This is a genomic window from Nocardia sp. XZ_19_231 (assembly GCF_015355705.1).
Lineage (GTDB): Bacteria > Actinomycetota > Actinomycetes > Mycobacteriales > Mycobacteriaceae > Nocardia > Nocardia salmonicida.
In genome coordinates this window covers 1,435,469-1,547,600 of record NZ_JACUZI010000001.1, presented here as the reverse complement: position 1 = coordinate 1,547,600, position 112,132 = coordinate 1,435,469, and the positions used below count along the sequence as shown (strand labels likewise).

The following is a 112,132-nucleotide window of genomic DNA, read 5'->3' as shown; positions in this document are numbered from 1 at the left end:
CCTGACCACGGAAGCGGGTGATGGGCGTTGCGGGACGGGATGTCGCCAGTGACTGCTCGGTGGGTATTCGCCGGTGTCGGCTGGGTCGAACCGCAATTGGCACAACAGGTTCGCGCAATGGCGTTCATCGAAGGTGATCGCCATCTGCGTTGCGGCGGGTGACCGTTGGCCCCTCGGCGCTGTCGGCGGGGAGCCATCCAAGCGTCACTCCGAGCGCATGTGCGCAGTCCCGGATGACCTGCACCAGCTCGGATGCATCGTCCGCCCGCCACAGCAGCGACCACGGATAATAGGTGGGTGGCTCCGCGAGTGGAAGCCACACGGTCTGCGCGTGGACAGCGCCGCAGGATTTGGGCAAGCATAGGACGCAGCCCTGCTCAGCGACGAGGTCTGCGGCGGCACGCACGCTGGAGGCGGTCCCGGGGTAGAGGGCGGGCGTGAAACCCGCGGCCCGGCACATCTCGGCGACGAACTCGTTGAACTCAGGGGCCCTGGAGTCTGGAGCCGCCACGATCCGCTCGCACGCCAGGCTCTCCACTGGAACGGCGCCAAGCCCCGCCAGATGGTGCGCGCGGGAGACCAGCACTCCCATCGGGTCTTGGCGCACCAGCTCGGAGCAGATCTGCGGGGGCACGGCTGCGGCGCGACCGAGGCCGACGTCGATCCGCCCTTCGGCGAGCATCTTGCACTGCTCGGGGACCCCGGACTCGAACCGGTGGATCACCGCTTTGGGACTGCGGCGCTGGGCGGCGCGCAGGATCTGAGGCATGGTGTCGAAGCACGCGTCTACCGTGGCCGCGCGCACTGCTGCGCTGCTGGCTGTTGAGCAGCGCGCCGCGGCCTTGGCGCGGTCGATGCGTTCGAGGATCTGCCTCACCTCGGCGAGGAAGACCTCCCCCGCCGGGGTCAGCCGGACATGGTGGGTGCTGCGCTCGAGCAGCGGGACGCCCAGCTCCCGCTCGAGGCGCCGGATCTGCTGGCTCAGCGCCGACTGCACGATGTGCTCGCGCGCTGCGGCGTGCCCGAAGTGCAGCTCCTCGCCGAGCGTCGCAAAGTATTGCAGCTGCCGCAATTCCACGAGTGCCCCCTAAGGCATCGCCTGGGCTGGGGCGTGTGAAACGCCCGCATGATCGCAAAGTTATCAGCATCTATGACGAGCTTTGACGCGATTGGCCACCACCGGCCTGGCGTGTTGCGAGGTACACCTGTACGAGGGGAAACGTGGCGTCGCCCATGTCTGCGAGGAACTATGCCAGCTCGTGTCCGCCCGCGCAGGAGGAAGCCCGGCAAGCCGTGCGCTCACCTGGCCGAGGCGCGACCCGTCCAAGTCGATCCCTCCAGCCATCAGGACTGCCTGCACGCCGGGCATGCGGAAGGCAAGCTATGGGTCTGCCTGACCTGCGGGTGGGTTTCCTGCCCAGGGTCTGCGCAGGCACCGCCCGGCTTCGGGCACTACAGCGAGACCGACCACCCCATTGCCGCACCCCTCGCCGGCCCGCCAGGAGCGCGCTGGTGCTTCATCGACGCGCGCTGGGTCTGACTCCGCCGCCCCGATCACTTCCCGTGATCAGTCGTGCTCGCATCGCGTACAACTGCCACCGTTCGACTGTGTTGTGCTGGAACTGCATACCTTCAGCCACCCCCGCCCGCACCCGATCCTGTCAGCGCAGCGCCAACCGCCATCGAGGAGGCGGCCATGAGCTCGGCCCATGAGTTTCTTCCTTCGAGGCCTCTTTCCCAACGCATTTCGCTGCGACTTGCAAAGCTTCGTTCGAAGCTCAGGCGTGATCTGGCCTTGTTTCTAACCTGGCTGGCGGTGGTGCTGGCGATCGGACTCATCCTGGCGGTGTCCCTCTTCGAGCGCGCAAGCACGGACGACCTCGTCGAGATCGAGCTCAACGATGGGGGGAGGGGCCGTCTCCCGGTCGGGCTCAGGGATGTGCTCTATGCCGATTTCGGCGTGATCCTTGGCTATACGGTTCTTCTTGCCGCAGCATCGCTCACCGCCTGGTTCCTGGCTTGGACGGTGTCGGGGAAGCGTGTGGCGGCCTTCGGTCTCGCAGCCGCGTTCGTCGCTGCGCTTGCGGATGCGGCTGAGAACTCGCTGCTGCTGATCGCGCTGCCGGACGCTGGCTCATCGTCGGTCTGGCGCATCAGCGCCGCGGTCGCCGCCACCGTCAAGTTCTGCGCGCTTGTTCCCGCGATTGTGGTCGCGGTGTGGGGGATCGGGACGGTGTTCGCGCGTATTGCGCAGTGGCTGTTCGTGAGGACTCCCTACCAGTGGAAGAAGGTAGTCGAACCCACGCCGACTCAAAAGGGCCATCAGCAGGGCTGGCGAAACGGGTACGGCGTGCCCGGGGTCGACCTCGGCAAGCTCCGTGAGAAGGCGGACAAGGAGCAGCACACGATCGGTGTGTGCCTGTCCGGCGGAGGAGTCCGCTCGGCGTGCGTGGCTCTGGGCGCCATGCAGACGCTCGCTAAGAAGGGTGTGGAGGGTGTTCTGCACCAGTCCGACTACGTTATCTCGGTATCCGGCGGCGGATACACCGCCGGGGCCTACATCCAATCGCTGCAGCCCCCCGCTTCCGGGTACGGCCAAGCGTCGTCCGCATCACCGGAGACCGAGCCTCTGGCCTTGTCGGACATGTTTGCCGAGGGGTCGGCCGAGCTCGGCCATCTGCGCCGCCACTCGAGCTACATCGCCAACTCGCCGGCCGCGATGATCACAGCGCTCGCCGTGGTGGCGCGGAACCTGGCCACATCGCTGCTCGCGCTCTTCGCACCCGCCGTGGCGCTCGGCGTGATCGCCGGGCTCGCCTACAGCAAATTCCCCATTACGGCCTTCACGCCTTCCCACCTCGCCGACACGCTGGAGGGCTGGTCGCCGCATCCGGTGCCGGTGTGGTGGGCTATCGGCCTCTGCGCTGGCGCTGCGGCGCTGGCGGGATGCGTCGCGATGTTGACCGAGATTATCGGCGGCAGTACGAGCCCACGAGTCCGGTCCCTCCGGCGGTGGGCGCAGAAGTGCTTTCTGGCCTCGACGGCATTTGCCCTGCTGGTAGCCGCCGTGACGGTGGTTCTTCCTGGCGTTCTGTTGTTCAGCGATCGGCTCACTGCCCAGGCGCGGCCTGTCGTGGGCGGAGCGGCGGCGATAGTGGTGCTGAACTACATCGCGGCGCTGGCAGCGATGGGATGGCGGAACAAGGGGTGGGTCGGCGCGCAGCTGAGCAGGATAGGGAGCTCGGGCAAGCCGCGCGCCGCTGCGCGAAAGGCAATCCCGCGGGGCGTGGTTCAGCACCTGCTGGTGGTGATCACCCTCCTCGTACTGCTGCTGGCGTGGCTCGTGACGCTCGGCGGGGTCGCTGCGGACACGTTCGAATCGTTCGTCGGCCGCGGCAGCATCCGCGGGCCGATGTTGGCATCGGCCGGGGCAGGCGTCGCCATGCTGGTGCTCGCTTGTTCGGATGTGACGTCGTTGAGCCTGCACCCGTTCTACCGGCGCAGGCTCGCGTGCGCATTCGCCATCCGCCGCGTGAAGGACAAGAACGGCTCCCTAGTGGCCGAGGCGTACCCACCCGACGAACCGACGACGCTGCCAAGGTACGGCCGCATCCCAGACGGCGACGCTGGTCCGAGGTTCGTGTTCGCCGCAGCGGCGACGATGTCCGGCGCCGACCGGCCCGCCCCCGGCTTGAGCACGGTGTCATACACGATGAGCGCGGACCACATCGGCGGTCCCGACCTCGGCTGGATGAATACGAACGAGCTGCATGATGCCGCGACCGAGCGGATAAAGCGCGACCTGACAGTCCAGGCAGCGGTTGCGATCAGCGGAGCGGCGTTCGCGTCGGCGATGGGCCGCATGAGCGCCGGCTACCAAACGCTGTTGGCGGTGTCGGGTGCCCGGCTCGGTTCCTGGCTGCCGAACCCGTGCTTCGTCAAAAAATCCCAGAAACATGCCAAGGAATGGACCTGGCCCCACGGATTGCCGAACATCCGCGGCCCCTACTCATACCTTCTCCGCGAACTGCTCGGGATAAACCCCAAAGCAGGACGCCTCGTTCAGGTGACCGATGGCGGACACTACGAGAACCTGGGGCTCGTCGAAGCTCTCCGCCGCCGCTGCACACTGATCTACTGCATTGACGCAACCGGCGATCACGGGCCTACCGCCGAAACGCTGTCGGAAGCACTGCGTCTCGCCGAGTTCGAACTCGGCGTGAAGATCACACTCCCGGATCCCGGGTGCCCCTACGCTCCTGAGGACCTTGCGCCGGGAACCGGAAAGGGGTTCGAGCCCGAGACTGCATTCGGCGTCCTGAACGCCCGCCTGACGAAAGGCGCCATCGTTACGGGAGAAATCGAGTACCCGACCGCGAGCGGGCTCGACAACCACGGAGAACATCTCATCGGCCAGCTCATCGTCGCCAAAGCGGTGCTCTGGGACCAATGCGGCTACTGGCTCAGATCGTATGCGGCCGCGAACCCGGTATTCCCGCACGACAGCACCTCGGACCAGTGGTTCGACGAGGGGCAATTCGCTGCCTACACCGAACTCGGTCGGCTGATAGGCGCCGCCGCAATAACCGCTGGCCAAGGCAGCGAACCCCGATACGAGCCGCACGCGGACAGCCCGCACCACTTCCCTGCATGAGTCCACCTTGTGATCGGTGTACCTAGCGGAGAGGCTTCCCATGGTGGACCAATCGGTCGACATCCGAAGTAGGGCCATCGATGATGCGCCGAAACTGCCAGTTTCTAGAGACGGCGGTGGTTGAACCAGTCGACCCACCGGCGGTAGGGAATTCCACGTGATCGACCGGGCGCCGCACGCGTTCGGCCTCGATCGCGCCGACCCGGTCGAGAAGTTTCGCCCATCGGATCGCGGCGCCGTGGTCGTCGAAGGACTGCGAGGTTTGGACGGTACCAGGCATGCACCACGGTGACGAAGCAACCGCCCGGACCCCTCGGCGCTCGCAGAGGACGGCGAACCCCTCAGGGTGGCCCATCGCCAACGGCAAAGTCGCGTCGGAACCGGGCTGCCCAGGCATCTCCAGTGTCATCTTCACCGCGCGGCCGACCTACGACGCTCTGACGTGCGCGTTGGACTGCATCTACACTGGGCAGCGGAAGAGCCACCGACCAGGGCAGCAACGGCCCAGGAGAAAGCGTGCCTTCCTACGCCCATCCCCGCCCTGTCGGCTCGACCGACACAGCGGCTCAGGAAGCGGCGACGACCGTCAGCGACACCGCCGGCTTGCGCCCTCGACAGCTTGCAACTCTCCAGCTGAGGCCAGTCACAGTGCTCACATCGAGCAGGCGTACACCACACGACGTCCGTACCGGTCGACCAAGCTGCGGTCCACCCGGCGATCTCATTGCATTTGGCAATGAATCTGAATCACCTTGCACACCAACCGAACTCCCCTTTCTGATTGGAGAACCATGACAACCCGGAGACAAACACGCTCGCACTCCCGCCGCGCGCTCGGCGGAATCCGCAAGCTTCCGTCAGGGCGCTGGCAGGCCAACTACACCGGTCCGGACCAGGCCATCCACAAAGCCCCGACTACGTTCGACACCAAGGGGCGAGCGGAGGGCTGGATCGCATCGGAGCTCGAGCTCATCGATCTCCAAATATGGATTCCCCCTGCCACTCGCGACATCACCAAGCCCGAACCAGCTCCCGTCCTGTTCGGGCAGTACGCCGAGCGAGTTATCACGACGCGTGTTTCCCGGCGGGGGAAGCCACTCGCGAGACGAACCGTCGACTCCTACAACTACCTGCTGCGTGAACACATAAACCCGACGTTCGAGGAAGCGCCCGTCACCGGAATCACCCTCGAAGTGGTCCGCGACTGGTACCGCAATGTCGCGCGCGTTCGTGCCCGAGGGGCAAAATCCAGCGACGCCGACGACGCGGTGCCCACTACACGCGCACGCGCTTACGAAGTACTTCGCATGGTGCTCAACGTCGCGGTCGACGACGGTCACATCGACCAGAACCCATGCCGAATCACAGGTGCCACCGCTGTCCAACCCGCACACGACACCAGGATTCTGCTCCCCCGCGAGATCGCCGCACTCGCAGACGCGATGCCTGAAGAGCTCGCCGCGTCCGTGCTGTTGGCCGCCTGGTGCGCGCTTCGCCCCTCCGAGACATTCGAGCTGCGCCGCCGAAATCTCAACGCCGACTGCTCCATCCTGACTGTGGCCTTCGCCGCGACCTATCGCAAAGGAGAGATCGTGATCGACCGCCCGAAAGACGGATCGACAGGAGATGTGTGGCTTCCCGACCACATCCGCTCCACCATCGGCACACACCTCGACAATCACGTCGGCCCGGAGCCAGAATCGTTGCTGTTCCCCGACCCCGACACAGGCGATACCATGCGCGAGTGGATCTACCGCCGGATCTTCAGCCAAGCGTGCGTAACGATCGGCCGCCCCGATTTTCGGCCAGGCGAACAGCGCCATACCGGCGGCACCCTGGCGGCGCAAGCTGGCGGCACACTGCCCGAGATCATGGACAGACTTCGCCACAAGACCCCCCATGCCGCTATGCGATACCAGAAAATCGCCGCAGGACGAGCGAGGACAGTCGCGGCGAGTATCTCGGAAATCGCCAAGGACGACAAAGACGGCCTATAGCCCTCTTGGGGCCAGAATATGGGTAATTCAAATCACCCGACATACGCGCTGACCTATGGATACTCCCGCGTTTATAACGACCCGACCGCGCAAAGAGATGCAGATATGAGGTGACGTTTCTGCACGCATCCTGCACGAAAGCGACTAGGCGATTTGAGAATCATGCCTGACCAGCCATTTTGCTATTATCCCAGCTGGTTTCGAACCAGCTGGGACCATATCTGCAGCCTGAACGCGTTACTACTCAGCATCCCACCGCCATTCTGCGGACCTGTCCGAGCTGGTTGAAGCACCTTTCGACGAGGTGGCGCCGTTTGCAGTAAAGACCTGGATCTGCAGGCGCCATGGGCGTTCATGTGGATATTCGGCTCGCCTCCCCCGTGCACCCACACGCCGCCGCCACGTCGCAGGGCAAGGTTGACCCTAGTCGCTTCAGTGGCCCAAACGGCCAAGGCGCTTCCAATGCCGGGCTGACAGGATTTCAACCTGCGACCACCTGGCGCGCGCTCCAGTTGGACGAACCCTACCCATCGGAGGGGACTGCTGCATGAGCTGGTGACATCTGCTGGGCCAGTTGGTGTGTGTAGTTGTCGAATCACCCTTCCGATGTGCGAGTGTCGGTGCGGCAGCGTGTCTCACGGTCCTGCGAGAACCTCAACTTCGCGATTCCGGTGCACCGGCCGAAATGCGGATCGTCTCAACGGATCACCGACTTCTCAGCGTGCGCACGGGCGTGGGGCTCGACGCGACCGTGCACACGACCGTGCACACACAGGTCACGCAGCGCGGGTGGGTTGTATCGTGCGAATTGCCTGGCGCTCGAGCGGAAATTCAGGTTTCATGGAGTGTGGAGGAGCCACTGACAGGTGATAGGAGCCTGTCGTGTCGTCTTCCGGTCAATCCGCTTCGCCGAATCCGGCCAACCGCCCGGACGAGGGTGATGATGGTGCCGACTCCGACGCGGTCCGCGTCGCCGGCCCTCTAGACCCACCCGTTCTCAATGCCGCTGCAGCGGCCGCACTTTTGCGTCTGCTGCAGCGGATCCCGCGCTCAGAGCCAGACAACGACAATTCGGAGGGGTCATGACCCAGATCAGGTTTGCGTTCGCCGGACGCGTCTCGACAGAGGATCAACAAGACCCAGAAGCTTCCCGCAACTGGCAACTGGGGCGTGCCAACGCGTTGATCGAACGACACGGCCAGGTCGTCGCCGAGTTCTTCGATGTCGGCCAGTCTCGATCCATCCCGTGGAAGCGGCGGCCCGAGGCCAACCGACTTCTCGACCTACTCAGAAACCCTGACCGCGGCTTCGACGCGGTCGTAATCGGGGAACCCCAACGTGCCTTCTACGGCAACCAGTTCGGCCTGACCTTCCCTGTCTTCGTCCACTACGGTGTCCAACTCTGGGTACCCGAAGTCGGCGGACAGATCGACCCGGACTCCGAGGCCCACGACATGATCATGTCCGTCTTCGGCGGCATGTCCAAGGGCGAACGCAATCGGATCAAGATCCGAGTCCGCGCTGCCATGGCAGCACAGGCACAGGTCGAAGGCCGCTACCTTGGCGGTCGACCGCCATACGGGTACCAACTCGCCGACGCGGGCCCACACCCGCACCCCGGCAAGGCTGCCGACGGCAAGCGGTTGCATCGGCTCGAATCCGACCCCATTGCCGCACCGGTGGTGCAACGGATCTTCCGCGAATACCTGTCTGGCGTAGGCGTATTCGCGCTCGCTCAGCTGCTCACTACGGACGGAATCGCTTGCCCCTCAGCGCACGACCGCGCACGCAACAGTCACCGAGAGGGGGCTGCGTGGTCGAAGAGCGCTATCCGCGCGATTCTCACCAACCCGCGCTACACCGGGTACGCCGTCTGGAACAGGCAACGCAAGCAGGAATCACTCATCGACGTTGAGGACGTCGCTCTCGGCCACGAAACACGACTGACCTGGAATCCTAAGTCGCAGTGGGTATTTTCCGATCAGCCCGCGCATGAACCGCTGATCGATCGGTCCGTGTTCGACAAGGTGCAGCTCCGGTTGGCCTCCCGCGGACCGCAATCCACCGGTCGGGCGACCCAGCGTCGCAGGCACCCCTACGCCTACAAGGGTCTGATTTCGCATGAAACCTGTGGTCGCCTGATGCAGGGCACCTGGAACCACGACAAGGCACATTATCGTTGCCGGTACCCGTCCGAGTACGCCATCGCCAACCAGATCGACCACCAACCGTCGGTCTACCTGCGCGAGGACCAGTTGACCGCACCGCTCGACCAGTGGCTGGCTCAGATCTTCCAACCAGAACAGATCGAGGAATCGCTGACAACTCTCGAGAGCACCCAACCTGACCGGTTACCCGAACTCGAGACGACGAGACGACTGATCAGCGACTTCGATCGAAAGCTGGCCCGATACCGCGATGCGCTCGACGCAGGCGCTGATCCTGCCACGGTCGCCGGTTGGACCAGACAGACGCAGGCCGAGCGACAGATCGCTGCGAGCCAGCTCGCGACCTTGGAACGAACAGTCGGCCAGAATCTGCGGCTGACCCGTCAAGACGTTCGGGAGCTGGTCGAAGCCCTCGGGGGGATGCTCGTGGCCCTGCGACGAGCTGACCCGGAGGATAAGAATGTGGTCTACCGCCAACTCGGGCTCAAACTCACCTATAGAGACAAAACACGGGTGGTGATCGCCGAAGCGAACCCACCCGTGGGCGTACTGGTTGTGTCCGGAGGGGGACTTGAACCCCCACGCCCTAATACGGGCACTAGCACCTCAAGCTAGCGCGTCTGCCATTCCGCCACCCGGACTTGCTGGTGTGCCAAAAGATTATCCGACGCGCTGTCGGAAACCAAATCGCCCAGTTGACCTGCTGTTTTTGCGGGTCGGCGTGCCTCGGGGGGCGTACCCACATTTGCCTGCCATCCGACAAGATCGAGGCTTGTGGATCGAAGCCATCTGCCGGGGACGCCGTTCAGTCATCGGTGGGTGCGCTCGTTGTTCGTTTGCGGCGCGGGGTCGTCTGTTCGATGCGCGGATCCTCGGTCACCGAGAAGTGTTTCACGTACTCGGACAGGAACGCCTGCAACGTGGCGGTGGCCGGGATGGCCAGTAGCGCACCGACCGCTCCGAGTAGCGCGCCACCGGCGAGCACCGCCAGCAGTGCGACCGCGGCGTTGACGTCGACGGTGCGGGCGGTGATCCGCGGCTGCAGCAGATAGTCCTGTAACCACTGGTAAACGATCGCGAACAAGATGATCCACACCGCGTCCATCGGATCGACGGTCAGCGCCACGAACACCGGAACGGTCGCGGCGATGTAGGTGCCGATGGTCGGGATGAACGCGGAGATCACGCCGAACCACACGCCGAGGGCGATGGGGTTGGGGATGTGGAGTAGCGCCAGGAACGCGCCGTGCACGACCGCGGAGACGATCGCCAGCAGCACCCGCGAATACAGGTAGCCGCCGGTTTTGTCGATGGCGAGGTCCCAGGCGTGCAGGAAGGTCTGCTGGCGGGAGGGTGGAAGCAGAGAACAGACGGTGCGCCGCACCTTCGGACCGCCCGCGGTGAGGTAGACGCTGAACAATGCGATGCTCAGGATCTGGACCAGACCGCCCAAGACGGTGGTCGATACGCCCCAGGCATTGTCGGCGGCCGTGTGGGCGTAGCTCTCGAGGAGGTCGGACTCGCGCATCATCCGCTGACTGAGGTCGTGCATCGTGAAGTGCTGACCGAAGGTGTGGTTGATCCGGTCGACGCCCTCGTTGAGCAGGCGTGGCGATTCATGGACCAGGTTGGTGGCCGTCTCCACCAATAGCGTCACCAGCGCGGCGAGAAAGGCCAGCACGCAGGCGAAGGTGCCCACGAAGACCAGGCCGGTGGCGAGCCCGCGCGGGACGCCCCGTCGCGCCAGCAGCGCGACGGCCGGTTCCATCGCCAGGGAGATGAAGAACGCGACCAACAGGATGATCAGGATTCCGGTCAGTCGGTGAAATGCCCAGTTCGCGAGCAGGAACAGCCCGAAGAACACCAGGGCTAGCGCCATTGCCCGAGGCAGCCACTTCGGCATTCTGGTAGGTGCGGGCGCCGGCGGGACGTTGCCAGGGGAGTCGATGTCCACGGCTTCCAGTGTGGCCCCGGACCAGCTCACTTCCCGGCTCCGACGCGGCCGTCGCGGCAGACCGCTCACCTTTGACGCGCGTTGCCGCACATCCAGCATTTACACACCCACCGCCCGATCATGCGTCAATTCGTCGGCGGCCGGAGCATCGGCTTGCTACAGTCCCAGACAGTCTGACTACGGATGCGTAGAAATTGTTTATACATCCGTGTAGATCAGAGGGTCGGATCCGGTCGAGCAGCTCGGCGACCGCATTGAACACGGGGTGATCGAGATGGTATCGATAGACAATAAGGCCACTTCAACAACCGATTTCGAGCTCATTGTCAGGTACTGCCTCGACTGGTGGCGCGACCATCCGCGCCAGTCCGTCGAGACCGCGGGCCGACAGGTCACCATGGCGTGGCAGGCCACCGCGGAGCTGGTCCGAGCACTGGTTCACCGGCGCTTTCCGCTGTCGGAATTCCTCCGTCAGAGCTCTTTCATGGCAGGTGTCTCAGCCACTCCGACGCTGCTGGTCGCCATCCCTATCGCGGCCATCGTGTCGATCCAGATCGGTTCGCTGGTGAGCCAGGTCGGCGCGACGACCTTCATCGGGGCGGTCAACGGCCTCGGCATCATCCGTCAGGGCGCGCCGCTGGTCACCTGTCTGATGATCGCGGGCGCGGTCGGTTCGTCGATCTGCGCCGATCTCGGCTCTCGCACGATCCGCGAGGAGATCGATGCCATGCGGGTGATGGGCGTCGACCCGATCGGCAGGCTGGTCGCGCCGCGCCTGCTCGCCGCGGTGCTGGTGAGCATTCTGCTGTGTGGGTTCGTGGTGTTCGTCGGGTTCGCCACCGGCTACCTGTTCAACATCTTCATTCAGGACGGCACGCCCGGTTCCTACATCAGCACCTTCGCCTCGTTCGCCGTCGCGAGCGACCTGCTGGTCGCACTGGTGAAGGCAGCGGTATTCGGCGCGCTCACCGCGATCATCGCCTGTGATTGCGGCCTGAACACCAAAGGTGGGCCCGGCGGTGTCGCGAACGCGGTGAACTCCGCGGTGGTCAGCTCGGCGATCGTGTTGTTCGCGGCCAATATCGCGCTCACCCAGATCTACAACACCGTGTTCCCTTCCAAGGTGCTCTGAGATGACCAATTACATACCGCCCCTGCTGCGTCCGCTACGTGCTGCCAAGACCGCGACCACCCCGCTCACCGAGGCGAACGCGAGATTGGGACACCAGGGTGTCGTCTTCGTCGAGTCGTTGCTGGCCATTCCGTTCGTCCTTCGGCACTACCGCAAAGAGGTGGTGCGATTGATCATCGACGTCACCTGGGGCAATGGCGCTCTGGTGGTCGGTGGCGGCACGGTCGGGGTGATCCTGATTCTGTGTGGCTTCGGCGGCATCACCGTGGGAATGGAATCGCATACCGCCTTGGATCTGGTGACGATGAGCCCGCTCACCGGCGCGATCTCCGGTTTCGCTACCACCAGAGAGCTGGCTCCGCTGCTGGCCACCATCGCCTTCGCCGCTCAGGCGGGTTGCCGATTCACCGCCCAGATCGGCTCGATGCGGATCGCCGAGGAGATCGACGCGCTCGAGTCGATGGCGATCCGCCCACTCCCCTATCTCATCACCACCCGCATGCTGGCCGCCGCGGTCGCGATCCTGCCGCTCTACAGCGTCGGCATGGCCACCGCCTACCTCACCACCAAGGTCACCGCGTTCTTCTTGGGGGACAACGGCATCGGCACCTACGACCACTACTTCCACCAGTTCCTCGACCCGGGCGACATCGTGTATTCGGTCCTCAAGGCGGTCGCGTTCGTGCTCGTGGCCACCTTCATCCAATGTCACTTCGGCTATATCGCCGCTGGCGGGCCGGAAGGCGTCGGGGTCGCGGCCGGGCGCGCGATCAAGATGACGATCATCGTCGTCGTCTTCCTCAATCTGCTTCTCACACTCGCGATCTGGGGCGTCGACTCCGGTATCCGAATCTCCGGATAAGGGGACTGAAATGTATCCGGATCCCAGTGGACGCGGCTGGTCGCGCGGGCGGCTGAGCGTGGCCGGTGTGGCGATGACACTGAGTCTGTCCGGTGTCGTCGCACTGCTCGGACTGCGCTACGCGGGCCATTTCGAGGAAACCGTCGCGGTGACGGCACTGATGACCAGTACCGGCGACGGGCTGCCTGCTCGCGCCGACGTGCGCTTTCACGGGCTGCTCGTCGGCACGGTGTCGGCGGTCGAGATCGCCGAGAAGGGGCTGAGCCAGCGAGTGGGTATGGACTTGGAGCCTGCTGCTGCCGGGGCCATTCCGGCTTCGGTGACGGCCCGTGTCGTGCCGGCCAACATCTTCGGAGTCACCTCGATCGAACTCGTGGACAACGGCCCGGCCGCGACACCATTACGGGCAGGTTCCGTCGTCGAGCAGGACACCAGCCGCGCCACGGTAGCCCTGCAGACCACGCTGACCACCTTGCGCGACGTCTTGAACCGCATCCAGCCCGCCAAACTCGCCCGTGTGCTGGCCACCCTGGCCGAGGCACTCGACGGTGATACCCGAATGCCCGGCTCCACGATCGAACGGCTCGACCAGTGGATCACCGAGGTCCGCGCACTGCCCGGCATCGGTGATCTGCTCGGCGATCTCGGCGCGGCCACCGCGGCGGTGAATCAGTCGGCGCCCGAACTCGCTGATGCCCTCGGCAAATCGGTGCAGACGGCGCACACGATCACCGCTCGCCGCAACCAGGTGATCGCACTGCTCACCTCGGCAGGTACTGCCACCGACGCGACCCAGGCTCTGTTCGCCCGGAACCCGGATGCGGGCAAGGAGCTCGTCGTCGGACTGGACGAGACATTCGGCGCGCTCGCGGCGGATCCGTCGGCGTTGAGCGAAACCGTCACCGCACTCGGTGATTCCCTGAGTCGCCTTGCCACCGTGTTCAATTGGGGACCCAGCAAGCAGATGCAATGGGATGTCACGGTCTCGTTCACTCCGTTCCGCCAGTACACCGCGGCCGACTGCCCGCGTTACGGCAGCCAGGCCGGACCACGGTGCGACACCGGCAGCATCCCGGATTCCCCGGCGCCACAGTCGTATCCGGCACAGCTGATTCCCGGCTGGCTGGCCTCCGCAGGGCCTGCGCCGATTCCCACCATGCCGGCACTGCCTACCCTGCCGCATATTCCGGCGCTGCCGAACATCCCCGGACTCTCGCTCCCCGGTCTGGTGATTCCCGGCATCACCGCACCGGCGAGTTCTGCTCCGCCACCGCCCGGCCACCGAGCCGGACCGGTCGCGCTGACCGGCCCCGCCGCGGTGGCCGCGTTCCTGGGCAAACGCCCGAACACCACGCAGCAGCTTCTGCTCGGCTCCGTGCTCACCGGCGCGACCGTGACGGTCGCGCCGCCATCCTCAGGAGGTCACTGAGATGCGCACCCGCACTACCTATTTCGGGCTCGCCGTCTTCGTCGCACTGTCCATGATCGCGACCTACACGATCTGGTCGACGTTGCAACGTTCGGTGCCGGGCGACACCCATCGCTACAGCGCCACCTTCACCGATGTGCTCGGTTTACGCACCGGCGACGACGTGCGTATCGCCGGAGTGCGAGTCGGCCGGGTCGACGCGATCGATCTGGTCGACCGCCGCAACGCCGAGGTGACCCTGTCGGTGCAGTCTCGCCAGCACCTGAGCACCACCACCACAGCGATGATCCGCTATCAGAATCTGATCGGCCAGCGCTACGTCGCGCTGGCCGTGGGCGAATCCGCGGGCGAACCACTCCCCGCGGGCGGCTCGATTCCCCTGGAGCGCACCGAATCGTCGTTCGACGTCTCCGCCATGCTGTCGGGCTTCGAACCACTGTTCAGCCTGCTGCAACCCGACGAGGTGAACTCACTGTCGGAAACCCTGGTGCAGGCGCTGCAAGGTGACGGAGTGTCGTTGTCGGCCTTGATCACCCAGGCAGCCGCGCTGGCCACGACCTTCTCCGAACGCGACGAGATCCTCGGCGCGGTGATCACCAACCTCAGCGATGTGATCACCAGCCTGGCCAACCGCAGCGGTGAGCTGGAGACGCTGATCACCCAGTCCCGTGCGCTGGTCAGCGGGCTGTACGAACAGGGAGCGGTACTCGAGGATTCGGTCACGGGAATCGCTGAGTCGACGACGAAACTCACCGATCTCATCACCAGGGTCGCACCGGGTATGGCACAGGCACAGCGACAGGCGAGCGAAGGCGTCGACCTGCTGCTGTCCAATGGTGCGCGCCTGGATCAGTCGGCGATCGAACTACCGCTGATCCTGGCCGGTCTGGCCCGGATCAGCGGCAACGGCACCTACGTCAATACCTATGTCTGCAGCCTCGACGTGTCGTTGTGGGGCGTGCTGTTCCCCCGCGGAATGTTCTCCCAGGTCGGCGGCAACGAACACTCGGAGGTCTGCCGATGATCACATTCCTGTTCTCCCTTGTCCGCACGACCCTGCTCGATGCGTTCCGCAACCGGTACTTCGCCCTCGGCATCGCGGCGGGGGTCACGGTGATCGTGCTCGTCCTGGGATCCGGGATACTCTCGCGCGCCCACCTCGGTGAGGACACCGTCCACGCGGAATTCGCCCAGGCCGCGGGCCTGCGGACAGGCAACAGCGTCGACGTGGCCGGGATCGAAGTCGGCACGGTCACTTCCGTGCGGCTCGAGCGGGACCGTGTCCTGGTCACGATGAGTGTGCGGCCCGACCTGTCCGTGGGTCACGACGCGAAAGCGGCGATCAAGATGTCGACCATTCTCGGCAAGATGCACGTCGAACTCGATCCGGGGGCCGAGGGGCACCTGCCCGGTTCTCGAATCCCGTTGTCGGCCACCACCGTTCCCTACAACCTGGCCAAAGTCGTGAACGATCCGAAATATCGCAATTCCTTCGAGCATCTCGAACGACTCGATCCGAACGCGTTGCGCGCCAGCCTGGACGCGGTGAGCACGCAGTTGGGCGATTCACCGGCGCTCACCGCCCAGGCGCTCGACAGCGTCGGCGCCCTAGCCAAGGTGATCGCCTCCCGGCGCGATGAGGTGGATCAGTTGCTGGGCAGCATGGATCAGGTCTCCGGACTGATTTCCGACAACCAGAACAGCGTGCTGGTGTTGCTGACCAACGGCCAGGCAATCGGCGACTCCGTCGTCCAGCGTCGCGATCTGATCAGAGAGCTGCTCGACAACATCGCCGCTGCTTCGAAGATCTTGCAGGACATGGGTATCGACGACGGCGGCAGGCTCGGCCCGCTCATCCACAACCTGAACACCATGTCGCAGGGTCTGGAGAAGAATCGCGAACACCTCGACGCGCTGTATCAGGTGATGCCGGTGGCGGTCCGCCAATTCAACAACTCGTTCGCCCAGGGACCCTACGGCGACATCTACATGCCGTGGCTGTTCCCGGACAACTGGCTGTGCCTGGCCGACGCGGTAGAAGGGTGCAAATGATGCGCAGGTTGCTGCAATGCCTAGCGCTGGTGATCATCACCGGCATCGGCATGGGCTGTTCGTCGATCCCGGTGTCGCTTCGCCCTGATGCCGTCCACCTCACCGCGGACTTCGAAGGGGCCGCGGGTCTGTTCGTCGGCAATGACGTGTCGGTCCTCGGAGTCCCGGTCGGGCGAGTCGACGCGATCGAGCCCAAGGGCGCCTTCGTCGAGGTCGCGATGACCATCGAGCCGGGCGTCGAGCTGCCTGCGAACGCCATGGCTGCCCTGGTCTCCCCTCAGCTCATCACCAATCGTCACGTCGAATTGACTCCCGCCTATTCCGGCGAAGGGCCCATACTCGCAGACGGCGCACATATACCGTTGGCGCACACCAGAACTCCGGTGGAGCTCGACCGCATCCTGCGAAACTTCGAACAACTCGGCGAGGCGCTGAAGGGCGACAACGCGAACGGCCCGATGGCCAGCCGGGTGCTGTTTCCGATGCTCGACGGCAACGGTGACCGAATCCGCGAAACCCTCGACGTCCTCTCCACGACGTTCGAGGTGTCGCTGGCCAATCGCGACCAGATCTCACGCACCATCGTCGAGCTCAACGAGCTCACCACGATGATCGCCGGGAACGACCAGACGGTCCGCGACTTCAGCGGCCGACTCACCGAACTCGTCGCCCTGCTCGCCGAACAGGCGCCGGGCTTGGCCGCGGTACTCACCCAGGTCAACGACTTCATCGCCAACACCTCCACGGTGCTGGCCGAGAATCGCGCACCGCTCACCGACGCGGTGAGCCGTCTGGTCACCGTTACCGGCCAGATGCGCGACAACGCACGCGGCCTCACCGAGATCGTCGATGTGACGCCGCTGATGGCCGACAACTTCGCCCGCGCGGTCAGCACCGACCAACAGACGCTGCGGCTGCATCTGCTCACCGATAAAACGTTGCTGGACAACGAGACTCTGTCGCTGTTGTGTGCTCGGGTCGCCTTGCGCGCCGACGGCTGCCGGACGGGCAAACTCATGGACTTCGGTCCGGACTTCGGTCTGACCGCCGCACTCCTCGGACTGTCCGAATGAGCAGAGCCGCCCGACTCACCGTCACCGCACTCGCCGCGCTCAGCGTGTGCTCGTGCACGGTCACCGTCGACAATGTCCCGCTGCCGCGCCCCGGTGTCGACGGGCCGTCCTACCGTTTGCACGCGGTGTTCGACAACGCGCTCAATCTGCCCGAACGGGCCAGGGTCAAGATCGGCGGCACCGACGTAGGGGTCGTCACCAGGATCGATACGACGAATTTCCTCGCCGATGTCGAGCTCGAGGTGCGCCGCGATATCGCACTACCGCGGGGAACCCGTACCGAATTGCGGCAGCCGACCCCGTTGGGCGACATCCACGTTGCCATCGTGCTGCCGGAACACCAGCCCGGTACCCCATTGCTCGCCGACGGCGATGTCATCGACCGCGAGCACACGTCGGCAGGCGCGTCGGTCGAGGAGCTGATGATGGCGATGTCGATGCTGCTCGACGGCGGTGCGATGAACCAGGTCGCCCGCATCACCTCCGAACTCAACACGATCGTCGGCGGACGCGGACCCCAGCTGTCGCACCTGCTCACCGAACTCACCGCGACGCTGGGCGCGTTGAATCAACGCACGGGGCAGATCGATTCGGTGTTGAACGGACTGGATGGCCTCACCTCCACTCTGCGCGCCCGCAAGGCCGAACTCGGTCAGGCAGCCGACACCTTCCCCGATCTGATCGCCGTGATCGCCGAGAACAACCGCGCCATCACCGATCTCACGACGAAGGTATCCACGGTGACCGCCGCGCTCGGCGACTTCACCTCGACCACCGGTCCCGAATTCCTCAGCCTGTTCGACAGCGTGCAGGCATTGATGACCGGATTCACTCGGATGGGGGACAACTTGGGCACCACGCTGGACAGGCTCAACACGCTGGGGCCGGTGGCGCGGACGTCGATGCAAGGGTCGAGTTTGGCTGTCGCAGCGCGGATCTCGTATCTGGACATCGGCGCGCTCACCGACACCGAGGGCAGCAGGTTGCCCGACGGCACCGACGTCACCGCGTTCGTCGGCAGCCTCGCCCAGGTAACGGCTCGGGTGCTCGGCCGGCTGCAGGGAGGCCATCGATGATCCCGCGCGCCGCTACCCTCGTCGTCCGGCTGGCACGCTGGGCTGAGCGCCACAAGACAGCCGGTGCCATGCTCGGCATGATCGGGATGCTCGTCATCGGATCCGGCTACATCGCCGTCGACGTCGTCGGCATCCGGCCACTGCACACGACCTACACCGTGCGGGTCCAGCTCCACAGCTCCGGCGGACTGCTCCCGCACAGCAACGTCACCGTCCGCGGGGTGCGGGTGGGCGCGGTACGCGCCATCGCGCTCGACGGCGTCGGCATCCTCGCCGAAGCCGAGATCGACAGCGCTACAACCATTCCCGTCGGGACACCCGTAGCGATCGGGCGTCTTTCGGCAGCAGGTGAACAGTATCTCGACTTCCGGCCGACCACCGGCGCGGGACCCTATCTGGCCGATGGCGCGACGGTGGCTGCCGACCAGGTGAGCACCCCGGTCACGATCGACTCGTTCCTGGACAACACCGGAGCGCTCATCGCCGGGATGAACCCGGACCGGCTCACGGTGATCGTCGACGAACTCGATCGCGCGCTGCTCGGCGGCCCCGATGTGCTGCGCACTGTGATCAGCGGTCTCAGCCAGGCGATGACCGGCCTCACCGGACTGCTCCCCCAGACCACCGAGCTGATTCGCAATCTGGGGGTCATCGCCGACACCACCGCACACGCCCAGCCCGACCTCGCCACCCTGGTCCGCGGGTCGAGCGCGCTGTTCGACCAGATGAACGCCGCCGACAACGAGGTGCGCGAACTTCTCGACGACGGTCCGGGCAGGCTGACCACACTCGGCGGCGTTCTCACCGAGACCAGCGACCCACTGACCAGCCTGGTGACCAATTTCGTCGCCATCACCCGAGCGGCCCGATTGCGGACCCCGGCCATGACAGCACTGTTTCCCGCCTTGCGCGCCGGTGTCGTCGCTCTCGGAGTTCCGGCCCACGACAACGCCTTTCACACCATGGCTGACATCTGGCCGCGTCCCACCTGCGAGTACGAGACCATCCCGGTCTCCCCCGCCGGGGTCTCCGACGGCCGTGGCCGCCTCTACAACTACTGCGTCACCAGCCATCCCGAACTGCAGGTCCGTGGCTCGGCCAACGCACCGCGCCCTGCCGGACCCGACAACGGATCGGGCCCGCCTCCCGGCGTCACCGGCGACGAACTCTCCGTCCCCCTGCCCGCCAACTGACCCCTTCCTCCAAAGGACGTATCCATGACCACCGACGACTCGAACTCCGAGACCACCGAACCGACTACGGAACCTCGGCGAATTACTCTGCGCCGCTTCGTGATCCCGGCGGCCGCGATGATCACGATCGCCGCTGTCGCCGCCGCCTCCTTCCTCGCCGTGGACAACCACCGCATCCGCGCCCGTGAACAGGCGCGCGACTCCGCACTCGCGGCGGCGTGCACCTACGCCCCGACGCTGGCTCGCTACGACGCCAAGGATCTCGACACCTATTTCGCCGCCGTGATTGCGGGCGCCACCGGCAGCTGGAAGACCGAATTCGACGCCACCAGCAAAGATCTGCGCGACGTGCTCGCCCAGGGGCAGGTGGTCTCCACGGTCGGCAACGTCACCTGCGCCATCGAGTCCGCCGACGAGACGTCGGCGACAGCGGTGGCCGTGATCAATCAGACCATCACCAGCCTCGGCACCAAGGGCGAGCCGACTCCCGGACAGCTCTCGGTGAGCATGTCGCTGCGCAAGGACCTCGATCGCTGGCTGGTCAGTGAAGTCAGCACCCCGACGCTTTCGCGCTGATCGAGAGGATGCCACTCGCCCGCGCGATGAGTGCCGTGCGGTCCCAGCCCACTGCCGAAAATGTTCTGTCGGTTGAGGAATGGCGCGCCCGCTCGGTATTCACAGCCGAATTTCGGCCGAAAACGGAGCGCGAACCGTAGCGGCCCGTGGTACGGACTGCTATCATCTTACTTGAAAACTACACGCGAGTAGTAATTGAATTGATAGCTCGCGACCGACAGCAAAGAATATGGGGAGAACCGCATGGCAGCACTACGCGCATGGTTGTCGCTACCGGAGGTCGCGCCGGCCGAGGACTACGGATTCTTCGGACCCGACTCCGTCGCCTGGCGGGTATGGAGTTACCCGACCGGATTGACCATCGGCTTTCAGCGAGCAGTCGTTATCGAGGAACTCGACCCCGCACTGATCGCGGCCGTGGACACCACCGGTGCGATCTATAGCCGCCCCCGTACTCGCTACGACCGCACGTTGCGCTATTTCGCCATGGTGATGTTCGCCGACAGTCGGTCGACGACCAGCGCGGCCGATATCTTGGTCAAGATCCATTCCAAGGCCGTGGGAATCGATCCGGTGACCGGGAAGTACTACGACGCGAACGACCCGCAGTCGCAGTTGTGGATTCACCTCACCGCGTGGCACTCCCTGCTGATCGCCTACGAGAAGTTCGGACCGGGGCGGCTCAGCGCCGACGACGAGTCCCGGTATTGGCACGAGTGCGCCCGAGCAGCAGAACTCCAAACCTGCGATCCAGCAGATGTTCCCCGTACTCGCGAAGGCGTGGCGCAGTACTTCGAACGCATGCGCCCGCAACTCATCGGATCCGATATCGCGAAGAAGGCGATGAATCATCTCCTCGACGCCGAGGTGATGCTGCCGCCGATGCCGCTCGTGCTGCGACCGCTGTTCACCATCGTCGCGGCATTCCTGCGCCGCGGAACACTGGCCACGATGCCGCGCTGGATGCGGGAGATGGCCGGACTACCGACCGGACGCGTTCTCGATCTCCTCGTCCTGCCCTGGCTGAGCGCGGCGATGACAGTGGTCAGCTTCAATACTCGGCTGCAATTGCTCCTGCTGCAGCTGATCTCGCCGACGACGGTGCCGGTGGCGGCACCGGTGCTGCTCGCATTGACGCCGAACAATCCGGTGACCACGACACCCCGGCAGGCTCAGAAGAAATATGGATACGACATCCCGTCGCAAGCCCACCACGCACTACGCGCGAAACAACGCGACCGCGTGTTGATGGATGGCCTCGCTCCCTCCGATGAGGGCCTCATCGAATCGCAACCGATCCTCGGCGACATCGCCTGACAACGGAATAGAGAACGACAATGGTGACAAAGCTACTGGAACGCCGGCTCAGTATCCGTCAGATGATGTACCTGGCCATCGCAGGCGGCATTCCCTATATCGCGATCGGTGTGATCTGGTTGATCACCCACGACAGCCATCTGAGCGACTTGCACGGGCTCGACCGATTGTTCTCCGCGATCGGCCAGATAATCGCCTGGCCCGTGCTGATCATCGCCGATATCGAACTGAGGTAGTCGACCGGTACGAATCCGCTCACCGAATATCGGTGAGCGGATTTCCGTCGTTTCTCGACCTAACACTCAATCGGACTGAGCATCACTGTCCGCATCCCCGGAAAATTCGGCTCCCGGCCTGTCCGGCAATGTTCGGATCATGGACCGGACAGTGGCGCGTAATCGTTCAGGCGGAAAGCGTTGCGGATCCGACAGCACCATTCGTCCCAGTACTTCGGTGAACCCGAGCATCACGTGGGCGATCAATTCGACATCGACCTCGTGCGGGCCACCGCGCACAGCAAAACCCGCGGTCAGCAGCTCGACACACTGATCGAGGAGCTTGTCGCGGGCCGCGCCGAGCAGTTCGCGATAGTCGGTCGGCGCACCGTCGCTGTGCAGCAGGATCAGACGCCAGCGGGTCGGGGCGGCGGCGACAGATTCGAGAAACGCCATCACTGCCGCGACGTACTCACGATCAGGGTCGGATTCTTGCAGGTCACGCGGCATAGCAGCGGAGACCTGACCCATTCCCCGTGCGTGTTCCCGGTGCAGCAGGTGCGCCATCAGCTCCGGCGCGGTGGGATACATCGCGTACAGCACCGGCTTGGCTACGCCGGCTTCCTTGGCAACTGCCTGCATGGTCAAATTCGCGAGTCCGGCATCGCCGACGACACGGAGCGCGGCGTCGAGCAGTTGCGTTCTACGCTCATCCGGCGGAAGTCGGGGCCCGTTGCGACGCTTCGGGCGAGCGTTGGTCTGGATGCTCTCGGTGCTCACCACTGCATTATCTCCCACACCCGCAGCGGTCGTCGGCAATCCTCTGGAAAAGGTTTTCGATGACCACTGTCTCGATTAGTGCATTCAGCAGTCGAGATTTCATATCGCCGCCCGCACGCAAATCAAAAGCCGTGCAATCCCTAATTCAGTGGGGCGCATCCAGTTCCACTGCCTGTACCGCTGCGCGGTTGCTCCGCGCAGCGGTACCGAAGAGGTTCACGGTCAGACTCTCACCGCACCCTGGTCAGAGTTCAGCCCGCGACCACTTCGCTGCGGTCACCGCTCCACAGCGTGTGGAATTTGCCCTCTGCGTCGACGCGCTCGTAGGTATGCGCGCCGAAGAAGTCGCGCTGGCCCTGGGTCAGTGCGGCCGGCAGGCGCTCTGCGCGCAGCGCGTCGTAGTAGGACAGCGAGGACGCGAACGCCGGGACGGGAATCCCGAGCAGGGTGGCGGTGGAGACCACGCGCCGCCAGCTATCGATGGCCGTCTCGATCGCCTCGCGGAAGTACGGTGCCAGGATCAGGCTCGGCAGGGCAGGATCCTGCTCGTAGGCATCCTTGATCCGGTTCAAGAAGCGGGCGCGGATGATGCAGCCGCCGCGCCAGATCGTGGCCAGGTCACCGGGGTGCAGATCCCAGTCGTACTCGGCGCTGCCCGCGGCGATCTGGTCGAAGCCCTGTGCGTAGGCGACGACCTTGGAGGCGTACAGCGCCTGCCGGATGTCCTCGGTGAACTGTTCGACATCGGTGGGCTTGTCGGCGAGAGTGCCCGACGCGAGTCCCACCGCGGCTTTGCGCTGGGCGCGGGAGCCCGACAGCGCCCTGGCGAAAACGGCCTCCGCGATGCCGGTCACGGGAACACCGAGGTCGAGCGCGGACTTGACCGTCCAGCGGCCGGTGCCCTTCTGCTCGGCAGCGTCGACGATGACATCGACGAGCGGCTTGCCGGTCTTCGCATCGGTCTGGGCGAGCACCTCGGCGGTGATCTCGACCAGGTAGCTCTCCAGGTCCCCGGAGTTCCACTGTGTGAACACGTCCGCGATCTGCTTGGCGTCGAAACCGAGTGCGTCGCGGAACAGGTGGTAGGCCTCGCCGATCAACTGCATGTCGGCGTATTCGATGCCGTTGTGCACCATCTTGACGAAGTGCCCGGAACCGTCGGGGCCGATGTGGGTGCAGCACGGGGTGCCGTCGACCTGCGCGGCGATCGACTCCAGTAGCGGGCCGAGCGACTCGTACGACTCCTTCGGTCCGCCGGGCATGATCGCGGGACCGTTGAGCGCGCCCTCCTCGCCGCCCGAGATGCCCGCACCGACGAAGTTGAGGCCGCGTTCGCGCAGGGCGGCCTCGCGGCGAATCGTATCGGTGTAGAGGGCGTTGCCGCCGTCGATGATGATGTCGCCCGGCTCCATCGCGTCGGCGAGTTCGGCGATGACGGTGTCGGTCGCCTCGCCCGCCTTGACCATGATCAACACTCGGCGCGGCTTCTCCAACGCCGCGACGAACTCCTCGACGGTCTCGGTGCGGACGAAATCACCGTCACCGCCGTGCTCGGCGAGCAGTGCGTCGGTTTTGGCGACGGAACGGTTGTGCAGCGCGACGGTGTAGCCGTGCTTGGCGAAGTTACGGGCAATATTGCTGCCCATCACGGCCAGGCCGGTCACACCGATGTGCGCACGCGCGGTAGAGGTCGACATTGAGATCAGCTCTCTTCGTTCGGCGGGATCGATGGAGGCGGAAGACGGACTCCTTGGCAGGCAAGTTACTGGGTGCCGGTCCGCTGCCGAACACCTACCACCGTGACCGGGGCTACACGTGGAACCGGGCCGAGCCCGCGTGTCGGCGGGCGCTGCTAGTGTCGGTCGAGTTCTGACACGGGGTGTCTCGCGACCGCGAGGCTGAGAACAGACCCGCCGAACCTGTTCAGGTAATGCTGACGAAGGGATGTCACGGTGTTGCACGCCCACACCACGAAGACAGACTTGTTCACCGATCACCTCTGGGACCGGACCAAAGTCCTGCGCAGTGCGATCGACGACTTGGAATTCCTGCGGCACCTCGGCGAGGGCACGTTGCCGCTCGAGGTGTTCCGCACCTACATCGAACAGGATTCGCTGTATCTCACCGGATACTCGAAGGCGCTGGCGATTCTCGCCGCGAAGTCGCCTGACCCGCAGACCGCGGCCTTCTGGGCGACCTCGTCCGCGAACGCCGCCGCTGTCGAGTCGGCCATGCACGACCAGATGCTCACCGGTGGCGCGCTGCCTCCGCGACAGGGCGAGCCGGAGCATTCGCAGACCTGCCTGGCCTATGTGTCCTTCCTGATCGCCGCCGCCGCGACCGAGTCCTACGCCGTCGCCGCGGCTGCCGCACTGCCCTGTTTCTGGATCTATGCCGAAGTGGGGCGCGACCTGGCCGAGAGCGCCGCGAAGGTGATCGCCGCCGACTCCGCCCACCCGTACGCCCAGTGGGTCACCACCTACGGCGCGGCGGAGTTCCAGCAGTCCGCGGCCACGGCCCGATCGCTGGTCGACGCCGCTGCCGAGTCGGCGAGCGAGCGCGAGCGGGCGGCGATGGAGAAGGCATTCATCCTCGCCGTGCGCTACGAGTTGATGTTCTGGGACACCGCCCTGCATCCGCAGCCCTGGCCTGCCGCATGAGCGGGCGTCTGCGCCGCGGGCTCGCGGTCATGGCAACCATCGTGGCGACCCTGTCGCTGCTCACCGCCTGTGGTTCGGGCGGCGGCTCCGATCGAACCATCCGGTTCGCGTTGGACTGGACGCCGAATACCAACCACGTCGGGCTCTACGTCGCGTTGCAGCGCGGCTACTTCGCCGACGCCGGTCTGGATGTGCAGGTCCTGCCGTACAACAACACCTCGGTCGACACGATGGTCGATGCCGGAAACGCGGAATTCGGGATCAGTACCCACAATTCGTCGACCTTCGCCCGCGCATCGGGTGCGCAGGTCAAGTCGGTGCTCGCCCCGCTGCAGCACTGGGCTACGGGCATCGGGGTGCGTGCCGACCGCACCGACCTCGCCAGACCGAAAGATCTCGACGGCAAGACCTACGCCGGTTTCGGCGACCCGGGCGAGCGGGAGGCACTGCAGCAGGTCATCCGCAACGACGGCGGCACCGGCGATTTCACCTCGGTGATGCTGGGTTCGTCGGCGTATGAAGCGGTCTACTCCGGCAAGGCGGACTTCACCGTCTCGTATCTGGCGTGGGAAGGGGTCGAGGCCGAACACCACGGCACCCCGATGCGGTACTTCCGGTACACCGACTTCGGTTTCCCGGACTCGTACGCGATCGTGATCGATGCCAACGAGGGCTGGCTGGCCGAGAACCCCGACCGCGCCGCGAAATTCGTGCAGGCGCTGCAACGCGGATACCAGTTCGCCGCGGACAATCCCGATGCCGCGGCCCAGGATCTCATCAATGCCAATCCGGGCGCGTTCAACGACGAGGCGCTGGTCTTCGAGAGCCAGCGCATGCTGGCCTCTCAGTTCATGAAGGACCCCGCAGGCAAAGTGGGCACCCAGACGGTGCAGCAATGGTCGGCGAACTCCGGCTTCCTGTACCGGGGCGGTCTGCTGACCGGCCCCGATGGAAAGCCGCTGACCACCGAACCCGACTGGTCGACCTATTTCACCAATGAGTACCTCGCCAACCCGTGAGCTGTCCGTAGCCAAGTCGTCGCCGGTTCCCACCGGCGACGACGGCGGGACGGCTCGCTGGGCGGGGATCCGATGGGCGGTGCCGTCGTTGGTCACGGTGGCGGTGCTCGTCGCGATCTGGCAGGTCTACGTCACGAGCAGCGGTGTCCGTCCGCAGGTGCTGCCGTCACCGCTGCGTGTCGTCCAGCAGGGTTGGGCGCACCGGGACGAGATCATCTCGCATGCGGCCGCCACCTTGCAGGTGACGCTGGTCGGGTTCGCGGTGTCGCTGACTCTGGCGTGGGTGCTGGCGGTGGTCGTGGACTTCTCGCCCTGGCTGCGGCGTGCGTTGGTGCCGCTGTTCGTCGCGTCGCAGACCGTGCCGATCGTCGCGATCGCACCGTTGATGATCATTTGGTTCGGGTTCGGTCTCCTGCCCAAGATCCTGGTGGTCGCGCTGGTGACGTTCTTCCCGATGGCCATCGGCCTGATCGAGGGCTTCGCCGCGGCCGACCGTGACGCGGGCGCGCTGCTGCGGAGTATGGGCGCTTCCCGGCTGCAGGTGTTCCGTTATGTGCGACTGCCGTCCGCGCTGCCGCGGTTCTTCACGGCGCTGCGGATCGGCATCACCTACGCGGTCGTCGGCGCGGTGTTCGCCGAGTATGTCGGCGCGAGCGTTGGTCTCGGCATCTATATGAGCCTGCAGAAGAATTCGTTCCGCACCGACCTGGTATTGGCGGCAGTGCTGGTCACGGCGCTGCTGAGCATCACGCTGTACCTGTCGACGTTCGCGATCGAACGCCTCGTCGCGCCGTGGTCGCGCGCGCAGAACAGGAGCCGACGTGACTGACGCCGGGGACGACCGTATCGTCGTCGACCACCTCACCAAGTCGTTTCCGCAGCCCGGTCGGCGCAGCCCGGACCTCGCGGTGCTGGGCGGGGTTTCGTTCACCGTCCGATCGGGCGAGTTCGTCACCGTCATCGGGCCGAGTGGTTGCGGCAAGAGCACCGTGTTCAACATGCTGGCCGGACTCGAATCCCCCGACTCCGGCAGCGTCGGCTTCCGCGCGGCCGACGGCGAGGACACCGCCTCGCACTGCGCCTACATGCCGCAGAAGGACCTGCTGTTCCCCTGGCGAACCGTCCTCGACAACACCATCCTCGGCTTGCGGGTACAGGGTGTTCCGAAAACGGAGGCCCGGCGCCGCGCCCGCGAACTGTTCCCGGCCTTCGGCCTGTCCGGGTTCGAGGACGCCCGCCCGTCGCAACTGTCGGGCGGGATGCGACAGCGAGCCGCACTGCTGCGGACCGTCGTCCAGGAGCGTGAACTGCTACTGCTGGACGAACCCTTCGGCGCGCTCGACTCACTGACCCGCACCGAGATGCAGTCGTGGTTACAAGAGGTCTGGCAGCGCTACCGCTGGATGGTCCTGATGATCACCCACGATGTGCGCGAGGCGGTGTACCTGTCGGATCGGGTGATCGTCCTGTCGGCGCGCCCGGCCACCGTTCGCCACGAACTACGCATCGACCTGCCGCGGCCCCGGGGGCTGTCCACGATCACCGCCCCGGAATTCGTCGCGCTGGAAGAGGAACTTCTCGCGATCCTGCACGAGGAGTCGCGTCGGGCGTTCACAGAACAGCGGTAGGTCGAGCGACGCCGAACTGTTGTGCCGAAGCGGCGAACAGCGATTGGCCGCCGTTTCCCTGGGTAGGCGCACCGTATGGGGCTCGTCGTACCGCGCCGGGCGAAAGACCACCGCCACAACCGTGACAGGAGACCAGCGCCGATGATCGATAGGCACAGCATCGCCGAACTGCCGACCACCGCTGTCCGCACCGCCTTCCAGACAGGGGCGCGGATTCGGCACGCACGGGTGTTCCACCCACGCGGTATCCGCCTCGCGGGCCGGTTCCATGCCACCAGCGACTACGTGCCCTGGTTCGGTCCCGGCGACCGAGCGGTCATCGCCCGGGTGTCGAAAGGCATCGGCAGCCCCGGCGGGGTACCCGATGTGCTCGGGCTGGCGTTCCGGGTTCTCGATCGCGACGAGCGCCCCTGGGACTTCGCGCTGGCAACGACCGGCACCAGCACGCTGGGCCGGTTCGTCATCACCCCAGCCCGCGCCTGGTCCACAGCCCGCTTCGGCACTCTCCTGCCCTACCGATTCGCCGACGCATCACCGGTCTGGCTGTTCGCCGAACCGCTCGACACCGACCTACCGGATACGGCCTCCTTGCGAGCCCTCGACGATCACCTCGACGACCAGGTGATCCGATTCTCGCTCATCGCCGATGGGATCGGCCGCCCACCCGAGATCGTCGGCGAACTCGACCTGCGGCGAGCCGAGCCCGGCGAACACCGCACCGACTTCTTCGATCCGATCCTCAACCGACCGGCCGACGTCACGATGATCCCCCAAGCGGTGAACTGGCTGCGCGAAAGTGCCTACACCGGCAGCCGTCGCGGCCGTCCCGACGACAGCGCCCAGCCCGCGACCTGATATCGCGCAGGACGATCTCCGATTCGGCTCCCGAGACGCGGGCATTCGACTGGTGAACCATCTCGTGTTCCCGGATGAAAGAGAGCCCAATGCTCATGAGACGAACCCACCGTCGCGTCCACCCCTTAGGGCGCGTCGCCTTGCTGGGCGTTCTCATATCGGCGGGTGTCATCGCCTGCGCGACGACCACCGAATCGCGAGGCACCGGCGGGGACCCGGCCTCTGGGAACGGGCCGGTGATCGATCCAGCCGCCGGTGCGCGGCTGTGCGACACGATGTGGGCCGATCTCGCTAGCTGGCGCCAACAGGGCACCGCCATCGCTCGCGTGAGGTTCAACGGTGTCGTCCACCTCTGGGCACTGCGCAACGGTGCGATCAATATCGCCGTCGCCCGCGACCGCGACGCGATCGATGTGGTCACGCGCGACCAGTGCCCCAACGCACGCCAGCAGGTCACACAGATCATCGACACCGTGGATCTGGCCTCGGGACTCGTCGGATTCTGAATCGCGGGTGGGCACCGCGCAGCATTCATCGGGTGCCGCCGTGCCATTTTCGTATGAAACCAGCTGGTACACAGCGGTTCTCGGAGCCTCCGAGAGGAACGCTTCTACGAAGACCAACTCGCGCATGGAGCGGACCGGTCCACCGTTTGACCCCTCGGATACCGGGTAAACGGCCGACGATCAGGAGGATATCCGGATGGCGGAGAGTGTTGCCGAACGCGAGCCCGTGGCGCAGGACTGGTCGCAGGGCCCTTCGGCGCTGCGGTGGCGGTCGTGGAGGGGCGTGCTGCGCCGCACCGTGGCCGAGTTCATGGAAGACAATGTGACCGATTGGGCCGCTGCGCTCACCTACTACAGCGTGATGTCGATATTTCCCGGCATCATCGTGCTCACCGCACTGCTCGGGCTGCTCGACCCCTCGGCGACCGACTCCTTCATCCAGACCATCGAGCAACTGGGCCCCGGTCCCGGCACCGAACTGCTCGTCGACGCCATCAGGGAGCTGCAGGGCTCCCGCTCGCTGGCAGGCCCACTGGCGATCGTCGGTGTGGTGACGGCGCTGTGGACGGCTTCCGGCTATATCGGGGCCTTCATCCGGGCATCCAACACGATCTATGACACCGAAGAGGGCCGCCCGATCTGGAAGACGCTGCCGCTGCGCGTCGGGCTCACTGCGGTGATGGTGCTGCTGATCGCGCTGTGCGTGGTCGGGGTGCTGTTCACCGGCAGGTTCGCCGAAGCGGCGGGTGAGTGGCTCGGTATCGGCTCGGTCGGTGTGCTGATCTGGGACGTCGCCAAGTGGCCGGTGCTCGCCGTGCTCGTCAGTCTCGGAGTCGCCCTGCTGTATTGGGCCGCGCCCAACGCGCAACAGCCGGGATTCCGGTGGCTCTCGCCGGGCAGCGTGCTCGCGGTGCTGGTGTGGATCGCCGCCTCGGTCGGCTTCACCCTCTACCTGGCCAATTTCGGTTCCTACAACAAGGTGTACGGCTCGCTGGCCGGTGCCGTCGCCTTCCTGGTGTGGCTGTGGCTCAGCAATGTCGCGGTACTGCTCGGTGCCGAATTCGATGCCGAACTGGCTCGCGGACGCCGCATCGAACAGGGCCAGCCACCCGACCACGAACCCGTCCTCCCCCCGCGAGACACACCCGAATAAGGAGGTAATGCCATGGTTGACAGGCACACCGGACCACCCGCCACCCCACCCGATCGCTCGGTGGCCGAGCTGGTCGACGACGCCACCCAGCAGATCACCCGCCTGGTGCGCGACGAGATCGCACTCGCCCGCGTCGAGATGCAGGACCGCACAAAGGGAATCGCTCGCGGCGCCGGAATCGCCGGTGCCGGTGGACTCCTCGCCTTCTACGGCGGCATCGCCCTCACCGCCGCCGCTGTCTGCGCCCTCGCGCTCGCGCTGCCGAACTGGGCCGCCGCTCTGATCGTCGGTGCGGTGCTGATCGTGATCGGGGCGGGGCTGGGGCTGCTCGGCAAAAAGAATGTCACCGAAGCCGCGCCGCCGGTGCCGAGGGAAGCGATGCAGGGCGTCAAGGAAGACATCGAGATCGTCAAGGATGGGAGTAAGCGATGAATGAGCCCAACGATCCGGAGGAACTGCGCCGGGACCGCGAACAGGCACGGCAGGAACTCGGCGAGACCGTCGCCGAGTTGACCGACAAGCTGGACGTACCCGCCCGCGCGAAGGACAAGGTCCACGACGCGGCCGACGCGGCCAAGGACCGGGTCACCGACGCGAAATATCAGGCACTGGCCGCCGCCGACCAGGCGCGGGACAAGGCCGAACAGGTGCAGGCCACCACCAAGGCGAAGGCCGATCAGGTGCAGGCCGTCGCCAAGGAGAAGACCCGGCACGCGGCCGAGAAGGTCGAGGCCTCAGTTCCCGAGCCGGTGACCGAACGCGGCAAGCAGGCGGCCGAGGTGGCTCGCCGGAATCCGGTGCCGGTAGCCGCGGCCGCGATCTCCGCCACGGCACTGATCTGGTGGCTGGCACGGCGGCGGCGGTCATGAAGACGCTGTATCGGCCCCTCGGGATGGCCGTCGGGGTGCTCGGTGGCATCGCCGCCGGGGCCGTGTTCAACCGGGTCTGGGGTGTGGTGGCCGGCGGCGAGCAACCGCCGTCAGCGACCGCCCGCGACCACACCTGGCGTGAGGTTCTGCTGGCCGCCGCGCTGCAGGGCGCGGTCTTCGGTCTGGTCAAGGCGGCCGTGGACCGTGCGGGCGCGACCGGATACAAGTCCCTGACCGGGACCTGGCCTACCGACTAGCGCGCACCTGACGACAAGTCCCGTGGTTTCGGTTTGGACCTGATGTGCTCGGGTATCTGCCGGTTTGCAGATCGAACCACAGACCGCCGCCGGGGACGGGATGGCCGAGCTCCTGACCGGCCGGCGGGCGGTTGCCGGGGCCAGCGCGTCCCGTCCGGACGCTGACCCAGTCGACGGTCCCGGCAACCGCCAACCAACCCGAGGTCCGACCGGACCGCGGACCCGGACTTACGGATTCGACCCAGCCACAGCGGCGATCGCCGCAATCGAAGGCGCGGTCGAGAAGTCGATCTCAGATCGCAGGGCATGCACGAGATCTCAATCCTCGCCGTGGGTCCCGGTACGTCGACCGGATTCGTCGTTCTCGGTGGCCAGTCCATGCTGCCCCTCGACCACGATCGTCGCCGACACATCGCCGTGTAGACGCCGTGCGGCGGCGTCACCGTCGTTATCGGCGATCGCGATGTCCCGACGCCACTGAGCGACGATGTCCAGGGGTTCCATGAACTCCTCCTCCGACGATATGGTGAACGGCTCGCGGCCGACGGCCGCACCGTCGTGTTACCTCGAAATCCGCATCCCAAACCGCCGCGCCTGAGTGCCGCACTCCTGTTTGCGCTTTCGGGCCCCGGGTAGGCAGTCACTGTACGAGTTGCAGGGCCTCGAAGGCTTGCAGCTGTGACCGAATCCAGTCTGTGATGGCAAGACGCAGACAGGCTGGGGAAGGAGTACCCGTTGAGCACGGTAGCCGCAACTGTCGATGTGGACGTCCCGATCCGCACGGCCTACAACCAGTGGACGCAGTTCGAAACCTTTCCGCAGTTCATGGAAGGAGTCGAGCAGGTCAGTCAGATCGACGACCGCCACACCCACTGGCGCATCCACGTCGGCCCGTCGACACGAGAGTTCGACGCCACCATCACCGAACAGCACCCGGACGAGCGGGTCGCGTGGAAATCCGACAGCGGACCCGACCACGCCGGAGTCATCACATTCCACCGACTCGACGACACCCATACCCGCATCACCGCGCAAATGGATGTCGACCCGCAGGGTTTCGTCGAAACCGCTGCCGACAAACTGGGTGTGCTCGAGCACCGAGTGAACGGTGACATGAAGCGCTTCAAGCAGTTCATCGAGAGCGAGGGCGGCGCAACCGGAGCGTGGCGCGGCGACATCCCGCGCCCCGACGCTGGGATCTGACCCACGACACGCTGACGGCAGCGGCCAGGACTCCCCTGTCCCCCTCGCCGGAACACAACGCCCCGCACTCGGAAAGAGTGCGGGGCGTTCGTGGCAGCCCGCCGGGTTCAGGCGTCGGAGCGCGGACCGGCGGTAGCGGCGAGGGCCGTGGCGAGGTCCGGATGGATCGAAATCCACTCGGACATTCCGGCGAGGTCGATCACGCGCGCGATGGTCGTGGCAGCCCGCCCGTCGGCGAGGTGCATTCCGATGCCGCGTCGGTCCAGATGCTGGGCTAGATCGGTGAGGACCATCACGGCACGTACCGACAGGAACGTGACCTCGTCCAGGTCGACGACGAGATGTCCGCCGTCGGCGGACTCGGGGACAGCAGACTCGAGCAGGCTGCGCCAGCGTGGGAGGGTATAGGCGTCGATCTCCCCACGAGCATGCAGGACGATGACGTGCCCTGCGGATTCCGAGACGGCGCCCAAACGGCGGCAGAGATCGGCAGCCGGGTCGTCGGCTGCGGGCGAGCGAGTTTCGTCGGGACGATTGTTCAAAAGACTCGATTCTTCAGCACCATGGAGCAGTGCATTGCCAACAGTCCTGTGTGCTCAAGATCGGGCCGGCTACCTATTCCAGCACGCGGCCCGGCAAACCGCATGGCCCCGAAGCTTCCCGGGCACCCAGTTGTTCGCTATCGGTCCTGATACGCGGTGATCCGCTTTCGGTTTTTGTCTCTGTGACCCAGGCCCCACAGCCGCGACACGCGGTGCGCCGAGGGTAAAACAACGGGTGCGTCGCCAATTCTCGAGCCGGTAATATGTTGCGAATAGCCATACGGGCGCGGTTGTCCGGCGCCTCGCTATCGCCGCCGTGCCCCCGTCATTGTGTGTCCACGGAGGGAGCGTCGTGCAGAGCTTGAATTTCGAGAGCGACGACCTGGCGGTGACCGAGGAGTTCCTCAACAACGCCTACACAAAAGTACAGATCGGCAATCACGGCCCACACCAGGTGCGCACCCGGATCCGTCGCGAGGTGCTCGGTTCGATCAACTTCGACCAGCTCGAGTTGGGTTTCGACATGGCCTACGACGCCGAGCCGCTGGGCCGGGTCTGCCTCGTCACCGTGCACAGCGGCCGGATCGAGGAGAACTATCACGATGGCGGCCCCGACACCTTCACCCCCGGGCAGACAGGCCTGCTCACCCCCCACGACCTGCCCTACTCGGGTGTCATCCGAACCAGCCGCTACGACATCACCATGTTCGACGCCGCGATCCTGAACCGTATCGCCACCGCCGAGGGCGGGCAACGTGTGCGGGTAGACGGGCACCGACCTGTCACGGTCGCGGCCGGAAACCGGCTGCGGCGGGTGATCACCCATCTGCAGCAGATCGCCGCGGACCCCGACGCAGCGAACAGCCCGCTCACCGTCACGACGGCCTCGGACTATCTCGCCGCCACGGTGCTGGCCACCATGCCGACGACCGCCGAGCACGAGCCGAACGCCACCGATCGTCACGACGCCCACCCCCACACCGTGCGCCGCGCCATCGCCTATTTGGAGTCGCATCTGGGTGACAGAATCGCGATCACCGACGTCGCAGCGGCAACCTTTGTCACCCCCCGCGCCTTGCAGCTGGCCTTTCGCCGTCATCTGGACACCACGCCACTCGAGTACCTGCAGCGACTGCGGCTGTCCGCGGCACACGAACAACTCGGCGCCGCGCTGCCGGGTGACGGCCAGACCGTCGCGACCATCGCCTATCGATGGGGCTTCACCCATCCCGGCCGCTTCGCCACGGCCTACCGTCACCGCTACGGCCAGCCACCGAGGCAGACCCTGCGCGAATGAGCGCTGCTGCTTGGACCGACCTCTACCGGGTATCTGACCCGCATGAGTGTCGGTTTGAAGCGTGCCGTGACCACGCCACTGCTGTATTTCTTCATCCTCGGCGACATTCTCGGCGCGGGGGTGTACGTGCTGGTCGGGTCGGTCGCGCGCGAATCCGGTGGGGCAGTGTGGCTGCCCCTGCTGACCGCGCTGATGCTGGCCGCGCTCACCGCGGGTTCCTACGCCGAGCTGGCTACCAAATATCCTCGCGCGGGCGGTTCTGCTCACTACGTCACCACCGCGTTCGGTCCCGCGGCGGGTTCGTTCATCGGGTTCTGCATGCTCGCCGCCGGCATCGTGTCGGTGGGGGCGCTGGCCAGGGCATTCGCCGGCGACTACCTGCAAGCACTGGTCTCACTGCCGACCCTGCTCGTCATCGTGATCTTCCTGACTGTGCTCGCCGCGCTCAATGTCCGCGGCATCAAAGAGTCCCTCGGCGCCAATGTGGTCGCCACCCTGATCGAACTCGGCGGCCTGGTCCTGATCATCGGCCTCGGTGGCTGGGTCATGCTGCGCGGCGACGCCGTCCTGGACCGGCTCACCCAGATCGGCACCGCCGAGCACGGTCCGGTCGGGGCCGTGCTGGCAGGCACGGTGCTGGCGTTCTACTCCTTCGTCGGATTCGAGACGTCGGTGAACCTGGCCGAGGAGGTCGAGGATCCGCGGCGCTCGTATCCCACGGCACTGTTCGGGGCGCTGTTCACCGCCGGTGTCGTGTACGTGCTGATCGGAGTGGTCGCCGGAGCCTGCGTACCCACCGAAGAGCTGGCTCGATCCAGCGGTCCGCTGCTCGAGGTCGTTCGCGTCGCCGGGGACGTGCCGGACTGGCTGTTCAGCCTCGTCGCACTGGTCGCTGTGGCCAACGGCGCGCTGCTCACCGGCATCATGTCGTCCCGGTTGACCTACGGAATGGCCAACGACGGACTCCTGCCGTCGGTCCTCGGCCGCGTCCTGCCACGCAGGCGCACTCCGTGGGTGGCGATTCTGGTGACCTCCGCGCTGTCGCTGATCCTGGCACTCACCGGCGAAGTGGACTCACTGGCAGCGACTTTGGTGCTGTTGCTCCTGTTCGTCTTCACCAGCGTCAACGCGGCGGTCCTCGTGTTGCGCCGAGAAGAGGGCGAACCCGATCATTTCCGGATTCCGACAGTGCTTCCCTGGCTGGGCATCGCGTCGTGCCTGTTCTTGTTCACCCAGATCGAAGCGGAAGTCTGGCTACGCGGGCTCCTGCTCGTCGCCTTGGGCATCCTGCTCGCCGTCGCAAACGCGGTCCGAGCCCATCGCGCCGGCGCGACCGAGTAGCGCGGGGTTGTCTCACGCCCGAGCGAACCGCATGTCCACCACGGTGCCTGCCGCCGAGGTGCTGACCTCGAATTCACTGCTGAGGGCTGCCATGATGCCCATCCCACGCCCACGTGACTGATCGGTGTCCGGGTCGGGTGTCAACCAGCGCCCCCCGTCGGTCACGACGGTGTGGACGTGGGTCTCGGTGAGCACGGCGGAAACGCGTACTGTGCCGCCGTCGCCACGGTGACCGTGCTCGACGGCGTTGGTACACGCCTCACCCACGGCGAGCACTATGTCGTATGCCGCGTTCGGGTCGACCGGCACCTCCGCCAGCCAGGCCTGCAGCGCGTGACGTACTTCGGCCAACAGCGCGGCGTCTGCCGAGAAATCGATTTCGAACGGCTTCACGGCGCTCTTCTGCCGAGATGGGTGCGTCGTCACCTGATGCCTCCCTCTTCATCTCGACGTCCAACGAATCCGCGAGAACCCCCGCGCCATTGGCAGTACCCCTGCAGTACACGGGTATGCCTCTTCCGGGCGTGACAATGCCCTCTCACGGCGGCCCGGCGGATACGTCCGAGCCAGGGTACCCCGATGCTGCGCAACGGTTTGCGGCCCGAGCGGATGAGGTAGGTTGCTGGGGCAAGAATCGCTCACACATTCGCCGACCCGGCGAAGCTAGAGGCAAGAGGTAGAAAAGTGGCGAATCGCAACCGGGGAGACCTTCGGTGAGTGTTGAAGGCGGCTTCCGAGACCTCGACGTGCAGACACGGGCACAAGACGACTTCGAAATCCTTACCGTTCGTGGTGAGGTGGACATGGCCTCGGCGCCCCAGCTGCAAGCGGTGCTGGAGAAGGCACAGCAGGGCGGCAAGACGCTGGTGGTCGATATGACCCAGGTCGGCTTCCTCGGCTCGGCCGGGCTCAGCGCGTTGCTCGTCGTGTCCAAGGCAGCGCCCTACCAGCTGCGCGTGGTCGCCTCCCGTGAAGTGGCGCGACCGATCGAACTGACCGGGCTGGACAAGCTGCTCGCTGTCTACGGCACCCTGGAAGCGGCGATCGCCGCGGAGCCGAACGCGCACTAGGTCCTGGGTCGCGGCTCCCGCACTCGCGGGAGCCGCACGACCTGCACGAAGAACTCATCGATCTGCCTGATCGCGGCGATGAACTGATCGAGATCCACCGGCTTGGTGACGTAGGCGTTCGCATGCAGTTTGTAACTGCGCAGAATGTCTTCCTCGGCCGCCGATGTGGTGAGCACGACCACGGGGATGTGGGACAGGTCCGGATCGGCCTTGATCTTCTCCAGCACCTGCCTGCCGTCGTACCTGGGCAGGTTCAGATCCAGCAGGATCAGATCCGGCCGTGGAGCGTCGACGTGCGCGCCGGTGCGATAGAGGAAGTCCAGCGCCTCCTGGCCGTCCCTGACCACGTGCAGCGTGTTGCCGATCTTGTTGTCCTCGAAGGCTTCCCGCGTCATAAGTTCGTCGCCGGGGTCGTCTTCGACGAGCAAGATGTCGACCGGCTGGCCGGGATCGGTCATGCGAATACCTCGTTCTCGATGGATACAGTGGTGGTGGGCGCGGGCGCGGCCGCGCGCAGGGTGAAGCACAGGCGGGTACCGTCACGATAGTCGGTGTCGAGCCAGATCCGGCCGCCGTGGAATTCCACGATCTTCTTGCACACGGCCAGTCCGATGCCGGTGCCGCCGTAGGCATCTCGCGGATGCAGGCGCTGGAAGATGACGAACACCTTCTCCGCGAACTCGGGCGCGACGCCGATCCCGTTGTCCGACACCGAGAACTCCCATTCCTCCGGGTCGTCGGCGTTGGGCGCGCATGCCACCCGGACCACAGGGGTCAGGTCGGGCTTGCGGAATTTGATCGCGTTGCCGATGAGGTTCTGCCACAGCATGGCCAACAGGGTCGGTTCCCCGACGAGCTCCGGCAACGCCGCCGGGCGCTCGATCACGGCCTCGGATTCCTCGATGGTCGCCGACAAAGCGGCCACTGCCACGTCCAGGGTCTGATCGAGGCCCACCGGCTCGGTGCCCTCCGACATCCGGCCGACGCGGGAGAAGGTGAGCAGGTCGTTGATCAGCACCTGCATGCGTTTGGCGCCGTCGACGGCGAAATCGATGTACTGCTTGCCACGATCGTCGAGTTGGTCGCCGTAGCGCTTCTCGAGCAGCTGACAGAACGAGGCCACCTTGCGCAGCGGCTCCTGCAGATCATGGGACGCGACGTAGGCGAACTGCTCCAATTCGGTGTTGGATCGGCGCAGTTCCTCGGCCTGGATGTCGAGATCCTGCTTCTGCCGCAGCAGTGCCGCCTCCTGGACGCGCGTGGAGTCGAGCTCGGCGACGATGTGGTGGCGCATGTTCTCCACCGCCTCGCAGACCAACGCGATATCGGAAGGGCCGACGGCGTCGATATGCGCGTCGAACTCCCCCGCGGCCACCCGCCGCGACGACTCGGTGAGATAGCCCAGCGGCCGAACCACCAGTCGCCGTACCAGCACGGTGAGCAGCACCCCGGTCAGCAGGAAGACGGCGACGATGCCCGCCAGCACGATGTTGCGCGTGGTGCGTGCGCTCGCCAGTTCAGCGGAGTCGCTGTCGACGACCGCGGTGAGATGGTCGTTCTGCACCGCGAAGGTACCGCGCAAGCTGTCGAAGAGCGCCTTTCTGCGCACCGCTCCCGTGGCGGCGTCGAGACCGATGCCCGTGCGAGACGACACCGCCCCGGTCGCCGGATCGGTGAAGTCGGCCTGCCACCGCTGGGCGGCGAGGTCGACCGCGGCGAGGTCGGCGAGCAATCCCGGATGGCCGACGAGCAGCTCCCGCAAGCGGTCCGCGGCGCGGGTCTGCTCCTGCCGGCCTCGGTCGTAGGGCTCGAGGAACTGCGGGTCGCCGGTGATGGCGTAGCCGCGGATGCCGGTTTCCTGATTCAGCAGCGCGCCCTGCAGCCGATGGGCTTCGGTGGCCGCGGGCAGAGTTTCGGAGAGCAGACGATCGGTGACCCGGGTGGTGTGCGCGATGACCTGCGCGCCCGCCGCCGCACCGACGATCACCACCAGGATCATCAACGCGAACACGAGCTGGAACCAGCCCTGTGCCGTCATCTTGCGGATCGACCCCGACCGGGCCGATGTACTACTCGTCACGTCATCCGCCTCATCGCATCACTCCACCGCAAATACAGGATGGCCACATCGTCATCCAAACCGCCTGCCGCCGAGGACAGCTCCGCGACCTGCCCGATCAGCGCGTCGACGAAGGACTCGGGCTGCTCGGTTGGCAGTGTCTGTGCCAGTGCGAACAATCCGTCCTCGCCGAGCCGGGTGCTGCCGTCGCCGACGCGCCCTTCGAACAGCCCATCGGTGAACAGCATCAGCCCCGCGTCGTCCGCCAGTGCCACCTCGTGCGCGGGCCACTGCGCGTAGCCCGGGACGAACCCGAGCGCCGGTCCGCCCGGCACCTCGACCCAACTCGGTCCGGCACCGGTGCACCGCAGCATGCCGGGATGACCCGCGCGGCGTACCGACACCTTTCGGGTCGCCGGGTCGAGCACCAAGCTGGTGGCGGTGGCGAAGGTTTGCTGGTCGGCGCGTTCGGCGAGCAGCACTTCCTCGAGCAGGTTCAGTTGCCTGGCACCGGCGACACCGCTGAGCACCAGCGTGCGCCACGCCAGCCGTAAGGCGACCCCGGTCGCCGCCGCATCGGGACCGTGGCCGGAGACGTCACCGATGATGGCGTGCACGATGCCGGTCGGGTCCTGGACCACGTCGTAGAAGTCGCCGCCGAGCAGTGAGTGGTCACGACCGGGTCGATACCGCGACACCACCTCGACCGCGGGGTCGGCACCCAGCAGCGGGGTCGGCAACAGTCCGCGTTCCAGTCGAGAGTTCTCCTGTGCCCGCATCTGACTGGCCTGCAGGGCCGCGCTGGTGATTTCGGCTTGCTTGCGCTGGATCGCGTAACGCACTGCGCGCCCGAACAATTCCGGGTCCACCCGGCCCTTGACCAGGTAGTCCTGCGCGCCGGAGGCCAACGCGAACAGCCCGGTGCGCTCTTGGTCGAGCCCGGTCATCACCACGACCGGGACCTGGTCGTTCTGATGCCGGATCCCGGCCAGCGCCTCGAGTCCGTGCGCATCGGGGAGATGCAGATCGAGCAGCACACAATCGGGGACGTCGGTGCGTAGGCGGTCGCCGGCCTCGGTCAGGGTGCGTACCCAATCCAGGTGCGGGCGCGGAGACAAGTCGGCGACCATCTCCTCCACCAGCAAGGCGTCGCCGGGATCGTCCTCGACCAGCAGTATGTGGAGTTGACGCCGCGATCCGGGCCCGGCCGCGAAGAGATCGGCGTTCAACGACTCACTGCGCACCACAACCACCGCCGGCACAGCCGAGAGTTGCCTGCTCGCACCACATCAGACCTACCCCTCCCACCTGGACAGCACAAAACCCAGGGTGTGCACGAAAGCCTCCGATCACAGGCGCCCACTGCGCGAATTCACTCCGCCGGCCGGTTGCTGGACCGAAAGTAGTATTGAGGATGCTAGCCGATCGCGCCGACACCCATACCCGCGCGGGATTCCCCGGCCGGCATCGGTATTTCGGCTGGATCAGACGAGGCCCTCGACCTCGGCCACCGAGGGTGGAATCCGAGTCGACGCCGCGAACACGTCGATGAGCAGGTCCTCGTCCTCGTAATGGGCCGAGGCCGACAGGCCCGCGGTCTGTCGGGCGATCGCATGGACATCGTCGCCGGTCAGCGGATAATCCGCCACGACGTGGCGCCAGTGCGCGCACAGTAGGGTGCCCCCTGGCTCGAGGTGCGTCACGGCTTGTTCGAAGACGTCGCGCAGACTCGCGGTGTCGAGGTAATAGCAGACTTCACTCAATACGATGAGATCGAAATCCTCTGCCTCCCAGGGCTGTCCCAGACCCCACAGCCGCAACTCCACCGGTGCCTCGACCAGACGCGATCGCGCGGCGTCGAGGGCACGCTCAGCGATGTCGGTACTCACCAGATGATCGCAGCGACCGGCGAGTTCCTCGGTGAGCACTCCGATGGAGCACCCGGGCTCGAACCCTCTTCGATAGTGCGCCTTCGGCAGCATCGCCATCGTCAACGCGCGTTTGCGCCGCTCGTACCAGCGGGTGGTGAAGCGCCACGGGTCGTCGTCGTGGGCGTACATCCGGTCGAAGTAGCCCGGCGGCATAGGCGTTTCGTTCACTGGAAGAAGACCTCGTCCGGTGCGGTGAACCGCTGGAGGATATGCGCGGGCAGGACGGGACGGTCAGCCGGATGATCCGACAGCGGGCGGATCTGGGTGCGATGTTGCGCCATCGCCCGCGCCTTGGCCGCGACCGCCGACGGCGACAGCGGCAGTGCGAGGGCATTCTCCGCGGCCACTCGTGAATGGTCCGGACTGCCCCAGTGCCACATCCACACCGGGTACTCGAGCAGCTCGGTCGCGGTGTTGCCACAGGCCGTGGCGGCGGCACGGCCGACGGCTTCATGGTCGGGGTGACCGTCGTGGCGCCAGGTGGCCGCGCACCGCACTCCTGGTCCGCCGAGGCGCGACAGGACATAGGTGAGCAGTTCGGTGAGCTCGGTCTCCTGCTCCGCGACACTGCCGTCTGGCATACCGAGCCGCAACGGCGCGCCGGTGGCCAGTTCGTAGGCCGCGTTCTGCGATTCCTCGATACGCAGAGCGGCCAGCTCGGCAGGGGTGTGGGTGGGTGAGCCCGGATGCGAGGCCTCACCGTCGGTGACCGCGATCAGCGTGACCGGGATGTCGGCGGATCGCAGCTGCGCGATGAGTCCGCCCGCTCCGAGCACCTCGTCGTCAGGGTGCGGCGCGACCACCACGAGGTGCCGCCAGCCGTGGATCCGAAGTTCGGGTCGACTCGCCCGCCACGGCGCCCAGACACCTTCGCCCGCACCGGGACACTGCGTATCTATCAGCGGCCGGGTAACCATGAGAACTCCTTTTCCGCCTGGTCACGACCGAGGGCGGCCAGATCGCGTTCGGCATGACTCTGACGCAGGTACACGGTCAGGTCCGCGACCCGACGAGCATGGGCGCTGTCGCCGCACAGCGGTCCCGCGCCGAGCGCGCGCCCGACACGGTCCAAGGTCTCGGTCGCCGCGTTCTCGACCACCGCACGCACGGTCCGGGCGCGGACTCGACCGTCACCGGCGGTGTCTCGCGGATCGGCGTCGATCGCGTGCGCGGCGGCGGAAAGGCTGGCGCGAGCGCCGGACAGCGCGGCGGTGACCGCACCCAAGTGGGCAAGCGCATGGTCGTCGGCGCGTCCGGCGGCCGCGTGCCGATGCAGCGCTTCGGCGACCGCGCACGCGCTGCCGTACCAGCAAGCGGCGACGCCGATGGCGCCGTGCCAGAATCCGGGACGGCTCAGATACTCGCCGGGAACACCGATCATCCTGGCCGGGGCGTTGTCGAAATCGACCGCACCGGAGTCGGATTCACTCATTCCGACCGCTGGCCAGGTCTCGGGCACCGGCTGGGCGACTGCACGGTCGAGTGGCACCGCGAACAGCGCTCGCTGCTCGTCCGCGACGGCCGTGACCAGTGCGTGCGTGCACATGCTCGCACCTGAGCACCACAGCTTGCGGCCGTCCAGTACCCAACCGTCGGACACCGGACGGGCTCGCAGTACAGGGGAAGGCGGTTCCGCGGCCCACACGCCCCAAATCTCGCCGGACGGCGCCGCGGGACAGTCGGCGTTTACGCCACCACCGCCGAGCTCAGCCATGATCGCTACGGCATCGGCGTGCGCCTCGGCCAGTCGGCCGAGAACTGTGTCCTCATAAGCCATTTCGGCCAGGGCACGCCATCGCTCGAGAGTGCGTCCCGAGCCCGGCAACGGCAGATCCAGCCGCCCCGAGCTCGCGAGCGACTTCATGGCCGCCGCGATCCGCGGCTCGGCTGTCGCGCGTGGGCCGACTACAGGACTGCCCACGGACGTCACGAGACCTCCTGCGGCTCGTCACGTCCCAGCCTGCGCAGATGCTCGGCGAATCCGTGTGGCGCGCGGCCTCTTCGCCGGGCAGAGGTGGTGACGCGGACGTCCTCCGCCCAGGCGATCCTGGCCCCGGCGGCTTGCAGCCGAACGGCCAGGTCCACGTCCTCGCCGGTGCGCAACGCGCGGAAACCGCCGATTCCCCAGTACGCGTCGGCCCGGAAGCCGAGCGCGGCGCCGTGGAGATGACCGTGACCGTCCGGCCCGTGGACGCGGTATTCGTGCTCGTAGATCCGTCGGGTCCGCGCCGAGTGCGCGTCCCACTGCCGCACCTCCACCACGCCCGCCACCACCTCGAAACCCCTTCGCGCGTAATCGAGTTGGGCCGACAACCAGGATTCTTCGACCTCGGAGTCGGCGTCGGTGGTCGCAAACCAGGTTCGGGCATCGCACGCCGCGCCCGCGTGCTCGAATCCTCGCCGCCGCGCGGCCCCGACATTGCGCTCGCTGACCGTCAGCACCTCGGCTGTCGAAGCGACCCGTGCCGAGCCATCGGTGCAGGCGTCGAGCACGACCTGCACGCGAACCGGAATGTCGACTCGGCGCACGGCACGTTCCAGAGCCGCGAGACATCGCGGAAGCAGTCGCTCCTCGTTACGGGCCGGAACCACCACGATGACCCTGTCTATGTCACCGATCATGACCCGGTACTACACACCACGACCAACGCCTGATTCATGAGATACGTCTACCCGCCTTTACCCAGGGCAAACAGCCCCGAGCGGGTCGATCCGCGTGGTCGGAACGATGGCGGGACTCTTGACGGCTCGGCATCTCGCGCGTAATTTACCAATCAGTCAATTGTACCCGTGACCATTAGTAACATATATCTGCGACCCTGACCGGCGGGCGCGAGCCCGGCGGTCCAGCAAAGGAGCAATGGCGCTCATGGAACACACCACGGCACTTTCGCAGCCTCCTGCCGCCGACCGTCGATCGCGCGTGCTCGATCGCCTCGCACGCCCGATACTCGACGCCGTCCTGCCGCGTATCGACTCGCGTATTCCGGGGTCGACCATGCCTTTCGACACCCCGGAGATGATGAAGCCGCACGCCGGGTCCCGGCGATGGGCATGGACGCACTACGGGGTGTTCCTCCCTGAGCTCCCCGGCCCCCACCGATACCTGAACACGATGACCTTGATCGGCGCGACCGGTGCGCTGGCCTTCGACAACGACTACCTCGCCGCCGATGATGCCCGCGACACGGCCACCGTACTGTCGTCCACCGCCGCCGACGGGCAGCACCACTACCGCGCCTACGACACCGGGCGCGACTGCTCTTTCGCCGATGACGGCTCCCGCCTCGACTGGGGCCACGACCTCAGCATCACCGGAGCCTATCCCCACTTCCACGTTCGCGGTCACTACGACAATTTCGAGGTGAGCCTCGATATCCAAGCGACGGAACAGGTTTCGTGGTTTGTTCGCACTCCGATCTACGACCACCTCAGCCTGCTCGCGACCGCCACCGGAACTCTGACCGACAACACCGGCGCCACCGTTGCCATCGAACAGACGTTGTGCACGTTCGAATACGCCCGTTGCATGTCACCGCAAGCGCTGACGGCACAGGCACTCTCGACACGACGCAAGCTCCCCGTCGACTTCTTCACCTACCAGATCATCAACCTCGACAGCTCGACCCAGGTGCTACTGACCGAAGTGCGCGCCGCAGGCGCGGTCGCCTGCCTGCTCGCGTACGTACGGTGCCTCGACGGAACAACGCGCGTGTACGACGATGTCGCCATGACGGTCCTGTCCTATCAGGAGCAACCACTGGTCGATCCGCGCGGCCGCACGATGCGGGTCCCCCGACAACTTCGCTGGCGGGTGCGCGACGCGGCGGGTGCGGAGATCCTGACACTCGACGCCGACGTCGACAGTCCGCTCCGCTACGGGCACGGCCGCGGCTACGTCGGCGCCTACACCTACCGAGGAATCTGGCAGGGTCAGCGTCCGGTCACGGGCAGCGGTTACATGGAATGGATCGACTGCGAAGCGGGGCAGTAGAAAACTCTTCACGGCGGGACGTCCGGCAGCGGAAACGGATGCTAGTCGGGCGTCCCGTCACGCGCACCTGCTGTTCGGGTGAGGTGCTGGAGTTGTCCTTTATGGATGTCGTTCACCCACTCCCAGCCAGGCCTGACCGTTGGGCCGACCCGTGCGTCGTCGAAGACCTGGGTGTCACGCAGGGCGTGCACGTAGGCCCGATCCTGTGTGATCCTCGCGCGTACCTGATCACCTCTGCCGACCGACCCGTGACCGGGGACGACGACATCGACGTTGTCCGCCACGGCCTCGAGCAGGCGCAACCCCAGGAGATAGTCCTCCATGGGATTCGCGGCGTCCAAATCGAGCATCGGAACGAAGAGGTCGGAGAGCATGTCGCCGGCGACGAGAACCCCACGTTCTTCGACCACCAGCGCCGCATGGCCCTCGGCATGCGCCGGATGTTCGATAATCCGGGTCTCAGGGCCGTCCCACGGAATAGTTTCGGCACGCAGAGCCGTAATGAGTCCGAACGGGTCCAGCGGTATGTCCTCGGCGATTTCCGGCGGTAACCCCTCGACAACGCGGGCCTTCCAGTCCGCGTTCGACCGCAGATCCTGCATAAAGGCTGCGCAGCGGGCCGTACCGTAGCGAGGCACTTCGCCGAGTTCGGCATGCCAGAGCACGTGATCCCAATCAGGATGTGTCGAGAAGCCCGCGACAACGGGCTGACCCAGCTGACGAAGGTCGTTCGCCAGACAGACCATTTCGGCGCTCGTTATCCCCGCGTCTACGAGTAGAACGCCGTCCCTGCCCTGCACGACAACGGTGTTGTTCTGCAGTAGCTCGCTCCGGTGGACCAGTACGCCCTCCGCGACCTCCGTCAGCATGGGGATCCTCCCTCTTGTGGTGCCGCCGCAGATCGACGGCCTATCACTGGGCCACCGGCCGGAAGCGAACGCTGAGCTCCTCGTTCGGGGCACCATCGTGCACACGATCGAGGCGCACAGGTGCGCAGCCCGGCCTGTCGAACAACCGAATGCCGTCGCCGAGCAGAACCGGCAGGATGTGCAGGTCGAGCTCATCGATCAGGCCGCGCTCGATCAACTGCGCCCCGATCGACGCCGAATGGATCTCGACGTTCTTGCCGCCGGCGGCTGCCAAGGCGATCCGCACGGCCTCGGCGACGTCGCAATCGAGAAACGTGACATCGTCGGCCGGTGCGGCGTCCTCGGGATGGTGGGTGAGAACGAAGACCGAGCCCTGCCAAGCCTCCCCGCCGCCGTAGGGACGAGCCCCGGGAAACGCGTCCCACCCATCACGGCCACCGAGCACGGCGCCCGTGGTCTCGGTGTACTCCTGTTCCAGCCCGGACTTGCCGGAGAACCCCGCCATCCAGTCCATCGCGTGGTTCGGCCCGGCGACGAACCCGTCGAGCGACATCGTGAAGTGCCAGAGCACCTTGCCTGCCGCGGTCTGAGGTTCCGGATGGGGAGTTGTGTTCATATCGACTATGACTCCCCTGGCCTGCGAAACTCATCGGTGCGGCGACGCTGACCCATAAGGTTGGGCGACCCCGTCGACAACGCCGCCTTCGTCGGTGGCAGAGCTACCCGGGCCACCGGCTCGACCCGAGGAACCGATGACTTTCTCCCGCACCGCGTCTCGCGCGCTCACCGCGATGGCGGTCACCGCGACAGCCGCCGTCCTTCCCATCGCGAATACGGCTTCCGCCGAACCGGTTTCGTGCCCGCAATGGACTCGGCACACCGTCGCGGCGGGCTACGGGATACTCGAGAATCTCGGTTTCGACGGTCGCGGCAACCTGCTGCTGGCCGAGCAATCGGCCACCGGATCGGCCGGCTCCCTGCAACGCCTCGGCGCTGACGGCGCGAGATCTGTCGCTGTCGACGGTATCGACGGCCCCGGCGCCATCCTGGCCGTCGGCGACACCGCGTATTTCACGACGGGCAACACCGCCACCGCCGCACTCACCGGCCGCACCGACGGCACGATCGGCGCACTGCATCTCGACAGCGGCACCGTGACGACGGTGGCCACCGGCCTGACGATGCCGAACGGGTTGGCACAGTTGCCCAACGGCGACTTCGTCGTCAGCAGGGACATCGGCGCGGGCACCCTGACCCGCGTCACCCCCGACAACGTCGCGACACCGTATGCGCCGTCGCTGAGCTCCACCAACGGCCTCGCGTTCGACCGACAACGCCACCGGCTCATCGTCTCGACGACGTTCGACCCCACCTCGGTCATCGCCGCCGTCGACTACGCCGATCCCGACAGCCCACCGCGACAGGCGGTGATTCCGGGCGCCGGACCGCTGAACTCGGCGGATGATCTGACCGTCGGCCCGGACGGCACGGTCTACGTGGCACTGAACGTGGCGGGCAGTATTCAGCAGGTCGATGTGGACACCGGCCAGACCTGCGCGATCGCGGACGGTCTGCCCTTGTCCTCGTCGGCACGGTTCGGATCCGGACCCGGATGGGACCCGAACGCGTTGTACGTCACCAGCTTCCTCGGCACGGTCACCGAGCTCACACCGCCCTGATTCCTGCCACGAGTCGATCACCAGCGGGTTCATCCGCGAACCGACAGCCAACCAGTCGAGCGATCGTTTCTACGAGCGAAGCCGGAGGCCGCCATGTCGCCACCCGGAGACACCACTGAGGTTACCGTCGAACTCGATCGGGAAGAACGCGCCATCGAGGTTCCCGACGATCTCGCACGCGCCCTGGAACCAAGATCATCACCGAGCTCACCGGAGAAGCCTCGCCCTTGCGCTCGAAATTGCTAGGTAGCCAACAGGATTCACTTTCCTGAATGCGTTCCGAAGGGGTTCGACCGCGGATATTCTCGAAAGATGGATACCCCGGTTGTCATCCAGCGCCCGCCAGTAGCCGTGTTCCGGACAGTGCGGGACGGGGGAACCACCGCGAGCCTGAGCGCCGAGGTTCAGGCCGCAGCGGCACGGACGGCAACGGCACTGGCGGAGGTGCCGACCCATGCCGGTCCGGTCGAGCGCACGACGGCGTTGCGGCAAGGGACGGCCGCTGTCGGCGAGCTGGTCGACACGCTGACCTCGGAGTCCTTACCGATTGTCGGTGAGGACCTCCCCGCAGAGTCGGTGAGTCAGTCGTTCTTCCGGGTTCGTGAGGTGGAGCTTTCCGATCAGCAAGCGGCACTGCACGGCGCCCTGGTCATCCATCGTGGTGTGGCGGACCTGTGCAGGGCCCCGCTGTCCGGTGCGGACTTGGCGGTGGAGGTCGCGGGCATGCGGCAGGCCGTGCTCGACCTCACCGGCGCCGTACAGGCCGACGGGCCGACCGACCAATTCTCCGTTCCCGCTGCGGTGGAACACATTTCGTTGGAGAGCGAGTGGACGGCGCGATGGCTCGTCGGGCACCAGGTCCACGTCCTGTTCAACATCTGCGCGGCCGTCGCGGTGACCGATGCCGCGCATCATCTCCGCCACGGCGCGATCGACGCCGCGTTGGACCGGCTCGAACACGCGACCACTTACGTGCGCGGTTTCCCGGCCGCGATGATCCACGCCGGCACGATCCCGGTGGAGTACTACATATCCGCCGTTCGCCCGAGCATGCAGCCGCCGGAGGTGTCGACTCCATTGAGCGGCAGGCAGCATCGCGGCTACAAAACCTTCCGCAGCGCGATGAAGGACCTACTCACCGTGGTCCCGGACTCCTACGATGAGCTCGCTGCCCGCGATCCAGAACTCGCCGCTGCCCGCGACGCCCTCCTCGAGGCCGACCTCGTCGACAGCGAACGTCACATCACACTCGCCTACTCGATGGTGCGACTGCGCCGTTCCATCGCGCAATCGCCCACCGGCCCGGACAACGCCGTCGGCGAGCTCCGGTTGATGCGCCATCGGCGGGCCGCCCAGTACGCACCGCTGATCCGGTTCGGCGACCACTACATCGCCAACGCCGTGTCATCCCTACGACATGGATGAACAGCCGGATGGACCGAACCGGAAGGGCGTCGATGCACGAAATCGCTGACACCGTCGATACCGCAGACCTGGAGCTGACTCCCCCTGACACAGCCGAGATCGACCGACTGGCTCGCGCCCTGTGCACCGGAGAACGGGACCGGGTGGACGACCCGGCCTGGGTCGCGCGCGCCCGGTACTCCTGGGATGCGATGCCGCTGAGACTGCGTCGCGGCGTTCGACAATTCCGCCGATACTCGGGACCACTGGGATCGCTGGTGATCCACGGCCTGCCGGTCGACGAAACGATGCTGCCCGACACGCCCTCGACAGCGGATTCGGTGCAGCGTACGGCGGTTGTCTCCGCCGCCGTCCTCACCATGATCGCCTGCGGGCTCGGTGACCCGGCCGCCTATCTGGCCGAGAAGTCCGGCGCTCTGGTGCAGGACGTCGTACCGGTGCCGGGCAAGGAATCCTTCTCCGGAAACGCCGGTTCGGCATTGCTGACCTTCCACAACGAGAATGCCTTCCACCTGCACGAACCCGACTACGTGCTCTTGCTGTGCCTGCGCGGCGACCACGAACGGATCGCCGGTCTGCGGACCGCCTGCCTTCGTCGAGCGCTCCCGCTGCTGAGCGCGGCGGCCCGGGACACGCTGTTCACACCCGAATTCATCACCGCACCGCCACCGTCGTTCCCCTCCGACAACGCCGTGCGCTCGCCGCAGCCGCTGCTCTCGGGCGCGGTCGAGGACCCCGATATCCGGATGGCCACGATCGCCACGACCGCGCTGACACCGCGCGCCGAGGCAGCGCTGGCCGAATTCGGCCGAGCCTGCGACTCTGTCGCCCGCACCACGGTGCTCACCCCCGGCGACATGGCCATTATCGACAACCGGGTCACTGTCCACGGCCGGACCGCCTTCCGGCCTCGCTACGACGGCGCGGACCGCTGGGTGCAACGCACGTTCGCCCTCGCCGATCTGCGCCGATCCCGCGACCATCGAACGGACGACGGATACGTCCTCACCCGGTGATCCGGGGTTTCCGCCAGCGCATCCGAGTCGGGCGCGCAAGGCTACGTCGCGATCCTCGCACGGCCGGGCCGGACCCGCTCTCCGCTCGGTCGGCTAGGTTCGAGTCCATGAGTCGCACCACGACCGTCCTCGACAGCATCGACATCGCTGCCGACCCGGTCTCTGTCTATCAGCAAGTCAGCGATCCGACACTGATGGGTCGGTGGAGTCCGGAGAACCGCGGAGCACGGGTCACGCAGGCGCGCGAGTCCACCTATGTGGGAATGGAATTCGAAGGGTTCAACAAGCGGGGCTTTGCTCGCTGGGTGACCCGCTGCGTGGTGATCGCGGCAGAGCCGGGGAAGGTGTTCGCGTTTCGCGTCGAGGCGATCGGCGTGCGACGGCCATGGCTTCGCGGGGGTATCGCGACCTGGGAGTACCGATTCGAGCCGTCCAACGGTGGTACCCGGGTCACCGAGACCTGGCACGACGATCGCAAGACCTGGCCGAACGCGGTGGTTCAAGTCTTCGACCGGATCGCCACCGGCGGCGACACCTTCGTGCAATTCCAGCGCAAGAACATCCACCGCACCCTGCGCAACCTCAAGCAGCAGCTCGAGTCGGCCGACTGAACAACGCCAAGCAGCGGCGACGACAGCGGCACCGCGAGAACTCACTTGTGGGCGCGGCGGGTGGTGAGAACTCCGGCGATCCAGCCGACGATGAACATCGTCAACAGGATCAGCCACATCGGGGAACTGATCGTGATCAACAGGAACTCGACAGATACCTTTCCTCTGTTCTCGAAGACGAAAATGATGGCAAGGATGCTCAGCCCGATCGCGACCCATTGCGTAGGTGAGACGCGACGCAGCAGGGACGGCTTGTCGGCGGCTTTGTTCATCAGAATCCTTCTCCTCTTCGGTATCGGATGGCGTTCACTCGGTGCCTCGCAGGATCTCGCGTAATCGCTCGGTGTCGGTCGCGGTCCAGTCGGGTGGCGCCAGAATCGCGGCCCATGCATCGGCGATCACAGCCTGGAAGGTATGACCGTGCCCGTCGGGCACGTCGACCGAGACAGCCATGTCCGCCGAGACCTGCAGGAACGTCACCACGGGGATCCAGCGGGTGCTCGGCAGGACATCGCGACCACGTTCCTCGTCGAGCCAGTCCGGTTTCTGGAACAGCAGTTGTGGTGTCCACCAGGTGATCGGGTCAGAGGCATGCTGGAGGTAGACCACTCTGGGCGAGCCCCACTCCGGATCGGGACGGGCGAGATCGGGTGCGTCGGCGACGAAACGCACGGTATTCCCGTCGCGGTAGATCGGCAGCCATTGCGGAGAACCCGGGTCGCGTCGCGCGGTGGCGTCGCGCCAGACCGGGTTGGTGGCGGTGGGACCGACGAACAAGACCCCGTCGGTGCGGGCCGCCATGTCCTGGATGCCGGAGAACGCCGCTTCACCACCGAAAGATCCGAGGCTTTCCCCGAAGACCACCAGCTTGGGCCGACGATCGACCGGCAGTGTGTCCCACTCGGCGTGAACGGCCTCGAACAATGCGCGACCGGCTTGGCGCGCACGTTCCTGGTCGACGACAAAGGACAGCCAACTCGGCAGATAGGAATACTGCATGCTCACCAACGCGCTGTCACCGCCGGCCACATACTCCAATGCCGAGGCAGTCGACTCGTTGATCCACCCGGTTCCGGTGGTGGTCCCTATTCCGATGACCGAGCGTTCGAATCCACCGGCACGTCGTAATTCGGCAACCGCGAGATCTGCCTCGGCACTGATGGTCTCGGCGGATTCCAATCCGGTGTAGACACGGATCGGCTCACGCGCGGGCTTTCCACTGAATGCGGTCAATTCGAGCGCGGTCGGCCCGTTGGAGACGAAGATCTGTCCCTGCCTGCCCAGCGAGTCCCACGCCACCAGCGATCCGGGACCGCCGGAGCGCTCCGCGACGACAGGTTCTTCGGTATCCGGCGCACTCTTCTCGTTGACGGCCTTGAACGTTTCGTTGAGCAGCGACATCGCGACATCGGCCACCACCCCGTTGACCGCGGCGACGGCCACCACGGCAACAACCACACCGCCGAGCACCGCGGCGACGCGAGTGGGCATCACCCGCCCCAGTAACCCACCGACCCACCGCGACAACGCCCAGCACCCCCTCGCCACCGCGATCAGCACCGCGAACGCCACGACGGCGATCACCACGATGATCGGATAGGCATGCCAGGAAAGCCCGCTCACCCCCATGAGCGAACGCAAGTCGCGTTGCCAATCGGCGAACCAGGCCAGGGCGGCAATCGAACCGAGGCCGGCGACGATTCCCAGGCCCCACCACAACGCCGGAGGTGTCGGCCTGGGCTGCCGGTGCAGCATCCACCGCAGCAGCGCGGCGACGGCCACGCCGAGACCGTATCCGAACACCGCCGCGGCGCCGGTGACGACTCCTTGGAACAGCGGCCCTCTGGGCAGCAATGACGGCGTCAGCGACAACCACACCAGCACCAACGCCCCCACTGCCCCACCGAAGGCGAGCCCCCGACGTCGAAAGGAAGGGTTCGCGGCCTCCCCGCCCCGTCGCGCGACCGGACTTTCCTGGTCGCGGTCGGCGGCTGTGTCGCGCGACAGGGGATCCTCGGTGGTCCGATGTCGGTAGTGCCCACGCGTGGAATTCATTTGTTCCCCTGTGATTCGACCAACGATTCACCGGCACACGCATTCACTGCCGAACCGAAGCCGCGCTACAGCAGTTCGGTGATGATACGACCAGATGTCACCGCGACCCGGGATTGACGGTCATCGACACAGGCAATATCAGTTGACCACCGCCCGATCAGGAAGCCCTTCCGGTGCAACCACTGGGCGGAGCCCCTTGCGAGGAGGGCTGGCTAGGCGATGTCGAACGCGGCACGCAGGGTCGCGATCGCCTGGGCCACGGCCGCTTTGGCGGCATGGGTCTCGTGCATCGAGTTGACCATCACGAAATCGTGGATGATGGCCCCGTAGCGCACCTGGGTCACCGCTACGCCTGCCGTGCGCAGCTTTCCGGCGAAGGCCTCGCCCTCATCGCGCAGCACATCGGCTTCGCCGGTGATCACGAGCGCGGGCGGCAGTCCGGCCAGCTGTTCGGTGCTCGCCCGCAACGGCGACGCGGTGATCTGGGCGCGGTCCTCCGCACTGGTGGTGTACTGATCCCAGAACCACTTCATACCCTCACGGGTGAGGAAATAGCCCTCCGCGAACTCCTGGTAGGAGCCGGTGTCGAAATTCGCGTCGGTGACCGGGTAGAACAGCACCTGCTGCACGAAGGAGACATCGCCACGCTCCTTGGCCATCAAGGTCAGCGCGATGGCCATGTTGCCGCCGACCGAATCGCCCGCGATCGCGATCCGCGACTGGTCGAGACCCTTCTCGCCGCCATGAGCGGCGACCCATTTCGCGACGGCGTAGGACTGTTCGTTGGCCACCGGATACCGCACCTCGGGAGAGCGGTCGTATTCGGGGAACACCACGGCCGCGTTCACGCCGACGGCGAGGTCGCGCACCAGCCGGTCGTGGGTGTGCGCGTCACCGAACACCCAGCCCGCGCCGTGGGTGTAGACGATGACGGGCAGCGTCTCGGTCGTGCCACGAGGCTTGACGATTCGCACCCGCACCGAGCCGGTCGGGCCGCCCTCGACGGTGATCCACTCCTCGTCGATCTCGGGCTTGAAGATCGGCGAATCCTGGACCGAATCCACCGCCTTGCGCCCCTCTTCCGGGGCCAGTTGGTACAGGAACGGCGGTTGCGACGTCGCATCGACGAATTCCTGTGCTGCCTGCTCGAGCGAGATACCCAACGGATTGCCTGACATGATGACGCCCTTCTCTCGTAGTGGTGAACGATGTTGCTGGTCAGACCGATTCGGCGACAGCGTCGGTGATCACCTTCGTGACCTGCTCGGGGTGGGTCTGCATCACCAGGTGCGGTGCGTCGATCTCGACTACCGAACGCAGGCCGGCTCGCTTGTATCCGAAGCGTTCGACCTCCGGATTGATCGTGCGGTCGGCGCTGGACACGATTCCCCAGCCCGGCTTCGTCTTCCACGCAGCGGCGGTAGCGGCTTCGCCGAACGCGATGGCCGAGAGCGGGCGCTGGGAGACCGCGAGCACCTGCGCCTTCACCGTATCGAGGCCGGCGGCGAATACCGCGGCGAACGCGTCGATGTCGACCGATACATCCGTTCCCGGTGTATCGCCGTCGGTCGGGTAGGGCGCGTAAACCAAATTCGCCGCCAGATCGGAATCCGGAAAGCCGCCTTGCAATTGGCCGAGACTTTCGCCTTCATCGAGTGCGTATCCGGAGACATAGACCAGACCGACGACATTATCGGCGACACCGGCGACAGTGATGACCGCACCGCCGTAGGAGTGCCCGACGAGCAGTACCGGTCCCTCGATCTGCTCGACGAAGGACTTGATGTAGGTCGCGTCGGCGGACAAGCTCCGGTTGAAGATCGGCGGCGCCAGCACCCGATGACCGTCGGCGAGTAGCCGCTCGGTGACCGGGGACCAGCTGGACGCATCGGCGAAGGCGCCGTGCACGAGAACAATGGTCGGCGATGACATCGGATGAGGCTCCAATACTGGGCTGACGTGAACGGGTGAGCGATCCCGTCGAAGCGGTTGCTGTACCCGCATCAGTCTTCACCGGTCAACCCGTCGTGCGCCCCCCTCAACAGGCCGCAAAAGCCTCCGATCAGGACACGGCCCGCGTGTCCGCGACCTCGACCAGGGCGGTGGAGCCGGTGGATCGGAACCGTTGCTGGTATTTGCTGGGAGAAATGCCCAGCCGTGCGACGAACGCGCGCCGCAACGCTTCACTGCTGCCGTACCCGGCGGCCATCGCCGCCTCTGTCACGCTGCACCCGGTATGCAGTATGTCCCTGGCCATGCCGAATCGGATGAACGCGACGTATTCGGCGGGCGAGCGTTCGAGTTCGGTGCGGAACAGTCTGGTCAGGTGCCGCACGCTGACCCTGGCATGGGCCGCCAGACTCTGCACCGTATGCGGAAAAGCGGGATCCGCGCAGATCAGATCGACGACGCCGCGCAGCAGTGGGCTGCGCGGGGTCGGCCCGCTCAGTGACGCCGAGAACTGCGACTGCCCGCCCGCCCGCTGCATGTACACCACCAGCGACTGTGCCACCTGGCGGGCGATATCCGCTCCGTGGTCCTCCTCGAGCAGCGCGAGCGCGAGATCCACACCAGCCGCCACGCCCGCCGAGCTGTACAGGTTGCCGTCGCGGACGAAGATCGCATCCGGTTCGACGGCGATCGCGGGGAACCGTCTCGCCAAGTCGGCGGCGAACTTCCAGTGGGTCGTCGCGCGCCTGCCGTCGAGTAGTCCGAGCTCTGCCAGCACATATGCCCCGCTACAGATCGATGCCACGCGCCGGGTCTTCCCGATCAAATGCCGTGTCGCTGCCAGCAACTCGGATGTCACGAACTTCTCGGGCGGCAGTTCACTGCCCGGTATGACGACCGTATCGAACCGGTCGGCATCGGCCGCGGCACAACCGACCTGAACGCGCGCCCCGATCGAGGTCTGCACATCGCGGCCATCCGCCGAGATCAGGACCACTTCGTAGCGCGCCACGGCTTGATTCGCTTCGACGAACACCTCTGCGGGCCCGACGAAGTCCAGCATCTTGACGCCGTCGAACACCAGAACGCCGACCCGCTTGCGGGGCACTTCAGCGAATATTGAGGACATGGCAACCATTATTCTGCAGTCATGCCTGTCGCGCACGACTGCCCTCGCCGAACCTGGGGCCGGGAGCGCGACGTCGCGGACGAACTGGGCCCGGCGCTCGCAGTAACGCGTGGCAAACATCCTTCAAGCGCCCTCGACCGAGTCGAAAATTGATGGACAATTCGATCGAAGGACCAGATGAAAAGCTCTTTACAACGGACACCAAGGCGCCATCACCGATGTGTCGAGTAACACTTTCAACCACCTAGCGATCTTTCAGACAACATCGATTTCAGGAGGTTCGACATGCTTTCTGCGAAGAGACTCGCTGCTAGTGCCGTTGTTGTCACCGCCACTGCTGCCGCTGCGCTCGTCGGTGGCGGCGTGGCCCAAGCCGACGTACCGGTGTGGCAGGCCAACTGCCACGTGTACAACATCTTCAACACCGGCGGGATGGCCAATTGCGAGCTGCCGACCTGGCATCAAGTGAAGCTCACTTGCGTCGCGTGGCCCGTCCCGTTCGTCTACTGGAAGTACGGCCCCGCGCAGTACGGGCAGAACCAGTCGTGGGCAAGTTGCGACTCGCTCAACGCGATGGTGGGGATCGAGGTCATCCAGGCGTAGCTCGGCTCAGCCGACCGGGGCAGCGAATGCGCTTGCCTCCCGCGCCGCCGTCTCAGCAGGCCCGATCGGTATCGGACTGCGCGAAGCGGGCGACGGCGCGGACGGCGGCCTCGCCCATGGCGGGGCGGTCCATGCCGTAGTGGGTGCCGAAAGATATTCGGATCGAACGCCTTTCGCTGCTCCGAGCTACTCCCGCTAGCAGGCCGACCGTCCACCACCACCGCCGGCCGGCCTGCGGGGTTTCCATTGGCCCACCAGTACCCAGGCCTCCTGTGTCGATCGCGTGCTTTCTCGAGGTCTCCGATGTCGGAGAATGCGCCGTGAAAGCCGCTGATCGCGCTGCCTCGCGCATGACACGGTGGTCGCCGAGTCCGGTCGTAGGACCACATAGGAAATGGTCGGCCCACCGTGGTGGGCGAGCGCCCGAAACTGCGGCAGGAACCACGGCCCGACAATCCCGTCGACGATGACGTCGTGAGAAGGCGGGCGACAGTCGTCTTTCCCGCAGCGGGTGGACCAGTCACGATGATCACTTCACCAGGCAAGGGCCAGTCTTTTCTTCTCGTCTTGTCTGAAAACAGAATTCGAGAATTGCCCAGGTACCGCAGGTAGTAGTAAACGTCGCGGTACACGCGTAGGCTCGATTCGGCGCTCCAGCAGAGGCGACAATATGATCGCCCCCCGAAACTGTCATCCGTAAATATCTCGGCAGCAACGGATTACAGCTGGCGGCCCGATCACTGCGATCACAGACAGGTTCCACTCTTCACCGTCTTCGACGACGCGAGTGAGATATCGGCTCGCCGCTGCACCACGAGCCTGTGAATGCGCCGCGACACGCTGGGCATTTACCTTGATTCCGACCGTATCGGCCGATCGATGATTCGCGCGCCCCCGATGGCCGATTCCGTTACGTCGGCCGCAGCGTTCAAACAATAGAGGAGCATTATTGTGCCAAGAACTCGCAGCGCACGGACCTGTATCGCCGCACTGTTCGGCGGTCTCGTCCTGACCACCAGCGCCATGATCGCCGTGGCACCGCCGGCCTTCGCCGCCTGCAACACCGTGAACGGCGCCGATGGTGCTCCCGGCACCGCCTCGCAGCCTGCCGGTGGCAGCGGCGGCAACGGCAGCCAAGGCACCGAGAACTGCCCGGGCGGTCACGGTGGCAACGGCGGCAACGGCTACGGCGGCGGCGCGGGCGGGGCGGGCGGCAACGGCGGTAGTGGTGGACTCGGTGTTCTGGGTGCGGGTGGGCTCGGCGGCAACGGCGGAGTCGGTGGTCCCGACGGCGGATCAGGCGGCGCAGGCGGCAACGGCGGGGCGGGCGCGACCGGCGGCACGGGCACCGACGGGGCGCCCGGCGGCAACGGCGGTGTCGGCGGTGACGCTCTTGCCGTCGATACCGGCGGGGCCGGAGGAGACGGCGGCAACGGCGGGGCCCAGACCGGCGACGGCACCCTCGGCGCTTGCGGCACCGCGGGCAGCGGCGGCGCGGGCCTGGTCAACGGCGCTCCCGGAAACGCGGGCACCGGCGACTGCTGACCGCCGACCCATCCCGAACCACACCCACACTCGTGCGGGTGTGGTTCGGCGTCGGACGACGGACCGAAATCCGAATAGGTCCAGGCACTTTCGCCGGACTCAGGGTCGTTGCTCAGGCCCGGTACCAGCTCCCGACGGCGGGTCGCGGTGATTGTCTTGCGAGTGAACCGCTTTCGCCATCGACAGCAGCAACTCGATCGCGTACTGCACCGATAGAGCGACAACTTCCGCCGGATCACCGTCGTATTGCCGGTGACTCGCCCGCGCATCGCTACGCGAAACCACACAGAACCACACCGAACCGGCAGCCTCGCCGTCCTGCGGATCAGGGCCGCCGACACCAGTGGTGGCGACAGCGATGTCCGCGTCCATCAGCGATCGCACTCCCTCGGCCATCGCTCTCGCCGCGGTCTCGGACACCACCGGCACATCGGGAACCCCGAGCACGTGCCGTTTGACCTCCGCCGCATAGGCGACGACCCCGCCGCGAAACCACACCGAGGAATCCGATGCGGCTCCCAACGCCGTGGCAACGTTGCCCGCGGTCAACGATTCGGCAACAGCGACCGTCACCCCACACCGCTCGGCAACCTCAGCGAGCTGATCTGCCACGACCATGATCTGCTTCTCCATTCGCGCGCGCTCTCGCTTCGACCTTCACCGTGGTTCCGAGGTTACGTCGCTTCCCCTGATCGTTGCCCATGGTCTTCGGAGAGTTCGACAGCAAACCTGCGCATGGTGAGCGCGGATAGTGTTGTGCCTCATGGAGTCCGAACGAATTGAAGACATTGAGAGGTTCCCACGCAAACGCATGGGGGCCGGTGCGTTGTTCGTCGACGAGTTGAACCGGGTACTGCTCGTCGAACCGAACTATAAGGACTATTGGGAGATTCCGGGCGGCGTCGTGGAGGCCGACGAGTCGCCCTATACCGCCGTTGTCCGTGAAGTCCGCGAAGAACTCGGACTCGACGTCTCGCCAGGGCGGCTGTTGGTAGTGGATTGGGTTCCGCCAGGCCTATATCCCGACGACGGAGTAATGATGATCTTCGACGGCACAGTGCTGACCGCCGACCAGATCTCGGCGATAACTCTTCAGGCCGACGAACTTCGAAGCTGGGCATGGTGCGATGACACTGAGATCGCAAAGCGGTTGCCGGACAGCATGACTCGTCGCGTGACAGCGGCGCTTCGAGCCCGTAACCAGCGGTCATCGGCGTATCTGGAAGACGGATACGGTGTCGCCTGAGACCGAGAACCGGCCATGTGGGTCGGCTCCGAGGTCATCGTCAGGTAAGCGGTGGCTGTAGGTGGTCCTTCGCGAATGCCGCGGTCACATAATCGACGAGATGAAGACGGAGGTCGGTGTGCCAGTCGGCGGAGAGATCATCGAGAACCACACCGAGCGCCTTTTCGACTTCATTCAATACGAAGGGAAGCGGAATACGCTCCTGTGAACAGACCTGTACCGCGTATTCCAATTGATCCACAACGTCGCGCAGATGAGCGGTCTCACTGTCATATGACTCGACATCTAAATCCGAGCCGCGTTCGACAATCCGGCCTACCTGATCATCGCCTTCGCCATCGAACGATCGCGGGGTATTGCTCATGTACTCGTCCATCGACCCCCCTGTCGAACTTGTTCTGTGCCGGTGGTCAACCTACCGAATATTCGCAGAAAACGGTTGGCTACCGAGGAAGTTATATGGCTAATTAGCGGCTACCTGTGGCGCATTTGTGAGCTGTACCAGCGAGCATGTCACTTATGTGAGATAGATAACTGTCCGAAGAGGCCGGTTGAGGACTCGGCACCCATCCATGTACCAGCGCACAGCGAACTCCGTCGGCTTTGTGAGCGTTGACCAACCCGTTCCCGACGACCATCAGGAGGATCTTGTGACCAGTGCACTCGACGAGGTAGCGATAGCAGGCATCCTCAAAACCGGCGAACGGGAGCTGCGCGTAGAGATCGCCGATCCCCAACAGGACCACACGACGCAACGCTGGCAGTGCACCTACCGCGTCGAAGGCGCCCGAGCGCACAGAGCCCACGGCCCGGACAGGTTGGCCGCCATCTACGCCGCACTGATCGATATTCCGAGCGCGGCAGCCCGAGTCGGCTCGGCAGGCCGACCGACCGACGCGGACCCGTCGAGAGAACCCGAGGCTCCTCCACTACGTATCGGCGAGTTCGCGGGATCCGCGACGCAGGCCAGGGAGTTCGGTTCGCCGCTGGGGGCACGGGCCGTCGACACCGCTACGGGACCGGTGGTGATCACGATCGGACGGCCCCGCCAAGACCCCGATCGTCCACAGACCTACCTGTGCCCGTTCCGCATCGATGAGCGCACCGAAGCCTTCGCGCAGGGATTCGACGGAGTACACGCAGTGCTGGCGGCGATCCGCGATGTGGGCGCCATCCTGGGAATAGCGCCGGACTGGCCTGTGCCGAGCGCACCGACCCGCAGGTGATCAGCAAGCCTGCGCGGCGGGTGCGGCCTGATCGGGGTCGCCGCGCTCGACCGGCTCCTGCTCGCCGACACCGACCATGCGGGCCACGAGGGCAGAACGCAGGCGCCAGACCCCGTCCGAGTGCAGCGGGTCCAATCCGGTGATCTCGGCGATCTTGTTCAGCCGATAGTCGACGGTGTTGGGGTGTACGTGCAGTACATGCGCCGTGCGCAGGCGCGTGGAGCGGGTCGTGAGGTAAGCCTTCAACGTCTCCAGTAGAACCGGATGCTTGTCGAGTGGGTCCAACGTCGCGGCAAGGTGCCGCCCCGCCGCGCCCGGCCTGGACAGCTGATACTCCAGCGACAGTCCCTCGAAGTGCTCGAGCCCGTCTCGGCGCAGTCGACGCATGATGTCGAGTACCGCGTGCACGCGCTCGACCGCTTCGCGAATGCCACCGATTCCCACCGACAAGAATGTGGCACGTACCCGCGTCCGCGCGGCGGTGGCGAGGTGCTCGACGAACTGTTCTGCCGCTGCGGGGTCGAAGTGGTCCTGCGGAATCAGCAGGGTCGCGGTGCCTGCTCCCATCTGCATCAACGCGTGGTCACCGCCATAGTGCGACACCTCGGCTCTGACTCGGCGAACCGTTCGCTGGGAGATGATCTGGCGATCCAGGTGCGGCTCCGCCTCGTCACGGTGTGGTACGAACGCCACGGCGAAGACGAAGTAGCTCTCGGCCAGTCGCACGCCGCAGGCACGGGCCATGGCCGGTGTCGCGTTCCCGGCCATCACCGCCGCGGCCAGAGTGTCGGCGTCGTCATCCACGGCCGCTCGCGTCTCCTCCGAGTACGCCTGTGAAATCGCGGTAGCCAATCGGCTGGAGAGCCCGACGAACACGTGCGCCACGTCGGCCACGGCCACGTGATCCCCGGCGGACCCGGCCTGTGCGGCGAGATGGTCGAACACCATCCCAGTGCCGGTGTGCACCGCCTCGAGCATCGCATCGATGGGGACGCCTTCTTGCGCCCATTCCATGACGCCGAAACGCACTTCGGCCAGCGGTTTCGCGTCGTCCACGCCGGTCAGCAGCCGCGCGGTCAGCTCGAGGCATGCCTTCACCATCGCGGTGACATCGCGACGCAGGGCCGCCAAGGGCACTCTGGCGGACAGTGCGCTGTCGACGATGAATCGGCTCATGATCTTGCCCGAAATCGTTGATGCGGGGGGAAGACAGTCGGCCGCGGGCCGACCTCCCACCGTCACGATCCGGGCCGACAGGACGCTGTCGGGCATGGGCACATTTCCTACTTTCCGGTGTTTGCGCTCCATCGTGCGGTCTCGGCACCCCGCGTTCCAATGGCGATTCGCACCCGAATCGAATCCACGTTGTGCACTATGCATCACCGGTAGTCGATCACGGGCACCACCTGTACACCGAGATGGTAGCGAATCGATTCGATGGCCGCAGTTCGCGTCGCGTCGGACGCGGCCTCCGCCACGGCCCGCAGTCGCGGGACACACCACCACCCGGGTCCGCGCGCGGAGCGCATTACCGCTGTACAAGCGTTGGTTCGACGGAGGGAAGAAGACCGCCCGTCCGCGCTACGTAGGCGCTCACCTCATGCACCGCACCGCCGGCAAGCACCGAGCACACCGTTTCGAATTCGAGTGAACGCGTGTGTACTATTTTGCCGTGACCAGCTCGGGCGCGCAGCCGCTACAGGGTTCGACCAGCTACGCTACTCCGCCGAGGTTCGCCCGATGACTACAGTCGTGATCACCGTGCTCGCACTGGTCGCCGCCGGTGAAGCCGCCGGCTTGATAACCCTGTCGATCCTGCTCGCCCGCAGTCGGCGAAAACGCAGATCCCCGCGTCGGTCGACGACCACGCAGCGGTTGATAGTGGGCGGTCGCGAGGCGGTACGGACGGCCTGGCAGGCCGCGGACCTGGTGCGTGCCAAAGGCTTTCGTGCCGCCATGCTGACCTCCATCGAAGACCTCGCAGGCTGGGCACGGGTCGAGCGCCCCGACCTGGCCCGGCTGGCACCGGACGGCAACGTCGTGATCATGTTCTCCGACATCGAGCAATCGACCGCACTCAACGAACAACTGGGCGACCGCGCCTGGGTCAAGCTGCTGGATCGCCACCACCGTCTCGTCGAGCGATGCGTGCAGGACCAGGGCGGCCATGTGGTCAAGAACCAAGGCGACGGGTACATGATCGCCTTCGCCGCGCCGGAGCGGGCAGTATCCTGCGGCCTCGCCATCCAGGCGGCGCTGGCCAAGGACGCCGAATCGTCGCGCGGCCACACCGAATTCAGAGTCCGGATCGGCATCCACATGGGGACCTCCGTCCGCCGAGGTGACGATCTGTTCGGGCGCAACGTCGCCATGGCCGCACGCGTCACCGCACAGGCCGAGGGCGGCGAGGTTCTCATCAGCGAGCCGGTACTGGAAGCCATCGGCAGCACGACAGATCTCACGATCGGGACTCCTCGGGACGCCACTCTCAAGGGCCTGCGCGGCACTCACCGCCTCACCCCGGTAGGCGCGGCGCAGTAGACCACGCCGAGTTCACATCGGCGGTGGCGTGCGCTGCCGCCAGTACAGCGCATCCAGCGCGACCGCGACGTGCACGCTGTTGTCCGCCAAGGGTCGAGGCAATAACTCGTCCGCGCGGGCGAGCCTGCGCAGAATCGTGTTCCGGTGGGTGAACAGGCGGGCCGCGGCGCGCGTGGCATTGCACTGCTCGTTGATGTAGACCAGAACCGATTCGCGGAGTTCGCTGTCGGCATGTTCCAGCTCGCCGAGGGTGTACTTGATGAAACGGTCTGCCTGGGCGCCGTTTTCGGTGATCAGCGAGGTCAGTTGGACTTCGCCGAAGGTGACCAGACGCCGCGTGCTGTGCGGGCGGGCGAGGATTCGGTGCGCGGCCTGGGCGTCGAGGTGACTCGTCCGGAACCCCGCTACGTTTCGACCGGTCGAGCCGATGGCGATTCGCACCCCGGGAATATGGTCCATCGCATCGGTCAGGGTCGCGATATCGGGAGGGGTGGGTCCCGGCACCCACACCCACAGGGTGGCCGCGCTGGCGAGCAGACTCAGCGCCGTCGCCGCACCGGCGGCCTGCGCGAGGGCCCTGGTCACCCGGTGCGGTTCCTCCAATTCGGCACCGGGAATGCCGCTCCAGGCGATGGCGGCGGTATGGGTCGTATCGAGCCGGTATCCGAGCCTGATCGAAGCACGCTCGACATTGATCGGTTCGCCTTCGAGAATGAGCGAAATCATCTCCCGCCGTTCGGCATACGAGCCGCGGGCCAACTCGTCACGCTCGTCGTCGATGACCTCGGTGATCGCCTCGATGGTGCCGTCGACGAAGCTGGCGATCGACGCGGCGGAAACCTCGAAGACCTCCTGCAGCTCGAACGGGTCGGTCGTCAGGATGAAGATGATGGTCATCCACCGCCGCCAGGCGACGTCTTGACCGACGCGATAGGCCTGCAGCGCGGCCTCGTTCATCCCGCGGCGGACCATGTCGCGAACGATGGCGATCTGGTCGGCGCCGAGATTGATCGGCACCGGCATCCCCGGATCGGCCACGTTGGCCGATGCCCAGTGCAGCAGGTTTCCACGATTGACGCGCCGGACCGCCTCGGCCAGCAACGGATCCCCGGCGATGGCGCGGAGGCTGGTCTTGAGCAGCGTGGCGTCATAGAGCTCGTCGAGCCACTCCTCCGGCGCGTTCAGCGCGACCTCGGCACCTTGGCGAATCACTTCACGCGCGCGGTCGGACAGGCGTCGATCGAACAGACCATCACCAGAGTGCACCACGTCATTATGCAACCCCCGGTCCGAATTCCCGTGAGTCGAATTGCGGTGACCGGTGAGGGCACCCGACTGGCATGTCCACGGGATCCGGACCGACACCGAAACCACTGCAACGCAACGCGTCATCGAGCCCCGGGGAGCCCCGCCAACCTACGATCCCGGAGCGACTGCGGAGGCCGTGAAACCCACCTTTCTGGCAGCTTCTTCACGACCGTTCTCACAACGTCAATAGATGCTGACTGTTACCGTGATCTGCATCTCGGAGTTCTTCTCCGGCTCGACAACGAGAGATCGCAAAGCTCGTGTAGTTCAGGCTGTTTGCGTGTGTTTGCCCGCGGTTGTTCTGTTCGACCGATCCAATGGAGGAAACATGAGCAGAGCTTTGATCATCGTCGATGTACAGAACGACTTCTGTGAAGGCGGGGCGGTAGCCGTCGCGGGTGGAGCCGCACTGGCCGAACGAATCAGCGAACATTTGCGCACCAGCACCTACGCCGCTGTCACCGCCACTCGCGATTTCCACATCGACCCCGGTGCACATTTCTCCGAGAACCCCGACTTCGTCGACACATGGCCGCCGCACTGCCGGATCGACACTCCCGGCGCCGACTTCCACCCGAACCTGGACACCACATCGATCGACGAGGTCTTCTTCAAAGGCGCCTACGCCGCCGCCTATTCGGGATTCCAAGGTGCCACCAAGGACGGCACAGATCTCGCGGACTGGTTGCGCACCAGGGGAATCGACACCGTCGACGTCTGCGGTATCGCCACCGACCACTGTGTTCGCGCCACCGCCCTGGATGCCCGCACCGCCGGCTTCGACACCCGAGTGCTCCTCGACCTGTCCGCCGGCGTCTCTGCCGCAAGCATCGACAGAGCCCTGAACGAACTCCAGGAAGCGGGCGTGGAGATCGCCGCAGACACCGACGGTTGATCGACAGCGCCTACCTGCCGACGTGGGCAAACCCCGCAGCCAACTTTGGTCTGCGGGAGCACGAACGCCCACCAACGCAGCACTTCCTCAAGCGGCCAAGGATGTCGGCAGGTGCTGCCGGTCCGAGCGGCTGATGGTCACGGCCGCGACGACGACACCCACCGTGACGCCGATCAGCGTGTCCACGATCCGGCTGACGCCGATCTCGGGTGAGAGGTGTACGCCGAGGCCGACCATGAGCAACGCCATCGGTGTCACCGAGAGCGAGGTGAGTGCGTAGTTCCGGGTGGCCATCAGTTCGGCGGTCACCTGCAGGACCACGATCATGACCACCGTCGGCCAGTACCCGAGACCGGCCGCGATCAACAGCGCCCCGATGACCGCGCCTCCGACGTTGCCGAGCAAACGCTGGATCGCCCGTTGCACGGTCAGCGCGTACGAGACGCCCTGCATGGCGGCCATCGCACCCATCGACGCCCACAGCGGATGGTCCAGCCCGGCCGCAGCGGCGAACCACCCCGCGCCGGCCGAGGCGAGGGCGATTCGCGCCGCGTTGCCGAGAACCACGCGCGAGCGCAGTCCGGACAGGCCCGTTGCCACGAACCCCTCCGGCCGCGGCAGCGCGGACACCTCGACTGTCGCGCCGTTGCCGAAACTGGCACTGCGACGCTTGATCTTGCGCAGTTCGGACTCGTGACGGGCCACCTCGAACAGCCGTGCCGGGTCCCCCGCCGCCCACTCGTCGACCGCGGATTCGGCCTCGTCGAGCAGCGCGATCAGGTCACGGTGGTGCGCCGAGTCCTTTCCACGAACGCCGCTGAGCGCCACCTTCTCCCGAGCCTGTGCGATCGCGGCGCGGGCCGGTTCGACAGACCCGCCGCGATCGAGCGCGGCCACGGCCGAGAGCGCCCGCGCCACGGCCAGTCGGGCCGGGCCGAGCGGCAGCACCAGCAGCGGCGCCGCTTGCGCGAGCAGTCCCACCGCGGCACCGATCGCCGCGGCCAGGCATACCCGGGCGAGATCGCCGATCGCGGTCACGTAACCCACGGCCGCGGTGGCCGCGAAGACCAGAATCACCGGGCCGGGGCCGGTGATCCGGAAGGCCGACACCGAGATTGCCGCGACGGCGGCACCGACAGCCATCAGCGCGACCTCAGCCCAGATCGGCACGTGCGCGAGCGCGAGCAGCCCGCCGCCCGCGACGAAGGCGACGAGCAGCCCGCCGACGAGACTCACCTTGGCCGCGACCCGAACCATCGGCTCGTGCCGAGCGAAGGCCGACGCCAGCGCGCCGAGTACCGCGAAGCCGGCGTACTGGCGCAGGTCGAGGAGACCACAGCCGACGAACATCAGCGCGGCTGCGGCGCCGACGCGCATCGAGGCCGCCACGGTCGCGTCGGCAGGCCGCACCTCGAGCGCCCGCCGCCACGTGGAGACGGCGACCGAGTGTGCCAGCGCGCCACCGGAGTGCCGCAGCCGGGTAGGCGTGGCCGCGGTCGAGGTCTGCAGGTCGGGAGTCGCGGTAGGCACGGCTCCATCCTAAATATATTTTACTTGTAAAACATATCTGAAATAGTGTGAACCCGGTCGCCTAGGATGGGCGCATGGGCGACATCTCCCCCGACTTCGTCGACGGCGTCCGAGCCGAATGGGCCCGGACCTATCCCGAGCTGGACACCTCGACGATCGAGGTGCTCGGTCGCATCAACCGGATCAGCTCGCTGGCGCTGCACCAGCTCGACCGGGCGCTCGCACCGAGGGGCGTCACCCGCGGCGACTTCGAGATTCTGTGCGTCCTCGCCCGCGCCGAGCGCCCACTACGCGCCAGTGAAGTGACCTCGCGGACCATGACCAGCGGCGCCGCGACCACCAAACACGCCGACCGGCTGGCGAAGATCGGACTGCTCGAACGTCTGCCGTTCGAACGCGACGGCCGGGTGGTGCTGCTCCAGCTGACCGCGGCCGGACGCGAACTCGTCGACGCCGAACTGCCCAGCCGCGTCGAACGGGACCGTCGGCTACTGGAGGGACTCGACGAGCAGGAGCAACAGACCCTCGTAACACTGCTGCGTCGGGTGTCACGCAACACCGACGCGGCCTCCTGGCCCACCGCCGAATACTGAGATCTCACGCAGCCGTCGTCGGTGACCACGTGCTGCCTCTTCACCGATCCGAAGGATGACCATGCCCACCGGCAACACCCCACTACTACTCCTGCACGGCGTCACGATGTCCGAACGCGCTTGGACCGAGGTGGTTCCACTACTGGCGCCACATCACGAGATCATCAGCCCCACCGCGCTCGGCCATCGCGGCGGGCCGCCCGCAGTTCTGCGCCCGGCGCGATGCGCCCACCTCGTGGACAACGTCGAACGCGACCTCGACGCCAGGGGCCTCGGCCAGGTCCACATCGCCGGAAACTCCCTGGGCGGCTGGATGGCCATCGAACTGGCGCGGCGCGGCCGTGCTGTCACCGTCTGCGCTTTGTCCCCGGCCGGGTTCTGGGACTCGGGCAGTACGACGCATTCCGATTCAACCGCCAAGATCGCGCACGGACTGACACTCGCCAAGCTGGCACGACCGCTGGCGCCCCTGGGGCTGCGTTTATCCCTGGTCCGACGGATCGTATTGCGCGACATCGCAATTCGGGGCGACCGTGCCACCCCCGCAGCCGCCCTCGACATCGCTCGCGATCTGCTCGAGTGCACGGTGACCGCGGACCTGTTGAGCACCGACGAACAGATCGCGCCCCTCGACCCACTCCCCTGCCCGATCACGCTCGCGTGGTCCGAACACGATCGGATTCTGCCTGCCGCGATCTACGGCCCCGTCGCCCGGCAACGCATACCGGCCGCGCACTACCGGATCCTGCCGGGTGTCGGTCATGTCCCGATGATCGATGACCCGAACCTGGTCGCCGCAACGATCTTGGAGACCACCGGCGCGACTGCCGATTTCGGTATCGACTCATCGAGGTGAGGTGACTTGCGTTCGGGATGAGCGCAATTCTGTTCGGCGGCGGTGGTGTCGGGTTGTATCGATGACATGGCAACACAGGAAACCCCGGTCGCCGAGGTAGACGATTTCACCGCCGACTGGCAGCAATGGCACCGTCAGCAGGAAGCGCGCCTGTCCGACCGGCACGGGTTCCTGGCTATCACGAACCTGCACTGGCTCACCGAGACCCCGGAGCGGTTCACCGATGCACCCGGCACCTGGTCCACCGGTGTCGACGGTGTGGTCGTGGTCCTCGACGAGGGCGAGGAACTGGTTGTCGACGGGACGCCGGTGCACGGCCGCTACGAGTTCGGCGCGATCGCCGAGCGCGACGGGGTGAACGCCGTGTGGGGTGATGCGGTGATCGAGGTCGCCCGCCGTGGCGGCAACGACATCGTGCGCCCCCGACACCCGAACAACCAGTTGCGCAATGCCTTTCGGGGCACGCCCGCGTACGCGCCTGACCCGAAGTGGGTGGTGACGGGTCGCTACGTTCGGTTCGAGCAGCCGCGACCGACCACGGTCGGCGCCTCGGTCGAAGGGCTCGAGCACGTCTACGAGGCACCGGGGCAGGTCGAGTTCGACATCGACGGTCAGCCGTTGCGGCTGACCGCGTTCCCCGGCAGGAACCCCGGCGACCTGTCGGTGCTGTTCACCGATACCACCTCCGGAGTCACCACCTACGCCGCCAATCGCATCGTGCAGGTATCCACTCCGGCTGCCGACGGCACGGTCGTGCTCGACTTCAATCGAGCGGTCAACCTGCCGTGCGCCTACACCGATCTGGCGACCTGCCCGCTGCCGCCCGCCGAGAACCGCCTCCCGATCGCGGTCGAGGCAGGAGAGAAGATCCCCTACGAGCGTCAGGCATGAGCGCACCGCGCATCAGCACATTGGCGTTCCTGACGCCGGGCAACTATCTCGACGACGACCCGTACACCGGGTTGGCGGACACGCTGCAACTGTTCGAATACGGCGAGCGCCTCGGCTTCGACGGTGCGTGGATCCGGCAGCGTCACCTCGAGCACGGCGTGGGTTCGGCGGCGGTCTTTTTGGCCGCCGCCGCCCAGCGCACCAGCCGAGTGGAGTTGGGCGCCGCGGTCATTCCGATCGGCTACGAGAGCCCGTTCCGGCTGGCCGAGGACCTGTCGCTGGCCGATGTGCTGTCCAAGGGTCGGCTGCAGCCCGGCTTCAGCGCGGGAACCCCGCCGCACGCCGACCTGATCGGCGACCTGGTCTTCGACGGCGACTGGCGCAGCTTCGACCTGTCCTACGGCCGCGTCGCCCGCCTGCTCGAGAACCTGCGCGGCAACTACCTCGGCAACGCCGACACCGTCATCCACTCGCCGGGCAACACGCAGCGTCCCCGCCTCCAGCCGCACAGCCCTGGTCTGGCCGATCGAGTCTGGTACGGCGGCGCGAGTATTCGATCCGTGCACTGGGCCGCGCAGAACGGGCTGAATCTGCTCAGCGGCAACATCGTCTTCGGCGACAACAGTGACGATTTCACCACCTCCCAGCTGACCCTGATCGCGGACTACCGCCGCCTGATCGACCCGGCTCGACCCGCCCGCGTCGCGATCGGACGCGTGATCGTGCCGTTCGACAGCGCCGACACCGCGACCCGCGAGCGCTACCGCACCTACGCCGCGAGCCGCCTCGACCGCACCCGTGGCCCGCAGGGAGAACGCCGAGTCCTGTTCGCGCCCGACATCGTCGGCACCGCCGAGCAGATCCTGGAACAACTGAGGGCAGACCCGGTGCTCGCGCAGACCGCCGAACTGCGCCTGGAACTGCCCTACGAATTCCACCGCGAGGACTACGAGCAGATCCTGCACGACACCGTGCACCTGATCGCTCCAGAGCTGGGATGGACGTCGACGATCGCGAACGAAGCGCCGACGTCGGTCTGACCGCCCGCTCGGTGCAGCTGCCGACCACCGGTCTGTTCTGAACCACCGAGAGAAAGATCCAACCTGATGAGCTACGGCCCCTTCGACCGCACCTACACCGCCGCGGAAGACCGCTACGAGAAGGTCCCGTACCGGCGCACCGGTGCCTCGGGCCTCGACCTGCCCGCCTTCTCCTTCGGGCTGTGGCAGAAGTTCGGCACCGACTACGCCTTCGCCACCCAGCGCGAGATCATCCTGCACGCCTTCGATCTGGGTATCACCCACTTCGACAACGCCGACCGCTACGGTCCCCCGCACCGCGCCGCGCAGAAGAACTTCGGCCGGGTGCTCGCCGAGGACCTCGCGCCGTACCGCGACGAGATCGCGCTGTCCACCAAGGCGGGCAACGCGATCGGGCCGAGCCCGTACCTGCGCGGCGGCTCGCGCAAGTCGATCCTGAACTCCCTCGAGCACAGCCTGCGCGATCTCGGCACCGACTACGTCGACATCTTCTACCACCACAGCCCCGACCTCGACACCCCGCTCGAGGAGACCGTGGGCGCGCTGGTCAGCGCGGTACAGCAGGGAAAGGCGCTCTACGTCGGCATCTCCAACTACCTGCCCGACCGTACCCACGCGATCGCCGAGCAGCTGCGCGCCGCCGGTGTCCCGCTGCTGATCCACCAGGCCCGCTACTCGATCTACGATCGCCGCCCCGAGCAGAACGGTCTGCTCGACACCGCGACCGAGGACGGGTTCGGCGTGATCGTCTACTCACCGCTGGCCCAAGGGCTGCTCACCGACAAGTACCTCGAAACCATCCCCGAGGGCGCTCGCGCGCAGAACAGCACGTTCCTGTCCCCCGATGTCATCGACGAGACCTACCGGCAGCGCACCGCCGAACTGAACAAGATCGCCGCCGCGCGCGGACAGTCGCTGGCCCAGCTGGCTTTGCAATGGGTGCTGCGCCGTCCCGAGGTCACCTCGGCATTGATCGGCGCGAGTTCGGTGGCCCAGCTCGACCACAACACCGCCGCACTGGAGTTCCCCGACTTCACCGCCGAGGAGCTCGCCCTCATCGAGGAGCACGGCGTCCACGGCACCGGCCTGAAGCTCTGATCGGAACCGACCATGTCCGGATTTCACTTGAACCTGACACCGGGACCGATCCGCTCGTCCTGCTCGTCAGCGTCGCGGCGGTGACCGAGCATCTAGGTGTCGTGATCACCTACAACTCCCCTACAACCTCGCGCGGCGATTCCAGGCGCTCGATCACGTGACGAAGGGGCGGGCGGCGGTCAATATCGTGACCACCGAACACCGGCTGCCACAGCGAATTTCGGTCTTCGCATCTCGTCCCCACCGGCTTGGACGAAATCGTCGACCGTGTGGTCCCGCTGCTCCAAGACCGCGGCGCCCTTCGCACGGAGTACACCGGAACGACCCTGCGAGACAACCTCGGCCTCCCCGGCCTACGATCGGCGGCCGTTCCCGTCGACGCCTGAGTGATGTTGCCGCTGTGGGCATCTCGTGTCAGTGCCCACAGCAGTGGCTGACGTCGTACCGTGAGCGACATGCAGGTCCCGGACCGCGTCGGGCTCGTCGCCGTGACCGATGGTAGGACCGACATGTCCACCTGACGTAATCCGACGGGACTCACCTATGACCTCCACCGGCAGCAAGTCCACCGATTCCGGCCCGGTAGTCGTTACCACGCTCGATGCCTGGCTGAGCGCGGGCGACCGACTACACGTCGACAACGAGCTGACCCGCTGGGCGGGTGACGACGAGGCCGTGCTCGCGGTGGCCGACCTGGTGCCTGCGACCACGCCTATTCTCGTGCTCACCCCGCGCGCGGTCTCCCCCACCAGCGACACCATTCCCCGTTCCGCCGTCGGTGACATCCGCTGGGCTCGCCGCGGTCCCGCCGGTCGCCATACGGAGTTGCTGCACCGGCCCGCGACCGCAGCGACACTCGACCTACTTCCGCATCCCGAAGGTGGCTGGTTCCGCGAAACCTGGCGCAGCACACACACCTTCGCGCCCGAGGGCTATCCGGGCCCGCGAGTCGCCGCGACCGGCATCCTGTTCCTGTTGCCCCCGGACGAACAGTCGATCTGGCACGCGGTGCGTTCCGACGAGCTCTGGATGTGGCACCGAGGCGGGCCGCTGGAGCTGTCCCTCGGCGGCGACGGTGACACACCGGGCACACCCGAGCGGGTGATCCTCGGCCCGGACATCGAACAGCAGCACCGTGTACAGCAGCTCGTGCCCGCGGGCCACTGGCAGGCCGCACGACCCTGCGCAGCCGCGGAGGTACTGGTCAGCTGTGTGGTCGCGCCCGGCTTCGACTTCGACGATTTCCGCAGCTGAGATGCGCGGATATTCGTGCACGTCCCGGTGCCCGGGCGGACCACGCACGCATCGGGCACGATGGTGATCATGGACCTCCGCATCTTCACCGAGCCTCAGCAGGGCGCCGACTACGACACGTTGCTGTCGGTGGCGCGCGCGGCCGAGGAGCTCGCCTTCGACGCGTTCTTCCGTTCCGACCACTACCTCGCCATGGGCGATGCCTCCGGCCTGCCCGGCCCGACCGATGCGTGGATCACCCTGGCCGGGCTGGCCAGGGACACCTCCCGGATCCGACTGGGCACCCTGGTCACCGCCGCGACCTTCCGGCTGCCGGGACCACTGGCCATCCAGATCGCCCAGGTGGATCAGATGTCGGGCGGGCGGGTCGAACTCGGTCTCGGCAGCGGCTGGTTCGCCGCCGAACACGCCGCCTACGGAATCCCGTTCCCGGACAATCGGTTCGGTCTGCTCGAGGAGCAGCTGGCCATCGTCACCGGTCTGTGGGAGACCAAGCCGGGGGCGACGTTCAGTTTCGACGGCGTCCACTACCAGCTCACCGATTCCCCCGCCCTGCCCAAGCCGGTGCAGGATCCGGTACCCGTGATCATCGGCGGCAACGGCAAGGTCCGCACCCCGCGCCTGGCGGCCCGCTATGCCACCGAGTTCAACATGCCGTTCGCCTCGATCGCCGACAGCGCCGCCCAGTTCGACCGGGTGCGCGCCGCGGTGCGCACGGCCGGGCGCACCGACGAACTGGTGTACTCCAACGCCCTGGTCGCCTGCGTCGGGCGCACCGACGCCGAGGTGGCGCGCCGGGCCGCCGCGATCGGCCGCGAGGTCGACGAGCTGAAGGAAAACGGTCTGGCCGGTTCACCCGCCGAGGTCGTCGACAAGATCGCCCGCTACCGAGAGATCGGCGCGAGCCGGATCTACTTGCAGATCCTCGATCTCGCCGACCTCGACCACCTCGAACTCATCGCCGCCGAGGTGCAATCACAGCTCTGAGAAGTCCGCGGCTGTCAGTCGGTGTGCAGGACGAAGAACAGGAAGCAGAGGAACCGCGTGCCGGTGCTCTCGTCGAAGATCTCGGGGGCCAGCTCTCGGGCGGCGGGTAGCGCCGGCGGTTCGCTGATGACACTGATGCGCAAGCCCGCCGCGGTGAAAGCATCGGTCATCGCGTGCAGCGGCCGGTCCCAGAAGCTCAGCTGGGCGGTCTGCCCGCCCATGGTCCATTCTTCGACCCGGTTGCGGGTCTGGAAATAGTTGGTCTCCTCCCCGGCCAGACGCTGCCCGAGGAAGTTGGCGAAAGGATGCTCGACCGAGGCGATGAGTCGTCCGCCGGGGACCAGTACGCGTCGTAGCTCGGCCAGTGTCGGTCCCCAGTCCCGCAGATAATGCAGCACCAGAGACGCGACGACATCGTCGAACACACCGTCAGGAAAGGGCAGCGGGTCTGCCAGATCAGCGACCCGCAGGTCCGCGTCGGCGCCGAGGCGCTGCCTGGCCTGCTCCAGCATCCGCGAGCTCGCGTCGATGCCGGTCACGACCGCGCCCCGATCGCGCAGCGCGGCGAACAGCGGACCGGAGCCGCAGCCTGCGTCCAGGATCCGCCGCCCGGTGACGTTCCCGGCGAGCTCCAGCAGCGCGGGCCGGTTGTAGTGCACGTGCACCAGATTCGTCGCGTTCTCTGCCGTGTAGCCCGCAGCGAAGCTGTCGTAGGCGCTTGCCGACGCCGGATCAGCGGGAAGCGCACGACCTTCTGGAACCGATGCCATGCGATCCATCCTGACACGCAGAACTTGTCCACGGCCGAACAATGATTCGGTGCCTGGCGGCCGCGATCGTGGGGATCTGGCCGCGAGAGCAAGTGATCGGGCTAACTCGGACAGCCTGGCGATGACGGCGGGTGTCGCCCTTGTGGAAACCCTTTGTTCTGGCAGGCTGTCCTGGTGACCGGAGTGATTCTCGCGGTGTCGTCAGCGTTCGTGGTGTGGGCGATGCTGGCCGGGTGGTTCGAGCGGCACCGCATCACCGCACCGATGGTGGTCGTCGCCGCGGGGATCGTCGTCGGTTTCGCGGCGTACGACCATGTCGCCGAAGTCCTCGACGCGCATGCCGCGCTGGAGGTCGCCGAGATCATCCTCGCGATCTTGCTGTTCATCGACTCCTCCGAAGCGCGTGGCCGACTGCTCGGCGGCCATCCCGGTGTCGTTGTCCGGATGATGGTGGTGGCTCTACCGCTGAGCATCGCCGCGGCCATGCTGCTCGGTTCCTGGCTGTTCCCCACTGCCGGATGGGCACTGCTTCTGGTGATCGCGGTCGTGGTCATGCCCACCGATTTCTCGCCTGCCACCTCGATCCTGCGCGACAAGCGAGTGCCCGAGCGGGTACGCGATGTGCTCAATATCGAAGCAGGCTACAAAGACGGGATCCTGGCGCCGGTGCTGTTCTTCGGCGTGGCCGTCGCCGCGGGCACCGCACAGTCGGAGACCGTGCTCGGAGCCCTTGGTTCGGCGGCATGGGCTGTCGCCGTGGCGATCATGGTCGGTGTCGCGATCGGTTTCGTCCTCGGCACCACCGTCAATGCGGCCGAACGACGCGGACTGATGACCGCGCAGTCCGAGCGGATGATCGTCGTCGCGGCCCCGGTGCTGACGTTCGCGGTGGTGCACGAACTGGGAGGCAACGAATTCGTCGCCCCGTTCCTGTGCGGAGTCCTGTTCCATCACCTCCGCCGTCAGTCCGAGAATTTCGCCGAAGGCCATCAACTGATCGACGACGTCGGATTCCTGCTCACCACCCAGATGTGGTTCACCTTCGGTGCCGCCGCCGTAGTGGCGCTCGCCGGCGAGGTCGACTGGCGATTGATCATGTTCTGCGCCGCCGTACTCACGGTGGCGCGCATGGTGCCCGTCGCGATTTCCCTAGTGGGATCGAAGCTTCCGCGGCGAGAAGTCCTACTCCTGGGATGGATAGGTCCGCGCGGTACCCCCTCGATCATCTTCGGGCTGCTCGCGTTCAACTTGCTGCCCGAGCAATACGGCGAGCCGGTGTTGACCATCATGGTCATGACGGTTCTCGGCAGCATCGTCCTGCACGGAGTCGGATCCACCCTGGCCGCGAACATTTCGAGGAGATCGCCGTCGGTGACGTGAACACCTCCAGAACCCCCGTGTGCGAGGGTGGAGGACATGACAGTAGAACGGTTCGAGGTCCAGCGGCATATCACCGCGTCACCCGCGGAAATCTTCACGCTGCTGTGCTCCCCCGAAGGGCACGTAGCCATCGACAGTTCGGGCATGCTGCAATCGGCGGAGGGAAAGCCTGTCACCGGCGTCGGTGACGAGTTCGTCGTGCACATGGACCGTGAGTCGCTCAACGACCTGCCGATGGGCAAATACGACGTGACGGTGATCATCACCGAATTCGAGCAGGACACCCACCTCGAATGGACGATCTCGGGCACCATCAAGCCGCCGATCGAGCACCTGTACGGCTATCGCCTCGAAGCCGACGACAACGGCACGCTCGTTACCTCGTACTACGACTGGAGCAAGATCGCGCCCCGCTACCGCGAGGCGGCCATCTTCCCGATCATTCCCGAGGCTGCGCTGCGAGCCACCCTCGGCATCCTCGCCCGCACCATCCAGAAATAGCACGGCCCACATCATTTGTCCGACTGCCTGATTGGCTGCACGAAGCCGGGGTATGCCGCCGGAGAGAGAGCGAGCGCCCGCACCGGGAGCTCGCCGGCACGTACGGATGATGGGAGTAGACCATGCTCGGTCTCGGAATTCTCGGATGGATCATCATCGGCGGACTCGCCGGATGGATCGCCAGTAAGATCATGAAAACCGACGCCCAGCAAGGGATCCTGCTCAACATCGTCGTCGGTATCGTCGGCGGACTGCTCGGCGGGTTCCTGCTCAAACTGTTCGGTGTCGATGTCAACGGCGGCGGACTGTGGTTCAGCTTCTTCACCTGCATCGCCGGCGCGGTTGTGCTGTTGTTCCTCGTCGGTTTGGTCACCGGTCGTCGCGGCGTATCGCGATAACTGACACAACCCCAGTGCACGGCCCGAAGCCCTTAGGCTTCGGGCCGTTTCTGTCTCCCACGCGACCATACCTTTTGGTAGGTTGAACTGTACGGTGAAGTATGGTGCTACCTGCGAGCCGAGAGGAGACGACCATGACCGACGAGCCAGGCAACACCCGGCCGACGGCGCCGGTGTCCAAACGCAAAGCGGCGGCCGCGCGTGGGGCCGCGCGCAGGCTCGGCGTCGAGGACTGGACCGACGCGGCGCTGGGCGTGCTGCTGCGCGACGGCGTCGCCGCCATCACCATCGCCAAGGTATGCGATGAGCTCGGCGTCACCAAAGGTAGCTTCTACTGGCATTTCGACGGTATCGACCAACTGCTCGAGACCACCGCGCAGTTCTGGTGCGCCGATCAGAACGACGCGGCCCGCGGGTTCACCGACCTCGACGAACTGCCAGTGCAGGAGCGCTTGGCCCGGATGGGCGCCTTGCTCACCGGAGAGCGGGTCTGGCAGGTGGAGCTCGCGGTCCGAGACTGGGCGCGCACGAACGCCAAGGTGGCCGAGGCGGTGAAGGCGCTGGATCAGCGGATCTTCCAGACCCTGTCGAAGACCTTGGTCGACATGGGATTCTCGGCAGAACAGGCGGAGATGCGCGCCGGGCTGATGTGCTTCGCCGGGATCGGCTTCGTGCACGGCAACCAGAACCTGCCCGTGCCGACCGAGGATCAGCGCCGCGAGTTCTTCCGGTTCATCACCAACACCGAGTCGCCCCGCTGAGCTGCGGTGCGCCCCAACGAGTTCCATGCCGGTGAGCACGGCGCGGAGGTCATGTCAGCGCGACCAGCTCGTGCAGCGTGGTCCCGCTGCGTCGCTGCGGTCCGCTCTCGGTCTGCACGGTCAGGTCGAAGCTCGACTCGAATCGGAAGTAGCCCGGGTGCCCGACCAGGCGATGCACCAGCGGTTTGACCAGGCGCGAACGCACGATCGGAAGATCGTCGAGCAGGTCGTGGGCGTGGATGACCCGCTCGACGTCCAGGCGCAGTTCGAGCTTTCCGGGCACCTGCAGTGCGACCCACTCGGGGTAGTTCCGGCCCGCGGTGGCGTCGAAGCGCGCGGGCCCCTCGGTGATCACGGTCTCGCCGGTGGACAGCACGATGTCGGCGTGGTGGGCGAGCATCAGCGGGCTGATCTCGTGTCCGCCTCGGCGCTGCTGGGTGAGCACCGAGGCGAACAGCAGCGAGTAGTCCTCGACGTACAGCCTGCCCCAGTGCCAGCGCTCGATGATCTTCTTCATGTCGCCGACGCCCCAGTTGTGGTCGTGATACCCACGTCCGGTGACCTCGTGTCGCACGCCGTCGAGCTCGATCGAGCCGGTGACCGCGGCACGCGGCGCGGCGACCATCCAACCGAAGGAATCCTTACTGCCGAAACGGGTTTCACCCTTGCCGGGCATCCAGCTGGGGACCTCGTTGTGGAACCGCAGGTCGAAGACGAGACCGCCCTCGGCCATCCGCAGGTGATGGATCGGCAGGCCGTCGTCGCGGAACTCGGTGCGCGCGGTGTTGGCGCCGACGCGCACATCGCAGGCATCGGGCGAGAACGAGGTCGCCGAGTGCGGATAGCGCCGCGACACCTGGCGGCGTGTGCCGTCGGGGGCGTAGACCATCATCTCCACCCAGGGCCGGGCCAACGGCAGGTCCTCGGGTCGACGTTTGGTCAGGAAGCCGATCACCACGTGGCCGGTGTCGAGATGCGCGTCGAAATACCAGTGTTCGAAGGCGAGCTTGCTCGGCGAGGGATGCAATCCGTTGTGGCGCGGCGCGACCGGTGTCAGTTCGCCGTCGCTACGTCCCGGCCCGTTCCACACTTCGACGATGTCTGCGGTAGTCATGGCTGCTTTCGGTGGGTTCATCGGCGCAGGGCACCGCTGGCGTCGAATGCCGCTGTGCGGCCCTGCATCTGGGCTCGATACCAGTTCTCGCGATGGGCGAGCATGAGCTTTTCGTGCGCCCGCGCGAACGGCGGGCAGATCCGGCGCACGATCTCCATCACGGTGATCAGCGGAAAGCGCAGGATCGGGATGAGGATCCACGGGAACGCGGGTGGCATGGTGTAGTGGCGGCGGGTGCCGGGGGCCATGTACATCGCGGAGTACACGGAATTGATCCGGTAGTTGTACTTCTCGCGCCACAGGGTCAGACCACGGTGGCCGTCGCGGGGCGCGAAGGCCGCCGGATAGGACTCGATCAGTTCTGTTCCGTGCTGTCCGGCGTCGTAGGACCGCGAAACGATGGTCATCGCCAGTACCCGCAGTCCGTCGAGGACCGTCTCCGGATACCAGCGCACCCGCACGCCGAGCAGGTGGCCCATGTACTTCTGGAAGTGCAGCAGCGCACGGATTTCCGACGGCGTCGTCTGATAGCCCAGCGCCCACAGGCCGAGGCCGGGCGTCACGCTGCCCGCCAACAGGGTGAGCATCTGGTAGGTCTGGCTGATCGGCAGCCCCCAGCGTTCGAGGTCCCATTCGGGGTGGCCCGCGACCTTCGCGCGGACCGAGACATGCATGACCCGCACCTTCAGCGCGGTGGCACGGCCCGGCGAACCCGGGGTGAGCAGCGCGTCAGGGGCGGAGACGTCGATCCAGAAGCGGGTGGTCTCCAGGAACCGGCGCAGGGCGCTGTCGCCCGCGTAGCCGCCCGCCAGCGACAGTGGCGTCGCGACCGCGGCCTCGGTGTACATCTCGAGAGTCTCGGCACCGGCGAAGCTGAAAAGCATGGTGCCCCAGCGTCGCCAGATCGCCGCGCCCTGCTCCACCAGTTCGGGCACCACCCAGTCGGGCACCGTCTCGAACTCGGCGAACAACGCGCGCATGGATTCCGGCGCGTCCGGCACCGCATGGATGCCCTCGGCCAGCGCCGTCTCCAGCATCGCGCGCCCGGCTTTCGACCCGATCGCACCGTGCATCACCTCGGCGACGAACCGTTCGGCTACCGGGTCACCGGTGAACAGGTCCTCGCACAGCGCACTCGCCTGCTCGTCGCTGGGAAACAGTCGCTGCCTGGTGACGGTCGTGAACACGCGCTCTAGCCGACGCACCAGCGGGGTGTCGCGGGCTTCCCAATAGCGAAAGGCGGTGGGGCACTTCACCGGCGCCCCGGAGCGGGTGTGCTCGACCTGACGTTCGACGGCATCGACCACTGTCGACCTCCTGATCTGACATCCACTCGCTGACTGCGATCGGTGTCGACCATACTATGTCGAATCTCTTTCCGTACCTGAAAGTATGGAACCGTCACGGCACGATGCGGTACTTCAGCATCATGTCGTGGTCCTCGTGGTCGAGCAGGTGACAGTGCCACACGTATCCGCGCAGGTCGTCGTGCTGATGACCGGCATGGTCGGGCGCGCGGTGACCGGTATGGGCGCCCGCGCCCGCGCGTTCGGTCGCGACCCGGCGCGGGAACGGGGCGTCCGGGTCGAAGCCCAGTTCCGCCGCGGTCGGGAACCGCACGATGATGCTGGTGACGGTGCCGCCGTCGACGCGCACGATGTCCTTGTTGCCCGCTTCCCACGGCTGCGGCGCCACCATCGGGCCGGCCAGGAATCCCTCGGCAGAGGGCGCCCACTTCTGTCCGACGGGCGGCTGCGGATGGGCCAGCTGATAGTCGACGGTGCGCAGCGGAGTCCGGCCGAGAAGGCGAAAGGTGACCAGGTGCAGGTGGATCGGGTGCGGATCGGGCGTGATGTTGATGATGTTCCACTGCTCGACGGCGCCCTGGCGCGGCATCTCGATATCAGGACTGCTGAAGGTGAGATTATTCAGCGACATGATCGCGGGCGGCACACGCAGCTCGTAGGGCTGGCTGACGGTGACATCGCGGATCACCGTCGGTGTTTCGATCGGCGGCAGCAGCGGCGGCAGTCCGGCTCCGCCACGTAGCCGTTCAGGCACGCCGCCCGCGAAGCCCGGCCGGTCCTCCACCCGGAACTGGCAGAACCGAGGCATCGCGACCTCGCCGAGAATCGCGGCCTGGGAGACCGGCGCCTCGTCGTTGCGCAGTTCGACGGTCTCGCCCGGGGCCAGTGCGGCGAAGTCCACCAGCAGATCCACTCGTTCACCCGGCGACAGCCGCAGCTCGTGGGTGGCGACCGGCGCGTCGAGCAGCCCGTGATCGTTGCCGATCACCCAGAACCGCATCCGGTTGCCGAAGAACAGATTCCAGACGCTGAACGACGCCGCGTTGAGCACGCGGAAGCGGTAGAGGCAACGCGCGACCGGTAGGTACGGCCAGATCTTGCCGTTGACCAGGCCGATGTCGCCGACGGCTCCACCCTCCCAACCGCCTTCGGGCACCACCGATGTCGACCGGACCGATTGGTGCCCGTCTGCGGTGAACAGCTTCTCCTGCAGGACCAGCGGCACTTCGAACTCGCCCGCGGGCAGACCCAGCGGGTTGTCGGGTCCACCGGTGTCGAACTCGTCGCGGAGCAACAGCATTCCGGCCAGCCCGGCGTAGACGTTCACGCGGGTGATGCCCATGGCGTGGTCGTGATACCAGAGGTGGCCGGTGTCCTGCGCCAGCGGGAAGTGGTGGTCGATGTCACCGCCGGGATAGACGAGTTGCTCAGGATGCCCGTCGCTGTCGGGCGGCGTCACCCCGCCGTGTAGATGCAGCGACGACGGCGGCGCGGTGCGGAAACTCTCGGCGACGCCGTGCAGGCTGGTGTCCATATCGGCGGCGAGCGGGTGCGTGGTCATCCTGTTGACGAAACGCAGGCGCAGGGGCGTGCCCGCCGGATGCTCGACGGTCGGGCCCAGATAGCTCATGCCGTTGTAGCCCAGCGACGGCGACGGCGGCAGATCACGGTGGAACCGGTGGGTCGCGGTCTCGGCGACGAGTTCGAGCCGGTCGCCTCGCACCACGGGCAGGCGCGGCATCTCGTCGACGAACGGCTCGACCGCCGGGGAGTGGAACAGCAGGGGACTGCGCACTCCCGAAGGCGCGGTGGGGGCCGCGCCGACCTGCGCCTCCCCCAGCGCCGCGGCGAGCAGGCCCGCTCCGGCCGCCCGCAAGAACCGACGGCGTTCGATCGGATGTTCCATGCTCGAGCCCTTCTCGGGCCGCATCGTCGCAGGCACCGCGCGAGCGACCGTACCACCGAGTACGGTAACCAGTACTTCCCGGGATGGCACTCGGTGCATCCTCGCAGCACCTGCCGATATCGGCTGCGCCCGAGGAGGACTCGCGACCCGTTCTTCCGAGGGATCTCGCGGCTCGGCGCCAGGCGTACGATCAGCGAACCAACATGAGGCGGGGGCTTCCAGCGCGAGGTGATGTCGCATGTTCGATACCGATGTTCTGATCGTCGGCGCAGGTCCGGTGGGGTCGGCGGCCGCCGTGGAGGTGGTCCGCCACGGTGTGCGGTGCCGGATCGTCGACGCGCAATCCGAGCCGCCGCAGTACGCGAAAGCGGTGGGCATCCAGCCCCGCACGCTGGAACTGTTCGAGGCGATGGGCGTCCTGCGGGAGGTCCTCGACGCCGGGATCCTGATGCGCGGTCAGATCGTGTACGTCAACGGCACCGAGGCCGACCGCATGGATCTGACGCTGCCACCCGAGATTCCTTTCGGGTTTCTCGGACTGCCCCAGTACGAGACCGAGCGGATCCTGCGCCGACATCTGGAGTCACTGGGCACGCGCGTCGAGCGCGGGGTCCGGCTCGTCGGGTTCACCCAGGACGAGGACGGTGTCGATGCCGTCCTCGCCGGGCCCGAGGGCGAGCACACGGTGCGGGCACGGTATCTGGTCGGCTGCGACGGCGCGCACAGCACCGTCCGCAAGACGCTGGGTCTGTCGTTCGAGGGTGCGGCCTTCGACGAGCAGTACATGCTCGGCGATGTCGAGCTGGACTGGTCGCAGCCGCACGGTTACAACGTGCGGTCGATGCACCAGACCAACGGTGTCACCGACGACGTACTGGTGTGCATCCCGCTGCCCGGCCACCACCGCTACCGCGTGTCGATGCGGGTTCCCCCGGAACTCCAGATCGACACCTCCGTCGGCGGCGACAAGATCGAGCACGGACTCGGCACCGGGCCCGGCCCCGGCCTGGCCGATATCCAGGCGGTGCTCGACCGGCTCGCGCCCGAACCGGTGACCGCCTCGCACCTGCGCTGGTCCTCGGTCTTCCGGATCAGCCATCGCATCGTCGACGCCTACGGCCGGGGACGGGTATTCGTCGCGGGCGATGCCGCCCACATCCACCCGCCCACGGGCGCCCAGGGCATGAACACCGGTATCCAGGATGCCCACAACCTCGCATGGAAGCTGGGGCTGGCCGTCGCCGAGGTGGCCGCGCCGTCGTTGCTGGCCAGCTACGACGCCGAGCGCAGGCCGGTCGGCGAGGAGGTGGTCGGCCGCACCGTCCGTCACGCCCGCGACGGGATCGGCGCCGACGAATCGGATGCCGAACGTGTTCTGCTGCGCGAGGCGCAGCTCCTGATCGACTACCGGGACAGCCCCATCGTCACCGAATCCCCCACCGGCGCGCGGTCTCCGCTCGCGGGCAGCCGCGCTCCCGACGCGACCGGGCTGACCCGAGACGGCGTGACGTCACCTTTCCGCCTGTTCCCGCTGCTCGCCGGCCCAGGGCATACTCTGCTCCGCTACGTCGACAACACCTGCGACACAGCCACTCTCACCGAGATGGAACGCCACGTCGCGCTGCTTCGGAAACTGACCGACGACCACCTCGACACCTACCTCGTCGCGAGCCCGGAGGCCACCATCGCCCCGACGATCCTGCCGGTCATCCGCGACAGTGACGGCGACTTCGCCCGGCGATATCACTGCGCCGCCGGCGCGGCCTATGTCGTACGCCCCGACGGCTACCTCGGCTACGCCGCCTCCCCCGCCACTCCGGACGACCTCATCCGTCATTTCGAGTCGACGTTCGCCCCGGCTCCCGAAAGCGTCATGGGGATCGCCTGATCCGCGCGATTACCGTTCGGGTCTGTCCGTCGGCGCGGTATCGGCCTCGCCGCCCGGATTGTCGCCGGACCCGATTCTGCGCGGCATCGCCCTCGGCCGAGCACGCCCGGGAGAATCGGCACCGGCACGTTTCCGACGCGAGGCGCCGAGATCTATGACATTGCGTTCGTGCTCGGGGTTCTCGTCGGCCTGCGCCGCAGCCAGCGCCGCCCCATGGAACAGCCACGCACCCGTCTCGCCCTGCAATTCCGCTCGAGTCACCGGTCGAGTCGGCGCCGGATCGTCGACTTCTTCCGAAGGCCACGGCCGAGGTCGAGCTTCGTCGACCTTCTCTCGCCCTCGTCGCGGCAGCCTCGGCAGCCGGACGACGTTCGATGCACCGCCCGCGGCCGCACCGGAACCATCCTCGTTGGCCTTGGCCTCTTCCCACTTCCGACGCAGCCGCTCCACCGCGTCGAAACGGCCTTCATCAGGTCCCATCGTGAACCCTGCCCCGGTTTCCTGCCGACATCGAACTAACCGCGGACAGGTGTCGCGACAGCTATCGGTCCCACAGCAGCCAACACCCCAAACTTCGTCTCAGGCCTATCGTTCACCTTCACATTCTGCATCAAGACACCCGCCGCCGTCTTCGACCCATCCCAAAGGTGTCAGCAGCGCCCGCTCATCTCTCGAACCGATCCCCGCGCTGCGCGGTCCCCGCACCCGCTACATGATCCTCCGTCGCATCGAACAAGCATCGTTGAATCAAGGGCTGGATCAGGGCTTGACTGCGGTCACGCCGGTCGCGCTCGCGCAGAACTGCCACAGGCGATCGCGGTCGGCGGCCGACTCCAGAGTGCGCCGCGAGTAGTGCTCCGGCCTCGGCATGCGGTCGTGCCAGAACAGTCCGGACGGCAAGCCGTCGGTGGCGGCGAGCCAGATCGCGGTATCGGCGCCCTGGGCGGGTGTGCGCAACAAGGGGCCGGTCAGCGCGCGAAATCTCGGCAGCGAGGTGGCGACACCCGGGGTGTCCACCCAGCCGGGATGCATGGTGTGCACCGAAACGCCCGCTCCGAAATAGCGTTCGGCCAGCACCGGTGTGAGTGCTACCTGCATCCGCTTCGAGCGGGCGTAGGCGGTGGCGCCGCGATAGTCGCCGGTGCGGTACTCGAGGTCGTCGGGATGGACGGCCTGGGCGTACATGCCACCCGAGGACATCAGGACCACCCGCGCGTCCCCTGCGCGCTGCAGTGCTGGTGAGAGCATTTCGGTGAGCAGCAGCGGTCCCAGGACGTGTGTGGCCACACACAGTTCGTGTCCCTGCCTGCTCTCGGTGCGGGTGGTGGGCATGACTCCCGCGTTGTGGACGAGTACGTCCACCCGGTCGGTCCGGTCGACGAAATCGGCGGCGAAATCCCGCACGTCCGCCAGGTCGGCGACATCGCATCGCCGCACCTGGACGAGGGCGCCGGGAACAGCCTCGGCGATCTCCGCGGCGGCGGCCTGCCCACGCGCGGTATTGCGCACCACCAAGATGACCGCGGCGCCGAGTTCGGCCAGACCGACGGCGATCGCCTTGCCGATGCCGGAGTTCGCACCGGTGACCATGGCGGTTCGGCCCCGCAGGGCCTGCGGCGCGAACGGCGGCCACGTCCGGCTCCGCACCTGGAAGCCGATCCTGCTGTAGCCGGGGAAGACGGTGCGGTCGAGTGCGGAGTCGATGAAGGTCGGAAGGTGAGTGGTCATCGTGCGCTCCTACCGGATCGATGTACCGTGAATCTATGCATCGTTTGTGCGTCGTTTCAATGGTAGCGTCGAAAGGGTGAGCCGGACAGTCCGCCGGCCGACCGAACTCCGGAGGACGTCATGACCCCCACCTCGCCCAGCAAGAAACGACACATCGCCGATTCGCCGGATCTACCGGTCGCGGTCCGGGGAAGCGAAAAGCGATGACCGGTGATCGACGTCGGGTGGCAGTGATCGGCAGCGGGGTCGCCGGGCTCACCGCGGCCTGGGTGCTCGCCCGCACCTGTGAAGTCGTGCTCTACGAGGCGGATGCTCGCCTCGGCGGCCATGCCCACACCCATCGGGTGAATTCCCGCGCCGACGGCACCGGGGAGTGGCTCGGCGTGGATTCCGGCTTCATCGTGCACAACGACCGCACCTACCCGACCCTGCAGCGTTTGTTCGGCGAACTGGGCGTGCGCACGCAGGACTCGGACATGTCGATGTCGATCCGCTGTGACGGCTGTGGACTCGAATACGCCGGCGCCAAAGGGCTGCGCGGGATCTTCCCGGAGCCGCGGTCGCTGACCCGCGGCCCCTATCTGCGGATGCTCGGCGAGATCACGCGCTTCCACCGCCTGGCCCGCGCCGAACTGGACATCGACCACGGCGACGACCTGCGCACCGTGGGCGAATTCCTGCGAGCCGGCGCCTTCTCCGACTATTTCACCGCGCACTTCCTGGTTCCCCTGGTGGCGGCGGTCTGGTCGTGCCCGCCGGATCTCGCGCTTCGCTACCCCGCCCGCTACCTGTTCACCTTCCTCGACCACCACGGCATGCTCACCGTGTTCGGCTCGCCCACCTGGCGCACCGTCACCGGCGGCTCGGCCACCTATGTGCGAGCGGTCGCCGAGGGCGTGCAGGAGGTGCGGACGGCGGTGCCGGTGCGGGCCGTCCACCGCGCCGCGGGGTCGGTCGAGGTCCGCGACGACGCCGATCAGGTGGACCACTTCGACGCCGCCGTGATCGCCACCCACCCCGGTCAGGCGTTGCGGCTGCTGGATCGGCCGACCACCGCGGAATCCGACATCCTCGCCGGACTGACCTATTCGACCAACCACACCGTGCTGCACACCGACGAGTCCGTGCTGCCCCGTCGCACCGCGGCCCGCGCGTCGTGGAACTACCGACTGCCGCACTGTGATTCGTCGCCGGACCGGGTGCTCGTGAGCTACGACCTGACACGGCTGCACCGACTGCCCGCCACCGTCGATCGCCGGTTCCTGGTGACCCTCGGCGACGACGACCGGGTGGCGCCGGACGCGGTCGTCGCCACGATGACCTACGAACACCCGCAGTACACGCCGCGTTCGATGGCCGCCCGACGGCGGCTGCCCGAGATCGGTGACCAAACCGTGGCCTTCGCCGGGGCGTACCACGGGTGGGGATTCCACGAGGACGGCGCGCTGTCGGGGTTGCGCGCGGCCGAACGCATCGGCGGTCTGTGGCAACCGCGTCCCGCGGCGGCCCCGGCGGTCGCGCAGGGGGTGCGATGACCCGAGCCCGGCTGGTGCGCACCGTGATCCGCCATTCGCGTCGCGAACCGGTGCGGCACCTGTTCGCCTATCGCAGCTACAGCTGGCTCGTCGACCTCGACGAACTGCCGAGCCTGCCCTGGCCGTTGCGACCGTTCGCGGGCTTCCACGCCCGCGACCATCTCGGTGATCCGTCGGTCACGCTGCGCGACAACGTGGTCGACCACCTCACCCAGCAGGGCATCGATCTGCGTGGTGGACAGATACTCATGCTCGCCAACGCGCGGATCTTCGGCTACGTCTTCAACCCGCTCACCGTGTTCTGGTGCCATGACGACACCGGCACCCTGCGGTGCGTGATCGCCGAAGTGCACAACACCTACGGCGAACGCCATCGCTATCTCGTCTCGCCGGAGCCGAATCCCTCGGTCGCCAAGGAGTTCTACGTCTCGCCGTTCAACCCGGTGACCGGGCGCTACCGGCTGCGTCTCCCGGTTCCCGACACACGGCTGCGATTGGCGATCTCGCTCGAGGGACCGGACGGCCGGTCCACCTTCGACGCCACCGTCCTCGGCCTCGTCCGCCCCGCGACCCGCCGCACCGTGACCGGCGCGGTTCTCGCGCACCCGATCGAAACCTGGCGCATCGCCGCGCGCATCCGATGGCAGGGCCTGCGCCTGTGGCATCGGGGTCTGCCGATCGTGCCACGCACACCGCATCTCGCCCAGGAGGCTCTGCCATGACCACCCTCTCCACGTGCGGTGCGCCGCCCGCCACCACCACGTTCGTCGACCGATGGCCGCACCTGGCCGAGGTGCCCCGCGGGGTCCGCGCGAGTGCCGGTCGGCTGGTGGCGGCGGCATTGTTCCGCCGGGCCGCGCAACGGCTCGCGCTGCGGGTCGAACTGCCCGACGGCACGATGTTCGGCGGCGGCGTCGACGACCCGACGACCCCGCGGATGGTCCTGCACGACCCGGACGCGTTCGCCACCCGGCTCGGCGCCACCGGCCTCATCGGATTCGGCGAGGCGTACATGACGGGCGACTGGTCGGCCCCGGACCCGACGGCGGTCCTCACCGTGCTGGCCTCGGACCTCAGCGCTCTGGTCCCGGCGCCGCTACAGGCACTGCGTCCGCTCTTCCTGCCCGGACAACCCAGCCGGACCAGGGCCACGCCCGCCGGCGCCCGCAGCAATGCCGCGCACCACTACGACCTGTCCAACGACTTCTTCGCGTTGTTCCTCGACGAGACCATGACGTACTCGTCGGCGCTGTTCGACCGGCTCGACCCCGCCCCGGAGTGGGACGACCTCGCCGCCGCCCAGCACGCCAAGATCGACCGGCTGCTCGACGCCACGAACGTCGGGCCGGGCAGCTCCGTGCTCGAAATCGGTACCGGCTGGGGTGAACTCGCCATCCGCGCCGCGCAGCGCGGCGCGACCGTCCGCTCCGTCACGCTCTCGGCGCAACAGCTCGTACTGGCCCAGCAACGCGTGGCCGCGGCCGACCTCGCCGACCGCGTGACGATCGAACTGCGCGACTACCGCGATGTCGACGGCAGCTACGACGCGGTGATCTCGGTGGAGATGATCGAAGCCGTCGGCTACGAGTACCTGGCGGACTACCTGACCGTTCTCGAGCGGCTGCTCGTGCCGGGTGGTCACGTCGCGGTGCAGGTCATCACCATGCCGCACGATCGGATGCGGGCCAGCCGCGCGACCCATACCTGGGTGCAGAAATACATCTTCCCCGGCGGCTTCCTCCCCTCGGAAGAGCTTCTGGCGCAACTTCTCTCGCACCACACCGACCTGGAACCGGTCGATCGGAGCGCGATGGGACAGCACTACGCGCACACACTGCGACTGTGGCAGGACCGGTTCACCGCCGCCGACGCCCGAGTCGCCGCACTGGGTTTCGACGAGGTCTTCCAGCGAATGTGGCGGCTGTATCTCGCCTACTCCGAAGCCGGCTTCCGCTCCGGATACCTGGATGCGCTGCAACTGATCCTTCGACGTAGCTCGTCGGCCGAGCTCGATGCGGCGGTGACGCGATGAACCCGACCACGCCCTCTCGGATCCTCGGCGTCGCGACCGCGGCCTACGGCGTCGCGGTCACCGTCCGCCCCGAGATCTTGCTGCGCCCCAGCGGGCTCGGCACCGGCGCGGAACCCGAACTGCGCGCGTTGGCCCGCTCGGTCGCGCTGCGCGATGTGCTCTCCGGGCTTGCCTTGGTCACGGCGACCGGCGCCCGTGCGCGCACCGTGGCCGCCTTCGTACGGATCGGCTCGGACGCCGCCGACACGGCCGTGTTCGCCCACGCGCTGAGGGGCCGTCCCGAGCTCGGCAAGACTCTAGCGGTGACCTCGACGTGGGGACTGCTGTGTCTGGCCGGCGCCGTCTACGAGCGTCGCGGGAGAACCCGGCCGGTGCTCGAACGGGGCGTTCACCGGCCATGACGGCCACGCCGGATGACCCTCAGGCGGCGACGGAGCTGACCGTCGGCACCGTCGCGCGCCTGCTGGGGGTTCCGGTCGCCACCCTGCGCAGCTGGAATCAGCGCTACGACCTCGGCCCACGCGGGCACCTGCCGGGTCGGCACCGCCACTACACCGGTACCGACCTGGCCGTGGCCACCAAAATGGTCGAATTGGTCCGGGCGGGCGCCACTCCGGGAAGCGCCGCGCAAGCCGCGCGCACCGTGCTCGCCCCCGAGCCGGAGCTCGGCGCGGTCGACCCGGTGATCATCGCCGCCGAGAACATGGACCTCGCCCGGCTGCTGGACCTGCTGGCGGCGCACATCACCCATCACGGCGTCGTGCCCACCTGGAACCATCTGTGCCGACCCGCCTTCGAGCACATCGTGACTCGTCAGCAACAGGGCCGCGGCTACATCGACGTCGAACACCTGCTGTCGTGGGCGATCACGACCAGTCTGCATCGCTGTGTGCCGCCCTTGACCGATACGGGTCGGGAGCCGGAGGTCGTCCTAGCCTGTACCGCGGGCGAACACCATGTGCTGCCGCTCGAAATACTGCGTGCCGCACTCGCCGAGAAGGGCAGGGCCGCATTGCTTCTCGGCGCGGATGTGCCCGATGACGCGCTGGCCCACTCGTTGTCACGGCGAACACATCCCGCTGTCGTCGTGCTGTGGTCGCAGACGCCCGCCACCGCGGCACCCGCCGCGCTTCACGCCGTCGCCGGACGAGGTCCGGTAATGTCCGCCGGTCCCGGCTGGACGGACACCGTCACCGGGCGACGGCTCAGCTCTCTGGAGGAGGCCGTCGATGTCTTGTCGAACACCGTGCTGTGACTCGTCGGACAGGAGTGAACTGCTATGCGCTGTGTAGTGTTCGGCGCCACCGGATATCTGGGTGGCCGACTCGTCCCGGAACTGCTCGACGCCGGGCACACGGTCCGGGTGCTGGCCCGTGACCCGGGCAAACTCGTCGACGCCGCGTGGCGGGAGCAGGTCGAGGTCGTGCGCGGCGACGTCACCCGGGCCGAGGATGTCCGTGCCGCGCTGGACGGACAGGAAGTGCTCTACTACCTCGTCCATTCCCTGGGCCGCGCCGATTTCGAGAACGTGGATCGCGAGGCGGCGCGCCTGGTCGCGGCCGAATCCGCGCGCGCGGGCCTGACCAGGTCGGTATATCTGGGCGGCATCACGCCCAGCGGCCAGGAGTTGTCGCGCCACCTCGCCTCGCGTGCGGAAGTGGGACAGATCCTGCTGGACGCCCCGACGCCCGCCGTGGTGTTGCGGGCGGCGGTGATCATCGGTTCGGGGTCGGCCAGTTTCGAGATGCTGCGGTATCTGACCGAACGGCTGCCGGTAATGGTGACGCCGCGCTGGGTGCGCAGCCGGATCCAGCCCATCGCGGTGCGCGATGTTTTGCATTACCTGGTGCGCGCGGCCGACCTGCCCGACACCGTCAACGACGCCTTCGACATCGGCGGGCCCGATGTCCTCACCTATGAGGGCATGATGCGTGGCTACGCCGTGGCGGCGGGGCTGCCGCGGCGGGTGATCCTGCCGGTGCCGGTACTCACGCCGTGGCTGTCGGCGCAGTGGGTCAACCTGGTGACCCCGGTGCCGCGGGCACTCGCCGTGCCGCTGATGGAATCGCTGGTCAACGACGTGGTCTGCGCCGAACACCGCATCGCCGACCACATCGCCGATCCACCGGAGGGGCTCACGTCCTATCTCGGTGCGGTGAGTCTGGCCCTGCACCGCATTCGCGATCGGGACGTGCCCACCCGATGGTCGGATGCCGGCCTGACCGACGCCCCGTCCGATCCGCTGCCCACCGATCCGGACTGGTCCGGCGGCACGCTCTACAGCGATGTGCGAGAGCGCGACACGACCGCCGACCCGGCCACGCTGTGGGCCGTCATCGAAGCCATCGGCGGCGAACACGGGTGGTACTCCTTCCCGCTGGCCTGGGCACTACGCGGGTGGATCGACCGCTTGTTCGGCGGCGTCGGCCTCCGCCGCGGCAGGCGCGACCCACACCGCTTGCACGTGGGTGAGGCGCTGGACTGGTGGCGGGTCGAACACCTCGAACGCGGACGGCTGCTGCGCTTGCGCGCGGAGATGCGCGTCCCCGGACGAGGCTGGCTAGAGCTGTCGGTCACCCCGTCCGACGACGGCGGCGCGCATTACCGCCAGCGTGCCCTGTTCGAACCACACGGACTGGCCGGGCACCTCTATTGGAAGGCCATCAGTCCCTTTCACGCGATCATCTTCGGCGGGATGGCTCGCAACATCACCGGGGCGGCCGAGTAGTCATACCTGCCTGCCGAGGCGATGGGGTGGGCCGGAATGCCTCGATGTCGGCTCGGGTCGGTGCGTTCAGCGTCTGATGCGGTCGAGGTAGGCGCCGCGTTGCTGCTGGTCGTACTGTCCGGGGTCCTTGCCGACGAACCGGCGTTTGACCGCGCGCAGGGCTGATTCGGGGATGCCTTGTTCGACCGTGCCCATGGGAGCGAGCCAACGCGGGATGGTGACTTCGGCGCGTCGGTGGCGCACGGTGTCGACGATCGCCTCGCCCACCTCGGCGGGTTGCAAAGTGGGTTGCAGTGTCAAGTTGACCCCCGAGGTCAGTTCGGTGTGCACGGCGGCGGGCATAACGGTGGTGATGCTGACCCCGGTATCGGTGAGTTCGGCACGGACCGCGCGGGACAGCGCGCCCACGGCGAATTTCGAGGCGCAGTAGACCGCGGCACCCGGTGTGGTGACCTTGGCGGCCATCGAGGCGACGTTGACGATGTGACCGTGGCCGCGCGCGACCATTCCGGGCAGCGCCAGGCTCATTCCGTTGATCACTCCACCGACGTTGATGGCGATCTCGCGATGGTGTCCGGCCAGGTCCAGTTCGAGGAAGGGTGCCAGGCGCATGATGCCGGCGTTGTTGACCAGGACCTCGACCGGTCCGGACGTGCCGGCGGCGACCAGGAACTCGGCGAAACTGCTCGGGTCGGTGACATCGAGACAGGCTGCGTGGCCGCCGATCTCGGCGGCCGTCGCCTGCGCGGCGGGCAGGTCGATATCACCGATCCATACCTGCGCGCCGCGGGCTGCGAGCGCGATAGCGGTGGCGCGCCCGATGCCGCGTGCCCCGCCGGTGACGCAGGCGACAGCGCCTTCGAGCCGGATCACCGGTTCTCCTCCCGCTGCGGGGAGCGCAGCGCGAAGTAGCCGATGGCACGGATCTCGCCGGTGCGCGAACTCATCGACGCGCGCCCCAACAGCACCCCTGGTACGAGTTCGACGAGTTCGTCTCGGATGCGATCCATGGGCACCACGCGGCTGGCTGGTGTGCCCAGTGCGGGATCGGTGTAGCTGACGGCGGCGACCTGATGGAATGGCGGGAGCACCGCGGGTTCGATGCGGTACCGGAATCGGAAGCCGTGGTACACGCCTTCCGGAGATCGTTGCCAGCCGTGGTAGCGCGGGACCGCCAACCGCAACGCCGCATAGGCGAGCCGGTTGAGCCGGTTGTATCCGGTCCCGGTGGCGGCATCGAAACCCTTGCCCACCCAGCCCGGCTCCACCGCGACAACCGGATTGAGCAGCGTCGCTTCGGGGATTCCGAACAGCTTGCCGAGAATCAGTCCTCGGTAGTCGCCGTCGAGCTTCGGGGGCGTGCCCTGGGTGAACAGGGCCGCCAGCAGTTCGCGGTCATCGGCGGAGCCGGTCTGGCGCAGGTAGTCCCAGCAGGCCGCGGCGGCCCGCGCCGGAGCCGAGCCTGCGAGCTCGCGTAGCTCGGCGAGCAGCGAGATCGGTGTCTGCCCTGTCGTATCGAGGCCGGGGCGGGCCGATGTCTCGGTGTCGGTCATCGAGAGTCCTTTCGAGGGAATGACGAAACGGGTCAGGCCGCGGCCGATGGTGCGGCGGTGGCGATATGGGCTCGTGTGAAACGGGCGATTTCGGTGGTGAGCTGCCGACTTTCCGGCAGATAGGGGAACACAACGGGAAAGGCGTGGATCTGGCCGTAGAAGATATGTAGCTCGCACGGCACACCCGCCGCGGTGAGCAGAGTCGCCATGATTTCGGAATCCATACGCAGGAACTCGTCGTCGCAGGCGATCAGCATGGTCGGCGGCAACCCGGTCAGATCGCCGTTGACCGGAGACAGCGCCGCATCGATCCGCCCGTCGCGGGTGCAGCCCAGCTCGGCGATGCGGGCGAAGGCGGCAATGGGCAGATATGCCTCGGTGACAGCGTTGCGGTGGGCGAGTTTGGCAGCCAGGTCGAGGTCGAGCCACGGACTCAGCGCGACCACCGCACCCGGCGCGGGCAGTTGCGCCTCGACCACCGCCAGCGCGGTACTCAAGGCCAGGAATCCACCGGCCGAGTCGCCCGCGAACACCACCGATGCCGCGGGGGCGCCACGATCGAGCAGCCAGCGGTAGGCGGTGAGGCAGTCACGCACAGACTCCGGGACCGTCGCCTCGGGCAGGTACCGGTAGCGCACCTGCACCACCGGCAACCCGGTGCAGGCCGACAGTTCGGTGGCGAAGCGGCGATGGGTGTGCAGCCCGCCCGCCACGAAGCCACCACCGTGGAAGTAGAGCAGCGCTCCCGCACCGAAGCCCGGAGTCACCCCAGCGGCTCGCACGATCTCGCAGCGCACCGTCTCCGCGGTCACCGCTTCGACAGTCACAGCGGTCCGCACCGGCAACAGGCGGGAACCGAGATCGACCAACGCACCCGCGCGCAGCACCGGCGTCGAGAGGGGGACCCGCCGCAACACAGGGCGTACAAGGTGACGCACTGCCCCGGTCGCCAGGCGTGATCGCAGGCTGGGGCCGCGGCGTGCGCCCGCGCCGAAGTGGTGACGGGCCAGGAGTTCGGAGGTCATGGGAATCGCCCTATCGGTGCCGGAGGGATGAACAACCCCGGAGAAACCAACAACATGAAACGAGCGTTTCATGTTGAAACGGTCGTTGTCAATGCCGTGCGGGGTTCCCGTGAATCCGAGCCGCGATGAGAGGATCGCCTCATGAGCTCTCCCAAGCTGTGGCGCGGACAGACCCTCGAAGACCGCTCACTGGACCGGCGTGAGCAGTTGCTCGATGTCGGCGAGGAACTGCTCGGCACGGGCGGCGCGGCGGGGTTGACCACCCGTGCGGTGATCCGGCAATCCGGACTGAGTCCGCGCTACTTCTACGAGACCTTCGACACTCGCGAGGATCTCCTCGTTGCCGTCTACGACCGGGTCGAGACCCGACTGTTCGAGCGCATGCGCGATGTTCGCGTCGAAGCGGGCCTGCGGGCGGCGATCCGTCAGATCTTCGAGATCTGCGCCCTGTTCTTCGAAGAGGATCCGACACGAGCGCGCATCCTGTTGCGCGAACCGCTGGGCGACGAGACACTGCGTCGACACAGCGCCGACCGCGCGCCGACCTTCCTTCGCATGCTGATCCCGATCCTGGGCACCGAGGCGGGCGCGATCGTGCCCACCGCCGACGAGGACCTCGCGATGGCGGCGGCCACGCTGGGCGGAGGTCTGATCTCGCTGTATCTCGAATGGGTCGACGGACGCCTGGGGGTCGACCGCGACAGGCTCGCCGACGTCGCGGTGGCCTCGGTGTTCGCCTTGCTCGAGGCGGTGCAACACCGCAACTGAGGGCGCGGGCCTTGACAGGACAGCCATAAAGTTGAAACATGCGTTTCATGTTGAAACGGATGCTTCCTCTCGCTGCACCGAAGGGGCACTCGCCGATGACCGTCGAACCCGCCGTGACACCCGCCCGCACCCCTCGCGTCGATCCGGACCGGCACATCGTGATCGTCGGTGCCGGAATCGCCGGAATCGGGATGGCGATCATGTTGCGCCGCAACGGAATCGAAGACTTCACGATTCTCGAGCGCGGTGATGACATCGGCGGAGTGTGGCGCGACAACGTCTACCCCGGCGTCGGCGCCGACGTTCCCTCCTTCAGCTACCAGTACTCCTTCGAGAAGAACCCGCACTGGTCGCGCCTGTTCCCCAAAGGCGAGGAGATCAAGTCCTATCTCGACCACTGCGTCGAGAAGTACGACATCGCCCGCCACATCGATTTCGACACCGAGGTGCTCGAGCGGCACTGGTCGGAGGATGACCGGGTCTGGCGTGTCCGCACCGACAAAGGCGAGTTCACCAGCCGCTACGTCATCAGCGCCCTCGGTCCCTTCGTCAACGCCCGCACCCCGGCCATCCCCGGTCTGGCCGACTTCACCGGCACCGTCATGCAGTCTCAGCACTGGGACCACGGCCACGACCTGGCCGGTGCCCGAGTCGCGGTCATCGGCACCGGCGCCAGCGCAGTCCAACTGGTTCCCGAAGTCGCCGAGACCGCCGCGCACCTGACGGTGTTCCAGCGCAGGCCCATCTACGTGCTGCCCAAACTGGACCTGTCGGTGCCCGAGACGCTACAGAAGGCGATCGGGACCGTTCCCGGCGCGCAGAACGCGTTGCGGCTGGCCTTCACCGCGCAGGTCGAGGTGCTGCTCGTGGCCGTGGCCGCCTACGGAAAATCGGTGACACCGTTGACACGCGGACTCGCCGCCGCCAGCCGCGCTCTGCTGTTCACTCAGGTCCGCGATCCCGCACTGCGCGAAAAGCTCACCCCGGAATACGATTTCGGCTGCAAACGCCCGAGTGTGTCCAACGCCTGGTACCGCACGTTCGCCCGCGACAATGTCAGCCTGGTCACCGAGCCCATCGAGCGCATCACCGCCTCGGGCGTGCGCACCACCGACGGCACCGAACACCCGATCGATGTCCTGGTCCTGGCCACCGGTTTCCACTTCGCCCACGAACCGATCAACTACCGCCTGTCCCCGGTGGGGACCAGCGACGGATTCGACCTCGCCGACTTCTTCGAAACCGAACCCCTCCAATCCTACGAAGGCGTCAGCCTGCCCCAGCTCCCCAACGCCTTCTCCCTGTTCGGCCCTTACTCCTGGTCCGGCGGTTCCTACCATGTCATGGTCGAAACACAGGCCAACCACATCATCCGTGTACTGCGCGAAGCCGAACACCGCGGCGCCGACCGGGTCTCGGTGCGCCCCGAAGCCAACGCTGGATTCCTGGAATTCGTCCGCGCCCGCGCCGACAACTCACTACTGGCCATCAGCAACTGCGGCGCCTCCAACAGCTACTACTTCGACCACCACGGAGACTTCAGCTCCCTGCGCCCCACCACCGGCCTGCAAGCCTGGTGGACCAGCCGGACCTTCCCCCTCGACCACTACACCTACTCCTGACCCGACAGCGCGGACAGGCATTGGGCACAGCGGGTAAACGACATCCGGCCGGGCTGACTCCCCGGCCGGATGTCGTTGTCCCACAATTCGACTCAGCGCGGCGCCATCCGGATGGCGCCGTCGAGGCGGATGGTCTCGCCGTTGAGCATCGGGTTCTCCACGATGTGGCGGGCCAGCGCGGCGAACTCGGTGGGCTGGCCCAGACGCGAGGGGTGCGGCACCTGCGCGCCGAGGGACTGCAGCGCCTCCTCCGGCAGCGTCTCGAACAGCGGAGTGCGGAACAGCCCGGGCGCGATCGTGACGACGCGGATCTTGAAGCTCGCCAGGTCACGCGCGATCGGCAGGGTCAGGCCGACGATGCCGCCCTTGGACGCGGCGTAGGCGGCCTGGCCGATCTGGCCGTCGTAGGCGGCGACGGAGGCGGTGTTGATGATGACGCCCCGCTCCTCACCGACCGGGTCGGTGCCCGACATGCGTTCGGCGGCCAGCCGGATCACATTGAACGTGCCGACGAGGTTGACGTTGATCACCTTGGTGAAATCGGCGAGCGGGAACGCACCCTTCTTGCCGACCGTCTTGATCGCGTTGCCGATGCCCGCGCAGTTCACGGCGATCCGCAGCGGCGCCAGCGATTCGGCGACGTCGAGTGCCGCGGCTACCGCCGATTCGTCGGTCACGTCCGCGGCCGCGAAGGCCGCGCCCTCGCCCAGTTCCTTGGCGATGGCCGCACCGTTGGACGAGGCGAGGTCGACGATGACGACCTTGGCGCCCTTGGCGTGCAGTTCCTGCACGGTCGCCAAGCCGAGACCCGACGCACCGCCGGTGACGATCGCGGACAAGTTGACGAAATCCATACTGTTTCTCCTGTTTTTCGGTGAGATCTCACCGATATTGACACACTTCGCCAAAACTGTTTGGCTTTCGCGGTGACCCAGCCAGCGCCCCGCCGCCCCGGCCGTCCCTCCGTGCTGGACACCAGGGCCGTGTCGGTCGGCGCGCTGCGTCTGTGGGCCGACCGCGGTTTCGCCACCACCAGCTGGAACGATCTCGCCGAGGCCACGGGAATCAGCACGCGAACCCTGCTGCGGCACTACTCGTCCCGATCCGAGATCGCCTGGATCGGCGTCGCGCCCGCGACGGAGCGGCTGCAAGCAGCACTCGGCGCCGCCGCCCCCGAGGAGCCGCTCGCGGTGGTCGTCCGGGCCGCGATCGTCGAATCGGTGTCCCGCGATCCACGGATCCAGGAGCTGGCGTCGGACTGGCTGCGGCTGATCTCCTCGGAACCCGAGCTGGCTGCGACCGCTCCCCGGATCTACCGGCCGTGGATCGATACGCTGTCGGGCTACCTCGCCGGCCGACTGCCCGGCTCCCCCGCCGCCGTCTGCCGGGCTATCGCGACCGCGTACCAGTCCGCCACCTTCGCCGCGCTGATCGAGTGGGCCGAATCCGGCGCGGAGGGCGACTGCGCGGATTCGGTCGACCGGATGCTGCGATGGATGGATCCGCACCTGCCCGGCTCCACGCCGGACTGAGCAGCGCTCGATCGTGCCTCCCACTTACCGGTCATCCAGTAGTGGTGTCGTCGACGCCGGCGTGGGACTGTCAGGGGTCGAGAACTGTCGATCGAGGAGGCCACCGGAGATGCGGGGAATCAACCACATCGTTCTGTTCGTCGCGGATCTGCCGCGCAGTATCGCGTTCTACGAGGACGTGCTCGGATTCGAGCGGCTCCCCGAAGGATTTCCCGGCGGCGCGTTTCTGCGCTACCCCGGCTCGGCCAACGACCACGACCTCGGGCTCTTCCAGGCCAGGACACCCGCGGCCGGGCCTGCGGGCTCGGTCGGGCTCTATCACGTCGCATGGGAAGTGGACACTTTGTCCGAGCTCGTAGCCGTCCGGGACCGGCTGGCGTCGGCGCACGCGCTGACCGGGGCCAGTGACCACGGGTCGACCAAAGCGCTCTACGCCAGCGACCCCGACGGTATCGAGTTCGAGGTGTGTTGGCTGGTACCCGATGAACACGTCGAGGCCGCACTCGCGCCGGGCACCTCGCTGACCGCGCCACTGGACATCGACGCCCAGATCCAGCGGTACGGCGCGGCCACCCCGGGCGGCCCGCGCACCGATCCACAGGTGTGGGCGCGCGTCGCGGCGCAGCGGTAGGAATTACCAGCTGATGTCGGCCGTCGATTCGAGCGGGCGCCGGTGGTCGACCGACTCCTGGGTCACGAATGTGTCGGCGATGTGCAGGGCCGCGGGGAATCGGCAGCGTGCTCGTTGTTCGATCTCGGGCACCGCTACCTGGAAGACGCGGAACTCGTCGAGCGCGAGCGCTTCGAGTTCGTCGAGGTGCTGGGTCAGGAGAAATGCCTTGCACCGCAGCCGGTTTCCCTCCACGAAGCAGATCACCTTCCAGTACTCCCGCGGCAATGCCACGCCACGATGCACCTGGTCGTCGGCGCGGAAGGCGGGTCCGCCGAAGACGCTCACCTTGAGGTCGTCGATCTCGACGTCGGCGAAGACCGCGTCTTCGAGCTGCCCCCACACCCCGGCGCGGCTGCTCTGGTTGAAGTCGTCCATCTGCGGGGTGATGTTGGTGTAGAAGAACGAGTCGATATTGGCCTGCTCGGCTTCGGCCTCGTTGCCCCACAGCAGGTCCGCGCGCCGCGCCATGTGCCCACGATCGAGCCGATTCCGTTGGTACAGTTCGTTTCCCACCTGCACCTCGGCCGGGATACGCGGATCTTTGACGAATTCGATGCCGGTGCGGGGCAGTTTCCTCATCGCGGCACCGTCGATGTTCCAGGCCACCCAGAACGCGAACCGTCGCGGCGTGCTCAACGCCAACGAGAAGTGCGTGTAGCTGATGACGTCGGAGCCGTCCAGGCGAACCGCGTCAGCGCGGACCGCGGCATCCAGTTCAGGAACCTCGACCCTTGGCCCGAGAAAGTCCGGGTCGTACCCGGTGCGCAGCGTGTCGCTCGCGATGCCGTTCGTCGACGCAGTAGCCACGTTGGCGGTCATCGGATGCCCCTTCCAGCAGGCGGACGTTGTGTGTCGGTAGTTCGAACACCATCGTCGTCGCCGCCGGAGCCGTCCTCACGAGTAGTCGACTACCCGTTTGCGGGCCGCCCGGCCCGGTCCGGGGTCACGTCATCGGTCACCGCGAACGTCGCCCACGCCCGCACGACGACGTTGCCCGCGGCATCGGCGCCGGCCAGTGCGACATCGACGCGCGATTCGCCGTCCTGCACATAGCTCTGCGTGACGCGCCCCGAACAGGACATGACGTCACCGGGCGGCAGCGGTCGCACCGACCTGGTGCGGAATCGACGGATCGCCTCGGCCCCGAGCCAGTCGGTGGCATAGGTCGCCAACAGGGCCGCGGCCTGTGGTGAGACCTGTTCGCCCGCAAAGGTTTCCGCCGCTGCCCACGACTCGGCGACCAGACCGCCGGTGCGGTCGAAGTATCGGGTCAGCGACTCCGCGGCGACGGCGGCGGGCTGGTCGGTGGTGGCGCCCGCGCGAATCGCGGTCAACTGGTCACCCGCGCGGGGCGGCGGCCCGAAGAACCGGTGATCGGTCTCGACCCGCTCCCCCCCGCCGGAGGCGAATCCGTCGGCGGGCAGGAAGGTCGGCGGCACCACCGGCCGATCGGCGAGCCGGTAGGCCGGGTTGCGCGAGCGCGCCGCCTCGGCGAACAGCCGGATGGCATCGGTTTCCAGGAGCATGCCGTCACGGTAGGGCCGCCGCACCGGTTGTGATCGGTTCCGCTCCCACTCATCGGGACGCCGGGTCGACCGCGCCGAAAACATGTCCGCTGACCGGGAACGCGACGGCCCGAACACCCACGCACGGCGCGACCATCGGCGCAGCTCATCCCCACTCCGTCCGAACATGGAGGTTTCGATGCCGGAGAACCCGCCGAACGGCCGCACACTGGACGCCGCCGACTACCGACAGATCGAGGCTGCTGCCGCGCCCACCCGCTTCGCGCGCGGCTGGCACTGCCTCGGCCTGCTCTCGTCGTTCCGCGACGGCAACCCGCACGAGGTGAAGGCCTTCGGCACCATGCTCGTGGTGTTCCAGTCCGAATCCGACGGCGCGCTGCACGTGCTCGACGGCTACTGCCGCCACATGGGCGGCAACCTCGCCCACGGCACCATCAAGGGCGACTCGATCGCCTGCCCGTTCCACGGCTGGCGCTGGGGCGGCAACGGCAAGTGCACGGCCATTCCGTACGCGCGCCGGGTCCCGCCGCTGGCCAAGACGCGCACCTGGCCGACGCTCGAGCGCAACGGCCAGCTCTACGTCTGGCACGACCCACAGGGCAGCAAGCCCACCGACGAGGTGACCATTCCCGAGATCGAGGGCTACGGCACCCCGGAATGGACCGACCTGACCTGGAATTCGATTCTGATCGAGGGCTCGCACTGTCGCGAGATCGTCGACAACGTCGTCGACATGGCGCACTTCTTCTACGTGCACTACTCGTTCCCGCGCTATTTCAAGAACGTCTTCGAGGGTCACGTCGCCACCCAGTACATGCGCTCGACCCCGCGCATGGACATCACGGTCGGCACCAGCTACGACGATCCGAATTCCACCCTGCGCTCGGACGCTTCGTATTTCGGTCCGTCCTACATGCTCGACTGGCTGTGGAGCGAGGCGCAGGGCATGACCATCGAGACGGTGCTCGTCAACTGCCACTACCCGGTCGACGAGAACTCGTTCGTGCTGCAGTACGGCGCGATGGTGAAGAAGCCGGAGGGCATGTCCGACGAGGACGCCAACGCGATGGCGGCGCAGTTCGCGCAGGGCGTCGAGTACGGCTTCGAGCAGGACGTCGAGATCTGGAAGAACAAGGCGCCCATCGACAATCCGCTCCTGTCGGAGGAAGACGGCCCGGTGTATCAGCTGCGGCGCTGGTACAAGCAGTTCTATGTCGACGTCGACGACGTCACCGAGGACATGACCAAGCGGTTCGAGTTCGAGATCGATACCGACCGCGCGGTGACGAGCTGGGAGGCCGAGGTCGCCGACAACATCGCCCGCGGCGCCGTCATCGACACCATGTCCTGACCATTCACCCCACCACGAACAGAAAGCACCACCCGAGATGACCAGAGTTCTCGACAATATCGCCGCGATCGCGGACCAGCTGCGCGAGCAGGCACCGGAAGCCGAGCGCCTCGGGCAGCTCCCCGACACGACGGCGCAGTTGCTCAAGGCGGCGGGCCCGATCCGCCTGCTCCAGCCCAAGAAGTACGGCGGGTTCGAGGTGCACCCCCGCGAGTTCGCCGAGACGGTGATGGCCACCGCCGCCCTGGATCCGGCCAGCGGCTGGATCACCGGCATCGTCGGCGTGCACCCGTGGCAGCTGGCCTTCGCCGACCCGAAGGTGCAAGACGAGGTGTGGTCCGATGATCACGACACCTGGATGGCCTCGCCGTACGCGCCGACCGGTATCGCCCGCCCGGTCGACGGCGGCTACATCTTCAACGGCCGCTGGCAGTTCAGTTCCGGCACCGATCACTGCGACTGGATCTTCCTCGGCGCCATGCTCGGTGACACCGAGGGCAAGATGGCGCTGCCGCCGAAGATGCTGCACATGATCCTGCCGCGCCAGGACTATCAGATCGTCGAGGACTCCTGGAATGTGGTGGGCCTCAAGGGAACCGGCTCCAAGGACATCATCGTCAAGGACGCCTTCGTGCCCGACTACCGGGTGATGAGCGGCGACGATGTCATCGACGGCACCGCGCAGCGCGAGTACGGCGTCACCGAGACCCTGTACAAGATGCCGTGGTCGACGATGTTCCCGCTCGGCATCAGCTCGGCGGTGGTCGGCATCGCCGAGGGTGCGCTGGCCGCGCATCTGGACTATCAGCGCGACCGCGTCGGCGCGCAGGGCACCGCGGTCAAGGACGACCCGTACGTGCTGTTCTCGATCGGCGAGGCCGCCGCCGACATCAATGCCGCCCGCCAGGAACTGCTCGCCAACGCCGACCGGATCTATGACGCCGTCGACGCGGGCAAGGAGATCAGCTTCGCCGACCGCGCCGCGGGCAGGCGCACCCAGGTCCGCGCGGCCTGGCGCGCGGTGACGGCCGTGGACCAGATCTTCGCCCGTTCCGGCGGCAACGCGTTGCGCATGGACAAGCCCCTGCAGCGCTACTGGCGCGACGCGCACGCCGGCCTCGCGCACGCCATCCATGTGCCGAGCACCGTCTATCACGCCTCGGCGCTCAGCTCCCTCGGTGTCGAGCCCGCCGCCAACCTGCGCTCGATGATCTGACCGATCTTCAAGAAGGACAACGGAAATGACAGATATCAAAGGCCTCGGCTACGTCAAGATCCAGACCGCCGACATGGACCGGTGGCGCAAGTTCGCGTTCGAGGTGCTCGGCTTCGCGCAGGGCAGCGGGCCCGACGAGAACGCGCTGTATCTGCGGATGGACGAACGCGCCGCGCGGATCACGGTCGTGCCGGGTGACAGCGACGCCATCGTGACCATCGGCTGGGAGGTTCGCGACCACGCGGCCCTGCTCCGCGTACAGGAGGCCGTCACCGCGGCGGGCATCGCGGTGAAGCCGCTGTCGGTCGAGGAGGCCGACGCGCGCCGGGTCGAGGAGGTCATCACCTTCCAGGACCCGACCGGCGCCACCCTCGAGGTGTTCCACGGCGCGGTGCTCGACCACAGTCCGGTGGTGACGCCGTTCGGCGCGAAATTCGTCACCGGCGCACAGGGTCTCGGCCATGTCGTGCTGCCGACCATGGACCCCAACGGCGCGTTCGATTTCTACACCGACGTGCTCGGGTTCCTGCCGCGCGGCGCGTTCCGGATCCCGGCGCCGCCGGAATTCGGCCCGATGCGGGTGCGGTTCCTCGGCGTGAACGAGCGTCATCACAGCCTGGCACTGTGCCCGGCTCCGCACGGCGGCGCGCCCGGCCTGGTGCACATCATGGTGGAAGTCGACAGCCTCGACGCCGTCGGTCAGGCGCTGGACCGGGTGACCAAGGACGGCTTCTCGGTGTCGTCCACGCTCGGCAGGCACACCAACGACAAGATGGTCTCGTTCTACGTTCGCGCACCCGGCGGCTGGGACATCGAGTTCGGCACCGAAGGCATGCGGGTCGACGAGAGCTCCTACAGCGCTGAGGAGATCACCGCCGACAGCTACTGGGGCCACGACTGGTCCGGTAGCGAGCCGCTCGCGGCGATGTAACCCCGCGCACAACCCACGACGGCCCCCGGCTCGAGCTCATCGCTCGAACCGGGGGCCGTCGTCTTGATATGGACCTGCCGAATCATGTGACAACGACCACAACGGATGGTATGAATAGGTATATGCCTAATCGAAATATGCGAGTGGGCATCAGCTCGTAGATCCGAATGGAGAGCTCATGGTCATCCAGGCCGAGGCCACCACCCCGAGCGCGATTCTCGATCGCGCGTCCCTGCTGCTCGACGCCTTCGACGGCCCGGGCAGGCTCACCCTCGCCCAGATCGTCCGACGCACCGGTCTACCCCGGTCCTCGGCGCATCGCATGCTCGACCGGCTGGTGCAGCTGCGCTGGCTACGTCGTGAAGGGCGCGACTACGAGCTCGGCATCCGGCTGATGGAGCTCGGCTCGCTGGCAGTGCACCAGGACCGGCTGCACAAGGCGGCGATGCCGTTCCTGCACGAGCTGCACCGGGTCACCGGGTTCGTCGTGCACCTGGCCGTGCTGGACGGTCCCGATGTCGTCTATCTCGACAAGGTCGGCGGCGAGCTGTCGGCAGTGGTGCCCACCCGCGTCGGCGGCAGGCGCCCCGCCGCCTGCACCGCGGTCGGCAAAGCGATCCTGGCCTACTCCGACGAGCGCCACATCGCCGACGCCCTCGCTGGCCAGGCCGGCGCGCGGACCCGCTACTCGATCACCACCAAGGCCCAGCTCGACACCGAACTGGACAAGGTGCGCGCGCACGGGATCGCCGTCGAACGCGAGGAATCACTGCCGGGCTTCGGCTGTATCGCGGCGCCCATCGGCGATCTCGGCGAGGCCGCCGTGGCGGCGGTGTCGGTGTGCGGACCGCTGGATCGGATGCTGTTCGATCACCGTCTCAGCGCGCCGGTGCGCACGACCGCGCTCAATATCTGGCGCCACGTCGACGACGGCCGGGTGCGGGTGCACCCGACGTTGCAGCAGCATCCCCGCCCGCTCGGGGTGGGCCCGGCGGCGCGTCCGTACGCGGATCAGCGGGGCCCGCGGACAGCCTGATCCATCACCTCGCCGAGTCGCCGGACCGAACTCGGGCGGCGACCGGCGCGAAGGGTCAGGCCGGACTGTTCACGCAGAAGCTGTGGCAGATACGTTCGCGGACAATCACTTCCGGGCATTCGGGATCGAACCATCGGTCGACGTGCGCCCAGTGGACGGGATGCATCAGATAGGGGCCGGTGAGACCGTCCAGGTCGGTGAACTCCTGTTCCCAGACATGCGTCCACGGCGAGGATCCGATACCGCGCGCGACCCGGCTCAACTGCCAGGACCGGATGCTCGGCAAATAACGGGGCATCCGCAGCAGGTCCGCTTCGAAGCGCTCGATCGTCGCGCGCGATGTGCCCGGCGCGACCCGTAGCAGCAGGACCCGATACACCGATCCGGTGGCGTCCGGTTCGGCGATACCCGCTGTGCCGCCCTGATATTCGGCACCGTCGACGTGGACCACCGGGCTCTCGCTCAGCAACGCGTCCACCTCGGCAGTGGTCCCCGCCCAGTCGGCGGACTCGTCGAAGCGCAGGTGCACCAGGACATCACCGCCGTTGCGGACTCCCGGCAACGTGGGCTGGACCAACACGCGGTGTGCCACCGGAGCGGCGATTCCACGCAGCCCGATCATCAACCGGTCAAGCGCGCCGGGGTCGGTATCGGGCGAAAGATGCACCAGCCGCGTCACCTCAAACATCGCCGAGCCTGTCGACATCGGCAGCGAGCGCACCGGTCGAGCGAGTCCGTTCGACGATCAAGTCCGCCGCCGCGGCCCACCACTGCCGCACCGACTCGTCGGGACGCCCTTTCCAGGTCATCGCCCACCAGCCCCGAGCACCATCGAGGACCCAGCTCGCGATGACCGTGTTCGACTCGTCCGGGAACCACACGGGCGGACTCACCACGATCCTCTCCAGCACCATGCCGCGTTCCCGCGCGCCCGGCGCGTAGTCACGCAGATAGGCGTCGACGAATTCTCTGGCGCGGCCCGGCTTCGTCACTACGGTGTCGATCACGTAGACCTTCGTGGCTTCCATCCGCCGACCGTAGGCAGCCGCCGACGGGCATCGACCTGGTGTTTCCGCCCAGTGGGAGAACGCGGCCATGGGCCGGTCGCTCGAACCCGACGCTCGCGAGGGCGTATTCGACCAACGGATTGACACCAAGAGCCATGTTGACAGTAACTGTCATGTCGAGTGATACTTTCACCAATGATGCGGTGGATAGTTCGTCGCACGGTTCTCGAAGGGTGGTGGGCGGTGTCATTGCGCGATCGGCAACGTCGTCGGGTTCGCGACGACATTCAGCGGGCGGCCTACGGATTGTTCGCACGGTCGGGGTTCGAGGCGGTGACCACCGAGCAGATCGCGGCGGAGGCGGGGGTTTCGCCGAGTACGTATTTCCGGCATGTGCGGAGCAAGGAGGATCTGCTGCTCGAACCGGTGCGGGAAGGAGGCGCCGGTATCGCCGGCCTGTTGGAGACCCGCCCCGGAGACGAGCCAGCCGATATCGCGTTGGCGGGGGCGATCCTGGCGCGCTCGACGTCCATGGCGGTCGAGGAGCTCGAGCAGTGGCGAGCGGCGTTCACGACAGCACCGCACCTGCTGGAGCGGGTCACGTTGATCCCGCCCGATCATCGGGTCCGGTTGGTGGAACTCATCGCCAACCGGATGTCACGCGATCCCGAGGCCGATCCCACGCCGGGACTGTTGGTGCATCTGATGCTCGCGGCCGCGGAGTTCGGTCTCCTGCAATGGCTACGCGACGCACAAGACCCGGCGACGTCGCTGCCGATGTGTATGGAATCCGCGCTGGCCGCAGTTCATAGCCCTCGATGGCGGAGCTCCGAGGCTTGATCTCCCTGGCTCCCAATGTATTTCACAGATAGGAATCAACACCAGCCATGCACCCAGAACACAGCGATACCGACACCGTCGACGTACTGGTGGTCGGCTCCGGCGCCGCCGGGATGACCGCCGCGATCACCGCTGCCCACCACGGGCTTTCGGTACTCGTCGTCGAAAAGGCCACCCATTGGGGCGGATCCACCGCCAGGTCCGGAGGTGGCGTCTGGATTCCGGGCAATACCGTGCTGCGCCGGGAAGCCCCAGATGACGACCTCGAGGCCGCGCGCACCTATCTGACCGACATCATCGGCCCAGCAGTCGACAAGGACAAGATCGACACCTACATCGACCACGGGCCGCAGGTATTCGACTTCCTCACTGCCCACAGCCCGCTGCGGATGCGGTGGGTGCCCGGTTACAGCGACTACTACCCCGAGGCCGAAGGTGGTCGCAGCCACGGGCGTTCCGTCGAACCTTCCCCCTTCGACGCCCGAGGGCTTGGTGCGGAGTTGGCCACCCTCGAACCCGATTACTCCAAGGCCCCCCGCAATTTCGTGCTCACCCAGGCCGACTTCCGTCAGATCCACCTCGGGTTGCGCAACCCCCGTGCACCCTGGCACGCGATCCGAATCGCCACCCGCTGGCTCACCGCTCGCGTCCGAGGCCGTCACCTACTCGCTCGCGGCCAGGCGTTGAGCGCCATGTTGCGGACAGGGATGCTCGACGCCGGGGTCCCGCTGCTGCTCGACACCCCGCTTCTCGAGTTGATCCGCGCCGATGACCGAGTCACCGGCGCGATCGTGCGCCGTGGCGGCCGTGAACACCGCATCACCGCGCGAGCCGGGGTGATCCTGGCATGTGGCGGCTTCGAACGCAATTCTGCTCTACGTCAACTACATCAGCGCGCACCCATCGGCTCGGAGTGGACCGTCGGCGCCGCCGCCAACACCGGCGACGGTATCGCGGCCGGTGCCACCGTGGGCGCGGCGACCGGATTCATGAACGACTCCTGGTGGGGGCCATCGATCCCGTTACCTCGTCAACCGTGGTTCTGCCTGGCTGAACGGAATCTGCCCGGCAGCCTCATCGTCAACGACCGTGGCCAACGGTTCATGAATGAATCATTGCCGTATGTCGATGCCGTACACCGCATGTATGGCGGAGAATACGGACAGGGCGACGGTCCGGCGGAAAACCTGCCCGCTTGGCTGATCTTCGACCAGCGCTACCGCAACCGCTACCTGTTCGCAGGCCTTCCCCCGCGGCAACCCCTGCCCCGGCGTTGGTTCGATGCCGGTGTGCTCGCCCGCGCCGTCACCATCGGCGAACTCGCCGACAAGATCGGCGTGCCTGCCGAGCGACTCACCGGCACGGTGAACCGGTTCAACACCTTCGCCCGCACCGGTGTCGACGAGGACTTCGGTCGAGGCGACAGCGCCTACGACCGTTACTACGGCGACCCCCGTCAACACCCCAATCCCAACCTCGGCGCCTTGGCCACCGGCCCCTATTACGCCGCCCGCCTGGTGCCCGGCGACCTCGGTACGAAAGGCGGCCTGGTCACCGACACACACAGCCGAGTCCTGCGCGCCGACCACACCGTCATCGAAGGCCTCTACGCCGCGGGCAACACCGCGACACCGGTCATGGGCCACACCTATGCCGGACCCGGCGCCACCATCGGACCCGCGATCGTCTTCGCCTACCTCGCCGCCCACCACATCGCCACTACCGGACACCGCGCACCGACCATCGCAAATCCGAACAACGGGTGACGCATCCGCGACGACAATCGGTCGACCGAGTCGACGGGCATCGACCTGGTGTTTCCGCCCAGTGGGAGAACGCGGTTCGGATCGCGTCGCACCGGTCCTACGGTGAGGCCGACGACGTGTTCGACCGCCGATCGCGTCGCCGAAAACCAGGAGGACCAGTGACTGTGCGAACTTTCCCGACCACCGGACCGGGTGCGGTTCCCGATCCGGAAGTCGCGGCCATGCTCGCCACGCTCGACGCCGGATTCCCCGATGTCGCCACGATGGTAGCGGCCGATGTGCGCGCCGCGATCCGCGCCAGACGCGCTCCGCTGCAACGACTTCCCGAGATGCGGGAAGCTCGCGACATCACTATCGACGGTCCCGGTGGTCCGCTGCCGCTGCGCGTGTTCCGTCCCCATCACGACGGCGGGGCACTGCCGGTGATCGTGTTCGCGCACGGCGGCGGCTTCGTGTTCTGCGATCTCGACAGCCACGACGAGTTCTGCCGCTCGATGGCGGCCGGTGTCGGTGCGCTGGTGATCTCGGTCGACTACCGGCTCGCGCCGGAGCATCCCGGCCCCGCGGCGCACGACGACATGTTCGCGGCGCTGCGGTGGGCCGCGGAGAACGCCGGCGCCTACGGCGGTGATCCGTCGCGGATCGCGCTGGCCGGTGACAGCGCGGGCGGCAATCTCGCGGCCACCGTGGCCATCGCCGCCAGGGACGGTGGTGGTCCGCGGCTCGCGGCGCAGATCCTGATCTATCCGGTGATCGACGACGATCTCGAGACCGAGTCCTACCGGCGTTTCGGCACCGGCCACTACAACACGACCAGCGCGATGCGGTGGTACTGGCAGAACTACGCCCCGGACGGCACCGACGACGTTCGCCTGGTGCCGACCAGGGCCGACTCACTCGCCGGTCTACCGCCCGCGGTGGTGATCACCGCCGAGTTGGACCCGCCGTGCGCCGCCGGGGACGCCTACGCCCAGCGCTTGGCAGCCGACGGTGTCGCCGTCCGGCATCGCCGCTACGACGGGCTGTTCCACGGATTCCTCAGCATCCCGTCGCTGGCCGCCACCGTGGCCGCGCGCACCGAGATCTGGGCTACGGTGCGCGAGATGCTCGACCTCGACCACTAGTTCACCACCGGCGCGGCGGTTCGGGTTCAGACCGCGGTGAAGTACTCGATCTTCGGCGCACCCGCCAGCAAGGGAGCCATCAACTTGCCCGCCGCGCGGAAATGGTCCGACCGGCCGTGGGCTTCGACAGCAGCGTCGTCGGAATACAATTCGAAGAACCGGTAGTGCTCGGCATCGGTGCGCGAACGCACCAATTGGTAGGTCAGATTGCCCGGCTCATTGGCCTTGATCTGTTCGATGAGATCGGCGACGACGGCTTCGAACTCCGCACCCGCACCGGCTTTGACGGTGACCTCGGCGATGACTGCGATCATGATTTCTCTCCTTTTCGGTGCGACGCTACCCGCGATCGGGCGCGCCTAGCTCAGGTCTGTAGGTAGGCCACGATGCTGCCGGTGAGCCCGGCGAGGGCATCCTCGAGGTTGCCGTAGGTGCCGAGTGTGCGTTCGGAGGTGATGCCGCGCATCGCCGCGGGGATCAGCGCGGCCACCTGCCGCACCCTGACCGGGTCGACCCCCAGGTCCGCGAACGCACGGTGGCAGGCATGGTCCCAGTTCGGTTTCCACGACGACAATTCCGCGGCGGTGAGCGGGAACTCACGTTCGAGTTCGGCCTGCTCGCGCGGTAGTGCGGCGCGCAGTGTCTCGATGGCCAGTGATTCCGGCGTGCGCAGGCCGACGGCCATGGTGTCGACAAGGGCAGCGACGCGTTCGTGCAAGGTCCCGTCCGGCCGCAGGTTCGCGGGTAGGTCGCCGCGTTTGTCGGCGGTGTAGCGCAGGACCGCGGCCCACAGGCCGTCGATATCACCGAACTGGTACTTGACCACACCCCAGGTGGCGCCGATATCGCGAGCGATGCGATTGCCCGATACCGCCGCTGGATCGCCAGTGGCCAACGACGCGATAGCTGCCTTGATCATGCTGTCTCGCGATTGGATACCGCGCCTGTTCGCGCGTCGCCCACCGATCGCCGGTTCAGTCACGAGGACCGACTATAGCTGCTCCGAGCTGCGCGATCCAGTTTCACCGAACCCTCTTGTATTTTTTAAAAGAGGGTTCTATTCTAATTTCGTTCTGTGGTCGGCATCACACCGAACAGCTCATCGCCGCGTCGGCACGCGCCCGGGTGCCTCTGGAGGATTCCGATGGCCGAAACACCCCTGCCCATGGAACCGACGGGCTGGTTCCAAGTGGCGTGGTGCACCGAGATCACCGCAGGCGCCGTCCACCGGATGAAGTACTTCGGGCGCGAAATGGTCGCCTGGTGTTCGACTTCCGGCCGGATCGCGGTATTCGACGCCTATTGCGAGCACCTGGGCGCCCACCTCGGCTACGGCGGGCATGTCGAGGGCGAGAATCTCGTGTGCCCGTTCCACGGCTGGGAATGGAACCGCGAAGGGCGCAATGTCTGCATCCCGTACGAGAGCCATCCGAACAAGGGTCGCCGCATCCGCAGCTATCCCGTGGTGGAACGCAACGAGGCGGTGTGGATCTGGTACGACACCCAGGGCCGGGCGCCCTATTTCGAGGTACCCGATATCTTCGCGGACTTCGGCGACGACAAGACCGCTCAGGACTACTACCAGCCGGTACCCGTCGCGACGCTCTATCGGCAGCAGCTGGAACTTCATCCGCAGTACGTGCTGGAGAACGGTGTCGACTTCGCCCATTTCAAGTTCGTGCACAAGACACCGTTCGTCCCGAATTTCACGCGCCATGATTTCTCCGGGCCGGTGTCGTTCGTGGACTTCACCATCGCCTTCGACGCGGGCATCGCCGAGAACGACGTCAACAGCGGAGTCGAATCGATCAACGCGGGCCTCGGCTGCACGGTCACCAAGAGTTGGGGCATGGTCGACAACCGCACCATGCCCGCGGTGACACCGGTCGACGATGTCACCTCCGACGTCCGCTTCACCGTCTGGATCGGACGCAAACCCGGCGACGACAGCTCCGAGATCACCACCTACGGCAAGACGATGGCCGCCTACATCATCGAGCAGTTCGAGGCCGACATCCACATTTGGGCGCATCAGCGCTACTCCGACCCACCAGCGTTGTCGCGCAAGGAATTCGACGGGTTCACCGCGTTGCGCGCGTGGGCCGCCCAGTTCTATCCCGACAACGGCGCAGCCACAGATCTCGACCAACGACCCGCGACACAAGGATTCACATCATGAGCAGCTCCGGCAGAGTCCGTGTATTCCAGGTGGCGACCGGCAATCTCGGCACCGAGATGATCGGACGCATCCAACAGCATCCCGATCTCGAACTGGTCGGACTGCATTGCTATTCGCCCGACAAGATCGGACGCGACGCCGGAGAGATCGTCGGTATCGGTCCGATCGGAGTAATCGCTACCGGCTCGGTGGAGCAGATCATCGCCGCCCGACCCGACGTCCTCACCTTTCACGGCGTCTTTCCCGACGAAGACCTCTACGAGAAAGTCCTCGAGGCAGGCATCGATGTGGTGACCACCGCGGACTGGATCACCGGCTTCCACCGCGACACCAACCATCCGCACCCTTCCGGCAGGAAGGTCAGCGAGGTGATCGCGGCCGCGTGCGAGCGCGGCAATGCCACCTTCTATGGCACCGGCATGAATCCGGGACTGAGTCAGATCCTGGGAATCGTGCATACCGCCGACGTTGCCGAGATCGAGAACATCACCGTCACCGAATCGGTCGACGTCTCGTGTCACCACTCGGTCGACACCTGGAAGGCCGTCGGGTACGGGCGCCCGATCGACGATCCCACGATCGGGGAATCGCTGCACAAATACACCGCGGTCTTCGCTGACGCCGTCTACCTGATGGCCGATGCCTTCGGCCTCGAACTCGACGAGGTGAAGTTCGGGTACGAACTCGGCGCCTGCACCGAGGACGTCGATCTCGGCTGGTACTTCC

At 66.6% G+C, this 112,132-nt stretch carries 113 protein-coding genes, 1 tRNA gene, 2 pseudogenes and 1 riboswitch (1 of these 117 only partly in view); of the genes and pseudogenes, 72 read left to right on the top strand and 44 right to left on the bottom strand.

Going from position 1 to position 112,132, the window contains the following annotated elements:
• Positions 1-124: 124 nt before the first annotated feature.
• Complete coding sequence (locus IBJ82_RS07040; protein ID WP_194825040.1) at positions 125-1,078, bottom strand: LysR family transcriptional regulator; 954 nt, start codon at positions 1,076-1,078, stop codon at positions 125-127.
• A gap of 48 nt (positions 1,079-1,126) precedes the next feature.
• Here IBJ82_RS07040 and IBJ82_RS35320 point away from each other — a divergent pair, with 48 nt between their 5' ends.
• The 4 genes and pseudogenes from IBJ82_RS35320 to IBJ82_RS34560 form a co-directional block, all read left to right on the top strand.
• The gene (locus IBJ82_RS35320; protein WP_370585189.1) at positions 1,127-1,540 is read left to right on the top strand and encodes a UBP-type zinc finger domain-containing protein; all 414 of its coding nucleotides are present in this window, start codon (positions 1,127-1,129) and stop codon (positions 1,538-1,540) included.
• Positions 1,541-1,696: 156 nt separating this feature from the next.
• Positions 1,697-4,654: a patatin-like phospholipase family protein gene (locus IBJ82_RS07030; RefSeq protein WP_194825038.1), complete on the top strand. Its 2,958-nt coding sequence runs from the start codon at positions 1,697-1,699 to the stop codon at positions 4,652-4,654.
• A gap of 1,307 nt (positions 4,655-5,961) precedes the next feature.
• Positions 5,962-6,651: a tyrosine recombinase XerC gene (gene xerC, locus IBJ82_RS07025; protein ID WP_194825037.1), complete on the top strand. Its 690-nt coding sequence runs from the start codon at positions 5,962-5,964 to the stop codon at positions 6,649-6,651.
• Between the two features lie 1,082 nt (positions 6,652-7,733).
• A pseudogene (locus IBJ82_RS34560) lies at positions 7,734-8,642 on the top strand (recombinase family protein); the annotation flags it as partial.
• A gap of 360 nt (positions 8,643-9,002) precedes the next feature.
• Here the strand turns inward: IBJ82_RS34560 and IBJ82_RS34555 are convergent.
• The 3 genes from IBJ82_RS34555 to IBJ82_RS07010 form a co-directional block, all read right to left on the bottom strand.
• Positions 9,003-9,296 (bottom strand): hypothetical protein, encoded by a 294-nt coding sequence (locus tag IBJ82_RS34555; RefSeq protein WP_228536469.1) that lies wholly within the window; start codon positions 9,294-9,296, stop codon positions 9,003-9,005.
• 79 nt (positions 9,297-9,375) lie between these two features.
• Positions 9,376-9,460: transfer RNA gene (locus IBJ82_RS07015), tRNA-Leu, on the bottom strand.
• Between the two features lie 164 nt (positions 9,461-9,624).
• Positions 9,625-10,803 carry an AI-2E family transporter gene (locus IBJ82_RS07010; protein ID WP_370585188.1) on the bottom strand — a complete coding sequence of 393 codons (1,179 nt, stop codon included), beginning with the start codon at positions 10,801-10,803 and terminating at the stop codon, positions 9,625-9,627.
• Between the two features lie 244 nt (positions 10,804-11,047).
• Here IBJ82_RS07010 and IBJ82_RS07005 point away from each other — a divergent pair, with 244 nt between their 5' ends.
• The 11 genes from IBJ82_RS07005 (at position 11,048) to IBJ82_RS06955 (ending at position 21,719) form a co-directional block, all read left to right on the top strand.
• A complete protein-coding gene (locus IBJ82_RS07005) occupies positions 11,048-11,905 on the top strand; it encodes an ABC transporter permease (RefSeq protein ID WP_194825036.1) in 858 nt (285 codons plus the stop codon).
• Between the two features lies 1 nt (position 11,906).
• On the top strand, positions 11,907-12,767 hold the full coding sequence (locus tag IBJ82_RS07000) for an ABC transporter permease (protein WP_194825035.1): 861 nt from the start codon (positions 11,907-11,909) through the stop codon (positions 12,765-12,767).
• Positions 12,768-12,777: 10 nt separating this feature from the next.
• Positions 12,778-14,196 (top strand): MlaD family protein, encoded by a 1,419-nt coding sequence (locus IBJ82_RS06995; protein ID WP_194825034.1) that lies wholly within the window; start codon positions 12,778-12,780, stop codon positions 14,194-14,196.
• Position 14,197: 1 nt separating this feature from the next.
• Positions 14,198-15,220 carry an MlaD family protein gene (locus IBJ82_RS06990; protein ID WP_194825033.1) on the top strand — a complete coding sequence of 341 codons (1,023 nt, stop codon included), beginning with the start codon at positions 14,198-14,200 and terminating at the stop codon, positions 15,218-15,220.
• Positions 15,217-16,248: an MlaD family protein gene (locus tag IBJ82_RS06985; RefSeq protein WP_194825032.1), complete on the top strand. Its 1,032-nt coding sequence runs from the start codon at positions 15,217-15,219 to the stop codon at positions 16,246-16,248. The genes IBJ82_RS06990 and IBJ82_RS06985 overlap by 4 nt, the downstream gene beginning before the upstream one ends.
• On the top strand, positions 16,245-17,321 hold the full coding sequence (locus tag IBJ82_RS06980) for an MCE family protein (RefSeq protein ID WP_194825031.1): 1,077 nt from the start codon (positions 16,245-16,247) through the stop codon (positions 17,319-17,321). The genes IBJ82_RS06985 and IBJ82_RS06980 overlap by 4 nt, the downstream gene beginning before the upstream one ends.
• Positions 17,318-18,397, top strand: coding sequence for an MCE family protein (locus IBJ82_RS06975; RefSeq protein ID WP_194825030.1), 1,080 nt, complete (start codon positions 17,318-17,320; stop codon positions 18,395-18,397). Before IBJ82_RS06980 ends, IBJ82_RS06975 begins: the two co-directional genes overlap by 4 nt.
• Positions 18,394-19,590, top strand: a complete 1,197-nt coding sequence (locus IBJ82_RS06970) for an MCE family protein (protein ID WP_194825029.1) — start codon at positions 18,394-18,396, stop codon at positions 19,588-19,590. Before IBJ82_RS06975 ends, IBJ82_RS06970 begins: the two co-directional genes overlap by 4 nt.
• Before the next feature lie 24 nt (positions 19,591-19,614).
• Positions 19,615-20,166 (top strand): hypothetical protein, encoded by a 552-nt coding sequence (locus tag IBJ82_RS06965; RefSeq protein ID WP_194825028.1) that lies wholly within the window; start codon positions 19,615-19,617, stop codon positions 20,164-20,166.
• Positions 20,167-20,409: 243 nt separating this feature from the next.
• Complete coding sequence (locus IBJ82_RS06960) at positions 20,410-21,483, top strand: oxygenase MpaB family protein (RefSeq protein WP_194825027.1); 1,074 nt, start codon at positions 20,410-20,412, stop codon at positions 21,481-21,483.
• A 20-nt stretch (positions 21,484-21,503) separates the two neighbouring features.
• A complete protein-coding gene (locus IBJ82_RS06955) occupies positions 21,504-21,719 on the top strand; it encodes a hypothetical protein (protein WP_056809498.1) in 216 nt (71 codons plus the stop codon).
• A 66-nt stretch (positions 21,720-21,785) separates the two neighbouring features.
• Here IBJ82_RS06955 and IBJ82_RS06950 read toward each other — a convergent pair whose 3' ends face one another.
• Entirely contained in the window at positions 21,786-22,478 is a 693-nt protein-coding gene (locus tag IBJ82_RS06950) for a TetR/AcrR family transcriptional regulator (RefSeq protein WP_194825026.1), read from the bottom strand.
• Between the two features lie 251 nt (positions 22,479-22,729).
• Complete coding sequence (gene gndA, locus IBJ82_RS06945; RefSeq protein WP_194825025.1) at positions 22,730-24,175, bottom strand: NADP-dependent phosphogluconate dehydrogenase; 1,446 nt, start codon at positions 24,173-24,175, stop codon at positions 22,730-22,732.
• Positions 24,176-24,343: 168 nt separating this feature from the next.
• Positions 24,344-24,440: riboswitch (TPP riboswitch) on the top strand.
• Here gndA and IBJ82_RS06940 point away from each other — a divergent pair.
• The 10 genes from IBJ82_RS06940 (at position 24,431) to IBJ82_RS06895 (ending at position 31,425) form a co-directional block, all read left to right on the top strand.
• Positions 24,431-25,138 (top strand): TenA family protein, encoded by a 708-nt coding sequence (locus IBJ82_RS06940; RefSeq protein ID WP_194825024.1) that lies wholly within the window; start codon positions 24,431-24,433, stop codon positions 25,136-25,138. Its footprint overlaps the riboswitch before it by 10 nt.
• Positions 25,135-26,157: an ABC transporter substrate-binding protein gene (locus tag IBJ82_RS06935; RefSeq protein WP_194825023.1), complete on the top strand. Its 1,023-nt coding sequence runs from the start codon at positions 25,135-25,137 to the stop codon at positions 26,155-26,157. Before IBJ82_RS06940 ends, IBJ82_RS06935 begins: the two co-directional genes overlap by 4 nt.
• Positions 26,135-26,986, top strand: coding sequence for an ABC transporter permease (locus tag IBJ82_RS06930; protein ID WP_194825022.1), 852 nt, complete (start codon positions 26,135-26,137; stop codon positions 26,984-26,986). Before IBJ82_RS06935 ends, IBJ82_RS06930 begins: the two co-directional genes overlap by 23 nt.
• Positions 26,979-27,785 carry an ABC transporter ATP-binding protein gene (locus IBJ82_RS06925; protein WP_194825021.1) on the top strand — a complete coding sequence of 269 codons (807 nt, stop codon included), beginning with the start codon at positions 26,979-26,981 and terminating at the stop codon, positions 27,783-27,785. The genes IBJ82_RS06930 and IBJ82_RS06925 overlap by 8 nt, the downstream gene beginning before the upstream one ends.
• A gap of 141 nt (positions 27,786-27,926) precedes the next feature.
• Entirely contained in the window at positions 27,927-28,640 is a 714-nt protein-coding gene (locus IBJ82_RS06920) for a phosphodiesterase (protein WP_194825020.1), read from the top strand.
• 236 nt (positions 28,641-28,876) lie between these two features.
• Positions 28,877-29,146 carry a hypothetical protein gene (locus IBJ82_RS06915; RefSeq protein ID WP_194825019.1) on the top strand — a complete coding sequence of 90 codons (270 nt, stop codon included), beginning with the start codon at positions 28,877-28,879 and terminating at the stop codon, positions 29,144-29,146.
• Between the two features lie 196 nt (positions 29,147-29,342).
• Positions 29,343-30,299 carry a YihY/virulence factor BrkB family protein gene (locus IBJ82_RS06910; RefSeq protein ID WP_194825018.1) on the top strand — a complete coding sequence of 319 codons (957 nt, stop codon included), beginning with the start codon at positions 29,343-29,345 and terminating at the stop codon, positions 30,297-30,299.
• A 12-nt stretch (positions 30,300-30,311) separates the two neighbouring features.
• Complete coding sequence (locus IBJ82_RS06905) at positions 30,312-30,731, top strand: phage holin family protein (RefSeq protein WP_194825017.1); 420 nt, start codon at positions 30,312-30,314, stop codon at positions 30,729-30,731.
• Positions 30,728-31,168: a DUF3618 domain-containing protein gene (locus tag IBJ82_RS06900; RefSeq protein WP_194825016.1), complete on the top strand. Its 441-nt coding sequence runs from the start codon at positions 30,728-30,730 to the stop codon at positions 31,166-31,168. The genes IBJ82_RS06905 and IBJ82_RS06900 overlap by 4 nt, the downstream gene beginning before the upstream one ends.
• Positions 31,165-31,425: a DUF4235 domain-containing protein gene (locus IBJ82_RS06895; RefSeq protein WP_056815158.1), complete on the top strand. Its 261-nt coding sequence runs from the start codon at positions 31,165-31,167 to the stop codon at positions 31,423-31,425. Before IBJ82_RS06900 ends, IBJ82_RS06895 begins: the two co-directional genes overlap by 4 nt.
• A gap of 318 nt (positions 31,426-31,743) precedes the next feature.
• Here the strand turns inward: IBJ82_RS06895 and IBJ82_RS06890 are convergent, their stop codons facing one another.
• Positions 31,744-31,929, bottom strand: coding sequence for a hypothetical protein (locus IBJ82_RS06890; RefSeq protein ID WP_194825015.1), 186 nt, complete (start codon positions 31,927-31,929; stop codon positions 31,744-31,746).
• Positions 31,930-32,160: 231 nt separating this feature from the next.
• On the opposite strand from IBJ82_RS06890, the gene IBJ82_RS06885 reads away from it, so the two are divergent.
• Positions 32,161-32,628: an SRPBCC family protein gene (locus tag IBJ82_RS06885; protein ID WP_194825014.1), complete on the top strand. Its 468-nt coding sequence runs from the start codon at positions 32,161-32,163 to the stop codon at positions 32,626-32,628.
• Between the two features lie 107 nt (positions 32,629-32,735).
• On the opposite strand, the gene IBJ82_RS06880 is transcribed toward IBJ82_RS06885, so the two are convergent.
• A complete protein-coding gene (locus tag IBJ82_RS06880; protein ID WP_194825013.1) occupies positions 32,736-33,170 on the bottom strand; it encodes an STAS domain-containing protein in 435 nt (144 codons plus the stop codon).
• Positions 33,171-33,522: 352 nt separating this feature from the next.
• Between IBJ82_RS06880 and IBJ82_RS06875 the strand changes: the two genes are divergently transcribed.
• Together IBJ82_RS06875 and IBJ82_RS06870 are read left to right on the top strand one after the other, a co-directional pair.
• Positions 33,523-34,467 (top strand): helix-turn-helix domain-containing protein, encoded by a 945-nt coding sequence (locus IBJ82_RS06875; protein ID WP_194825012.1) that lies wholly within the window; start codon positions 33,523-33,525, stop codon positions 34,465-34,467.
• A gap of 42 nt (positions 34,468-34,509) precedes the next feature.
• Positions 34,510-35,808, top strand: coding sequence for an APC family permease (locus IBJ82_RS06870; protein ID WP_194825011.1), 1,299 nt, complete (start codon positions 34,510-34,512; stop codon positions 35,806-35,808).
• 12 nt (positions 35,809-35,820) lie between these two features.
• Here the strand turns inward: IBJ82_RS06870 and IBJ82_RS06865 are convergent, their stop codons facing one another.
• Complete coding sequence (locus IBJ82_RS06865) at positions 35,821-36,234, bottom strand: ATP-binding protein (protein ID WP_194825010.1); 414 nt, start codon at positions 36,232-36,234, stop codon at positions 35,821-35,823.
• A gap of 287 nt (positions 36,235-36,521) precedes the next feature.
• Here IBJ82_RS06865 and IBJ82_RS06860 point away from each other — a divergent pair, with 287 nt between their 5' ends.
• Entirely contained in the window at positions 36,522-36,878 is a 357-nt protein-coding gene (locus IBJ82_RS06860; protein WP_056809524.1) for an STAS domain-containing protein, read from the top strand.
• Here IBJ82_RS06860 and IBJ82_RS06855 read toward each other — a convergent pair.
• The 7 genes from IBJ82_RS06855 to IBJ82_RS06825 form a co-directional block, all read right to left on the bottom strand.
• Entirely contained in the window at positions 36,875-37,336 is a 462-nt protein-coding gene (locus IBJ82_RS06855) for a response regulator (protein WP_194825009.1), read from the bottom strand. The genes IBJ82_RS06860 and IBJ82_RS06855 overlap by 4 nt on opposite strands.
• Positions 37,333-38,916 (bottom strand): CHASE3 domain-containing protein, encoded by a 1,584-nt coding sequence (locus tag IBJ82_RS06850; RefSeq protein ID WP_194825228.1) that lies wholly within the window; start codon positions 38,914-38,916, stop codon positions 37,333-37,335. Before IBJ82_RS06850 ends, IBJ82_RS06855 begins: the two co-directional genes overlap by 4 nt.
• A 38-nt stretch (positions 38,917-38,954) precedes the next feature.
• Positions 38,955-40,181, bottom strand: coding sequence for a PP2C family protein-serine/threonine phosphatase (locus IBJ82_RS06845; protein ID WP_370585185.1), 1,227 nt, complete (start codon positions 40,179-40,181; stop codon positions 38,955-38,957).
• Positions 40,182-40,421: 240 nt separating this feature from the next.
• Positions 40,422-41,036 carry a class I SAM-dependent methyltransferase gene (locus IBJ82_RS06840; protein WP_370585184.1) on the bottom strand — a complete coding sequence of 205 codons (615 nt, stop codon included), beginning with the start codon at positions 41,034-41,036 and terminating at the stop codon, positions 40,422-40,424.
• On the bottom strand, positions 41,033-41,785 hold the full coding sequence (locus IBJ82_RS06835; protein ID WP_194825008.1) for a PIG-L deacetylase family protein: 753 nt from the start codon (positions 41,783-41,785) through the stop codon (positions 41,033-41,035). Before IBJ82_RS06835 ends, IBJ82_RS06840 begins: the two co-directional genes overlap by 4 nt.
• Complete coding sequence (locus IBJ82_RS06830; protein WP_194825225.1) at positions 41,767-42,732, bottom strand: acyl-CoA dehydrogenase family protein; 966 nt, start codon at positions 42,730-42,732, stop codon at positions 41,767-41,769. Before IBJ82_RS06830 ends, IBJ82_RS06835 begins: the two co-directional genes overlap by 19 nt.
• A gap of 62 nt (positions 42,733-42,794) precedes the next feature.
• Positions 42,795-43,490: a glycosyltransferase family 2 protein gene (locus tag IBJ82_RS06825; protein ID WP_194825007.1), complete on the bottom strand. Its 696-nt coding sequence runs from the start codon at positions 43,488-43,490 to the stop codon at positions 42,795-42,797.
• 247 nt (positions 43,491-43,737) lie between these two features.
• Between IBJ82_RS06825 and IBJ82_RS06820 the strand changes: the two genes are divergently transcribed.
• The gene (locus tag IBJ82_RS06820; protein WP_194825006.1) at positions 43,738-44,862 is read left to right on the top strand and encodes a DUF6670 family protein; all 1,125 of its coding nucleotides are present in this window, start codon (positions 43,738-43,740) and stop codon (positions 44,860-44,862) included.
• 41 nt (positions 44,863-44,903) lie between these two features.
• On the opposite strand, the gene IBJ82_RS06815 is transcribed toward IBJ82_RS06820, so the two are convergent.
• Positions 44,904-45,731 carry an MBL fold metallo-hydrolase gene (locus tag IBJ82_RS06815; protein WP_194825005.1) on the bottom strand — a complete coding sequence of 276 codons (828 nt, stop codon included), beginning with the start codon at positions 45,729-45,731 and terminating at the stop codon, positions 44,904-44,906.
• 43 nt (positions 45,732-45,774) lie between these two features.
• Positions 45,775-46,347, bottom strand: coding sequence for a dihydrofolate reductase family protein (locus IBJ82_RS06810; protein ID WP_194825004.1), 573 nt, complete (start codon positions 46,345-46,347; stop codon positions 45,775-45,777).
• A 136-nt stretch (positions 46,348-46,483) separates the two neighbouring features.
• Here IBJ82_RS06810 and IBJ82_RS06805 point away from each other — a divergent pair, with 136 nt between their 5' ends.
• The 4 genes from IBJ82_RS06805 (at position 46,484) to IBJ82_RS06790 (ending at position 50,462) form a co-directional block, all read left to right on the top strand.
• The gene (locus tag IBJ82_RS06805; protein ID WP_228536466.1) at positions 46,484-47,410 is read left to right on the top strand and encodes an SMP-30/gluconolactonase/LRE family protein; all 927 of its coding nucleotides are present in this window, start codon (positions 46,484-46,486) and stop codon (positions 47,408-47,410) included.
• 312 nt (positions 47,411-47,722) lie between these two features.
• Positions 47,723-48,835: a hypothetical protein gene (locus IBJ82_RS06800; RefSeq protein ID WP_228536465.1), complete on the top strand. Its 1,113-nt coding sequence runs from the start codon at positions 47,723-47,725 to the stop codon at positions 48,833-48,835.
• A 32-nt stretch (positions 48,836-48,867) separates the two neighbouring features.
• Positions 48,868-49,851: a TauD/TfdA family dioxygenase gene (locus tag IBJ82_RS06795; RefSeq protein ID WP_194825003.1), complete on the top strand. Its 984-nt coding sequence runs from the start codon at positions 48,868-48,870 to the stop codon at positions 49,849-49,851.
• A gap of 107 nt (positions 49,852-49,958) precedes the next feature.
• The gene (locus IBJ82_RS06790) at positions 49,959-50,462 is read left to right on the top strand and encodes an SRPBCC family protein (RefSeq protein WP_194825002.1); all 504 of its coding nucleotides are present in this window, start codon (positions 49,959-49,961) and stop codon (positions 50,460-50,462) included.
• 41 nt (positions 50,463-50,503) lie between these two features.
• Here IBJ82_RS06790 and IBJ82_RS06785 read toward each other — a convergent pair whose 3' ends face one another.
• From IBJ82_RS06785 to IBJ82_RS06765, 5 genes are all read right to left on the bottom strand, one after another.
• Positions 50,504-50,734: a hypothetical protein gene (locus IBJ82_RS06785; RefSeq protein WP_228536464.1), complete on the bottom strand. Its 231-nt coding sequence runs from the start codon at positions 50,732-50,734 to the stop codon at positions 50,504-50,506.
• A 34-nt stretch (positions 50,735-50,768) separates the two neighbouring features.
• Positions 50,769-52,517 carry an alpha/beta-hydrolase family protein gene (locus IBJ82_RS06780; protein ID WP_194825001.1) on the bottom strand — a complete coding sequence of 583 codons (1,749 nt, stop codon included), beginning with the start codon at positions 52,515-52,517 and terminating at the stop codon, positions 50,769-50,771.
• A 212-nt stretch (positions 52,518-52,729) separates the two neighbouring features.
• A complete protein-coding gene (locus IBJ82_RS06775) occupies positions 52,730-53,695 on the bottom strand; it encodes an alpha/beta hydrolase (RefSeq protein WP_194825000.1) in 966 nt (321 codons plus the stop codon).
• A 40-nt stretch (positions 53,696-53,735) separates the two neighbouring features.
• On the bottom strand, positions 53,736-54,449 hold the full coding sequence (locus IBJ82_RS06770; protein WP_194824999.1) for an alpha/beta fold hydrolase: 714 nt from the start codon (positions 54,447-54,449) through the stop codon (positions 53,736-53,738).
• 130 nt (positions 54,450-54,579) lie between these two features.
• Positions 54,580-55,596: a GlxA family transcriptional regulator gene (locus tag IBJ82_RS06765; protein ID WP_194825221.1), complete on the bottom strand. Its 1,017-nt coding sequence runs from the start codon at positions 55,594-55,596 to the stop codon at positions 54,580-54,582.
• A 285-nt stretch (positions 55,597-55,881) separates the two neighbouring features.
• Between IBJ82_RS06765 and IBJ82_RS06760 the strand changes: the two genes are divergently transcribed.
• Positions 55,882-56,199, top strand: coding sequence for a hypothetical protein (locus tag IBJ82_RS06760; protein WP_194824998.1), 318 nt, complete (start codon positions 55,882-55,884; stop codon positions 56,197-56,199).
• A 951-nt stretch (positions 56,200-57,150) separates the two neighbouring features.
• Positions 57,151-57,744 carry a hypothetical protein gene (locus IBJ82_RS35185; protein ID WP_194824997.1) on the top strand — a complete coding sequence of 198 codons (594 nt, stop codon included), beginning with the start codon at positions 57,151-57,153 and terminating at the stop codon, positions 57,742-57,744.
• A 99-nt stretch (positions 57,745-57,843) separates the two neighbouring features.
• Here IBJ82_RS35185 and IBJ82_RS06750 read toward each other — a convergent pair whose 3' ends face one another.
• Positions 57,844-58,377: a CinA family protein gene (locus IBJ82_RS06750; protein WP_194824996.1), complete on the bottom strand. Its 534-nt coding sequence runs from the start codon at positions 58,375-58,377 to the stop codon at positions 57,844-57,846.
• A 130-nt stretch (positions 58,378-58,507) separates the two neighbouring features.
• Here IBJ82_RS06750 and IBJ82_RS06745 point away from each other — a divergent pair, with 130 nt between their 5' ends.
• A complete protein-coding gene (locus IBJ82_RS06745; RefSeq protein ID WP_228536463.1) occupies positions 58,508-58,990 on the top strand; it encodes an NUDIX hydrolase in 483 nt (160 codons plus the stop codon).
• 40 nt (positions 58,991-59,030) lie between these two features.
• Here IBJ82_RS06745 and IBJ82_RS06740 read toward each other — a convergent pair whose 3' ends face one another.
• Positions 59,031-59,366 carry a hypothetical protein gene (locus IBJ82_RS06740; protein WP_194824995.1) on the bottom strand — a complete coding sequence of 112 codons (336 nt, stop codon included), beginning with the start codon at positions 59,364-59,366 and terminating at the stop codon, positions 59,031-59,033.
• 274 nt (positions 59,367-59,640) lie between these two features.
• Between IBJ82_RS06740 and IBJ82_RS06735 the strand changes: the two genes are divergently transcribed.
• The gene (locus tag IBJ82_RS06735; protein WP_194824994.1) at positions 59,641-60,216 is read left to right on the top strand and encodes a hypothetical protein; all 576 of its coding nucleotides are present in this window, start codon (positions 59,641-59,643) and stop codon (positions 60,214-60,216) included.
• Here the strand turns inward: IBJ82_RS06735 and IBJ82_RS06730 are convergent, their stop codons facing one another.
• Entirely contained in the window at positions 60,217-61,488 is a 1,272-nt protein-coding gene (locus IBJ82_RS06730; RefSeq protein ID WP_194824993.1) for a CdaR family transcriptional regulator, read from the bottom strand. It lies immediately after the preceding gene.
• Positions 61,489-61,956: 468 nt separating this feature from the next.
• Here IBJ82_RS06730 and IBJ82_RS06725 point away from each other — a divergent pair, with 468 nt between their 5' ends.
• Positions 61,957-62,757, top strand: a complete 801-nt coding sequence (locus IBJ82_RS06725; protein ID WP_194824992.1) for an adenylate/guanylate cyclase domain-containing protein — start codon at positions 61,957-61,959, stop codon at positions 62,755-62,757.
• A 12-nt stretch (positions 62,758-62,769) separates the two neighbouring features.
• On the opposite strand, the gene IBJ82_RS06720 is transcribed toward IBJ82_RS06725, so the two are convergent.
• Positions 62,770-64,023 carry a PucR family transcriptional regulator gene (locus tag IBJ82_RS06720; protein ID WP_370585182.1) on the bottom strand — a complete coding sequence of 418 codons (1,254 nt, stop codon included), beginning with the start codon at positions 64,021-64,023 and terminating at the stop codon, positions 62,770-62,772.
• Positions 64,024-64,393: 370 nt separating this feature from the next.
• On the opposite strand from IBJ82_RS06720, the gene IBJ82_RS06715 reads away from it, so the two are divergent.
• Positions 64,394-64,960 (top strand): isochorismatase family protein, encoded by a 567-nt coding sequence (locus IBJ82_RS06715; protein WP_194824990.1) that lies wholly within the window; start codon positions 64,394-64,396, stop codon positions 64,958-64,960.
• 87 nt (positions 64,961-65,047) lie between these two features.
• Here IBJ82_RS06715 and IBJ82_RS06710 read toward each other — a convergent pair whose 3' ends face one another.
• Positions 65,048-66,490 (bottom strand): FUSC family protein, encoded by a 1,443-nt coding sequence (locus tag IBJ82_RS06710; protein WP_370585181.1) that lies wholly within the window; start codon positions 66,488-66,490, stop codon positions 65,048-65,050.
• A gap of 74 nt (positions 66,491-66,564) precedes the next feature.
• On the opposite strand from IBJ82_RS06710, the gene IBJ82_RS06705 reads away from it, so the two are divergent.
• The 8 genes and pseudogenes from IBJ82_RS06705 (at position 66,565) to IBJ82_RS06675 (ending at position 73,209) form a co-directional block, all read left to right on the top strand.
• Entirely contained in the window at positions 66,565-67,083 is a 519-nt protein-coding gene (locus tag IBJ82_RS06705; RefSeq protein WP_194824989.1) for a MarR family winged helix-turn-helix transcriptional regulator, read from the top strand.
• Between the two features lie 61 nt (positions 67,084-67,144).
• Positions 67,145-67,939 (top strand): alpha/beta fold hydrolase, encoded by a 795-nt coding sequence (locus IBJ82_RS06700; RefSeq protein ID WP_194824988.1) that lies wholly within the window; start codon positions 67,145-67,147, stop codon positions 67,937-67,939.
• Between the two features lie 66 nt (positions 67,940-68,005).
• Entirely contained in the window at positions 68,006-68,830 is an 825-nt protein-coding gene (locus IBJ82_RS06695) for a DUF1684 domain-containing protein (protein WP_194824987.1), read from the top strand.
• Positions 68,827-69,870 carry an LLM class flavin-dependent oxidoreductase gene (locus IBJ82_RS06690; RefSeq protein WP_194824986.1) on the top strand — a complete coding sequence of 348 codons (1,044 nt, stop codon included), beginning with the start codon at positions 68,827-68,829 and terminating at the stop codon, positions 69,868-69,870. The genes IBJ82_RS06695 and IBJ82_RS06690 overlap by 4 nt, the downstream gene beginning before the upstream one ends.
• 66 nt (positions 69,871-69,936) lie before the next feature.
• A complete protein-coding gene (locus tag IBJ82_RS06685; protein ID WP_194824985.1) occupies positions 69,937-70,968 on the top strand; it encodes an aldo/keto reductase in 1,032 nt (343 codons plus the stop codon).
• Between the two features lie 224 nt (positions 70,969-71,192).
• Positions 71,193-71,354, top strand: a pseudogene (locus tag IBJ82_RS34545) (F420-dependent methylene-tetrahydromethanopterin reductase); the annotation flags it as partial.
• Between the two features lie 439 nt (positions 71,355-71,793).
• A complete protein-coding gene (locus IBJ82_RS34540) occupies positions 71,794-72,222 on the top strand; it encodes a cupin domain-containing protein (RefSeq protein ID WP_228536780.1) in 429 nt (142 codons plus the stop codon).
• 69 nt (positions 72,223-72,291) lie between these two features.
• Positions 72,292-73,209, top strand: coding sequence for an LLM class F420-dependent oxidoreductase (locus IBJ82_RS06675; RefSeq protein ID WP_063006585.1), 918 nt, complete (start codon positions 72,292-72,294; stop codon positions 73,207-73,209).
• Positions 73,210-73,223: 14 nt separating this feature from the next.
• Here IBJ82_RS06675 and IBJ82_RS06670 read toward each other — a convergent pair whose 3' ends face one another.
• A complete protein-coding gene (locus IBJ82_RS06670; RefSeq protein WP_228536462.1) occupies positions 73,224-73,979 on the bottom strand; it encodes a class I SAM-dependent methyltransferase in 756 nt (251 codons plus the stop codon).
• Positions 73,980-74,153: 174 nt separating this feature from the next.
• Here IBJ82_RS06670 and IBJ82_RS06665 point away from each other — a divergent pair, with 174 nt between their 5' ends.
• From IBJ82_RS06665 to IBJ82_RS06650, 4 genes are all read left to right on the top strand, one after another.
• Positions 74,154-75,359, top strand: coding sequence for a cation:proton antiporter (locus IBJ82_RS06665; protein ID WP_194824982.1), 1,206 nt, complete (start codon positions 74,154-74,156; stop codon positions 75,357-75,359).
• A 36-nt stretch (positions 75,360-75,395) separates the two neighbouring features.
• Positions 75,396-75,860 (top strand): polyketide cyclase, encoded by a 465-nt coding sequence (locus IBJ82_RS06660; protein WP_194824981.1) that lies wholly within the window; start codon positions 75,396-75,398, stop codon positions 75,858-75,860.
• 122 nt (positions 75,861-75,982) lie between these two features.
• Complete coding sequence (locus tag IBJ82_RS06655) at positions 75,983-76,258, top strand: GlsB/YeaQ/YmgE family stress response membrane protein (RefSeq protein WP_194824980.1); 276 nt, start codon at positions 75,983-75,985, stop codon at positions 76,256-76,258.
• 134 nt (positions 76,259-76,392) lie between these two features.
• Positions 76,393-77,019, top strand: a complete 627-nt coding sequence (locus IBJ82_RS06650; protein ID WP_194824979.1) for a TetR/AcrR family transcriptional regulator — start codon at positions 76,393-76,395, stop codon at positions 77,017-77,019.
• Positions 77,020-77,068: 49 nt separating this feature from the next.
• Here the strand turns inward: IBJ82_RS06650 and IBJ82_RS06645 are convergent, their stop codons facing one another.
• The 3 genes from IBJ82_RS06645 to IBJ82_RS06635 form a co-directional block, all read right to left on the bottom strand.
• On the bottom strand, positions 77,069-78,133 hold the full coding sequence (locus tag IBJ82_RS06645; protein ID WP_194824978.1) for a lipocalin-like domain-containing protein: 1,065 nt from the start codon (positions 78,131-78,133) through the stop codon (positions 77,069-77,071).
• Positions 78,134-78,150: 17 nt separating this feature from the next.
• A complete protein-coding gene (locus tag IBJ82_RS06640; RefSeq protein WP_370585179.1) occupies positions 78,151-79,440 on the bottom strand; it encodes an oxygenase MpaB family protein in 1,290 nt (429 codons plus the stop codon).
• 94 nt (positions 79,441-79,534) lie between these two features.
• On the bottom strand, positions 79,535-81,346 hold the full coding sequence (locus IBJ82_RS06635) for a multicopper oxidase family protein (protein ID WP_194824977.1): 1,812 nt from the start codon (positions 81,344-81,346) through the stop codon (positions 79,535-79,537).
• Between the two features lie 238 nt (positions 81,347-81,584).
• Here IBJ82_RS06635 and IBJ82_RS06630 point away from each other — a divergent pair, with 238 nt between their 5' ends.
• Positions 81,585-83,234 carry an FAD-dependent monooxygenase gene (locus tag IBJ82_RS06630; RefSeq protein ID WP_194824976.1) on the top strand — a complete coding sequence of 550 codons (1,650 nt, stop codon included), beginning with the start codon at positions 81,585-81,587 and terminating at the stop codon, positions 83,232-83,234.
• Between the two features lie 9 nt (positions 83,235-83,243).
• Here the strand turns inward: IBJ82_RS06630 and IBJ82_RS06625 are convergent, their stop codons facing one another.
• Both IBJ82_RS06625 and IBJ82_RS06620 read right to left on the bottom strand, forming a co-directional pair.
• Entirely contained in the window at positions 83,244-83,714 is a 471-nt protein-coding gene (locus tag IBJ82_RS06625) for a hypothetical protein (RefSeq protein WP_194824975.1), read from the bottom strand.
• A 279-nt stretch (positions 83,715-83,993) separates the two neighbouring features.
• Positions 83,994-84,962: an SDR family NAD(P)-dependent oxidoreductase gene (locus tag IBJ82_RS06620; protein ID WP_194824974.1), complete on the bottom strand. Its 969-nt coding sequence runs from the start codon at positions 84,960-84,962 to the stop codon at positions 83,994-83,996.
• 203 nt (positions 84,963-85,165) lie between these two features.
• Here IBJ82_RS06620 and IBJ82_RS06615 point away from each other — a divergent pair, with 203 nt between their 5' ends.
• Genes IBJ82_RS06615 through IBJ82_RS06590 form a run of 6 tightly spaced genes read left to right on the top strand, consistent with a single transcriptional unit; the run spans position 85,166 to position 91,257 of the window.
• Positions 85,166-86,497 (top strand): NAD(P)/FAD-dependent oxidoreductase, encoded by a 1,332-nt coding sequence (locus tag IBJ82_RS06615; RefSeq protein ID WP_194824973.1) that lies wholly within the window; start codon positions 85,166-85,168, stop codon positions 86,495-86,497.
• The gene (locus IBJ82_RS06610) at positions 86,494-87,219 is read left to right on the top strand and encodes a DUF1365 domain-containing protein (RefSeq protein ID WP_194824972.1); all 726 of its coding nucleotides are present in this window, start codon (positions 86,494-86,496) and stop codon (positions 87,217-87,219) included. The genes IBJ82_RS06615 and IBJ82_RS06610 overlap by 4 nt, the downstream gene beginning before the upstream one ends.
• On the top strand, positions 87,216-88,529 hold the full coding sequence (locus IBJ82_RS06605) for a cyclopropane-fatty-acyl-phospholipid synthase family protein (protein WP_194824971.1): 1,314 nt from the start codon (positions 87,216-87,218) through the stop codon (positions 88,527-88,529). Before IBJ82_RS06610 ends, IBJ82_RS06605 begins: the two co-directional genes overlap by 4 nt.
• On the top strand, positions 88,526-88,930 hold the full coding sequence (locus IBJ82_RS06600) for a hypothetical protein (RefSeq protein ID WP_194824970.1): 405 nt from the start codon (positions 88,526-88,528) through the stop codon (positions 88,928-88,930). Before IBJ82_RS06605 ends, IBJ82_RS06600 begins: the two co-directional genes overlap by 4 nt.
• A complete protein-coding gene (locus IBJ82_RS06595) occupies positions 88,927-89,784 on the top strand; it encodes a MerR family transcriptional regulator (protein WP_194824969.1) in 858 nt (285 codons plus the stop codon). The genes IBJ82_RS06600 and IBJ82_RS06595 overlap by 4 nt, the downstream gene beginning before the upstream one ends.
• 24 nt (positions 89,785-89,808) lie before the next feature.
• Positions 89,809-91,257, top strand: a complete 1,449-nt coding sequence (locus IBJ82_RS06590) for an SDR family oxidoreductase (RefSeq protein WP_194824968.1) — start codon at positions 89,809-89,811, stop codon at positions 91,255-91,257.
• Between the two features lie 66 nt (positions 91,258-91,323).
• Here IBJ82_RS06590 and IBJ82_RS06585 read toward each other — a convergent pair whose 3' ends face one another.
• From IBJ82_RS06585 to IBJ82_RS06575, 3 genes are read right to left on the bottom strand one after another with little or no spacing between them, the layout of a single operon-like run.
• A complete protein-coding gene (locus tag IBJ82_RS06585) occupies positions 91,324-92,130 on the bottom strand; it encodes an SDR family oxidoreductase (RefSeq protein ID WP_194824967.1) in 807 nt (268 codons plus the stop codon).
• On the bottom strand, positions 92,127-92,810 hold the full coding sequence (locus IBJ82_RS06580; protein ID WP_194824966.1) for a hypothetical protein: 684 nt from the start codon (positions 92,808-92,810) through the stop codon (positions 92,127-92,129). The genes IBJ82_RS06585 and IBJ82_RS06580 overlap by 4 nt, the downstream gene beginning before the upstream one ends.
• 32 nt (positions 92,811-92,842) lie before the next feature.
• Positions 92,843-93,835, bottom strand: a complete 993-nt coding sequence (locus IBJ82_RS06575) for an alpha/beta hydrolase (RefSeq protein WP_194824965.1) — start codon at positions 93,833-93,835, stop codon at positions 92,843-92,845.
• A gap of 141 nt (positions 93,836-93,976) precedes the next feature.
• On the opposite strand from IBJ82_RS06575, the gene IBJ82_RS06570 reads away from it, so the two are divergent.
• Both IBJ82_RS06570 and IBJ82_RS06565 read left to right on the top strand, forming a co-directional pair.
• Positions 93,977-94,603, top strand: a complete 627-nt coding sequence (locus tag IBJ82_RS06570) for a TetR/AcrR family transcriptional regulator (protein ID WP_194824964.1) — start codon at positions 93,977-93,979, stop codon at positions 94,601-94,603.
• Between the two features lie 95 nt (positions 94,604-94,698).
• A complete protein-coding gene (locus tag IBJ82_RS06565) occupies positions 94,699-96,225 on the top strand; it encodes an NAD(P)/FAD-dependent oxidoreductase (RefSeq protein WP_194824963.1) in 1,527 nt (508 codons plus the stop codon).
• 92 nt (positions 96,226-96,317) lie between these two features.
• Here the strand turns inward: IBJ82_RS06565 and IBJ82_RS06560 are convergent, their stop codons facing one another.
• Positions 96,318-97,079 (bottom strand): 3-hydroxyacyl-CoA dehydrogenase, encoded by a 762-nt coding sequence (locus IBJ82_RS06560; RefSeq protein ID WP_194824962.1) that lies wholly within the window; start codon positions 97,077-97,079, stop codon positions 96,318-96,320.
• A gap of 72 nt (positions 97,080-97,151) precedes the next feature.
• Here IBJ82_RS06560 and IBJ82_RS06555 point away from each other — a divergent pair, with 72 nt between their 5' ends.
• On the top strand, positions 97,152-97,757 hold the full coding sequence (locus tag IBJ82_RS06555; protein WP_370585178.1) for a TetR family transcriptional regulator: 606 nt from the start codon (positions 97,152-97,154) through the stop codon (positions 97,755-97,757).
• A 109-nt stretch (positions 97,758-97,866) separates the two neighbouring features.
• On the top strand, positions 97,867-98,388 hold the full coding sequence (locus IBJ82_RS06550; RefSeq protein ID WP_194824960.1) for a VOC family protein: 522 nt from the start codon (positions 97,867-97,869) through the stop codon (positions 98,386-98,388).
• Positions 98,389-98,391: 3 nt separating this feature from the next.
• Here IBJ82_RS06550 and IBJ82_RS06545 read toward each other — a convergent pair whose 3' ends face one another.
• Positions 98,392-99,249 (bottom strand): DNA/RNA non-specific endonuclease, encoded by an 858-nt coding sequence (locus IBJ82_RS06545; RefSeq protein WP_194824959.1) that lies wholly within the window; start codon positions 99,247-99,249, stop codon positions 98,392-98,394.
• 89 nt (positions 99,250-99,338) lie between these two features.
• The gene (locus IBJ82_RS06540) at positions 99,339-99,956 is read right to left on the bottom strand and encodes a hypothetical protein (protein WP_194824958.1); all 618 of its coding nucleotides are present in this window, start codon (positions 99,954-99,956) and stop codon (positions 99,339-99,341) included.
• Between the two features lie 166 nt (positions 99,957-100,122).
• On the opposite strand from IBJ82_RS06540, the gene IBJ82_RS06535 reads away from it, so the two are divergent.
• The 4 genes from IBJ82_RS06535 (at position 100,123) to IBJ82_RS06520 (ending at position 104,490) form a co-directional block, all read left to right on the top strand.
• Positions 100,123-101,307, top strand: a complete 1,185-nt coding sequence (locus IBJ82_RS06535; RefSeq protein ID WP_194824957.1) for a Rieske 2Fe-2S domain-containing protein — start codon at positions 100,123-100,125, stop codon at positions 101,305-101,307.
• 37 nt (positions 101,308-101,344) lie between these two features.
• Complete coding sequence (locus IBJ82_RS06530; RefSeq protein WP_194824956.1) at positions 101,345-102,523, top strand: acyl-CoA dehydrogenase family protein; 1,179 nt, start codon at positions 101,345-101,347, stop codon at positions 102,521-102,523.
• Between the two features lie 25 nt (positions 102,524-102,548).
• Positions 102,549-103,454, top strand: a complete 906-nt coding sequence (bphC, locus tag IBJ82_RS06525; RefSeq protein ID WP_194824955.1) for a biphenyl-2,3-diol 1,2-dioxygenase — start codon at positions 102,549-102,551, stop codon at positions 103,452-103,454.
• Between the two features lie 178 nt (positions 103,455-103,632).
• Positions 103,633-104,490, top strand: coding sequence for an IclR family transcriptional regulator (locus tag IBJ82_RS06520; RefSeq protein WP_194824954.1), 858 nt, complete (start codon positions 103,633-103,635; stop codon positions 104,488-104,490).
• A gap of 55 nt (positions 104,491-104,545) precedes the next feature.
• Here IBJ82_RS06520 and IBJ82_RS06515 read toward each other — a convergent pair whose 3' ends face one another.
• Positions 104,546-105,178 (bottom strand): Dabb family protein, encoded by a 633-nt coding sequence (locus IBJ82_RS06515; protein WP_194824953.1) that lies wholly within the window; start codon positions 105,176-105,178, stop codon positions 104,546-104,548.
• The gene (locus IBJ82_RS06510; RefSeq protein ID WP_194824952.1) at positions 105,171-105,518 is read right to left on the bottom strand and encodes a hypothetical protein; all 348 of its coding nucleotides are present in this window, start codon (positions 105,516-105,518) and stop codon (positions 105,171-105,173) included. The genes IBJ82_RS06515 and IBJ82_RS06510 overlap by 8 nt, the downstream gene beginning before the upstream one ends.
• Positions 105,519-105,740: 222 nt before the next feature.
• Between IBJ82_RS06510 and IBJ82_RS06505 the strand changes: the two genes are divergently transcribed.
• The 3 genes from IBJ82_RS06505 to IBJ82_RS06495 all read left to right on the top strand — a co-directional run bounded on the left by IBJ82_RS06505 (position 105,741) and on the right by IBJ82_RS06495 (position 109,227).
• Positions 105,741-106,337: a TetR/AcrR family transcriptional regulator gene (locus tag IBJ82_RS06505; protein WP_370585176.1), complete on the top strand. Its 597-nt coding sequence runs from the start codon at positions 105,741-105,743 to the stop codon at positions 106,335-106,337.
• 47 nt (positions 106,338-106,384) lie between these two features.
• Positions 106,385-108,103: a 3-oxosteroid 1-dehydrogenase gene (gene kstD, locus IBJ82_RS06500; RefSeq protein WP_194824951.1), complete on the top strand. Its 1,719-nt coding sequence runs from the start codon at positions 106,385-106,387 to the stop codon at positions 108,101-108,103.
• A gap of 158 nt (positions 108,104-108,261) precedes the next feature.
• On the top strand, positions 108,262-109,227 hold the full coding sequence (locus IBJ82_RS06495) for an alpha/beta hydrolase (RefSeq protein WP_370585175.1): 966 nt from the start codon (positions 108,262-108,264) through the stop codon (positions 109,225-109,227).
• Positions 109,228-109,253: 26 nt separating this feature from the next.
• Here IBJ82_RS06495 and IBJ82_RS06490 read toward each other — a convergent pair whose 3' ends face one another.
• Both IBJ82_RS06490 and IBJ82_RS06485 read right to left on the bottom strand, forming a co-directional pair.
• On the bottom strand, positions 109,254-109,541 hold the full coding sequence (locus IBJ82_RS06490) for a putative quinol monooxygenase (protein WP_194824950.1): 288 nt from the start codon (positions 109,539-109,541) through the stop codon (positions 109,254-109,256).
• A gap of 50 nt (positions 109,542-109,591) precedes the next feature.
• Positions 109,592-110,209 carry a TetR/AcrR family transcriptional regulator gene (locus IBJ82_RS06485; RefSeq protein ID WP_194824949.1) on the bottom strand — a complete coding sequence of 206 codons (618 nt, stop codon included), beginning with the start codon at positions 110,207-110,209 and terminating at the stop codon, positions 109,592-109,594.
• A gap of 162 nt (positions 110,210-110,371) precedes the next feature.
• On the opposite strand from IBJ82_RS06485, the gene IBJ82_RS06480 reads away from it, so the two are divergent.
• Together IBJ82_RS06480 and IBJ82_RS06475 are read left to right on the top strand one after the other, a co-directional pair.
• A complete protein-coding gene (locus IBJ82_RS06480) occupies positions 110,372-111,406 on the top strand; it encodes a Rieske 2Fe-2S domain-containing protein (RefSeq protein ID WP_194824948.1) in 1,035 nt (344 codons plus the stop codon).
• On the top strand, positions 111,403-112,132 hold the 5' portion of the coding sequence (locus tag IBJ82_RS06475; protein ID WP_194824947.1) for a dihydrodipicolinate reductase. The gene runs 356 nt beyond the window's last position; the window shows 730 of its 1,086 coding nt (coding positions 1-730); it begins with the start codon at positions 111,403-111,405; its stop codon lies beyond the right edge, outside the window. The genes IBJ82_RS06480 and IBJ82_RS06475 overlap by 4 nt, the downstream gene beginning before the upstream one ends.

What these genes read in the sequence shown, in the direction of transcription:
- IBJ82_RS35320 (WP_370585189.1), top strand. Translation starts at nt 1,127, where the DNA reads ATGATCGCAAAGTTATCAGCATCTATGACGAGCTTTGACGCGATTGGC.
- IBJ82_RS07030 (WP_194825038.1), top strand. Translation starts at nt 1,697, where the DNA reads ATGAGCTCGGCCCATGAGTTTCTTCCTTCGAGGCCTCTTTCCCAACGC.
- xerC (WP_194825037.1), top strand. Translation starts at nt 5,962, where the DNA reads ATGGTGCTCAACGTCGCGGTCGACGACGGTCACATCGACCAGAACCCA.
- IBJ82_RS07005 (WP_194825036.1), top strand. Translation starts at nt 11,048, where the DNA reads ATGGTATCGATAGACAATAAGGCCACTTCAACAACCGATTTCGAGCTC.
- IBJ82_RS07000 (WP_194825035.1), top strand. Translation starts at nt 11,907, where the DNA reads ATGACCAATTACATACCGCCCCTGCTGCGTCCGCTACGTGCTGCCAAG.
- IBJ82_RS06995 (WP_194825034.1), top strand. Translation starts at nt 12,778, where the DNA reads ATGTATCCGGATCCCAGTGGACGCGGCTGGTCGCGCGGGCGGCTGAGC.
- IBJ82_RS06990 (WP_194825033.1), top strand. Translation starts at nt 14,198, where the DNA reads ATGCGCACCCGCACTACCTATTTCGGGCTCGCCGTCTTCGTCGCACTG.
- IBJ82_RS06985 (WP_194825032.1), top strand. Translation starts at nt 15,217, where the DNA reads ATGATCACATTCCTGTTCTCCCTTGTCCGCACGACCCTGCTCGATGCG.
- IBJ82_RS06980 (WP_194825031.1), top strand. Translation starts at nt 16,245, where the DNA reads ATGATGCGCAGGTTGCTGCAATGCCTAGCGCTGGTGATCATCACCGGC.
- IBJ82_RS06975 (WP_194825030.1), top strand. Translation starts at nt 17,318, where the DNA reads ATGAGCAGAGCCGCCCGACTCACCGTCACCGCACTCGCCGCGCTCAGC.
- IBJ82_RS06970 (WP_194825029.1), top strand. Translation starts at nt 18,394, where the DNA reads ATGATCCCGCGCGCCGCTACCCTCGTCGTCCGGCTGGCACGCTGGGCT.
- IBJ82_RS06965 (WP_194825028.1), top strand. Translation starts at nt 19,615, where the DNA reads ATGACCACCGACGACTCGAACTCCGAGACCACCGAACCGACTACGGAA.
- IBJ82_RS06960 (WP_194825027.1), top strand. Translation starts at nt 20,410, where the DNA reads ATGGCAGCACTACGCGCATGGTTGTCGCTACCGGAGGTCGCGCCGGCC.
- IBJ82_RS06955 (WP_056809498.1), top strand. Translation starts at nt 21,504, where the DNA reads ATGGTGACAAAGCTACTGGAACGCCGGCTCAGTATCCGTCAGATGATG.
- gndA (WP_194825025.1), bottom strand. Translation starts at nt 24,175, where the DNA reads ATGTCGACCTCTACCGCGCGTGCGCACATCGGTGTGACCGGCCTGGCC.
- IBJ82_RS06935 (WP_194825023.1), top strand. Translation starts at nt 25,135, where the DNA reads ATGAGCGGGCGTCTGCGCCGCGGGCTCGCGGTCATGGCAACCATCGTG.
- IBJ82_RS06930 (WP_194825022.1), top strand. Translation starts at nt 26,135, where the DNA reads ATGAGTACCTCGCCAACCCGTGAGCTGTCCGTAGCCAAGTCGTCGCCG.
- IBJ82_RS06920 (WP_194825020.1), top strand. Translation starts at nt 27,927, where the DNA reads ATGATCGATAGGCACAGCATCGCCGAACTGCCGACCACCGCTGTCCGC.
- IBJ82_RS06910 (WP_194825018.1), top strand. Translation starts at nt 29,343, where the DNA reads ATGGCGGAGAGTGTTGCCGAACGCGAGCCCGTGGCGCAGGACTGGTCG.
- IBJ82_RS06905 (WP_194825017.1), top strand. Translation starts at nt 30,312, where the DNA reads ATGGTTGACAGGCACACCGGACCACCCGCCACCCCACCCGATCGCTCG.
- IBJ82_RS06900 (WP_194825016.1), top strand. Translation starts at nt 30,728, where the DNA reads ATGAATGAGCCCAACGATCCGGAGGAACTGCGCCGGGACCGCGAACAG.
- IBJ82_RS06895 (WP_056815158.1), top strand. Translation starts at nt 31,165, where the DNA reads ATGAAGACGCTGTATCGGCCCCTCGGGATGGCCGTCGGGGTGCTCGGT.
- IBJ82_RS06890 (WP_194825015.1), bottom strand. Translation starts at nt 31,929, where the DNA reads ATGGAACCCCTGGACATCGTCGCTCAGTGGCGTCGGGACATCGCGATC.
- IBJ82_RS06870 (WP_194825011.1), top strand. Translation starts at nt 34,510, where the DNA reads ATGAGTGTCGGTTTGAAGCGTGCCGTGACCACGCCACTGCTGTATTTC.
- IBJ82_RS06855 (WP_194825009.1), bottom strand. Translation starts at nt 37,336, where the DNA reads ATGACCGATCCCGGCCAGCCGGTCGACATCTTGCTCGTCGAAGACGAC.
- IBJ82_RS06850 (WP_194825228.1), bottom strand. Translation starts at nt 38,916, where the DNA reads ATGACGGCACAGGGCTGGTTCCAGCTCGTGTTCGCGTTGATGATCCTG.
- IBJ82_RS06835 (WP_194825008.1), bottom strand. Translation starts at nt 41,785, where the DNA reads ATGGTTACCCGGCCGCTGATAGATACGCAGTGTCCCGGTGCGGGCGAA.
- IBJ82_RS06830 (WP_194825225.1), bottom strand. Translation starts at nt 42,732, where the DNA reads ATGAAGTCGCTCGCGAGCTCGGGGCGGCTGGATCTGCCGTTGCCGGGC.
- IBJ82_RS06825 (WP_194825007.1), bottom strand. Translation starts at nt 43,490, where the DNA reads ATGATCGGTGACATAGACAGGGTCATCGTGGTGGTTCCGGCCCGTAAC.
- IBJ82_RS06820 (WP_194825006.1), top strand. Translation starts at nt 43,738, where the DNA reads ATGGAACACACCACGGCACTTTCGCAGCCTCCTGCCGCCGACCGTCGA.
- IBJ82_RS06815 (WP_194825005.1), bottom strand. Translation starts at nt 45,731, where the DNA reads ATGCTGACGGAGGTCGCGGAGGGCGTACTGGTCCACCGGAGCGAGCTA.
- IBJ82_RS06810 (WP_194825004.1), bottom strand. Translation starts at nt 46,347, where the DNA reads ATGAACACAACTCCCCATCCGGAACCTCAGACCGCGGCAGGCAAGGTG.
- IBJ82_RS06805 (WP_228536466.1), top strand. Translation starts at nt 46,484, where the DNA reads ATGACTTTCTCCCGCACCGCGTCTCGCGCGCTCACCGCGATGGCGGTC.
- IBJ82_RS06800 (WP_228536465.1), top strand. Translation starts at nt 47,723, where the DNA reads ATGGATACCCCGGTTGTCATCCAGCGCCCGCCAGTAGCCGTGTTCCGG.
- IBJ82_RS06795 (WP_194825003.1), top strand. Translation starts at nt 48,868, where the DNA reads ATGCACGAAATCGCTGACACCGTCGATACCGCAGACCTGGAGCTGACT.
- IBJ82_RS06790 (WP_194825002.1), top strand. Translation starts at nt 49,959, where the DNA reads ATGAGTCGCACCACGACCGTCCTCGACAGCATCGACATCGCTGCCGAC.
- IBJ82_RS06785 (WP_228536464.1), bottom strand. Translation starts at nt 50,734, where the DNA reads ATGAACAAAGCCGCCGACAAGCCGTCCCTGCTGCGTCGCGTCTCACCT.
- IBJ82_RS06780 (WP_194825001.1), bottom strand. Translation starts at nt 52,517, where the DNA reads ATGAATTCCACGCGTGGGCACTACCGACATCGGACCACCGAGGATCCC.
- IBJ82_RS06775 (WP_194825000.1), bottom strand. Translation starts at nt 53,695, where the DNA reads ATGTCAGGCAATCCGTTGGGTATCTCGCTCGAGCAGGCAGCACAGGAA.
- IBJ82_RS06770 (WP_194824999.1), bottom strand. Translation starts at nt 54,449, where the DNA reads ATGTCATCGCCGACCATTGTTCTCGTGCACGGCGCCTTCGCCGATGCG.
- IBJ82_RS06765 (WP_194825221.1), bottom strand. Translation starts at nt 55,596, where the DNA reads ATGTCCTCAATATTCGCTGAAGTGCCCCGCAAGCGGGTCGGCGTTCTG.
- IBJ82_RS06760 (WP_194824998.1), top strand. Translation starts at nt 55,882, where the DNA reads ATGCTTTCTGCGAAGAGACTCGCTGCTAGTGCCGTTGTTGTCACCGCC.
- IBJ82_RS06750 (WP_194824996.1), bottom strand. Translation starts at nt 58,377, where the DNA reads ATGGAGAAGCAGATCATGGTCGTGGCAGATCAGCTCGCTGAGGTTGCC.
- IBJ82_RS06745 (WP_228536463.1), top strand. Translation starts at nt 58,508, where the DNA reads ATGGAGTCCGAACGAATTGAAGACATTGAGAGGTTCCCACGCAAACGC.
- IBJ82_RS06740 (WP_194824995.1), bottom strand. Translation starts at nt 59,366, where the DNA reads ATGGACGAGTACATGAGCAATACCCCGCGATCGTTCGATGGCGAAGGC.
- IBJ82_RS06730 (WP_194824993.1), bottom strand. Translation starts at nt 61,488, where the DNA reads ATGCCCGACAGCGTCCTGTCGGCCCGGATCGTGACGGTGGGAGGTCGG.
- IBJ82_RS06725 (WP_194824992.1), top strand. Translation starts at nt 61,957, where the DNA reads ATGACTACAGTCGTGATCACCGTGCTCGCACTGGTCGCCGCCGGTGAA.
- IBJ82_RS06715 (WP_194824990.1), top strand. Translation starts at nt 64,394, where the DNA reads ATGAGCAGAGCTTTGATCATCGTCGATGTACAGAACGACTTCTGTGAA.
- IBJ82_RS06705 (WP_194824989.1), top strand. Translation starts at nt 66,565, where the DNA reads ATGGGCGACATCTCCCCCGACTTCGTCGACGGCGTCCGAGCCGAATGG.
- IBJ82_RS06700 (WP_194824988.1), top strand. Translation starts at nt 67,145, where the DNA reads ATGCCCACCGGCAACACCCCACTACTACTCCTGCACGGCGTCACGATG.
- IBJ82_RS06695 (WP_194824987.1), top strand. Translation starts at nt 68,006, where the DNA reads ATGGCAACACAGGAAACCCCGGTCGCCGAGGTAGACGATTTCACCGCC.
- IBJ82_RS06690 (WP_194824986.1), top strand. Translation starts at nt 68,827, where the DNA reads ATGAGCGCACCGCGCATCAGCACATTGGCGTTCCTGACGCCGGGCAAC.
- IBJ82_RS06685 (WP_194824985.1), top strand. Translation starts at nt 69,937, where the DNA reads ATGAGCTACGGCCCCTTCGACCGCACCTACACCGCCGCGGAAGACCGC.
- IBJ82_RS06675 (WP_063006585.1), top strand. Translation starts at nt 72,292, where the DNA reads ATGGACCTCCGCATCTTCACCGAGCCTCAGCAGGGCGCCGACTACGAC.
- IBJ82_RS06670 (WP_228536462.1), bottom strand. Translation starts at nt 73,979, where the DNA reads ATGGCATCGGTTCCAGAAGGTCGTGCGCTTCCCGCTGATCCGGCGTCG.
- IBJ82_RS06660 (WP_194824981.1), top strand. Translation starts at nt 75,396, where the DNA reads ATGACAGTAGAACGGTTCGAGGTCCAGCGGCATATCACCGCGTCACCC.
- IBJ82_RS06655 (WP_194824980.1), top strand. Translation starts at nt 75,983, where the DNA reads ATGCTCGGTCTCGGAATTCTCGGATGGATCATCATCGGCGGACTCGCC.
- IBJ82_RS06650 (WP_194824979.1), top strand. Translation starts at nt 76,393, where the DNA reads ATGACCGACGAGCCAGGCAACACCCGGCCGACGGCGCCGGTGTCCAAA.
- IBJ82_RS06645 (WP_194824978.1), bottom strand. Translation starts at nt 78,133, where the DNA reads ATGACTACCGCAGACATCGTCGAAGTGTGGAACGGGCCGGGACGTAGC.
- IBJ82_RS06635 (WP_194824977.1), bottom strand. Translation starts at nt 81,346, where the DNA reads ATGGAACATCCGATCGAACGCCGTCGGTTCTTGCGGGCGGCCGGAGCG.
- IBJ82_RS06630 (WP_194824976.1), top strand. Translation starts at nt 81,585, where the DNA reads ATGTTCGATACCGATGTTCTGATCGTCGGCGCAGGTCCGGTGGGGTCG.
- IBJ82_RS06625 (WP_194824975.1), bottom strand. Translation starts at nt 83,714, where the DNA reads ATGGGACCTGATGAAGGCCGTTTCGACGCGGTGGAGCGGCTGCGTCGG.
- IBJ82_RS06620 (WP_194824974.1), bottom strand. Translation starts at nt 84,962, where the DNA reads ATGACCACTCACCTTCCGACCTTCATCGACTCCGCACTCGACCGCACC.
- IBJ82_RS06615 (WP_194824973.1), top strand. Translation starts at nt 85,166, where the DNA reads ATGACCGGTGATCGACGTCGGGTGGCAGTGATCGGCAGCGGGGTCGCC.
- IBJ82_RS06610 (WP_194824972.1), top strand. Translation starts at nt 86,494, where the DNA reads ATGACCCGAGCCCGGCTGGTGCGCACCGTGATCCGCCATTCGCGTCGC.
- IBJ82_RS06605 (WP_194824971.1), top strand. Translation starts at nt 87,216, where the DNA reads ATGACCACCCTCTCCACGTGCGGTGCGCCGCCCGCCACCACCACGTTC.
- IBJ82_RS06600 (WP_194824970.1), top strand. Translation starts at nt 88,526, where the DNA reads ATGAACCCGACCACGCCCTCTCGGATCCTCGGCGTCGCGACCGCGGCC.
- IBJ82_RS06595 (WP_194824969.1), top strand. Translation starts at nt 88,927, where the DNA reads ATGACGGCCACGCCGGATGACCCTCAGGCGGCGACGGAGCTGACCGTC.
- IBJ82_RS06590 (WP_194824968.1), top strand. Translation starts at nt 89,809, where the DNA reads ATGCGCTGTGTAGTGTTCGGCGCCACCGGATATCTGGGTGGCCGACTC.
- IBJ82_RS06580 (WP_194824966.1), bottom strand. Translation starts at nt 92,810, where the DNA reads ATGACCGACACCGAGACATCGGCCCGCCCCGGCCTCGATACGACAGGG.
- IBJ82_RS06575 (WP_194824965.1), bottom strand. Translation starts at nt 93,835, where the DNA reads ATGACCTCCGAACTCCTGGCCCGTCACCACTTCGGCGCGGGCGCACGC.
- IBJ82_RS06570 (WP_194824964.1), top strand. Translation starts at nt 93,977, where the DNA reads ATGAGCTCTCCCAAGCTGTGGCGCGGACAGACCCTCGAAGACCGCTCA.
- IBJ82_RS06565 (WP_194824963.1), top strand. Translation starts at nt 94,699, where the DNA reads ATGACCGTCGAACCCGCCGTGACACCCGCCCGCACCCCTCGCGTCGAT.
- IBJ82_RS06560 (WP_194824962.1), bottom strand. Translation starts at nt 97,079, where the DNA reads ATGGATTTCGTCAACTTGTCCGCGATCGTCACCGGCGGTGCGTCGGGT.
- IBJ82_RS06550 (WP_194824960.1), top strand. Translation starts at nt 97,867, where the DNA reads ATGCGGGGAATCAACCACATCGTTCTGTTCGTCGCGGATCTGCCGCGC.
- IBJ82_RS06545 (WP_194824959.1), bottom strand. Translation starts at nt 99,249, where the DNA reads ATGACCGCCAACGTGGCTACTGCGTCGACGAACGGCATCGCGAGCGAC.
- IBJ82_RS06540 (WP_194824958.1), bottom strand. Translation starts at nt 99,956, where the DNA reads ATGCTCCTGGAAACCGATGCCATCCGGCTGTTCGCCGAGGCGGCGCGC.
- IBJ82_RS06535 (WP_194824957.1), top strand. Translation starts at nt 100,123, where the DNA reads ATGGAGGTTTCGATGCCGGAGAACCCGCCGAACGGCCGCACACTGGAC.
- IBJ82_RS06530 (WP_194824956.1), top strand. Translation starts at nt 101,345, where the DNA reads ATGACCAGAGTTCTCGACAATATCGCCGCGATCGCGGACCAGCTGCGC.
- bphC (WP_194824955.1), top strand. Translation starts at nt 102,549, where the DNA reads ATGACAGATATCAAAGGCCTCGGCTACGTCAAGATCCAGACCGCCGAC.
- IBJ82_RS06520 (WP_194824954.1), top strand. Translation starts at nt 103,633, where the DNA reads ATGGTCATCCAGGCCGAGGCCACCACCCCGAGCGCGATTCTCGATCGC.
- IBJ82_RS06515 (WP_194824953.1), bottom strand. Translation starts at nt 105,178, where the DNA reads ATGTTTGAGGTGACGCGGCTGGTGCATCTTTCGCCCGATACCGACCCC.
- IBJ82_RS06510 (WP_194824952.1), bottom strand. Translation starts at nt 105,518, where the DNA reads ATGGAAGCCACGAAGGTCTACGTGATCGACACCGTAGTGACGAAGCCG.
- kstD (WP_194824951.1), top strand. Translation starts at nt 106,385, where the DNA reads ATGCACCCAGAACACAGCGATACCGACACCGTCGACGTACTGGTGGTC.
- IBJ82_RS06490 (WP_194824950.1), bottom strand. Translation starts at nt 109,541, where the DNA reads ATGATCGCAGTCATCGCCGAGGTCACCGTCAAAGCCGGTGCGGGTGCG.
- IBJ82_RS06480 (WP_194824948.1), top strand. Translation starts at nt 110,372, where the DNA reads ATGGCCGAAACACCCCTGCCCATGGAACCGACGGGCTGGTTCCAAGTG.